The sequence below is a fragment of the Streptomyces sp. NPDC032721 genome (assembly GCF_055579625.1).
Genome location: NZ_JBVIMX010000004.1, coordinates 1 through 111,762 on the forward strand (window position 1 = coordinate 1; position 111,762 = coordinate 111,762).

A 111,762-nucleotide genomic window follows, 5' to 3' on the forward strand; every position below is an offset into this window, starting at 1 on the left:
GGGGCGCGGGGAACTGCGCGAGCAACCACACTCGACCCGCACGTACAAACCCCTGGCCCCGCGGAGCGGTTTAGGGAAGGGGCGGGGAGGGGCACAGCCCGCCGCAGGCGCGACACCGCTGAACGCTTCGGGCGCCACGCGGCGGCAGCCGCAAATCGAGCACAGCGGGAAGGGGTGGGGAGGGGCATCGCCCGCCGCAGGCGCGGGGCCGGTCGGTGCTTCGGGTGCAGCGGGAAGGGGCGGGGAGGGGAGAAGCCGCGTGCAGCGGGTCCTCGCTCCTGCCCGCCCCTCGTGGGGACGTCTACCGCTTGCCGGTGTCGTCGCCCATCCCCCGCCTGTCCGCATGCTTCGACCGCATGCCCTCGTCGAACTCCACCTGCTCCTTGCGGACCTGGCCCGAGACCTCCTTCTGTTCCGTCACCTTGTAGACCTCCATCCGCACCCGCTCCACCGGCACGGTCTCCTTGCTCGTCACCGCCCGTTCCTCGTGGAGCACCACCTCCACCTGCCCCTCGGCGATGTTCGCCGTCGTGCGGCCGGTGCGGCGTTCGTCGTCGGTGATGGGTATGCGGGTGACCCGTACCTCCTCGTGGCTCACCTCCACCTGCTTGGTGACGTCCTCCGTCACCACCCGCTTGCGGAGCTGCGCGCGGCCGCTCTCGTATTGCTCGGTCGCGACGTTCAGCCGCTCCTCGGAGAGGAGCATTTCCTCCGACTGGCCCTTGGTGCCCATCGTGCCCGGGCCCGTGCGGCCGGTGGTGATGTCGATGTCCGGTGCGGCGGCGCTACGGGTCGGAGCACCCGCGCCGGCACCCGCCAGGGTGCGTCCACCGGTACCGGTGTCAGCCAGCGGGCGGACCGTCGACCGGGCTCGGTCCGAGGGGGCCGAGGGAGCCTTCGCGGCGGCCGCCGGAGCCGCCGCCGCGGCAGCCGTCCTGCCCGCCGCGTGCCTCCCCGTGTCCCCCGGGCCCGTCATCCCGTAGTGCCGGTAGAGCGCGCCCTCCTCCGAGCGGTCCAGGTGGCCGTCCACGTCGATCCTCGGCGCGTCCTTGATCACATCCTTGTCGTGCGGCACGCGCACGCCGTTGTCCGTACGGGTCGCGCCCGCCAGCGGCACGAACGTCTCCTTGGTGCCGAACAGACCGGTCCGTACCGTGACCCACTCCGGTTCCCCGGTGGTGTCGTCGCGGTAGACCTTCTGTACGGCTCCGACCTTGTTGCCCTCGGCGTCGACCACGTTGGCGCCGGACAGTTCCTCGGGGCGGTAACCGCCGGTGGGGACTTGGGGAGAGGTCATGAGCTCAGGCTCCTTTTCCTTCGTTCCTTTTGCCGGTCGTGCACCGGTCGCTGCCGGTCGCGCGGCACCGATCCCTCCGGTGTCCCGCGCATACGTCCAGTGCGCACGCCCTGCGCCAGCCGCGCGACCGCAGTGATCCACCCCGGGCCCGCCCGAACCCCGCCGCACCTGGCCATATCAGCCTTCTGCGGCCCTGGGGCCACTTCCCGGGCCATGTACTCCATTCGAGTGAAGCGCGCGGGGCGTCCGGTCATGCCCCGAACCGTCACCAGCTGTCACCGGACCGACCGCACCCTGACGCGCGCCGGTGTAACCCGCCACACTGGTAGGCACATTGAGGACCGCGTGTGGGGGCGACATGGCACTCGGCTACACCCGGCGCACCGGCATGCTGCCCGTCGAAGTGACCGGCTTCGTCGGGCGGATATCGGAGCTGGAACGCGTACGTGCGCTGCTGCGGAGTTCGCGGCTGGCCACGCTGATCGGCCCGGGCGGGGTCGGCAAGAGCCGCCTCGCGCTGCGTACCGCGCTGTCCCTGAAGGGGGAGTACGACGACGGGGTGGTGCTCGTCGAACTGTCCGCGCTGCACGATCCCGAGCTGCTGCCCGGCGCGGTGGCGAGCACCCTGGGACTGCCCGAGCAGTCGGGGCGGACGATGCTGGACGTGGTCGTCGAGCATCTGGAGGACCGGCGGCTGCTGCTCGTCCTCGACACCTGCGAGCACCTGCTCGACGCGTGCGCCCTGCTCGCCGACCTGCTGCTGCGCGAGGCGCCGGGCGTGAGCGTACTGGCGACCAGCCGCCAGCCGCTCGACGTGCCGGGCGAACACACCCTGCCCGTACCGCCGCTGGGCGACGACGACGCCGTGGCGCTGTTCGCGCAGCGGGCCGCCGCCGTGGTCCCCGACTTCGTCGTCGACGCGCGCAACCGGGGCGACGTACTCGCCCTCTGCAAACGCCTGGACGGCATCCCGCTGGCCATCGAGCTCGCCACCGTACGGCTGCGGGCACTCCCCCTCCAGCAGCTCGCCGCCCGCCTGGAGCAGCGCTTCCAGGTGCTGACCGGCGGCCGGCGCAGCGCCTCGCTGCCGCGCCACCAGACCCTGCGTACCGCCATCGACTGGAGCTACGACCTGTGCTCGCCGCCGGAGCGACTGCTGTGGTCCCGGCTCTCGGTGTTCGCCGGGTCCTTCGACCTGACGGCCGTCGAGGAGGTCTGCGCGGACGACGACGAGGAGGCGAAGCAGGACAACGGGCTCTCCCACGACGAGGTCCTGGAGCACCTGATAGGGCTCGTCGACAAGTCCGTCGTGCTGCGCGACGGTGACGACAGCGCCCGCTACCGGCTGCTCGACACGATCCGCGAGTACGGTGTCGACCGGTGCGAGGACACCGAGCGCGAGCGCTGCCGCAGGCGCCACCGGGACCACTACCTGGGCCGGGCCTCGTACTTCTTCGAAATGCTGCTGACCGCCGAACAGGTGCCGCTCTACTGGCAGTTGCACCGCGACCTGGCCGATCTGCGCAGCGCCCTGGACTACTCGCTGTCGCGCCCCGACGGGGTGCGGCCCGCACTCGTCATAGCGGCCAGGCTGTGGCCCTTCTGGTCGACCACCGGGCTGTTCAAGGAGGGCAGGTACTGGCTGGAGAAGGGCCTCGCCCTGGACAGCGGGGAGTCCAGGGAGCGTGCGCAGGCACTGCTCTGGGGCAGTCTGCTCGCCATCATGCAGGGGGAGGTCACGACGGCCCACGCGGGCTTCCAGGAGACCGTCCGGGTCGCCGGGGCGTGCGGCTCCGAGCTCGACCTGGCTCAGGCGCAGGGCTTCCTCGGCAGCATCTCCTGGCTGATGAACGACCCGGAGACGGCCCGCCGCACCCTTGCCGAAGCCCTCGCCGAGCAGCACCGGATAGGTGATCCGCTCGGCCTGGTGGTGCACCACTACCAGGCCAGTTACGTCCAGGTGCTGCTGCGGCGCTCCGACGAGGCGACCGCGCACGCCGAGGAGTCACTGCTGCAGATCTCCCGGGCGCCGGGCGGCGGCTCGGGCGAGTGCATGATCACCAGCCAGCTGCTCGGCATGAAGGGCCTGGCCGCCTGGACGCGCGGCGACGCCGAGGAGAGCGTCCGGCTGACGCGTGAGTCGCTGCGGGCAAGCCGGGAGCTGCGGGACGTGTTCGCCGCCACCAACTCGCTGGAGCTGCTGGCCTGGGGCTCGGCGGAGACCGGCGGCAGCAGGCTGGCGGCCTGGCTGTTCGGCACGTGCAGCGAGCTGTGGCGCAAGATCGGCACCCCGATGTTCGGGGAGGCGATCTACCAGGACGACCACACCCGGGTGGAGAGCGCCCTGCGGGCGGAGCTGGGCGAGTCGGAGTACCGGCTGCTCTTCGAGCAGGGCGCGCAGATCCCCATCGACCAGGCCGTGGAACTGGCGCTCGCCGGGGCCACCCGCCCCGTCTCGGCGACCGGGCCCGGCGACCGGGTGCCGTCCTTCGACCACCTCACCCGCCGCGAGCGGGAGGTCGCCACGCTGGTCGCGGCGGGGCTGACCAACCGGGAGATCTCGGAGCGCCTGGTCATCTCCAAGCGGACCGCCGACGCCCATGTCGAGCACATCCTCGCCAAGCTGGGCTTCTCCTCCCGTACCCAGATCGCCGCGCTGGCGGGCGGGACGAGTGGGGCGGCCGGGACGAGTGGCGCAGGTGGCCGGGGCGCGGCCGGGGGCCGGCCTCAGTCCCTGGACGGCGGCCGGACGTAGCGCGCGGCGGCGCTGAGCACGGCCACCGCGAAGACGAGGCCCAGCACCAGCCATGCAACGGGCGGAAGGTCGGGGCGGTCGGCGGCGGCCGTCGCTACGGGGACGGAGGCGGCGAGGACCGGGTGTGCGGCGTTCATGCCCCCCGTGTGCCCCGGTTGCGGGCCGCCGAACGCAAGGTCCCTCCTGGGGGCGACCCGGGCCCGGCCGCTTGACCACCGTCGGCCGTTCGCCGGTATCGCCGTCGCAACGCCTCTGACCTGCCGCGTTCGCGGCCCCTGCGGTATCACCGTGTTCCGGCCGAATTCCCCTGACATCCCTATGACTGAAAATGCGCTGAGGGGGAAAGCGCGTCAGCAGAGCACCGGACATCACGGGGGGCGTCAGGTGTACGAAACAGGACGGGTGGTGCGTGCGGTGCGGGAAGCGACGATGGCTGTGGCAGTGAACATCCCCTTCAGTGCCAGCGCGACGTACGACGGCGAGCCCGGCACCATTGGAGAGGCCAGGGACTTCGCCGCCGACTTCCTCATACGGGCCGAGGCCCTGCACGGGGTCACGGTCTCCGGACGGACCGCCGGGACGGTGAAGCTCCTGGTCAGCGAGCTGGTCACCAACGCGGCGAAGTACGCGCCGGGACCCTGCCTGCTGGACCTGGCCATCGACCGGCCCGGTACCCCGGGCACCCCCGGCACTCCCGGTAGCCCCGACATCCTGCAGATCACCGTGTGGGACACCGACTCCAGGCTCCCCCGGCCCGGCGCCCCCGACCCCGAGCGGATCGGACAGCACGGCCTCGAACTGGTCCTGGCGCTGTGCAGCAAGTACGACATCCAGCGCCTCGCCGGCGGGAAGCGCGTACAGGTACACCTGCCGCTCGACTGACGGCACGGCCGGTCGGCCCGACCCGAGGACACATCAGCGATGAACGCATCCGGTCACCAGGGCCCTCAGTCCATGGCCCAGCAGGTACTGGCCGCGGCGGACGGGGAGCGGGATCCGGCCCGCGTCCCGGGGCTGCTGTGCCGGACGATCCGCGAGGGCATGGGGGTGGACGGCTCCTCGATGTCCTTCTTCACCGAATCGCCGAACCGGCAGCTGGTGTGCACCTCGGACGAGACGGCACTGCGCCTGGAGCACGTGCAGTTCGAGACGGCCGAGGGCCCCTGCGTCACGGCCGCGGCCACCAACGAGGTGGTCATCGTCCGCGATCTGCACCACCAGATGCCGTCCCCCTGGCCGGTGTTCAGCAGCCGCGCGGCCGAGGAACTGGGCGACATCGGAGCGGTCTACGGCTTCCCGCTCTCCTTCGGTACGCACGTGCTGGGCGCGGTCGACCTCTTCCGGCGGATTCCCGGCACGCTGACCGGGGAGGAGGTGCGGCGCGGCAGGGACGCGGCGGGCGCGGCGGCGCTGGTGCTGCTCTCGACGTACCACCGGATGGTGTCCGGCGAGGCGGTCGAGGTGTGGGAGCCGCGGGACGTGATCCGGGCGCACTGGGGCGATGCCCACACCGCCGTCGGGGTGCTGGCCGAGCGCCGCGGCACCTCGTACACCGAAGCCCTCGCCCACGTACGGGCGAGGGCTTTCGGCAGCGGGCGGGCGGTGTCGGAGGTGGTGGAGGAGATCCTGGAGCAGCCGCCGGAGTAGCAAGGCTGTGGGGCGGCGCGTGCCGCGGTCGCGGGCGGCGTCCCCGTACACCTGGACAAAGTGGGGCATACGAGGTGCACAGTAAGGTAATGGGACCTTAAAGATGATCACCTCTCGCTTCCATGGAGGACCCCATGGGGACACGACGTTCCACTCTGCCCGGCATCGGCATCCAGTACGACTTCACCACCGAGGGCGGCCGGCACCTCTCCGTCGTCGTCCATGACGACGGCCGCAGGTTCCTCGGCTTCTACAGTCAGGACGACCCGGACGCGTGCCAGCAGGCCGTCCCGCTCTCCGTGGAGGAGGCGACCGCCCTCGCGCACCTGCTCGACTCGGCGCCCACCGACGCCGTACGGACCGATGGCATCGACCTCGTCACCGAGCACATCCCGGTGACGTCCAAGTCGCCCTACGGCGGCAAGCTCCTGGGCGACACCAAGGCGCGCTCGCGCACCGGTGCCTCGATCGTGGCCGTACTGCGCCGGGCCAGCGCGCACCCCTCCCCGGAGCCGGACTTCCGGCTCGCCATCGGCGACACCCTGGTCGCCGTCGGCACCCGCGAAGGCGTCGACGCGCTCGCCGACATCATCGCGGGCGCCCCCTCCGGCGCGACGCTCACCGACGCCGACGACGACTGAGACCGGGGATCCGAACACCGTGCACACCACCGCTCTCCTCATCGAACTCGGCGCCGTCATCCTGGCCCTGGGCATCATCGGCCGGCTGGCGGGCCGCATAGGCCTGTCCCCCATCCCCCTGTACCTGCTTGCCGGACTCGCGTTCGGCCACGGCGGGCTGATACCCCTCGACGCGAGCGAGGAGTTCACCGCCGTCGGCGCCGAGATCGGCGTCATCCTGCTCCTGCTGCTCCTCGGCCTCGAATACAGCGCGAGCGAACTGGTCACCAGCCTCAAGACCCAGTACCCGTCGGGCATCGTGGACTTCGTCCTCAACGCGACCCCCGGCGCCGTCGCCGCCCTGATCCTCGGCTGGGGCCCGGTCGGCGCGGTCGCCCTCGCGGGCGTCACCTGGATCTCCTCCTCCGGAGTCATCGCCAAGGTCATGACCGACCTGGGACGGCTCGGCAACCGCGAGACCCCCGTCGTCCTCGGCGTCCTGGTCATGGAGGACCTGGCGATGGCGGTCTACCTCCCCCTCCTCACCGCCATGCTGGCGGGCGTCGGCCTGGCCGGGGGCAGCGTCACGCTCCTCATCGCGCTCGGCACGGTCGGTCTCGTCCTGTACGCGGCGCTGCGGCACGGCCGCGTGATCAGCAGGGCGGTCTCCTCGGACAACCCGGAGATGCTGCTCCTGGTCGTGCTCGGCCTCACCGTCCTGGTCGCGGGCATCGCCCAGCAGCTCCAGGTGTCGGCGGCGGTCGGCGCGTTCCTGGTCGGCATCGCCCTCTCCGGCGAGGTCGCCGAGGGCGCGCACAAGCTGCTCGCCCCGCTCCGTGACCTCTTCGCCGCCGTGTTCTTCGTCTTCTTCGGCCTCTCGACGGACCCGGCGGACATCCCGCCCGTACTCGTCCCGGCGCTGCTCCTGGCGGTCGTCACCACCCTCACCAAGATCGGTACGGGCTGGTACGCGGCCCGGCGTGCGGGCATCGGCAAGAAGGGGCGGCTGCGGGCGGGCGGCACGCTGGTGGCGCGCGGCGAGTTCTCGATCGTGATCGCGGGCCTCGCGGTGGCGACGGAACCCCGGATCGGGCCGCTCGCCACGGCGTACGTCCTGATCCTGGTGATCCTCGGCCCGCTGGCCGCGCGCTGGACCGAACCGCTCTTCCTGCGTCTGACCGAGGGCAGGAAGAAGCCCCCGGCGGGGCCGCCGACCCTGGAGGAACTGATCGCGGCGGAGTCCCGGACGGCGAGCCACTAGGACGGGCCATTAGATCGTCTTTATGCCCGGGCCTGTTAGATTCTACAAAGCTGTAGAAGAAGCTGTGGCAGCAAAGCCGGACGACGACGGAGACACCTCATGGCCCTGTGGGACCGCCTCAAGGAAACCGCCTCTACGATGCAGACCCAGCTGGAGTCGAAGAAGAACGAGCTGAAGAGCGGCTCGTTCCGGGACGCCAGCATGGCCATGTGCGCACTGGTCGCGGCGGCCGACGGCACGATCGACGCCTCGGAGCGGCAGCGCGTCGCCTCGCTGATCATGACCAACGACGTGCTGCAGAACTTCCCCGCCGACGACCTCCAGCGCCGCTTCAACGAGTACTGCGAGAAGCTCACCGCGGACTTCGCGTTCGGCAAGGTGAGCATCCTCCAGGAGATCGCCAAGGCGAAGAAGAAGCCGGCGGAGGCGCGTGCGGTCATCCAGATCGGCATCGTGATCGGCGGCGCGGACGGCGACTTCGACAAGACGGAGCAGGCCGTGGTCCGCGAGGCGTGCTTCGCGGTGGGCCTGCCGCCGCACGAGTTCGACCTGTAGCACCTGGCACTGACGGCGGAGCCCCGCCCGGACCCGACCCGGTCCGGACGGGGCTCCGCACGTCCCGCACACCGGCTGCGGACTACTGGTCGCGGACCGGGATCCTCCACCACAGCAGCCACGCGCCCGTGCTCAGGAGCAGTGCGTTGAACAGCCCGCCGATCGCCGTCCCCCCGAATCCGGCCCTCATCAGGCCGAACCCGACGACCAGCGCCAAGTCGAGCAGCAGGGCGCACCCCCAGACCACCGCCGGATGCAGCCGGGGCCGGGGAAAGGCGTTGAGGCACGCGGTCGCGAGCACGCCGAGGAGGCTGAGGGGGGTGACCTGGCGCGCGTTCCAGGGCAGCAGGTAGCTGATGGCCGCCGCCAGGGCGAAGCACCCCGCCAGCCGCAGCCACCGCGCCTGGTCCGGGCGCAGCCCCGTCCGCGACGGCTGGGGGCCGCCCTGCGGCGGCCGGGCGGGCAGGGCCGCCGCGCTCATGGTGAGGGCGTCGGGCATCACGGCCCCGGCCCGCGCCCGGCGGGGCGCGGGCGCGGCACTTGGCGTGTGCGCGTGCCCCGGCGTGGGCGCGGCACCCGGCGTGGCGTGCCCCGGTGCGGCACCCGGCGTCGCGTACCCCGGTGCGGCAGCCGGCGTGGGCGCGCCACCCGGCGTGTGCGCGTGCCCCTGCGTGGGCGCGGCACCCGACGCGGCGTGCCCCGGTGCGGCCCCCGGCGTGGCGTACCCCGGCGTGGGCGTGTGCCCCGGTGCGGCGTGCCCCGGTGCGGCAGTCGGCGTGGGTCCGTAGCCCGCGCTCTGGCTCGGGCCGTACCCCGGCGCCGGCGCCGCCCCCGGGTCGACCTGCGTCGGGATCGCGGGCGGCACGCGGTGCGCCGGATGACCTGCGCCTCCCCGCAGCGCCCCTTCCGCTTCCGCCAGCCCCGCCCGCACCCGCCCCGCGTCCGCGCGCAGTTGCGGGTCCTTCGTCAGGAGCATGGCCAGTACGGGGGCCAGCACGCCCGCCCGCTGCGGCGGACGCGGATCCTCCGTGGCCACGGCGATGCACAGCGCCGTGAACGTATCGGCGGAGAACGGGGGCCGGCCCTCCACCGCGCAGTACAGCGTGGCGCCCAGCGCCCACAGGTCCGTCGGGGGCGCGGGCGGCTTGCCGACCAGCTGTTCCGGGGCCATGTACGCGGGTGTGCCGATGATCGTGCCCGTGTGGGTGAGCGCCATGGTGGCGTCCGCCATGTGCGCGATGCCGAAGTCGGTGAGGATGACGCGGTCGTCCATCAGCAGGACGTTGTCCGGCTTGAGGTCGCGGTGGACGATGCCCGCCGCGTGGGCCCGTTCGAGGGCCTTGAGCACGGCGGTGCCGATCTCCACGGCCCGTGCCACCGGCAGACCCCGGCCGCCGGTGCGCTCGATCGCCGTCGCGAGCGAGACCCCGGTGACGTACTCCATGACGATGACCGGCGCCCCCGCGTGCTCCACCACGTCGTGCACCGTGATGATCCCGGGGTGGTTGAGCCGGGCGGCGGACCGCGCCTCGCGCATCACACGCTGGAGGAGCACCTCGCGCTGCTCGGCGGTGATGCCCTGTGGCAGCAGCACCTCCTTGACGGCGACCTCCCGCCCGAGCGTCTCGTCAAGACCGCGCCACACCCGGCCCATCCCGCCCTGGCCGATCAGCTCCAGGAGCCGGTAACGGCCCCCCGTCAGTACGTCGTTCACTTCTGCCACGCGGCTCAGCGTAGAACAGCAGGCCGAACGGGGTACCGGGTTCCGTTCAGGACGCGGCGGCCGCCGCGAAGCAGCGGACCGGGACCAACTCGCCGCCGCCCCAGTCCTGTTCGCCGCCGCCGACCGCCTCCCAGCCGGTACGGGAGTAGAAGGCGACAGCTCCGCCGTCGGCCGCCACCACATCCAGCACGGCCCGAAGGCCCAACTCCCGTGCCGCACCCGCCACTTGGGCGAGCAGCGCCCTACCCGCGCCGGTCCCCCGCGCCCGTGGCGACACGAAGAGCCGGGCCACCACGGCCACCGGCCCCGGCACCAGCCCCGGCGCCACGTCGCCTGGCCCCGCGACGACCAACGCCACATGACCGACAGGACCGCCGGCGCCCCCGTCCTCCGCACCCCCGGCCTCCGCGACCCACGCCCCGAGGGAACCGAGGGCACCACCACCCCCGACCCACTCCTCCGGATCGGCCGGCCAGTGCCGGGGATAGCCGTCCTTCTCGTGCACCTCGCGCAGGACGCGTACGAGAGCGGGCAGATCGGCGGGACGCCGGGGGCGTACGCGGAGAGCGGGTCGGTTCACCACCGCAGAAAAGCACGGAGGCGCGCGCCCTCACACATCGACCCCCTGCTCCCGCAGCCAGGGCAACGGCGGGATCCCCGAACCGAGTTGCGGGGTGACGCGCACCTCGAAGTGCAGGTGCGGCCCCGAGACGTTGCCCGTGCTGCCGGAGAGACCGATCGTTTCTCCTGCCGCGACGTGCTGGCCCGTACGGACGCCAAAGGCGGAGAGGTGGGCGTACTGGGTGAAGTAGCCGTTGGGATGGCGGATGATCACCTGGTTCCCGAAGCCGTCGCCGCAGCCGAGGAAGTGGACGGTGCCTGCGCCCACCGCACGTACCCGTGAACCGTCGAAGACGGCGAAGTCCTGCCCGGTGTGACGGTTCTTCCAGCGGCCGCCGGACTCCGCGAAACCGGCGGAGAGCGGGGCCGGATCCACCGGCTTGACCCACTGCGGGGCGGCGGCGCGCCGGGCCGGGGGCGGCGGCCCGAGCGGCTCGACGGACGCCGTGCCCTCGCAGGACCGTCCCGGCGCACCACCGGCGAGTACGCCTCCGCCGGACGCCCGTGCCGCCGCGGCGGAACGCGCCGCCCGCCTGGCCTCCTCCGCCCTGCGCAACCGCTCCTGGGCCAGCCCCAGCTTCCGCTCGATCAGGCTGCGGGCGGCGGACTGCCGTACGAGATCGGCCTTGAGCGCGTCGAGGACCTTCGCGGACGCCGCCCGGTCGCGGGCCAGCCGGGCCCTGGACTCCCGTACCCGGACCATCAGCGAGGCCGTCGCGTGCCCGCCCCGCTGGGCGAGGGCGATCCGCCGCATCAGCTGCTCGGGGGAGTCGGCGGCCAGGAAGCGGGCCGTGTACGCGAAGGGCCCGGTCCCGCCCCGGTACTGGCGGCACGCCAACTCCCCCATCGCCTCCCGCAACCGGCCGAGCCGCGCCCGCTCGGCCGCCTCGGCCGCACGGAGCCCGCCCACCTCAGCCCGCGCCCGCCGCACCGCCCTGCGGGCGTTCTCGTGCACCTGCACGGCGGCCCCCGCCTCCCGGTACAGCCGCTCCACCTCGGCCGCTTCCGGTACGGGGTCGGCCCGCGCCCCCGTACTCGCCCCCGCAGCCAGCAGACCGACGGCCACGGACACCGCGCACCCTCGCATGAACTCGACTCGTCGCATGAGCCGACTGTGGCAACACCCCGCCACCACCCGTCCCCACCGCCCCGGTGGACGCGCCGCCCGGTTCACCCGGGTGCAGCAACTGATCCCGCGCGTCAGGTGACGGCCCGGCGTTGCGGACGGCTCGGTGCAGTGGGCACTTCCGGAACGGCTTGAGCACGGGGGAAGACCTTGGCATTCTGGGGGACGACAAGTGAAATACCGCGCCGTTCGGACCAGTGCGGCATCACGAAGTGGACTGCCGCACCTCCGGGCGGCGTTCGAGGTGATGATGTATGCCCGAGCACAAGGTCGAGGGACTGACGGTCCTGGTCGATCTGCTGGCGCCAGGCGCACCAGGACCCTCCACCAGGTGGGTCGCGCGCTGCGCGGAACTGCTGGACGTGGACGGAATCGCGGTGTCCACGCACACCCCCGCCACGGAACTGCTCTGGTTCAGCGGCGAGTTGAGCGCGCCGCTGGACGACCTGCAGTTCACGCTCGGCCAGGGGCCGAGCGTGGAAGCCGCCGAGAAGGGCTCACTGCACCTCATCGCCGACCTTCGGCACATGGACGAGGGCCGCTGGCCCGCGTTCATTCCCGGCGCCACCGAACTCGGCGTCCGGTCACTGGTCGCACTGCCGCTGCGGCTCGGTGCGATACGGGTCGGCTCACTGACCGGTCACCGGTGCGAACCCCGCCCCCTCAGCGAGGCCGGTCTGTACGCGGCCCTGACCCTGTGCGAGGCGCTCACCCACTACCTTCTCTCTCCACCGCCCCCGGGCAGGAAGGGAGTACGGGCCGGTGGCGACACCTATGGCACGCTGCACCGGGCGGTCGTGCACCAGGCGACCGGGATGGTCAGTGTCGATCTTGGCGTGGACCTCGCGACCGCTCTTGACCGGTTGCGCGCTTATGCGTTCGCACATGACCGGCCTATCGTCGCCGTCTCCCGGGATGTCGTCGCCAGACGGATCCAATTGACCGACGACAGGCAGTAGGAGAACGTCGCACAGGGAATTCCAGGAACATGAGGAATGACGAAACGATCTTTTGCGCCCCGTGGAAACAGTGAGGGTCGGAGAAACGTGCGGAACAAGGGAATCCGATCATGAACCGAGAACGTGAACTGGCGCTGGCCGACACCTTCGTGGAGCTGGCCGACACACTTGTGGACGAATTCGACACGATCGACTTCTTTCAGCAACTCCGTTCGCGCTGCCTCCAGTTACTCGACGTCTCGGTCGCGACGGTACTGCTGGCCCCGAGCGGCGAGCCGCTGCGGACGGTCGCACCCTGCGACCCCACGGAGGAGATCCAGGAGTTGCTGGACGTCATCGCGGTGGAAGGCCCCGCGGTCGACTGTCACGCCGGGGCCGACGACGCCGACTTGACGCGCGTCGACCTCGCGACGGCGGCCGGTCGGTGGCCCTCGTTCGCCCCGCTCGCCCGCAGCGCCGGGTACACCTGGGCGTGCGCGCTGCCGCTGAGGCTGCGCGGGGAGCGGCTGGGCAGTCTGCTGCTCCTGCGTACGGGGGCGGGCCCGCTGCCGGAGTTCGACGTGCGGCTGGGACGGGCGCTCGCCGATGCCGCCGCGATCGGCCTCGTACACGAACAGACCCTGACCAGACACCGGGTGACGGCGATTCAGCTCCGTACGGCACTGGACAGCCGGATCCTCATCGAGCAGGCCAAGGGAGTGCTGGCGGCGAGATTGCGGGTCGGGGTGAACGAGGCCTTCGCGGTGCTGCGCGGGCATGCGCGGAGCAGGGGGCAGCGGCTCACCGCGGTGGCGCACGAGGTGGTCGAGAACGGACTGGTGCCGGGCATCCGCCGGGACGGAGACCGGGCCTCGCTGGCCGAGGAACAGTGAGGGCCGGCTCGCGGAGCGGCGCCGTGGACCAGTGCCCGTGAACCAGTGCCGCGGACCGGCGCGCGGGGCCGGTCAGGAGAAGCGGCGGAGGTGCTCCTCCGTGGGCCGGAACCGCTTCTGGCAATTGCCGCACCACCAGCGCCAGTGGTGCTCGTCGGTCTCACGGATCTCGGAGCGGGTGTCCTTCCACAGGACGCCCTGGCGGCAGTTCGGGCAGGTCGGCGGGATGGGCGGCGGCGACGGTACGCGGTCGGAGGCCGGCAGGGTGACGTCGATGCGTGCGGACATCCCGGCAGAGTGCACCGACTCGGGTGTGCGCGGGGCATGTTCCGGGGCGGGGTCACTCCTTCGGGCACTCCTTTAATCGTTCGACTTCCGGCAGCCGCGCACCCGATCATCCAGCGGTGACCCGACGAACCGATATGCCTGCCGCCTGGGACGAACGTTCCTCCCTGACCACCTTCCTCGACTACGTGCGCGGCACCGCCGTCGACAAGTGCGCGGACGTCGCCGCGGCGCACGTGGGATCCGCCCCGCTGCCCGGATCGCCGCTGATGACCCTGGGCGGGCTCATCAGCCACCTGCGCTGGGTGGAGCAGTGGTGGTTCGAGGCGATCTTCCTCGGCAAGGAGGACACGGTCGAGTGGCCCTGGACGGACGAGGACCCGGACCGGGAGATGCGGATCGGCGCGACGCGGCCGATCGCCGAGCTGATCTCGGAGTACGAGGCGAAGTCCGAGGAGTACCGGGCGCTGGTGGCGGCGACGGACCTGGACGCGGTGAGCGCCGTGGAGATCAGGGGCGGGGAGCGGCCGACGCTGCGCTGGGTGCTGATGCACCTGATCGAGGAGACCGCCCGGCACAACGGCCACCTGGACGTCCTGCGGGAACTGGCGGACGGCCGCACCGGCTCCTGAGCCACGACCCGCCCCGGCGATGACGGCCCCGGCGGCTATGCCGACTGGCGGCGGACCAGTTCGTTGATCCAGGCCGGGGCGTACGGGGACGTACAGCCCGGCGGGGTCGGATAGTCCTTGAGCACCTGGAGGCGCTCGCCGATGGCGAGCGCACGCTCACGGTGGTCCGGGTGCGAGATCCCGATCTGCGCCAGGCAGTGGTTCATCGCCCACTGCAAGCGGTCCGGGGCCTGCTTCAGCTCCGCCTCGATGACGTCGAGCATCCCCCCGAGGTCGAGCCCGGCCGGCTTCTTCGCGACGCGCTCCACGGTCAGTGCCCAGCCCGCACTGGCCACCACCGGGTCCGGATCGGCCGTCCAGGCGACGCGCAGTTCCTCGGCGTACGGGCTCTTCTTGACCACGTAGTTCACGAGCCACTCGTGCACCTTGGGCGTACGCGCCTCGCGCAGCATGGCGTCCAGTTCGCCGCGCCCGAACTCCTTGGGGCGGCAGATCAGCAGCCCCAGCAGCCTCGCCGCCGTGTCGCCCGTCGCCCAGAGGCCCCGTGCGAGCTCCTGCTGCTTCTTCAGGCGCCCCGCGACCGCGCGCAGCTTGCCGAGGTTCACACCGTGGTCGTCGCCGTGCTTCTCGTTCACCGCTCGGGCCTTCGGGTCCTCAAGGGCGGCCAGCTCGGCCATCACCTCGGCCACCGTCGTCTCGGCCACCTGGTCCTCCACCCTGTCCGATTCCCTGTCCACCCAGCGTATGCCGAACGACCCCGGGGCGTCCGACCTGCGGGAATAGGTTGCCGCAGCTCCCTGTTGATGCGATTGTTCAATATTCAACCGTCACATCACAGCCCCAGAGGTGACCACCATGACCGCGACAGCGACGCACCGCGCCGTGCAGTTCGGGATCTTCAGCGTCGGCGACGTCACGCCCGACCCGACGACCGGCCGTACCCCGACCGAGCACGAGCGCATCAAGGCCATCGTCGCCATCGCGCAGAAGGCCGAGGAGGTCGGGCTCGACGTCTTCGCGACCGGCGAGCACCACAACCGGCCCTTCGTGCCGTCCTCGCCGACCACCCTGCTCGGCCACATCGCGGCCCGTACGGACCGGCTCCTGCTCTCCACCTCGACCACGCTGATCACCACCAACGACCCGGTGAAGATCGCCGAGGACTACGCGATGCTCCAGCACCTGGCCGACGGCCGCGTCGACCTGATGATGGGGCGCGGCAACACCGGCCCGGTCTACCCCTGGTTCGGCAAGGACATCCGCGACGGCATCTCCCTCGCCGTGGAGAACTACGCCCTGCTCCACCGCCTGTGGCGCGAGGACGTCGTCGACTGGGAGGGCAGGTTCCGTACGCCGCTCCAGTCCTTCACCTCCACCCCGCGCCCGCTGGACGGCGTCCCGCCGTTCGTCTGGCACGGCTCGATCCGCTCGCCGGAGATCGCCGAGCAGGCCGCGTACTACGGTGACGGCTTCTTCGCGAACAACATCTTCTGGCCGAAGGAGCACTTCCGGAAGCTGATCAACCTCTACCGCGAGCGTTACGCGCACTACGGCCACGGCACCCCCGACCAGGCAATCGTCGGCCTCGGCGGGCAGGCGTTCCTCGCGAAGAACTCGCAGGACGCGGTGCGCGAGTTCCGCCCGTACTTCGACAACGCGCCGGTGTACGGGAACGGCCCGTCCATGGAGGAATTCATGCGCGAGACGCCGCTGACGGTCGGCTCGCCGCAGGAGGTCATCGAGAAGACGCTGACCTTCCGCGAGACCTTCGGCGACTACCAGCGCCAGCTGTTCCTGATGGACCACGCGGGTCTGCCGCTGAAGAAGGTCCTGGAACAGCTCGACCTGCTCGGCGAGGAGGTCGTACCGGTGCTCCGCAGGGAAATGGCCGCGAACCGCCCGCCGCAGGTCCCGGACGGGCCGACGCACGAGGCGCGGGTCGCGGCGGCCCAGCAGGAAGCCACCCGGCAGGAAGCCGCCCGGCAGGAAGCGATGAACACGGAGGTCAACGCGTCATGAAGCTCGTGGTCGTCTCGGCGGGACTGAGCACCCCCTCCTCCACCCGCCTCCTCGCGGACCGCCTCACCGAGGCGGTCCGGGCCCGCCTCACCGGCCGCGTTCCCGGCCTCGACGTCGTGCACGTCGACCTGCGCGACCTCGCGGTCCCGATCGCGCACCACCTGGTCACCGGATTCCCGAACGGAGAGCTGCGTACCGCCCTCGAAGCGGTGGAGGACGCGGACGGCCTCATCGCCGTCACCCCGATCTTCACCGCCTCGTACAGCGGGCTCTTCAAGTCCTTCTTCGACCTGATCGACGTGGACAAGGCCCTCACCGCCAAGCCCACCCTGATCGCCGCCACCGGCGGCACCGCCCGCCACTCCCTCGCCCTGGACCACGCGGTCCGCCCGCTCTTCGCGTACCTGCGCGCCCAGGTCGTCCCGACGGCGGTCTTCGCCGCCTCGGAGGACTGGGGCTCGGTCGGCGACGGCTATACGGAGCTGCTGCCGCGCCGCATCGACAGGGCGGCCGGGGAGCTGGCCGACCTGATGGCGGGCCGGTCCGGGAGCGTACGGCCGGGGTCACCGGAGGTGGTTCCGTTCGCGGAACAGCTGGCGGCGCTGCGGAAGGGCTGAGCCGCATGGCCGCCGGTGGGGGCCGCCTGAGTGGCGGCCCCCACCGGACGCTGATCGAATTGACCGGACCACCATCCCATCCAACAGAGGGGCCGGCAGATGGCAGGCAGGATCGTCGTGGGCGTGGACGGCTCGGAGTCGTCGGTACGGGCGCTGCGCTGGGCGGCACAGCAGGCGGACCTGACCGGCGGCCGGCTGGTGGCCGTCACGAGCTGGGAGTTCCCGACCTGGGCCGGGATCCTGCCGGAGGACGCCGACTTCGACCCGGAGCGGCACGCGACGGAGACCCTCTACGAGACGGTCGAGCGCGTCCTGGGGGCGGAACGGGCGGCCACCGTCACCCGCCACACGGTCCGCGGGAACGCCGCCGAGGCACTCCTCGACCGCGCGGAGGGCGCCGACCTCCTGGTGGTCGGCGCGCGCGGCTACAGCGGCCTGAAGGCCAGCTTCCTCGGCTCGGTGTCCCTGCACGTGGTGCAGCGCTCGCCGGTGCCGGTGACGGTGGTGCGGGGCGACGAGAAGTAGGCGGCTCGGGCGCCCCGGCTGCTTCCGGTTGCAGAGCCCTCACTACTTCCGGTTGTAGAGCCGCATCGTCAGGGTGCCGAAGACCGTCAGGAAGAGGCCGGCCCAGGCCAGCGTCCAGGCGATGTCCGCGCCCGGCCAGTGGCCGGCCATCAACTCCCGTACCGCCGTGGCCGCATGGCTCACCGGGCTGTTGTTGACGAAGGCCTGGAGCCAGCCGGGCATGGTGCGCGGGTCGACGAAGACGTTGCTGAGGAAGGTCAGTGGGAAGATCACCATCATGCTGACGCCCATCACCGACTTCTCGGAGCGCAGCATCAGCCCGAACATGGTCCAGATCCACGAGAAGGCGAACGAGAAGACCATCAGCAGCGCCACCCCGCCGAGCACGCCCAGCACCCCGCCCTGCGGCCGGTAGCCGATGACCAGGCCGACCGCGAGGATCACCACCGAGGCGATGAGGTAGCGGACGATGTCGCCGAGCAGATAGCCGACCATGGGCGCCGGACGCCACATCGGCAGGGTGCGGAAGCGGTCGAAGACGCCCTTGGAGATGTCCGTGTTGATGGCCACGCCCGTGTACATGGTGATCATGACGATGGACATCACCAGTACGCCGGGCAGCAGGAACTGGATGTACTCCGAGACCGATCCGGCGAGCGCGCCGCCGAAGAGGTAGGCGTACATCAGCACCATCATGATCGGGAACGCCGTCACGTCGAACAGCTGCTCCGGTACGTGCTTGATCTTGAGCATCGCCCGCCACCCGAAGGTGAGCGAGGCGGAGAGCGCGCTGGGGCGGGGCGGCCGGTCCTTGGCGACCAGGAGGGCCGCGAGCTCGTCGACCCTGGGGGCTTCGAGGAGTACGTCGCTCTGGTCCTGCTGCTTGGTGGTCGCGGTACTCATGCCGGCTCTCCCTCATCGGCTGCTGCGCCGGGCTCGTCGGACGGCTTCTGCTCCGTCAGGGCCATGAAGACCTCGTCCAGGCTGGGCTGGCCGAGCGCGAAGCTGTCGACCGTGATGCCGGCCCTGGCGAGGGCGGCGAGCGCGCGGGCGGCCTGTTCGGCGGCGCCCTGTTCGGTGTTGCCGCCGTCGACGGTGGCGGTCAGCGCGACGGGGTCCGGTTCGAGCTGGACGTGGGCGTTCATCTCGGCGGTGAGGATCTGCTCGGCCCGCGGCCGGTCGTCCGGAACCCGCAGCCTCAGGTGTACGGAGCCGGAGCCGACGGACGCCTTCAGCTCGCCCTTGGTGCCCTCCGCGATGACCTTGCCGTGGTCGATGACGGCGATGCGCGACGCCAACTGGTCGGCCTCGTCGAGGTATTGGGTGGTGAGAAGAACGGTCGTGCCCTGTGCGACGACCGCGCGGACGATGTCCCAGACCTGATTGCGGCTGCGCGGGTCCAGGCCGGTGGTCGGCTCGTCGAGGAAGAGCAGGTCGGGGGTGTTGAGGATGGACGCGGCGATGTCGATGCGGCGCCGCATGCCGCCGGAGTAGTTCTTGACCTGCTTGCCCGCCGCCTCGCTCAGCCCGAAGGCCTCCAGCAACTGGGCGGAGCGGGAACGGGAGTCGGGCTTGGAGTGGCCGAGCAGGCGGGCGAGGAGGACGAGGTTCTCGGTACCGGTGAGGTCCTCGTCGACGGACGCGTACTGCCCGGTGAGGCTGACCCGGGAACGTACCGCGTCGGCGTCCTTCACCACGTCCTTGCCGAACACCCGGGCGCTGCCGCCGTCGGGGCGCAGGAGGGTGGCGAGCATTCTGACGGCGGTGGTCTTGCCCGCGCCGTTGGGGCCGAGGACGCCGTAGACGGTGCCGGTGGGGACGGAGAGGTCGATGCCGTCGACGGCCCGGTTGTCACCGAAGACCTTGACCAGGGATTCGGTCTCGATGGCGAGGTCGGTCCTGGACTGTATCTGCGTGCTCATCTGGGTGGGTCAACTCCCCGTGTCCGGCGTCGTACGGATCGATGCGTGCAGACTGGTGTTCTACTCCGGAGTGGTGCGCGCCTGCTCCGATTGCCGGTACTTGGCGACGCAGGCTCCCAACTCGACCGTAACGGACCCCACTTGGGAGCTGCGCGACATTTTTTTACCCGAACTCCCCTCAGTCACTGTGGGAGTAGAAGGCGTAGAACGCGGAGACGAACATGGCCGCGCCGAGGACCAGGCCCATGACCACCGAGGTGAGGACGCTGCTGCCGCCGAGGCTGTGGAGGAAGCCCATGGCGATGCCGAAGGGCACGGCGAAGGCGGTGGCGCGGATGCCGGGGGTACGGCCCTTGGTCATCTTGCCGACGACGTGGGCGACTGCGGTCACGATCACTCCGCAGAGGACGCCGAGCCATACGTTCGACCAGGTCAGGGGGTCGTAGCCACGGGACATGAAGCCGCTGTAGATGCCGTAGGTGAGGCCGAGCAGAAGAGGAATGGCCCAACTGGCACGGCCGGCCCTGGTGGCCGCCCCTCTCGTTGTCCTGCTTGTTGTCCTGGTTGCGGGTCCCGCTGCGTGTGCGCCCATCTGGACACTCCTCGTGGTCGCCCCCGGGTCGGTTCCCCCACTCCCCCAGGGCACACCCATCACGGGGGTGCGGCAAGTCGAGGAGGGGCGGGCGCGACCGGGTCGCGGCCGGGCCGGCCTCACCGTTCCGGCCGCGCCCCGGTCGCGCCCGCCCCTCCGCACGACTTGGCTGGGACCATGCGCCGCTTCCTGCCCGTACTCCTCCTCGCCCTGGCGGCCCTCCTCGTGCCGCTGACAGCCGTCGCCGTATGGGCGGACAACGAGATCGACGACACCGACCGGTACGTGGCGACGATGGCTCCGCTCGCCGACAACACCGACGTACAACAGGCCGTCGCCACCCGCCTGACCACCGAGATCATGACCAAGGTCGACCTGGGACCGCTCCAGGGCGGGGCCGGGCGGCTGCTCGGGGATGCGGTCCGGTCCTTCACCGGTACGGACGCGTACCAGAAGGCGTGGAACGCGGTCAGCCGCGCCACCCACGACGCCCTCCGCACCGCGCTCACCGCCCCCAAGGGCAGCGGTGACGCCCTCACCCTCGACCTGGCACCGGTCACCGAGGAACTCAAGGCGAAGCTCACGGCGGACCAGGTGCCGCTGGCCTCGCAGATCCCGGTCGTCCACACGGACATCACGCTCGTCACGACCGACAGCCTGGACTCCTGGCGCACCGCCTACGACTGGCTCGTACCGGCGGCACGCTGGCTGCCCTGGGTGGTGGCGGCACTCGCGGCCGCGGCGATCGCACTGGCGGTACGGGGCCGCCGCCTGCGCACCGTCGCCCTGACGGGCCTGGCCGCCCTCGCCGGGGCACTGCTCCTGGCCCTGCTGCTGGCGATCGCGCACAACCTCGCGCTGTCGCACCTCCCCGAGGACGTCGACCGCCAGGCGGCCGAGGCGGTGTACTCCGAGCTGACCGGGGCGCTGCGGACGACGGCCTGGGTGATGGGGGTGGCGGGGGCGGTGGTGGCGCTGCTCGCGTGGGGCGGGGCGTGGCTGGGCACTCGTTCGGACCACCTGCGTCGCGGGCGGGGCCGGGCGGACGCAGGGTGGTCGGCATGAAGATCACCCGCGCCGCCGGCGCCGCCGTTCTCGCCTCGCTCCTCGCCTTCTCCGTCTCCGCGTGCGGCGACGGGGACAAGTCGCCCTCCGACGTCGTCTCGAACGCCACCCAGAAGGCGGGTGACGTCGCCGCCAGTGCCACCGCGAAGGCCGGGGAGGCGGCCGAGAAGGCGAAGGAGGCGTATGCCTCCGCCTCCGCGTCAGCGGCGGCGAAGATCGACGAGGTCAAGAACGGCATGGACGCCAAGGGCGAGGTCAAGGTCGGCGAGGTCAAGACGGACGAGGACCGGAGTGCGGCGGAGGTGACGGCCTCCAACAAGCAGGACAAGACGCAGAGTTACGTGGTGCAGGTGAACTTCCGGGACGGTGGGGGGAATCTGCTCGACACGGTCGCCGTGACCGTCAAGGACGTGGCGGCGGGCAAGGAGGGTACGGCGGTGGCGACGAGCAATCGGAAGCTGGCGGGGGATGTGAAGGCGGAGGTGGGGAGGGCGGTGCGGCACTGAGGCGGGGGCCGGGGCTTCGCTGCGCGGGGCCATTCCCCTCCCCGCCCCTTCCCGAACTGGGGCTCCGCCCCAGACCTCGGCCCGTACGGCCGGGCGGGGGTGGGTGGGCTGCCGGCCCCCGGGGCTGGGCAGGTGGCGAGCCCGGCCACCGCCGGTGGTCATGTGCAGGTGTGTGCGTGGCTGGTCGCGCAGTTCCCCGCGCCCCTGGATGCCTGGGGGCGCGGGGAACTGCGCGAGCAACCACACTCGACCCGCAGGTAAAAAACCCTCGGCCCCGCGGCCAGCGGTTTAGGGAAGGGGCGGGGAGGGGCATCGCCCGCCGCAGGCGCGACACGCTCGGGCTCGCAGCGCCGCGCGGCGGCAGGCGCAAATCCAGCAGAGTGGAGAGTGGCATCGCCCGCCGCAGGCGCGACGCCGCTTCCCTTCGAGGGGGATCGGGGGAAGATGGCCGGGAGTGGGCAGCGTGCCCGGCTCGTTCGGGGAGTTGGTGGGGGGAGAAGTTGGAGACGCGAGTCGGCTTCGTCGGGGTGGGGCTAGGGGCCTCTCGGCGGGTTGCCGGGTGGGGGGCCGGGGTGCTCCTCGGCGGTATCGGCATCGTCCTCGCCTGCCGTGCCCTCGGCATCGATGCCATTACCCCCATCCCCCAACTCCTCGCGTTCCTCCCCTGGTTGCTCGTCCCATCGGCCTGCGCCCTCCTCCTCGCCGTCCTCGCCAGGAAGCCGCTCCTCATCGCCCTCGCCCTCGTGCTCACCGCCGTGAACGCGTGGTTCCTCCAGGCGTACGAGGGTGACGGGGCGGCGACACCCACCGGCCCCGTCCTCGCCCCGCTCCGCGTGCTGGCCGCGAATGTCGAGTTCGGGCGGGGGACGCCCGATCTCATCGCCGCCGTACGGCGCGAGAAGCCGGATCTGGTGTTCGTTCCGGAGTGCGACCCCGGCTGCGCGCGCTCCCTCGCCGCCGAGTACCCCTTCCGCAAGGTCGTCGAGGCGCACGGCGCGGAGGGTTCCGCGATCCTCAGCAGGTATCCGCTGCGGCCGGCCGACGGCATCGCCTCCACGCTCGCCATGCCCGGCGCGGTGGCCGTCGTACGCGGCCAGGAGGTACGGGTGCAGCTCGCGCACCCGCTGCCGCCGGTGCCGAGCCGGGTGAGGAAGTGGCGTTCCGAACTGGCGGCGATCCGGGCGTACGCCGCCGGGGCCGACGGCCCCACCCTCGTCGCGGGCGACTTCAACGCCTCGCAGGACCACGCCGCGTTCCGGCAGATCCTCGACGCGGGCGCCGGCCTGCGGGACAGCGCCGCGCTGGCCGGGGCCGCCCGTACGCCGACCTGGCCCGCGAAGACCGCACCCGTCCTGGGGACGCAGATCGACCACGTGCTGGTCAGCAGGGAGTTCGGGGTGCGGGCAGTGCGGTTCCTGGACCTCGCGGGAACGGACCACCGGGCGGTCCTCGCCGATCTGGAGCTGCACGCCCGGTGACCCCGGCGCCCGCCCGCCCGACCGACCGACCGACCCGTCCGGATGCGCCCCCACCGGCCGTCGCCCACCCTGGAGAGGACACCCCGGGCGCGACCGAGAGGACATCCACCCCATGGACACCCCCGAGATCATCGGCCACATCGACGGACTGGTCGCGGAGGAGCACGAGTTGCGCGGTCGCGCCACCGGCGTGCCCGGGCTCAGCGGCGAGGACAAGGCGCGGCTGAAGGACCTTGAGGTTCAGCTGGACCAGTGCTGGGACCTGTTGCGCCAGCGGCGGGCCAGGACCGAGTACGGAGAGAACCCGGACGAGGCGGCGGTCCGGCCCGCGGGCGAGGTCGAGGGTTACCTCGGCTGAGGAACGCCCCTTCCCAGCCCCTTCCCAACCCCTTCCCAACCCCTTCCCAGCCCCTTTCCCCGCACAGGCCCCCGTCCGGCCCCTCCCCGGGTGCGCTCCCCGCCCACCCCGCCCAAGCTGGCCGGGATACGTACAGTGTCAGGATATGTACGGCAGCGGGGAAGGGGTCCGGCACAGTGGCAGCACAGAGGCACGCGCGCACGGCAGGACGGCGTGCTGCCGCCCTGGCCGCCACTCTCGCCCTCGCCGTCTCCCTCACCGCGTGCGGCGGCGACAACGGTGACGGCGGCGGCAGCGACAGCGGCAGCGGCAGGAAGAGCGACGGACCCGTCTCCGCCCCGCCGCCGCCCCCCGTCGAGGCCCCCCAGGCCGACTGGGAGGACTGCCCGCTCACCGGCCAGCCCACCCGCGAGTGCGCCACCCTCAAGGTGCCCGCCGACGCCGCGAAGCCCGATGCCGGGACCACCGCCCTCGCCGTGTCCCGCATCCCCGCCACCGACCGCAAGCGGCGGATCGGCGTGCTCGTCGTCGATCCGGGCGGGCCCGGCCTCCAGGGCAGGTACACCGTGGCGAACCTGCTCCCGCCGCAGTTCCGCGCCCTGTTCGACATCGTCGGGTACGACCGGCGCGGTTCGCACGCCTCCACCCCGGACGTCGACTGCGGCGAGCCGGGCGAGGCCGTCGAGAAGCTCCGCGAGGGCGACTCCCTCGTACCCAGGTCCGTGGACCTCGCGGCCGTCACCGCCGAGGTGAAGAAGTACGCGGGCGCCTGCGAGAAGAAGTACGGGCCGCTCACCGGCCACCTCGGCACCAAGTCGGTCGCGGCCGACGTCGAGGCGATCCGCAAGGCGCTGGACGAGGACAGGATCAGCCTGCTGGGCATCTCGTACGGCACCCTGCTCGGCCAGCAGTACCTGGCCGCCCACCCCGACCGGGTCCGGGCCGCCGTGTTCGACGGGGTCGCCGATCCGGACCGTACGGGTCCGGTCGAGGCCGTGAGCAGCGTGATCGACCTGGAGGACGCGAGCAGCGCCCGCGACAAGAGCGCCAAGGTGCGGCAGGCCGAGCAGGTCCGGGCCGCGCTGAGCGGGTTTCTGCCCTGGTGCAGGGGGGCGGGGCCGGCCGAGTGCGCGCTCGCCGAGAACCCGCAGGTGGCGGTCGACGCGGTGTTCGCCAAGTCGCCCGGCCTGGTCAAGTCGGTCAACGCGGTGGCCTACGACCCGGCGGTGTGGCCGGAGTTCGCCCGCGCCGTCGACAAGGCCCTGGACGGCGGGGCCGGTTCCGACGCCGACCTGAGGAAGATCGCCGAGCGCAAGCCGCCCGCGGACCTCGCCGCCGTACTCAAGCCGTCGCCCCCCAGCCTCGCCTTCGACCTGGCCAACAAGTGCACGGACTTCCGCTGGCCGCAGGGGACCGAGCTGCTTCTCGACGAGGTCGCCGCCGCCGCGAAGGCCGCCGGCAACGAGGCGGCGGGCCCCTCCGTCGCCGCCGACTTCGCCCCGTGCGCGGCCTGGCCCGGCACCGGTTCACCGCTCGGCGCCATCAAGGCCCCGACCGGGCCCCGCCCTCTGATCGTCAACACCGAGAAGGACCCGCGCACCCCGCTCGCGGGCGCCGAGAAGGTCGCCGCCCGGCTGAACGCCCCCGTCCTGAAGGTCGGCGGCGACCTCCACGGCGTCACCACGCAGGGCAACTCCTGCGTCCAGACGGTGCTGGTACGGGTCCTGGTCGACGGCGTGGTCCCCAAGCCGGGCAGCTGCCCGGCCTGACGCCTCACGTGCGGGGCTCACGTGCGGGGCTCACGTGCGGGCCTCGCATGCGGCAGGTCCCGTCTCAGAAGCCGAACCTCCGCGCCCAGAGGGCCGTCCCCCCGCTGCCCCGGTGGAACAGCGCCAGCTTGCCCGGTCCCGGGGAGGCCACCGCCGTACCGTTGTAGGCGACGCCTCCCATCGGCTCCCAGCCGGACCAGCCGCCCGCGAACCACTTGTGGTGGACCCCGCGGTCCAGGCCGGTGTGGAAGAGGTCGAGGCGGCCCCAGCCCCAACTGGCCACCGAGGGAGCGTCGTTGGTGATGCCCTGCATGTTCTCCCAGCCGGGGTACCAGCCCCTGCCCGCGTCGAACCACTTGTGCCAGATCGCGCGGTTGCCGAAACCGACGCCGAAGACGTCGATGCGGCCAGGACCCCAGCTCGCTGCGGCCAGACCGCCCTGGAACTCACCGCCCAGGTTCTCCCAGCCGTTCGACCACACCCCGTTCTCGTACCACTTGTGGCCCATCGAGAGCCCGCTGCCGGTGCCCACCTTGAAGAGGTCGATCCGGTTCGGGCCCCAGGAGCAGACGGCGATCGGCCACTGCGACTGGCAGTCGAAGCGCTGGAAGCCGGTCCACGGGGTGGCCTTGAGCGAGTTGTAGGTGTTGCGGTGGCCGGAGTTGAGGAAGACCTCGATGTTCTCCTGGCGCAGCGAGACCACCGCCGGGGGGATCCCGAGCGTGGCGGGCGGGCCCAGCGCCTCCCAGCCGGCGGCGGACCACGGGTCGGCCTTGCGGACGACGGCGAAGTTGTCGCCCACCGAGAAGAGTTCGACCCGCCCGTACTGCCGGCCGCACGCGGCGGGGTAGCCGCTCACCCGTCCCGGGACTTCCCACCAGTCGGTCCAGCCCATCCGAAACCACCGCCCTGAGCACGCCTGCCTGAGTACCCGGGGTCCATGGACCCACAGCAGAAGCGATCGTTTCTAGCCCTGCGGGGGCGTATTTCCGCGCCCCGCTCGGCGTCCCGCTCAAGGGCCTTCGATGAGGATGAGGCCGTTGCCGTCCGGGTCCCGTACGCCGAACATCGGCGGCACCCCCGGCCCCATCCGCAGCACCTCCGCATCCGTGTCGACGCCCCGGGCGCGCAGATCGGCGTGGTCGGCGTCGGCGTCCCGGGTCGTCAGGCGGATGCCGGCCGGTACCCCCTCGGGAACGAGGGCGATCGTCGTCGTCGCCCCGGGCGGCGCCACCTCGATCCAGCGCCCGTTGCCGAACGGCGCGTCCCTGCGGACCTCGAAACCGAGCTCCTCGACGTAGAACTCCAGCGCCTTCTGCTGATCGGTGACGGTGATCCCGACCGTGGCCACCTGTGTGATGCGAGCTGACTTGCTCATCCCGTGCCTCCGCTTCTTGTTCCTGGGTTCACCGGGTCAGACTGCGCCGGAGGGCGAAACTCATCGCCGGCCCGCCCAGTGCGAACGGCAGCCCGCCCAGCGCCAGTACGCCGAACAGCGTCTGATCGGACACCTCGAAGGACGCGCCGTCGCCGACGAACAGCTGGGCGACGGTCTGGTAGGCGACGTGGAATCCGATACCGGCCGCGATGTCGCCGGTGACCGAGCGGAAGAAGCCGAGTACCAGCGCGAAGACGAAGAAAATGAGGAGCCGGTCCGGGGTGGTGGCCGCGCCGAGGACGAAGCCGAAGAGCACGAACAGCGCTGCCTGCGCCGTGTTGACCTGCCAGAACCGGATCCCCTGGACGCCGGCCAGGTTGGACTGGAGGTAGCCGCGGAAGACCAGTTCCTCGGGCAGCGCCTCGTACAGGAAGACCAGCACGACCAGCAGCGCGGCGTGCAGCAGGATGCCCGGCACGGAAGCGGTCGGGGTGATCCGGACCCAGCCGAAGGCGAGGCAGAGCGTGAAGCCGAGGGCGGCGGGTGCGGCCCAACAGGCCATTCCCAGAAGGGTGTTGAGTGCGGCTTGGCGCGCGGTGCGTGGCAGGCCGAGTTCGGGCCAGGGGCGGCGATCCAGCAACCGCCATGCCGCCAGGACCGCGGGCACCACCAGCACGGTGGTCAGTACGGCGCGCAGGGCGTGGGTGGGACGGCTGTACGTGCGCCCGATCGGCGCTCCGTAGAAGACAAACCACCACAGGGCCAGCGCCATCGCGAAGACGGTGAGGACGCGCAGGGGGAGGGGGAGACGGGGGCGGGGGTCCTCGGGGTCAGTGGCCATACGGCCCCTCCGGGTCTCCGGGTCTCTCCGGTTGTCTCCAGGTCTCTCCGGGCGGGTGCGGGCGGGCGCCGAAAAGGGCTGTGCCCGTACCTCGTTCATGCTGATCGAGGTACGGGCAGCCCGCAAGGGCAACTACACGCCGATGTCGCGGCCGTCCTTGCGCCAGACCGAGACGACCGCCGGGCGGACGTACCTGCCGGGGCCGTCCGGCCAGGCGGAGGAGGGCTTCTCGACGGAGGCGCCGTCGGTCTCGCCCGGGTGCTGGACGGCGACCAGTACGCGCTCGGACTGGATCAGCGGGCCGCAGGTCTCCGCGCCGACGGGAACGGTGAGGAACTGCTTGAGTTCGCCCCGTCGGGAGCCGGAGACCGCGACGCCGAACAGGCCGTCGTGGGAGCCCAGCTTGTTGCCGTCGGTGGAGATCCACAGGTTGCCGTGCGGGTCGAAGGCGACGTTGTCGGGGCAGGAGATCGGGGAGACCCGGTCCTTGGGGAAGCCCGCGAAGTAGGTGGCGGGGTCGTTCGGGTCGCCCGCGACGAGGAAGAGGCCCCAGGCGAAGCGGGTGGCCGACGGGTCGTTGCGGTGCTCGGCGAGTTCGAGGATCTGGCCGTGCTTGTTGGCGTTACGGGGGTTGGCCTCGTCGGCGCCGGGCTTGCCCGCCTTGCCACGGTCGGTGTTGTTGGTGAGGGCGACGTACACGCGGCCGGTGCGCGGCGAGGGCTCGACGTCCTCCGGGCGGTCCATCTTCGTCGCACCGACCTTGTCACCGGCGAGGCGGGTGAACACGTACACCTCCTCGGCAGTCATGCCGGGGACGTGCGACGTGTTGCCGGTGGCCAGCGGGATCCAGGTGCCGCTGCCGTCGAACTCGCCGTCGTTCGGGAGCTTGCCGGTGCCGTCGATCTCCGTCGTCGGGGAGTCGCCGGTGAGCTTGGCGACGTACAGCGTGCCCTCGTCGAGGAGGGTGAGGTTGTGCTCGCGGGCCGCGCGCGAGTTGCCGCGCTTCATCCGCTTCGACGAGACGAACTTGTAGAAGTAGTCGAAGCGCTCGTCGTCACCCATGTAGACGACCGGGCGGCCGTCGTCGGTCAGGCGCGGCTGGGCGGCCTCGTGCTTGAAGCGGCCGAGCGCGGTGCGCTTGCGGGGGGTCGAGTCCGGGTCGTACGGGTCCAGCTCGACGACCCAGCCGTGGCGGTGGGACTCGTTGGGCTCCTGCTTGACGTCGAAGCGCTTGTCGAAGCGTTCCCACAGGCGCTCGGTGGCGCCGGAGCCGATGCCGTAGCGCTTGTCGGTGGGGCTGGAACCGTTGGCGAAGTACTGGTTGAAGTTCTCCTCGCCGTGCAGCGTGGTGCCCCACGGGGTGGTGCCGCCCGCGCAGTTGTTGAAGGTGCCGAGGACCTTGGTGCCGGTCGGGTCGACGGAGGTGCGCAGAAGCTTGCTTCCGGCGGCGGGGCCGGTGAGGCGGAAGCGGGTGGTGCCGTGCAGGCGGCGGTTGAGGTGGTGGCGGGGGACGGCGGTGAGGCCGTTGCCGCGGCGCGTCTCCTCGACGACCACGACGCTCAGCCCGTGCGCGGCGAGGGCGATGTCGAACTGCTCGCGGGTCGGGTTCTTGGCGTCGTACCCGCGGAACATCAGGTTCTCGTCGGTGTACTCGTGGTTGGCGACCATCACCTGACGGCCGCGCTCACCGCGGAGCGGGAGCAGCGAGAGGAAGTCGTTGTTGTAGCCGAACTGTCCGGCCTGCGCCTTCGCCGTCTGGTTCTCCGGGTCGAATGCGGGGGCGCCGCGCAGGATCGGGTCGCCCCAGCGGATCACGATGTTCTGGGTGTAGCCGTCCGGGACGGTGACCTTGTCGTCGGTGTTGGGGGCGACCGGGGTGAAGCGCAGGCCACGGGCAGCCTTGTCCTTGCTGCCGTTTCCGCCGTGGCCGCCGTGCCCGTTGCCCTTGCCCTGCGGGGTGTCCTGCGGGCCGGGGGCGGCGACCGCCTGGGGTGCCTGGGCCGTCACCAGCGCCGTACCGGCGGCGGTCGCGACCGTCACGACGGCCGCCGCCCGCATCATCGAACGGCGGGACAGCGCCCCCGCGATGACATCTCCGACGTATTCGTTGTCGCTGGTGTTCGGGACTTCCTGGAAGCAGGCGTCTCCACAGCGGTAGCGGCACGTCAGCGCGGAGCGCGCGCCCCCGTGCGACGACGGGTTGAGCAGCGGCAGCAGGTTGCGCACGGTCGGTCCCCTCCGATGAGTTTGGCTTTCGGCGGTGACAGTAGGTGCCCGACGAGGTGCGGCCGGGGCACTGCGGATGAACGACGGGTGAAGTCCAGCCGACTGGAAGACCTGGGCGCGCGGCGGGCGTGCGACGGGTGTGCGACGGGGGTGGAAAACCCCTCGGCCCGGGACCGTGGTGCGGTCCCGGGCCGAGGGGTTTCGTGACGAGAGCAGCTGGTCGTACGGGGCTCAGCGGCCCGCGCCCGCCAACTCCTGGCCCGTCTCCTTCCCTGCGGCCTGCGCGTCCTGCGTCTCCTGTTGCTCTGCCGCGCCCTTCTTGCCGTCCCGCATCATCACGAAGGCCAGTACCGCCGCCGCGACCACACCGGCCGTGCTGATCAGGAACGTCGTGCCCATGCCCGAGGTGAAGGCCTCCCTGGCCGTCCGGGCCAGTGCGCCGTCCCCGGTCCGCGCCGCCAGCGCCAGCGCCTCGCTGATCGAGTGGCGGGCCGCCTCGGGGGCGGAGTCGGGCATCGAAGCCGCGTAACCGGTGGTCAGGATCGAGCCGAGGGCCGCGACACCGAGCGCCGCACCGGCCTGCTGGATGGTGTCGTTGAGTGCGGAGCCGACACCGGCGTGCTCCTGGGGGATGGCGCCCATCAGCGCGGTGATCGCGGCCGGCATGGCCAGACCCGCACCGGCACCGACGGCGACCATGCCGGTGGCCAGCACGGCGAAGGAGTCACCCGGGTTGAGCGAACCGAGGAGCAGGAAGCCGCCGGCCAGGACGAGCAGCCCGATCGCGGCCATCGCCCGGTTGCCGATCTTCTGGCCGAGGGTGGCGCCGATGCCGTTGAAGGCGAGTGCGGCGACCGCCATCGGGATGAAGGAGGAGCCGGCCTCGGTCGGGGAGTAGCCGAGCACGAACTGCACGTACTGGGTGACGACCAGCAGCAGACCGCCGTTGCCGACCTGCACCAGGGTGAGCGAGAGGCTGCCGCCCGCGAAGTTGCGGTCCTTGAAGAGCCGCAGCGGAACCATCGGCGATTCGGTCCTCAGCTCCCAGACGACGAACGCGGTCAGCCCGACGACGGCGATGACCAGCGAGACGAGGGTGGAGGTGTGCGAAAGGCCGCCCTTGGGAAGCTCGTTGATCGTCCAGACCAGCGCCACCATGCCGACCACGGAGAGCACCGCACCGACCGGATCGGCCTTCTTCCAGGGGCCCTTGGACTCCGGCATCAGGACGACCGCGGCGACGATGGCGAGCACCGCGACGGGGATGTTGATCAGGAAGACCGAGGACCAGCCGAAGTGGGTGACCAGCGCACCGCCGAGCACCGGGCCGCCGATCAGACCGAGCATCGAGACCGAGCCCCAGACCGCCATCGCCTTGCGCAGCTCGTCCGCCTGGAAGACGGTCATCAGGATGGAGAGGGTGCTCGGCATGATCAGCGCGCCGCCGATCCCCATCACCGTACGGGCGGCGATGAGTTGGACCGGGTCGGCCGCGAACGCCCCTGCCAGTGAGGCGAGTCCGAAGAGCGCGAGACCTATCATCATCAGCCGCCGCCGGCCGAACCGGTCGGAGAGGCTGCCGGAGGTGAGCAGCAGCCCGGCGAAGACCAGGATGTACGACTCCAGCACCCACTGGATGTCCTGCGGGCTCGCCCCGAGGTCCTCGGAGAGGGCCGGTACGGCGACGGTGAGCGCCATGTTGTCGATGACCAGCACCAGCGTGGCCAGGCAGAGCACCATCAGGATGATCCAGCGCCGCGGATCGCGGGCCACCTGCCCCGCGTCCTGTGCGGCCGACTTCAGCTTCTCCATGACCAACCTCCGGTGTGTGCCGCCCTGTTCGAGTGAGGCGTACGACGTGCTCTCGATGCGAACACTGTACGCACGGCGCACGGTGTACGCAAGACGCAAACGTCGTGCGCTAACGTGGGGGCGCAGGCACAGGCAGCGCAGGCATACGAGAGGGCGGCCCGGTCATGGCAGCAGAGAAGACAACGCCGAAGTCAACGGAGATCGCGTCCGTGTGGACGCGCCCGCGCCCCAAGCAGCGGGAACAGCTGAGCCGGGACCAGATCGTCGCGGAGGCGGTGCTCCTGCTGGACGCCGACGGCATCGAGTCCTTGAGCATGCGGAAGCTCGGCACCCGTCTGGGCGCCGGCGCGACATCCCTCTACCGGCATGTCGCCAACAAGGACGAGCTCATCGAGCTGGTCGTGGACGAGATCTATGGAGAGCTCGAAGTCCCGGCGGTGACCGGGGAGTTGGGCTGGCGGGAAGCCACTGTCCGCAGTGCCTACAGCGTGCGGGCGATGGCGCTTCGCCACCCGTGGATGGCGTCTGTGCTGGGTCAGGTGGGTCTGGTCCACCTGGGGCCGAACGTGATGCGTATGACGGAGCGGCTGGCCGATGTCATCGGCTCCGCCGGATTCTCCGGCGACGAGGCCGACATGGCCCTGAGCACGGTCTTCTCGTACGTCATCGGGTACGCGACCAGCGAGGCCGCGCAGCTTTCGTTGGTGGTACGCAGTGGCATGAGCGAGCAGGAGTGGATCGAGAACCTGCTCGGCGCCTCGGCACAGGCCACGGAGGATCTTCCGCGACTGCGGGAGGGGCAGGACAACTACCGGGGGAAGACTCCCGAGGAGGTCCGGGGGGAGAAGTTCGACTACGGACTTCAGCGGGTCCTGGACGGACTGGAGGTCCAGCTCGGGACGTTCTCTGCGGGTACGTCTGCGGATACATCCGCGGGTAAGTCTGCGGGTACGTCCGCGTCCGGGGCCTAGGCCGCTGCGGCGAGGTCGGCACGGGTGAGGGTGTCGGCACCGAGCGCGCTGTCCGTGCCGTGGGCACCGTTCGTACGGTCGAGGGCCGGGACCTGACGGACCGACGGGGAGCCGCCGTGCGCCTCGGCACGGATGCGCTGCTTCATGGTGGGCGGCACCGAGCGCGTCAGGCCGTCCGCCGACCAGCGTGCGGAGGCCGGGGCGTCGGCGGTCGCGCCTCCGCCCGGTGTGAGCAGCCGTTCCAGGAGGGACGGCGCGGCCGGGGTCTTGGCCGGCGACTGCTGCGGCGCGTCGGCCGGGCCGCCGGTGGTGGTGTCGGCGGGGGCGGTGCCGGCGGACGCCGGGGCGACGAAGCCCAGGGTCGCGAGGAGCGCGACAATCGCGCCGATCAGAGCGGTCCACATCGTCTTCATGACATGACTCCTTGAACGGGTCGGAGCAAGCAGGCGGAACAGGTCTGCACGGTTTCCGGGATGTCCGGTTTTCGTACTTTCCTTATGATGCGGACGACGCACACGAAGGCACGGACCGCCACTCCGATTCGCAGTTCTTCGGACAAACCCCACCCGTACGGCCCTATGGAGGGCTAGAAACGTGGGTGCCCGGGGCCACGGAAGCCACTGCTCCGGCCGGTTGAACGCGGCCGCTAACCTTACGTGTCACCCCTGGTCAGGGATCAATCCCGCCAGTCATGGACATACAACGCACCCCACTCACTCTCACTCGAAAGGCCTCGCACATGGGCATTCGGAGCTTGCTGCGCAAGGTGTTTGGCGGCCGGTCGGAGCAGCACTCGGACCAGAACCACGAGTCGTCCACCCCTTCGGTCCCGTCCCAGACCGAGCGCACGCAGAGGGCCGCGGAGCCGGCCGATGCCCCGAGCTCGGCGAACTCGCCTTCTACTGAGCCGAGTTCGGAGCGCGCCGGACAGGAAAGTGGCCTGGCGGCCGACCTGGTGGCAGAGGCCTTCGACAAGCCGAAGCAGAGCGTGCCACCCCAGCCGACCGCCAAGGACAAGGAACCGACTCCCGAGCCGGAACCGGTAACTGCCCTGATTCCGGACCAGGTTGAACCAGAAACGGCAGCCGACGCGGAGACGAGGCCGGAGGCCACACCCGCCCCCCAGCCGGTGGCTGCCACCGCGGAGGAAGAGCCGGTCGCCGAGCCGGTGGTGGCGGAAGCGGAAGCCGAGGTCACGCCCGAGCCCGTGGCTGCCGCCGCCGAACCGGAGCCGGTCGTCACACCCGAGCCCGTGGCTGCGGAAGCAGAGGCCGAGGTCACGCCCGAGCCCGAGCCCGTCGCGGTGGAGCCCGAGCCGGAGCCTGTCGTCGTGGCCGTCGAGGAAGAGCCCACCGCCGAGACCGTGCCGGTCGCCGAGACCGTGCCGGTCGCCGAGACCGTGCCGACCCCGGAGCCGGAGCCCGTGGCCGAGCCGGTCGTCGAGGCCGAGCCCGTCGCCGGCGCCGCCTTCAGTGCCGCGCAGGTCAAGGCTCGTGGCGCCAAGGTCTCCGGGGCCTACCGGGCCGCCGGGGCCGCGCTCAAGAAGGCGGGGGCCGAAGGAGTCCGGGCGCGGGTGTACCTCGTGCTCGACCGGTCCGGGTCCATGCGGCCGTACTACAAGGACGGCAGCGCCCAGAAGCTCGGCGAGCAGGCGCTCGCGCTCTCCGCGCACCTCGACGAGAGCGGCGTCGTCCCGGTCGTCTTCTTCTCGACCGACATCGACGGCACCGGCACGATCACCCTCGACGACGCCGAGGGGAAGATCGACGAGCTGCACGCCTCGCTCGGGCACATGGGGCGCACCAGCTACCACCGTGCGATCGAAGAGGTCGTCGAGCACTACGAGAAGAGCAAGGGGGAGGGCGAGTACGAGGGCCCCGCCCTCGTCGTCTTCCAGACGGACGGCGCCCCGGAGGCCAAGGGCGCCGCGACCGCCGCGCTCGCCGAGGCCGCCGGGCTGCCGATCTTCTGGCAGTTCGTGGCCTTCGGCGACACCGACGCCAAGGGCTTCGACTACCTGCGCAAGCTGGACGTCCCGAACGCCGCCTTCTTCCACGCGGGCCCCGCCCCCGCCGACCTCACCGACGCCGCCCTCTACAAGGGCCTGCTGGCCGGTTCGGCGGAGTGGCTCAAGGGCTGACGCACCCGTTCCGAGTCCCCCCGGGCGCCCTCACCAATACACAGGTGAGGGCGCCTCCCCGTACCACTTAAGATTTCTGCATGGCGGCCACAGAAATCGAGAAGCAGGGATCGGCGGCGTACTACGTCACGACCCCCATTTACTACGTCAACGACGCTCCTCACCTGGGCCACGCCTACACGACCGTCGCAGGCGACGTGCTCACGCGCTGGCACCGTCAGCGCGGCGAGAAGGTGTGGTACCTCACCGGCACGGACGAGCACGGTCAGAAGATCATGCGCACTGCCGAGGCGAACGGGGTCACGCCCCAGGAGTGGTGCGACAAGCTCGTGGAAGAGGCCTGGAAGCCTCTCTGGGAGCACCTCAACATCGCGAACGACGACTTCATCCGCACGACCGAGAAGCGTCACACGGACCGCGTCCAGGAGTTCGTACAGGACCTGTACGACAAGGACGAGATCTACAAGGGCGGCTACGAGGGCCCGTACTGCGTGGGCTGCGAGGAGTACAAGCTCCCGGGCGATCTGATCGAGGCGGAGGACGGGACCAAGCTGTGTCCCATCCACAAGAAGCCGGTCGAGATCCTCAAGGAGGAGAACTACTTCTTCAAGCTGAGCGAGTACGGCCCGAAGCTCCTTGAGTTCTACGAGGCCAACCCGGGCTTCATCCAGCCGGAGTCCGCGCGCAACGAGGTCGTGAACTTCGTCAAGCAGGGCCTCCAGGACCTGTCGATCTCCCGGTCCACCTTCGACTGGGGCGTCCCGGTGCCGTGGGACGACAAGCACGTCATCTACGTGTGGGTCGACGCCCTGCTGAACTACGCGACGGCGGCCGGCTACGGCTCCGACGAGGAGAAGTTCAAGTCGGTCTTCCCGGCCGACGTGCACCTGGTCGGCAAGGACATCCTGCGCTTCCACGCGGTGATCTGGCCCGCGATGCTGATGGCGCAGGGCCTCCCGCTCCCCGGCAAGGTCGTCGCGAACGGCTGGCTGATGGTCGGCGGCGAGAAGATGTCGAAGTCGAACCTGACCGGCATCAAGCCGCAGGACCTCACCTCGCACTTCGGCGTGGACGCCTACCGCTGGTACTTCCTGCGCGCGATCACCTTCGGCAGCGACGGCTCGTTCTCGTGGGAGGACTTCTCCGCCCGCTACACCTCCGAGCTGGCCAACGACTACGGCAACCTCGCCTCGCGCGTGGCCGCCATGGTCGGCAAGTACTTCGGCGGCACGCTGCCCGCCGGTGACGCTTCGGGCGACGCCGAGAAGGCCGTGCAGGAGGGCCTCGCGAAGGCCGTCGCCGAGGCCGACCGGCTGATCGGCGACGAGCAGGACTTCCAGGGCGGCATCCTGGCGATCTTCGACTTCGTGAAGCAGGTCAACGGCTACATCACGGAGCAGGAGCCGTGGAAGGTGGCCAAGGACGACAGCGAGGAGGGCCGCGCCCGCCTCGCGACCATCCTCTACACCTCGGCCGAGTCGCTGCGCGCCATGGCCGTACTGCTGAACGCGGTGATGCCGGAGACGTCCCAGAAGCTGTGGGACTCGCTCGGCGCGGAGGCCGCCGGGCTGGGCGCGCTCGCCGCGCAGAAGGTGCAGGACGCCGGCAACTGGGGTCAGCTCCCGGCCGGCGCGACGGTGACGAAGGGTGCGGTGCTGTTCCCGCGCCTGGAGGAGCCGAAGAAGGACTGACGCGGGCAGGCTTCGGCCGGCTACGGGGAGAGGGCCGTCGGCCCTGCGCATCGTGCGCGGGGCCGACGGCCCTCTCTGCTCTTCCTCGCTTTCTCCGCAAGTACGGACATCTCGACTGCCGCCAAGTCCCTTTCCCCCGGCGTGACTTGGGCCACGTACCGTCTGGCAGACTGCCACTGGCTGACCACCGGCAACGCGGCACGCATCGAGGGGGACACAGGGCATGTGGGGGCGGGGGACCGTGCTCGGCGGGCGGTACACGCTGGCCGAGCGCATCGGCGGCGGCGCCATGGGCGAGGTCTGGCGGGCACTGGACGGGGTGCTGGAACGGGCCGTCGCGGTCAAGATCCTGCTGCCGAAGCTGCTGGAGGACCCGCAGTTCGCGGCCCGTTTCCGGCGCGAGGCGAAGGTGCTGGCGTCGCTCAGCCACCCGGGCATCGTGGACGTCCACGACTACGGCGAGGAGCCCGCCTCCGACGAGGACGGCGAGCGGATCGCGTACATCGTGATGGCGCTGGTCGAGGGGCACCCGCTCGACGAGGTGCGCGAGGACGAGGGGCCGATGCCGGTCGGGCGGGCGCTGGGCATCGTCGCCGAGGCCCTGGACGCGCTGCACGCCGCGCACCGGCGGGGCATCGTGCACCGCGACCTCAAGCCGTCGAACCTGATGCTGCGCGAGGACGGCCGGGTGACGGTGACGGACTTCGGCATCGCGCACAGCAAGGCCGCATCCCGGCTGACGGCGTCGCACGCGGTGCTGGGCACGGCCCTGTACATCGCACCGGAACAGGCCGAGGGAATCGCCACCGTCCCGGCGTCCGACCTCTACTCCATGGGCGTGGTCGCCTACGAACTCCTCACCGGGGAAGTCCCGTTCAACGGCGAAACCGTCCTGGAGATCGTCCTCAAACACATCCGCGAACCCGCCCCGGAACTCCCCGACACCTTCCCACCCCCGGTCCGCACCTTCGTGTCCCGAGCCATGTCAAAAACCCCGGAGGAACGCTGGGAGACCGCGGCAGCGATGGCGGCGGCGGCCCGAGAAGCAACCAAGCCAACCCCCACGAACGAGCCCCCCACCCCCCACCCGGCAACCGCCACCCCGAACGACGAGAACACGGCCGGCGCGCACGCAGCCGGAGCAGGTAGCGCGGGAGCAGGCGACGCCGGCAACGCAGGCGCGGTTGGCGCGGGCGCAGCCGGAGCAGACGCGGGCAGTGCGGGCGCGGCCGGAGCGGCCATCGCGGCCGGAGCAAGTGCGGCCGAAGCGGGCGCGGACGGACCGGGCGAGGCCGGAGCAGGCGCGGACGGACCGGGCGAGGCCGGAGCAGGCGCGGACGGACCGGGCGCGGTCGGGGCGGAGAGGCCAGCTGGAGCAGGCGGAGGGCTGGCCGCCTATGCCGGTCCGCTCCCCGCCACCCCCGAGTCGCTCCCCACCCCCGCCGCGCCGCCCCATGGGCAGCTGGGCCGCCCAGAGGGCGGGACGGGTGGGCATGGGGCGGCCCCCGGCGGAGCCGCATCCACCCCGGTGCCCCCGCCTCCGCTCCCGCACCCCACCCCCGCTCCCCTCCTCGTCTCCGGCCCGACCCCGTCCACCGCCACCTCCGTAACCACCCCCACCCCCTGGTGGAAGCGCCACCGCACCCCCCTCCTCATAGCCACCCCCCTCGTCCTGGGCGCAGTCACCGTCACCGTGCTGAACCTCCTCCCCGCCGACGGCCGCGGCGCCTCCGCCAATGGCACGCCCTCCGCCTCCAAGACCCCCGGCGCACCTCTCGCCCCAGGAGGGCCCACCCCCGGCACCCTCCCCACCCACCCCGCGTCCTCCCCGCCTCCCGCCCCCGGCGGACCCGCCAAGGACACCGCAGGCGGTTCGAACGCGGGCGCCACCGCCGGTGGCAGCGGAAAGCAGGCGGGCAGCGCAGGCCAGGCCAACGGCGGCAGCACGACGCCCCCCGGCGGCGCCGGTTCCGGAAACGGCGGCACAGGCAACAACGGCAACTCCGGCGACACCGGCAACACCGGCGACAAGCCCAAGCCCCCACCCCCCGGCCCCGGCCCCGGCCCCGCCAAACCCGCCAACTGCGGCGGCGACGCCTGGGGCGCCATCACCAACGTCGGCAGCGGCCGAAAGATGGGCCTCGCCGGCACCTCCACCACAGGCACCGGCGGCACCGTCGTCTCCGGCGGCAACACCCAGTTCGGATGGGTGCGCAGCGGCAACCAGTTCGACGAGTTCCACGCCTGCAACCTGGCCGGCAGCGCCCTCGGGCTCAAACAGGCCCCCGCGTACGACGAGAAGACGGGCACCGTACTCGCCGCCTCGACCGGCTACTCCGGCTACATCACCGCCTGGAAGACCACCCCCGCGTCCGGCGGCGCGTACCAGATCAACTACTACGTGGGCGACGGCTGCGTCACCGACGTCGGCGCGGGCCGCCAACTGACCGTCGAGCCCTGCACCCCGGGCAACAAGGCACAGATGTGGCGACTGCCGTAGGGCGGCAGGAAAACGGCCGGAAGAAACCAGGAAGGGCCCGGGATCCTAAGATCCCGGGCCCTTCCCGCCGCACCCGTACCCGTACCCGTAACGAGTACCCGCGCCGACGCTACTTCTCGACCGGCTTCCGCAGCTGAATGTTCAGCTCGCGCAGTCGGGTCTCCTCCAGCGTCGTGGGCGCGCCCATCATCAGGTCCTGGGCGTTGCCGTTCAGCGGGAAGGCGATCGTCTCGCGGATGTTCGGCTCGTCGGCCAGCAGCATCACGATGCGGTCGACGCCCGGGGCGATGCCACCGTGCGGCGGGGCGCCGAGACGGAACGCGCGCAGCATGCCCGCGAACTCCCGCTCGACCGTCTCGGCCTCGTAACCCGCGATCTCGAAGGCCTTGAGCATCAGGTCGGGCTCGTGGTTCCGGATGGCGCCGGAGGAGAGCTCGATGCCGTTGCAGACGATGTCGTACTGGTACGCCAGGATGTCGAGCGGGTCCTTCTCCTCCAGGTCGGCCAGACCGCCCTGGGGCATGGAGAACGGGTTGTGCGAGAAGTCGATCTTGCCGGTCTCCTCGTCCTTCTCGTACATCGGGAAGTCGACGATCCAGCAGAACCGGAAGACGTTCTCCTCGAAGTGCCCGGCGCGCTTGGCGGCCTCGACGCGCACCGCCGACATGATCTTGGAGACCTCGTCGAACTCGCCCGCGCCGAAGAAGATCGCGTGGCCGGGGACCAGGGAGAGGCGGTCGGTGAGCGCCTTGACGTCCTCCTCGGTGAGGAACTTGGCGATCGGACCGGCCAGCTGGCCGTCCTCGCCGACGCGCACCCAGGCCAGGCCCTTGGCGCCGTGCTCGACCGCGTAGTCGCCCAGGCCGTCGAAGAACTTGCGGGACTGACCGGCGGTGTCCGGCACCGGGAGGGCGCGGACGTGCTTGCCGGCGAAGGCCTTGAAGCCGGAGTCGGCGAAGACGTCCGTGACGTCGACGAGCTCCAGCTTGGCGCGCAGGTCCGGCTTGTCGTTGCCGTACTTCAGCATCGACTCGCGGAACGGGATGCGCGGGAAGGGGGAGGTGACCTCGCGGCCGTTGCCGAACTCGGTGAAGAGCTCGGTCATCAGCTTCTCGATCGGCTGGAAGACGTCCTCCTGCTCGACGAAGCTCATCTCGACGTCGAGCTGGTAGAACTCGCCCGGCGAACGGTCGGCGCGGGCGTCCTCGTCGCGGAAGCAGGGCGCGATCTGGAAGTAGCGGTCGAAGCCCGAGATCATCAGCAGCTGCTTGAACTGCTGCGGGGCCTGCGGCAGCGCGTAGAACTTGCCCGGGTTCAGGCGGGACGGAACCACGAAGTCACGGGCGCCCTCGGGGGAGGTCGCGGTGAGGATCGGGGTGGCCATCTCGTTGAAGCCCAGCGCGACCATCTTCGAGCGGATGGCGGCGATGACGGACGAGCGCAGCATGATGTTGCGGTGCATGCGCTCGCGGCGCAGGTCGAGGAAGCGGTACTCCAGGCGCCGCTCCTCGTTGACACCGTCCTCGGCGTTGATGGTGAAGGGCAGCGGGGCGGCCGCGCCCAGCACCTCGACCTCGGTCACCTCGATCTCGATCTCACCGGTGGGGAGCTCGGGGTTCACGTTGTCCGCGCCACGGGCGGAGACCTTGCCGTCGATACGGACGACGGTCTCCTTGGTCAGCTTCGCCAGGGCCTCGTTCGCCGGGGTGCCGGGACGGGCGACGAGCTGGACCAGACCGTAGTGGTCGCGCAGATCGATGAAGAGGATGCCGCCCAGGTCGCGACGGTTGTGCAGCCAGCCGCTCAGCCGGACGTCGGAGCCGACGTCGGAGGCGCGGAGCTCGCCGCACGTGTGGGACCTGTACCGATGCTGCATCGTTCGTCCAATTCTTCGCGAGATTCTTCGCGAGACAGGCGGGAATCAACTGACCTCAAGGTTACCGGCCGGGCGCGACCCATTTTCCGGGCCCCGGGCAACCCCCGCCCGTCGGCCCGGGTCATCTGTTTCACGTGAAACATCGCCTCCCGGCCGTGGAAACGGTCCCGGGCGGCCCATCTCCGTGCGACCTGGAAGGATGTGCCCATGCGCACCGAGGACGTGCTGGCCGCGATCGATACGGGCCTGTGGCGATGGGACAACGCCACGGGCACCGTCTCCTTCGACGCCGAAGCGGCCCACCTGGTCGGTCTGCCCGCCGAGGAAGTCACTCTCACGGAGGCCGCAGCCCGGGCCCGTTTCCACCCCGTGGACTGGAACGAGATACACGGCATCGTGCAGCTCGCGGTCGCCGAGGGGACGGTCGCCGAGGCCCGGCTGCGGGTCATGTCCGAGGACGGCCGACAGGTCCTCCGTACGGTACGGAGCCGCTCCAAGCCGCTCGGCGCCGACGGGAACTACCAGCTCATCGGCACGATCCAGGAGGTCGCCGAGTCCCCGCCCGGCACGGCGGCCCGCACCCCCGTGACGGGTGACTGGCGGCGCTCCCGGGAGGCGTTCCTGCTGGACGCGGGGCGGGCGCTGGCGGAGGCGCGGTCCACGGCGGAGGTGCTGCGGGTGGCGGCGTCCCTCTCGATGCCGGGGTTCTCGCCGGACGGCCTCGCGGTGTTCGGGGTGGCGGGCGACCGGCTGACGACGATCGGGCACCACGGGCACAAGCCCGGCGACGAGGACCCGTTCTCGAACATGCCGCTGGACACGGACTATCCGGCGGCCGAGGTCGTACGGACCGGGCGGGCGATCTATCTGCCCACACCGGAGGACTACCGGACCCGCTTCCCCGCGACCTGGCCGCTGGCCGAGGGGTTCGGACGGCGGTCCTGGGCGTTCGTGCCGCTGGTCGTGGCGGGGCGGACGATGGGCGCCTGGATGGCGGGCTTCGCGCACCCGGTGGCCTTCACCCCCGACGAGCGCTCCGTGCTGACGACGGTGGCGCGGATGCTGGCGCAGGCGCTGGCGCGGGCGGGCGTGGAGGAGTCGGAGCGGGCCCTTTCCGAGGGCCTCCAGCGGTCGATGATGCCCACGCTCGGGCCGGAGATACCGGGCATGGCGGTGGCCGCGCGGTACGTGCCGACCGGCGGCGGGCTCCAGGTCGGCGGCGACTGGTACGACATGATCCCGCTGCCTTCGGGCCGGTTCGCGCTGGTCATCGGCGACGTGCAGGGACACGACGTGCGGGCGGCGGGGCTGATGGGCCAGCTGCGGATCGCCCTGCGCGCGTACGCCTCCGAGGGACACCGCCCCGACGCCGTGCTCTCCCGCGCCTCCCGCTTCCTGCACGGCATCACCGATACGTACGCCCCCGAGGACCACTCCAGCCCGCGCTTCGCGACCTGTCTGTACCTGGAGGTCGACCCGGCGGACGGCACCGTCGAGCTGGCCCGGGCCGGTCATCCGGAGCCCGCGGTACGGATGGCGGACGGCACGGTTCTCGTACGGACGACGGCGGGCGGGCTGCCGCTCGGCATCGACCCGGACACCGACTACCCGACGTCGCGCCTGGCGCTGGAGCCCGGCGAGACGCTGATGGTGTGCACGGACGGGCTGATCGAGACCGGCGGCCACGACCTGGACTCCGGCTGGGCCAGGATCCGGGCGATCCTGGAGACCCACAGCGAGCTCGACCTGGAGAAGCTGGCCGACGAGCTGGTGCAGGCCGTCCACGGGCCGCCCTCGCACCACACCACGGGCCCGCTCTCCGACCGCCGCGAGGACGACATCGCCCTGCTGCTGCTGAGCCGCGACGCGGTCACCTCGGTCGCCTCGGTGAGCGCCCCGGTACGGTCCACGGCGCTGACCGTCGCCCAGGCCGAGCCCGAGCGCATCGCGGGCTCCCGCCGTCAGCTGCGCGAGCTGCTGCACGACTGGGCGGACGAGGACCAGGTCGACTCGGCGGTCCTGATGGTCTCCGAGATGGTCACCAACGTCCTCGTCCACACCGACGGCGACGCCCTGCTGACCGCCCGCGCCTCCGGCCCGCTCGGCGCACGCCGGCTGCGCGTCGAGGTGACGGACCTGAGCGACGAGCTGCCGCACAAGCGACGGCCCGGCGAGATGGCGTCCTCGGGGCGCGGGCTGCTGCTGATGGAGATGCTGGCGCACTCCTGGGGCGTGGACCCCAGGGGCGAGGGCAAGTCGATCTGGTTCGAGCTGTACGAGGACGCGCCGCCGGTGTCGTACGAAGAGGCCTAGGGCGCGTCCTTCGCGTCCTTCGGGTCAGGCCCGGGCTTCCGCGGGCTCCTCGGGCCGGGCCGCGTACCGGCCGCGGATCTCGGAGAGGACGCCGAACGCGGCGGCCGTCAGCGGTACCGCGAGCAGCATGCCGATGATCCCCGCGACGGACGCCCCCGCGACGATCACCAGCATCACCACCGCCGGGTGCATCTGCACCGTCCGGCTCTGGATCATCGGCTGGAGGATGTGTCCCTCCAGCACCTGCACGGCGAGCACGACGCCCAGCGCCCACAGCGCGATGACCACTCCCCGGTCGGCGAGCGCGACCAGGATCGCGACCGCGCCGGAGATGAAGGCGCCCAGGTAGGGGATGTACGCCCCGACGAAGACCAGCGCCCCCAGGCCCACCGCGCCGGGCACCTGGAGGATCAGCAGACCGACGGTGATGCAGAGGGCGTCGATGAGCGCGATGAACGTCGTCCCGCGCATGAATCCCTCGACCGCCTCGAACGCCCGGCGGCCCATCGCCTCGGCCATGTCGCCCGCGTGGTGCGGCGCGATGCCGCGCAGGGACGCCACGGCGCGGTTGGAGTCCCGGAGGAAGAAGAAGATCAGCAGCAGCGCGAGGACGGCGGTCGCGACGATCTCGCCGACCACTCCGAGCCCGGCCAGCACCCCGGAGGCGGCGGTGCCGCCGAACTTGGCCAGGAGGTCCTTGGAACGGTCGGCGAGGTCGTTGAGCGTGGTGCCCTCGCCGCCGAACTTCTCGATCAGATCGGTGGCGGCGCGCTGCACCGAGGAGACGATCTGCTCGCCGCTGTCGACGAGGGCGTTCACCACGATCCACCCGGCACCGCCGACGACGGCGACGACCGCCGCGCAGGTGATCGCGGCGGCCAGTGACCGGTGGACCTTCATCTTGATGAGCCGCCGGTGCAGCGGCCCGAGGAGGGCGGTCCCCAGGATCGCCAGGAGTACCGGCGTCACGGCGGTCTTGAAGGTGATGCAGAGCCAGACCCCGACGGCCACCACTCCGGTCACGAGCAACGCGACGATGCACCAGGCGGCGACGCGGCGGGCGGGTTCGGGGAGGAGGGGCTTGGTGGGGGTGACAGACATGGGCCCATGAGAACACGGGGGCCCATGCCGCCACCTGCGGGCACGGTCCGGGCGGGTGACGCCCTGTCAGGACCTGTCAGGGACTCACATGCCGTGGACCGCCGGGATCGTGCCCAGCCGTCCGGCCTGGAAGTCGTCGAAGGCCTGCTGGAGTTCGGCCTGGCTGTTCATGACGAACGGGCCGTAGTGCGCCATCGGCTCGCGGATCGGACGGCCGCCCAGGAGCACAACCTCCAGGTCCGGCGTGTTCGAGTCCTGCTTCTCGTCGGCGCGGACCGTGAGGGAGCCGCCGTCGCCGAAGACCGCCGTCTGGCCGGTGTGGATCGGCCGGCGCTCCGCGCCCACTGTGCCGCGGCCCGCCAGGACGTACGCCAGTCCGTTGAAGTCGGACCGCCAGGGGAGGGTCACCTCGGCCCCGGGCCGTACCGTCGCGTGGATCATCGTGATGGGGGTGTGGGTGATGCCGGGGCCGTCGTGGCCGTCCAGCTCGCCCGCGATGACGCGGAGCAGGGAGCCGCCGTCGGGGGTGGTGAGCAGCTGGACCTGGTTGTTGCGGATGTCCTGGTAGCGCGGGGCCATCATCTTGTCGGCGGCCGGCAGGTTCACCCACAGCTGGAGGCCGTGGAAGAGGCCGCCGCTGACGACCAGCGCCTCCGGCGGGGCCTCGATGTGCAGCAGGCCCGCGCCCGCGGTCATCCACTGGGTGTCGCCGTTGGTGATGGAGCCGCCGCCTCCGTTGGAGTCCTGGTGGTCCATCTGGCCGTCGATGATGTACGTGACGGTCTCGAAGCCGCGGTGCGGGTGCCAGGGGGTGCCCTTGGGCTCTCCGGGCGCGTACTCCACCTCGCCCATCTGGTCCATCATGATGAACGGGTCGAGGTACTGGTAGTTGATGCCCGCGAACGCGCGGCGCACCGGGAAGCCGTCCCCCTCGAAGCCGCTCGGAGCCGTGGTGACGGCGAGCACGGGGCGCGCGAGGGCGTCCGCGGACACGGCGACCTTCGGGAGGGTGAGCGGGTTTTCGACGGTTACTGCGGGCATGGGGTCCACCTCCAGGCGGGATGTTCAACATTCAACTTAGTTGAACCCTGAACGTCCCGCAAGGCGAGCCGTATTCCGGGGGAACTCAGCCGTACATGCGCCGCATCGCGAAGTCGACCATCTGCTCGACCGCCTTGGCGTCGAACACCATCCGGTGCTCGCCCTCCATGTCGAGCACGAAGCCGTACCCGGTCGGCAGGAGGTCGATCACCTCGGCGCCCGTGATCACGAAGTACTTGGACTCCTTGCCCGCGTACTTCCGCAGCTCCTTGAGCGTGGTGAACATCGGGATCACCGGGTGCTGGGTGTTGTGCAGCGCCAGGAACCCCGGACCCTCGCCGCGCGGGCAGTAGACCTTGGAGGAGGCGAAGATCTGCTGGAAGTCCTCGGCGGACAGCGTCCCGGTGGTGAAGGCGCGCACCGCGTCCCCGAGGGACGGCGGCGACGGCTCGGGATAGAGCGGCTGCTCCGCGTAGGCACCGGGGTGGGCACCCTGGTGCTGACCCTGGTGACCCCCCTGATGAGGCGGCGGCTGCGGCGGGGCATAGCCCTGCTGGGCCCCACCGGGCGGGGCGTAACCCTGCTGGGCGCCCGGATTCTGCTCGTAGCCATACATGCGGGAAAGAGTAGTGGGCCACATCTGGGCGTATGGGGTTGCGGCTTATTACCGACGGGTAGCATGCTGGTAGCTACTTGCTGGTAGTTGTTACGAGGATCCTGCCTCCCCGAGTTAATACGGAGCCGTCGCCATGGGGCACTACAAGTCGAATCTCCGGGACATCGAGTTCAACCTCTTCGAGGTGCTCGGTCGCGACAAGCTGTACGGCACCGGCCCGTTCGCGGAGATGGACGTCGAGACCGCCAAGAGCATCCTCGACGAGCTGCGCCGTCTCGCCGAGAACGAGCTGGCCGAGTCCTTCGAGGACGCCGACCGCAACCCGCCGGTCTTCGACCCGGCGACGAACACCGCTCCCGTGCCGGCCTCCTTCAAGAAGAGCTACCAGGCCTTCATGGATAGCGAGTACTGGCGCCTGGGCCTGCCGGAGGAGATCGGCGGCACGACCTCGCCGCGCTCGCTGATCTGGGCGTACGCGGAGCTGCTGCTCGGCGCCAACCCGGCCGTCTGGATGTACTCCTCGGGCCCGGCCTTCGCCGGCATCCTGCACGAGGAGGGCAACGAGGCGCAGAAGAAGGTCGCGCAGATCGCCGTCGAGAAGCAGTGGGGCTCGACGATGGTGCTCACCGAGCCGGACGCCGGTTCGGACGTCGGCGCCGGCCGCACCAAGGCGATCCAGCAGGAGGACGGCTCCTGGCACATCGAGGGCGTGAAGCGCTTCATCACGTCCGGTGAGCACGACATGTCGGAGAACATCCTGCATTACGTGCTGGCGCGTCCGGAGGGTGCGGGACCGGGCACCAAGGGGCTCTCGCTCTTCCTCGTACCGAAGTACAACTTCGACTGGGAGACCGGCGAGCTCGGCGAGCGCAACGGTGTCTACGCGACGAACGTCGAGCACAAGATGGGGCTCAAGGCCTCCAACACCTGCGAGATGACGTTCGGCGACCAGCACCCCGCCAAGGGCTGGCTGATCGGTGACAAGCACGACGGCATCCGCCAGATGTTCATGATCATCGAGTTCGCCAGGATGATGGTCGGCACGAAGGCCATCGCCACGCTCTCGACCGGTTACCTCAACGCGCTTGAGTACGCCAAGGAGCGCGTCCAGGGCACCGACCTGGCCAACTTCATGGACAAGGCCGCGCCCAAGGTCACCATCACGCACCACCCGGACGTCCGCCGCGCGCTCATGGAGCAGAAGGCGTACTCCGAGGGCATGCGCGCGCTGGTGCTGCACACCGCGTCCGTCCAGGACGAGATCGCGCTGAAGGAGGCGAACGGCGAGGACGCCAAGGCCGAGATCGCGCTGAACGACCTGCTGCTCCCGATCGTGAAGGGCTACGGCTCGGAGAAGTCCTACGAGCAGCTCGCGCAGTCGCTGCAGACCTTCGGCGGCTCCGGGTACCTCCAGGAGTACCCGATCGAGCAGTACATCCGCGACGCCAAGATCGACACCCTCTACGAGGGCACCACGGCCATCCAGGGCCAGGACTTCTTCTTCCGGAAGATCGTCCGCAACCAGGGTGCCGCGCTCAACCAGCTCGCCGAGGAGATCAAGAAGTTCCTCGCGGTGGGCACGGGCGGCGAGGAGCTGGCCGGAGCGCGCGAGCAGCTGGCGAAGGCCGCCGTGGACCTGGAGGCCATCGTCGGCGCCATGCTGACGGACCTCGCGGGCACCGAGAAGGACGTCAAGTCCATCTACAAGGTGGGTCTGAACACGACCCGGCTGCTGATGGCCTCGGGCGACGTGGTCGTCGGCTACCTGCTGCTGCGCGGTGCGGCCGTGGCCGCCGAGAAGCTGGCGGCGGGCGCCTCCGCCAAGGACGTCCCCTTCTACACCGGCAAGATCGCGGCGGCGAAGTACTTCGCCGCGAACGTGCTGCCGGGCGTGGGCGTGGAGCGGGCCAAGGCCGAGGCCGTGGACAACTCGCTGATGGAGCTGGACGAGGCCGCGTTCTAGTCCGGCCCGGTTCTGGCCGCTGAGTGGTTCTCGCGGGCCGGACCTGTCCCCTCTCACGGGGACGGTCCGGCCCGTTGTCAGTGGTGCGTGCGACGCTTGGTCGTATGGCTGGACAGGAATCGCAGGGCAAGGGGTACTCGGTACCGGCCGGGCTGCCGTACGCGCTCCAGGAGCTGCGCAGCAGGCTCGGTTCGGCGAGCGACCTGGTCAAGGAGATGTACGACGGCGCCCACCCCGCCGAGTACGAACCGGTGGCCGACTCGCTCTACGGGGCCTACCGCACGGCCTCCGACCTGGCCCCCGCCCGCAACGTCACCGGCTGCAAGGAACACCCCGACGGCGCGGTGGACCCGGCCGCGCCCGACGGCTGGGGGCGCTGTCTGCTCTGCAACCACCGCAGGCGGCTCACCGAGCGCGGCGCCGCCAGCCCCCCGGAGGAGCGGCCCAGGCTGCCGGACGGGTCGGCGCCCAGGGCCACGCTGGCGGCGCTGAAGTCGCAGTTCGCGCTGGTCAACGAGCGGTCGTTCGACCTGGCGACGTCCTCGGCCCCGGAGGAGTTCGCCGCTCTCGCGGGGGAGCTGCACCGGGCGTTCGTCCTGGCCAGGGAGCTGTCCCGGCCCAGGAACGCGTCGGGCTGCGCACAGCACCCCGGCGCACCGGTGGACCCGGACGCCCCGCCGGGCGAGGAGTGCATCTTCTGCGCGGGCCGCAGAAGGCAGGCGCAGCGGGCCGCCGGGACGCCGCAGATGCTGCCGAGGGTGGCCAGGGGGGACCGCCGGATGCCCCTGCGCCGCCGGTTCGAACGGCCCCCGGGGAGGTAGCCCGGAGCACGGCAGGAAGGGCACCACGGCGGCCTCGCTACGCTGGGCGTATGAGCAGCACCGCAGCCCGATTCGATCGCGGCCACACCGACGACCTGATGTCCTTCCTCGCGGCCGGCCCCTCGCCGTACCACGCCGTGGCCGCCGCCGCCGAGCGGCTGGAGAAGGTCGGCTTCCGTCAGGTCGCCGAGACCGACGCCTGGGACGCGTCGACGGGCGGCAAGTACGTCCTGCGCGGTGGCGCCATCGTCGCCTGGTACGTGCCGGAGGGGACCCGGGCGCACACCCCCTTCCGCGTCGTCGGCGGCCACACCGACTCCCCCAACCTGCGGGTCAAGCCGCTGCCCGACTCCGGCAACGAGGGCTGGCGGCAGGTCGCCGTCGAGATCTACGGCGGCGCCCTGCTCAACACCTGGCTCGACCGCGACCTCGGCCTGGCCGGGCGTCTCACCCTGCGCGACGGCTCCCACCGGCTGGTCAACATCGACCGCCCCCTGCTGCGCGTCCCGCAGCTCGCCATCCACCTCGACCGCCAGGTCAACGAGGGCATGAAGCTGGACAAGCAGCGCCACATGCAGCCCATCTGGGGCCTGGGCGAGGTCCACGAGGGCGACCTCATCGCGTACGTCGCCCAGGAGGCCGGGCTCGACGCCGAGGACATCACGGGCTGGGACCTGATGCCGCACGCCATCGAGCCGCCCGCCTACCTGGGACGCGACCGCGAGCTGGTCGCGGGCCCCCGCATGGACAACCTGCTCTCCGTGCACGCCTGCGTCGCCGCCCTGGCCGCCGTCGCCGCCGCCGACGCCAGTGGTGACCTCTCCTCCCTCCCGTACATCCCGGTGCTCGCCGCCTTCGACCACGAGGAGAACGGCTCCCAGTCCGACACCGGCGCCGACGGCCCCCTCCTCGGCAATGTGCTGGAGCGTTCCGTCCACGCACGCGGCGGTACGCCCGAGGACCGGGCGCGCGCCTTCGCGGGCACGATCTGCCTGTCCTCCGACACCGGGCACGCCGTGCACCCCAACTACTCCGAGCGCCACGACCCCACGCACCACCCGCGTGCCAACGGCGGCCCCATCCTCAAGACCAATGTGAACCAGCGGTACGCCACCGACGGCTCCGGCCGGGCCGTCTTCGTCGCCGCCTGCGAGAAGGCCGGGGTGCCGATGCAGCACTTCGTGTCCAACAACGCCATGCCCTGCGGCACCACCATCGGCCCGATCACCGCCGCCCGGCACGGTATCCAGACCGTCGACATCGGCGTCGCCATCCTCTCCATGCACAGCGCCCGCGAGCTGTGCGGCGCCGACGACCCCTACCTCCTGGCCAACGCGCTGACCGCCTTCCTGGAGGGCTGAACTCCGCCTCCGCGCATGGCTGTTCCGGCCCCGGGTACGCGCCCCGTACACCCAAAGGGCCGGAACGGCCGTACGCGATCTTCTTTCGGAGGCGAACTGACATGGGCTTGGGCGGCTGCATCGTCCTCGTCGCGGTGGGGGCCATCCTGACCTTCGCCACTGACTGGGAAATGGACAGCGTGAACCTGGATCTGGTCGGGATCATCATGATGCTCGTCGGGATCATCGGCATCGTGGTCTTCACCAGCATCCTCAAGAAGCGCAGGGGCGTGGGCGTGCCCCCGGGCCCGGGCGCGGGCGGAGTGACCGAGGAGCGCTACCGGCACTACGAGTGAGTCACCGCACACACTCGCAGCCCCTCGGGGCCGCGCCACCTGCCCCGATAAGCTGAGCCTTTGCGCACGAGGGGCACAGGGGGGGGAGTCGTCAGTGGAATTCCGGTTGCTCGGAACGGTGTCCGTCGCCACCGAAGCCGGTGAGCTTCCCCTCGGCCCGGCCAAGCGCCGCAGCGTCCTGGCCGCGCTCCTGCTGCGCCCCAACACCGCCGTACCCGTCGACCAGCTCATCGACACCATCTGGGACGAGGCCCCGCCCGCCCACGCCCGCACCGTCATCCAGGGTCACGTCTCACGGCTGCGCGCGCTGCTGGGCGACGGGGAGGCCGCGGCGTACGGCGTCGAGCTCGCCACCCGGGGTCGGGCCTACGTCCTGCAGATGTCGGAGTCGCTCCTCGACGCGCACCGCTTCGAGGAACTCGTACAACTGGCGAAGCGCCAACGGCAGCCCGCGGACGCCGTGCTGATGTTGCGCGAGGCGCTCGCCCTGTGGCGCGGGCCCGCGCTGACCGGGACCGTGTCCTCCGAACCGCTGGCCGCCGCCGCGCACGCGCTGGAGGAGACCCGGCTGGTCACGGTGGAGAACCTGGCCGACGCGTACGGGCAGCTGGGCGAGCACGGCCGGGCGGCGGCCGTGCTGCGCACCGAGGCCGTCGCCCATCCGATGCGGGAGACCCTGGCGGCGGCGCTGATGCTCGCGCTGTACCGGGCGGGCCGGCAGTCAGACGCGCTGGACTGGTACCACCGGACGCGGCGGCTACTCGCCGACGAGCTGGGGGTGGACCCCGGCCGGGCGCTCCAGGACGCGTACGGGGCGATCCTCCAGGGGGAGCAGCAGCCCGAGGGGGGCGCCGACGAGTCCGGGGCGTACGGCCCGGCCGAAGCGGCCGCACCGGACGCTGCCGCCACCACCCTTTCCTCCGGCCGGCGGCCCGACCACGGCGAAAGCACTCCCGGCCCCCGCAAGCGGCAGACGCCGACGGCGGAGCACGTTCCCAGCGGTCCGTACGCGCCGGTCCGGGTCGCCGCACCGTTCTCCCAAGTCCCTTACACAGTCCCCGAGTTGCTGCCGCGCAATCCGCGCGGTTTCCTCGGCAGGTACGCCGAGCTGGCCGCCGTCGGGGACGCCGCCGCCGAGGGGGACGCGCCGATCGTGCTCGTCACCGGGCCGCCCGGTGTCGGCAAGACCGCGCTGACCCTGCGCTGGGCGCACCAGCGGCGCGCCGACTTCCCCGACGGGCGGCTCTTCGCCGATCTGCACGGGTTCGACGCGCTCGCGGACCCCGAACCGGCCGATGTCGTACGGGAGTTCCTGGTCGCGCTCGGGGTGAGCGGACGGGCCATGCCGGAGACCCCGGCCGCCGCGGCCGCGCTGTACCGGCGGCTCACCGCCGAGCGCAGGCTCCTCGTCGTGCTCGACAACGCACGCAACTCCGAGCAGGTGCGACCGCTGCTGCCCTCGGGGGAGGGCTGCGTCACCGTCGTGACCAGCAGGAACCGGCTCGACGGGCTGATCGCGGGCGAGCTCGCCCGGCCCGTGCCGCTGGCCGTGCTGGGCCCTGCCGACTCCACCGCCCTGCTCGCCGGAGTGCTCGGCAGCCGACGGATCGACGCCGAACCCGACGCCGCCCGCAGGCTCGCCGAACTGTGCGACGGACTGCCGCTCGCCCTGCGCATCACCGCCGCCCGGCTCGCCACCCACCCGGACTGGACCCTGGAGCGGCACAGCTCCGAACTCGCCGACGAACAGCGCCGGCTGGCTCTGCTCGCGGTCGAGGACCGTGGCGTGGCGGCCGAACTGCGGCTCAGCGTGCAGCAGTTGACCGGCAGCGCGCAGCTCGTCTTCCGCAGCCTGGGCGCGCACACGGGACGGACCTTCGACCGGTACGCCGCCGGGGCCCTCGCCGGGATCACCCCCGGTGAAGCGGGCACCGCCCTGGACCAATTGGCCGCCGCGCACCTGGTCCAGGAGTCGGGGCCCGGCCGGTTCGCCCTGCACGACCTGGTCCGGCTGTACGCCCGCGAGCTCGCGGCGGCCGAGGCCGCAGCCCCGGACGAGGGGCCGCTCGCCCGTCTCGTCGGCCACTACCTCTGCACCGAGCTCGCCGCCAACGCGGTCGCCGAACCCGGCAGCCGCCCCTGCTGCGCGCTTCCCGACGACGTACAAAAGCCTTCTGCGGTACGGAAGTTCGGCACGCGGGCCGAGGCCATCGAGTGGTACGAGGCCGAACGCGAGGCGCTCGCAGGGGCGATGGCCGCCGCGCAGGAGGCCGGGTGGCCGGAGCGGGTGTGGCGGCTGGGGATCCTGCAGTGGCCGTACATCCTGTGGCGGGTGCGGGAGCGGTGGGTGCCCGTCCTGGAGCAGTCCCTGGCCGCGGCCGAGGCCGTGGACGACCCGGACGCCCAGTCGCGGGTGCGGGCGCTGCTCGGGTGGGTGCTGCTGGAGGAGGGCAGGCCCGAAGAGGCTTACCCGCACCTGGAGTTGGCGCCCGTGCTGGCCGCGCGGGCGGGCGACCCGGTCGACGAGGCGATCGGCCGGATCAACCTGTCGCTGGCGCAGCAGGTGCGCGGCGACCACGAGGAGGCGAGGGAGGGCTGCGTACGCGCCGCCGCTCTCGCCCGGCGGGCGGGCGACCGGCCGACCGAGATGCTGGCCCTCCAGACGCTCGCCGACCACTGCCTGAGCACGGGCGACCCCGAGGCCGCGCTCCAGCACTCGCTGGACGCGCTGGCCCTCGGCGGCGCCGCCGAGTCCGGGCTGATCCGCAGGTCGATGCTGCAGACCGCACAGGGCGAGTCGCTGACCCAACTGGGCCGTGTCGAGGAGGGGTTGGCGATGCTCTCGCTGGCCGCGGACGGCGCCGAACGGGCCGGGTACCACCAGGGGGCCTGCCGGGCACTGGACTCGCTGCGCAGGATCACGGGCGACACGTCGTACGAGGAACGCTACGAGCGGGCCTCGGCGGCGCTGGCGGCGAACAGGTGACGGGCGGCGTGCCGGTGGCCGCCCTTGCGGCAGCCCTGGTGACAGCGCCGGTGACTGCGCCGGTGACAGCGAAACGTTAGCGGCACGTCAGCAGGACGCCAGCGGGACGGCAGCGCCGACCGCGAACCTCTTCCGAGGGAGAACGCGGCAGCGGGCGGGAGGTTTCATGCGGCGCGGGCTCGGGAGCACTCGTACGTACGTGGCGGCGGCTGCGGCCGTACTGGTCCTCGCGGGCTGCACGGACGGGGCCGCGGTCGGCGGCGCGACGGACACGCGGGCGGCGCGTGGCGCCGCGCAGCCGGCCGGTCCCGGCCGCCCGCACACCGGGCCCGGCTACTGCGTGACGGAGGGGGTGTCCTTCCGGATCGAGGTCCCGGCGTCCCGGCACGGGTCCCGGCACGGCAGGAAGGCAGGGTTCCGGATCGCCCGGATCATCGTCACCGGTACCGGGCCCGAGGCCTGTGTGCTGAAGGGTCCGCCCCAGGTGACGGTCCGCTACGACGACACCATGTCGATCACCGCGGACCGGCCGGACGTCCGCTCGCCCCGGCTCGTGCTGAGGCCGGGTGCCGAGGCCGTGGCCACCCTGTACTACACGGACAACGAGCCCGCGCACGGCGTCCGTCACCAGTGCGCACCGGCCTACGCGACCGCCGAGGTCTCGCTGAACGGCGAGTGGGCGGAGCGCACCACCCCGATCCGCGCGACGGACGGGCGCACCCCGGCGAAGCTGCCCCTGTGCCTGAACCAGGCGGAGGTCGGCGGCTTCACCCCGGCCCCTCACCAGGGCCGGACCCCCAGGACCGGGCGGGGTGCTCCGCCCCCGTAGGAGCACTCCGCCCTTCAACCTCCGTGCCCCACCGGCCTGGTGGGCTCAGCCCCTGTCGTCCATCCCCGCCAGGACCAGTGCGAGCCGGGACTCGCCGTCTGCCGTGACGCGCACCGGAACTCCCCAGTCCTGCTGGTGGACGTGGCAGGCCGGGTACTCGTTCGCCGGGTCGTCGTCGCAGGAGGCCGCCATCGCGGAGACGTGCAGCACGCCCTCCGTGACGTCCGTGCCGAGCAGCAGTTCGCGGGAGAGGTCGGTGCCCTGGCCCGCGCCGTCGGCGAGCAGATCGGGCGGGGTGGCCGAGACCAGGAGCCGGGTCGAAGGGCCGTACCGGGTGTCCAGCTTCTGGCCGGTCGGCGCCTGGAAGATCACGTCCAGCAGCAGCTTGCCCGGGGCGACTTCGGTGGCCGCGCGCTGGGTGCGGTGCGCGACCGACTCCACCCGTACCGCCTCGTCCGGAAGGCGCAGCCGGGTCAGCCGGTGGCGGGCCGACTCGACCACCACGATGTCGTCCCCGACCAGCACGGCGCCGCTCGGCTCGCGCAGGTCCGTCGCCAGGGTGGTGACCTGACCTGTCGTCGGCTCGTAGCGGCGCAGGGAGTGGTTGTACGTGTCGCTGATCGCGACCGATCCGTCGGGCAGCGCGGTGACGCCCAACGGGTGCTGGAGCAGGGCCTGTTGGGCGTCGCCATCACGGTGGCCGAAGTCGAAGAGGCCGGTGCCGACGGCGGTGTGCACCATGTCGTCGGTGTCCACCCAGCGCACGGACGAGGTCTCCGAGTCGGCCACCCAGAGGCGCTCCTCGGTGGCCGCGAGCCCGGACGGCTGGGCGAACCAGGCCTCACCGGCGGGGCCGTCGACCAGGCCCTCGTTGGTGGTGCCCGCGGCGACCCGTACGGTGCCCGCCTGAGGGTCGTACGCCCAGAGCTGGTGCACCCCGGCCATCGCGATCCACACCTCGCCGCGCCACCACGCCACGTCCCAGGGCGAGGAGAGGGCCACGTCGAGGGCGGGGCCGGACGTCGGCTCGCCCTGCCACCACTGCTTTCCCGTACCGGCGAGGACGGTGACCTCGCCGGTGGCCGGGTCGTACGACTTGAGGCGGTGGTTGACGGTGTCGGCGACGACGACCTGGCCGTCGGGGAGCAGGGCGAGGCCCTGCGGCTCGTTGAAGTCGCCGTCGATGCGGCGCAGCACGCTCTCGCCGTCCGGGGCGAGCTCCACGAGCTGGTCGCGGGTGGTGTCCGAGACGAGGAGGTTGCCGGAGCCGGGCAGCGCGACGGCCTTGCCGGGGAAGCGGAGGTCGGTGGCGACCGCCTCGGGCTCGACGTAGGGGCCGTCGCCGCGCCGCAGCGTGCCCTTGGCCTCGTGTTCGGCCTCCAGCTCGGTGACCAGCCGCTCGATGGCGTGGGCGTGGCCCTCGCCGGCGTGCTGGGCGACGACGTACCCCTCGGGGTCGATGACGACCAGGGTGGGCCAGGCGCGGACGGCGTACTGCTTCCAGGTGGCCAGCTCGGGGTCGTCGAGCACCGGGTGGTGCACCTGGTACCGCTCGACGGCGTCGACCACCGCCTGGTGCTCGGCCTCGTGCACGAACTTGGGCGAGTGCACGCCGACGATCACGGTGGTGTCGCTGTGCCGCTGCTCCAGCTCGCGGAGTTCGTCGAGGACGTGGAGGCAGTTGATGCAGCAAAAGGTCCAAAAATCGAGGATCAGGACGCGGCCCCGGAAGTCGGCGAGGGACAGCTCCTTGCCGCCGGTGTTGAGCCAGCCGCCCTTGCCGACCAGTTCGGGGGCGCGGACGCGGGCGCGCCGGGGGGTGGCGGCGGGCGCCGGACCGGGGTCCGGCTCGGGGCTCGGCGCGGGATTCGGCTCGGCGTTCGGGGCAGCGGCGGCAGTCATGGCACCAGGGTGCCACCGGTCCCGGGATGGTGCGTAACCAGTTCATGAAACCTTGACGGGAGGGGAAGTGTGCAGGTCAGGGGCTTGGGGGGAGGTGGAGTGGAGGACGGTGATGCTGTGTGGTGCCAAGTTGAGCCATGCGTCCACTTGCTTTGGTGCCATCGTGGTGCCATGATGGCGTCATGGACCTCACGCCTTACGTTGACACCCTTCGCCGCGAACTCGCGGTGGCCGCCGATGCCGGCGGGGACGACGCCCGGGAGCTGGCCGAGCGGCTCACCGCTCCGCTGGAGTCGGCGGCCCGGCTCACCCTGCTGAACGCGCTGTCCGCCGCGATGGACGAGATCACCCGTGAGCTCGCCCCCGGTTCGGTCGACGTACGGCTGCGGGGGCTCGACCCGGACTTCGTGGTGACGCTGCCCTCCGGGGGCGGCGGCTTCGAGCAGCAGCCGAGTGCGGGTGGGGGTGCGGGTGCCGCACCGGCTCCCGCGCCGGTACCGGTGCCCGTCGAGGACGGTGACGGTGGCACCGCGCGGATCAACCTGCGCCTTCCCGCGCATCTCAAGACGCGGGCCGAGGACGCGGCGGGCCGTGAGGGGCTTTCGGTCAACGCGTGGCTGGTGCGGGCCGTTTCGGCGGCCGTTGACGCGGGGACCGCGGGGGCACCGGCGCCCGCCAGGGCCGGCGACCGGGCCATGACCAGCGGGCAGAGCTTTACCGGCTGGGCGCGCTGAGTGCGCCGAGTGCGCTGAGCCCACGCGCGACACGTCAACACACAGCACCTTCACCACCTTTCACCAGCGGGGAGAAACCCCGACGAGCCAAGAGGACGGGACAGCCATGCCTTCTTTCGACACCCCTGAACCGATTTCCGCCACTTTCCGGGTGGAGGCCGGTTCGGTCCGGCTCATCGCGGCGGGCCGCGCGGACACCGTCGTCGAGGTGATGCCGCGCAATCCGAAGAAGGACGCCGACGTACGGGCGGCCGACCAGACCCGGGTGACCTACGCGGGCGGCCTGCTGACGGTCACCTCGCCCAAGGGCAATCTGCTCGGGCTCGGGCGCACCGGAATCGTCGACGTCATCGTCGAACTTCCGGCGGGCTCGCGGGCCGAGGTCAACGGGTCCTGGACCGAGGTGCGCGGCGAGGGACGGCTCGGCGAGGTCCGGGTGAAGACCTCGACCGGCGACGTACACCTGGACTCGACGGGGCCGCTGAACCTGTCCGTCTCGCACGGCAGCATCTCCGTCGACCAGGTCAAGGGCGCCGCCACGGTCACCACCAGCTCGGGGAACATGCGCGTCGGGGCGGTCGACGGGGCGGCCGTACTGAAGAACTCGCACGGTGCCACGACGGTCGGCAGCGTCACCGGTGAGCTGCGCGTCAACGGCGCCAACGGGGACATCCACGTCGAGCGCGCCGAGGGCAGTGTCACGGCGGCGACGGCGCACGGGGCGCTGCGGGTCGGCGAGGTGGCGCGGGGGACCGTGCAGCTGGAGACGTCGTACGGGGGGATCGAGGTCGGGATCCGGGCCGGGACGGCGGCTTGGCTGGACGTCAGCTCGGAGCGGGGGCTGGTGCACAACGCGTTGGTGGCGGGGGAGGGGCCGGGGGCGGATGACGGGGAGGACACGGTGGAGGTTCGGGCGCGGACTCGGTGGGGGAACATCGAGGTTCGACGGGCCGGGGCCTGAGGTCCTTCTGAGCCACTGGTCGCTCTGATTCACACCACTCCTCTCCTCGCTCGGGGAGGGCCATTCATTGATCTGTCATGCCCATGTCGGGTTGTCCTCGCCGGGGTGAGGCCGGGCGGGGCCGGAGGGTTCGGCTCCGCCGGGGGCCGCCCCCTTGCCCGCCCGTCCCGCCCCCGGGGGGCGGCCCCGCCGCCCAAGGGGGCTCGGGGGCTCGGGGGCTGTTGATTCGAATTCGGAAGGTTGTTTCTCGTGAGTAATTCTTCGCTCGCCATCAGCGCCGTCGGACTGCGCAAGTCGTACGGGGACAAGGTCGTGCTCGACGGTGTCGATCTGCGGATCCCGCGCGGCACGATCTTCGCGCTGCTCGGGCCGAACGGGGCCGGCAAGACCACCACCGTCCAGATCCTCTCCACCCTGATCGCCCCCGGCACCGACTCGGGCCCGGTCCAGGTCACCGGGAACGCCCTCGGCCGCGACGACGAGGCGATCCGTGCCTCGATCGGTGTCACCGGGCAGTTCTCCGCCGTCGACAACCTCCTCACCGGCGAGGAGAACCTGATCCTGATGGCGAAGCTGCACCACCTCACCCGGCGGGAGGGCCGGCGCCGGGCCACCGACCTGCTGACGAAGTTCGACCTGGCGGAGGCCGGGCAGAAGCCCGTCGCCACCTACTCCGGCGGCATGCGCCGTCGGCTCGACCTGGCGATGACCCTGGTCGGCGACCCCCAGGTGATCTTCCTCGACGAGCCCACCACCGGGCTCGACCCGCGCAGCCGCCGCACCGTCTGGGAGCTGATCAGGGAACTGGTCGCCGACGGCATGACCATCTTCCTCACCACGCAGTACCTGGAGGAGGCCGACCAGCTCGCCGACCGGATCGCCGTGCTCGACGGCGGCCGGATCGTCGCGGAAGGCACCGCCGAGGAGCTCAAGCGGCGCATCCCCGGCGGGCACATCCGGCTCCGTTTCCACGAGAGCCACCAGCTCGCCTTCGCCGCCCAGCAGTTGGACCCCATCGCCACCGACGCCGAGGCCCTCACCCTCGACATCGCGAGCGACGGCAGCATCCCCGCCCTGCGTACGGTCCTGGACCGGCTCGACGGTGCCGCGATCGAGGCGGCGGCCCTCACCGTCCACACGCCCGACCTCGACGACGTCTTCCTCACCCTGACCGGCAACAGCAACGCCCACACCACCCCCGCCCCGCGCAAGGAGACCGTGCGATGAGTGCCGCCCTGACCACCGCCCCGCCCGCCAAGTCGTACGCCCTGCGCGACTCGCTCACCATGCTGAGCCGCAACCTCAAACGCGCCAAGCGCTACCCGTCGATGACCATCGCGGTGGTCTCGATGCCGATCCTGATGCTGCTGCTGTTCGTGTTCGTCTTCGGCGGCGCCCTGGGCAACGGCATCGGCGGCAGCGGCGACTACATCGACTACGTGGCCCCCGGCATCCTGCTGATGGCCGTCGCCTCCGGCTCGCTGTCCACGGCCGTCTCCGTCGCGATGGACATGACCGAGGGCATCATCAACCGGTTCCGTACGATGGCGATCTCGCGGGCGTCCGTCCTCACCGGCCATGTCATCGGCGGTGTCATCCAGACCATGCTGAGCCTGGTGCTGGTCCTCGCCGTCGCCCTGCTCTGCGGCTTCCGGCCGAACGCCAACGTCGTCGAGTGGATCGCCGCGTTCGGCATCCTCACCCTGCTCGCCTTCGCCCTCACCTGGATCGCGGCGGCCATGGGCCTGTCCAGCAAGACCGTGGAGTCGGCCAGCAACGCACCAATGCCGATCACCTTCCTGCCCTTCCTCGGCAGCGCGATCGTCACCCCGGACTCGATGCCGACCGCAGTGCGCTGGTTCGCCGAGTACCAGCCCTTCACCCCGCTGACCGAGACCCTGCGCGGCCTCCTGATGGGTACCCCCATCGGCAACAACGCCTGGATCGCGCTGGCCTGGGGCGTCGGACTGTCGCTGGTGGGCTACCTGTGGGCCCGCTCGGCGTTCAACCGGCCGGTGAAGTAGAGGAGTTGAAAGACCCGCCCGGGAGAAGAGACAGCCGGTCCCCACCGCGTACGGGGGCCGGCCGCCTCCGTACCCGGAAACTCCCTTGTCGGCGCGCGCCCGCTCTGCGAAAGTTCTCACGCCCCTCACGCGCCCCACGTCCTTCACCCCCCTCATGTCCCCTCACCAGGAGTTCTGCGTGTCCCACGCCCCCCAGGACCTGACCACCGACCGCCTCCTGCTGCGCAGCTGGACCCCGGGCGAGATCGCATCGGTGCTCACGGACCAGCGGCTCCCGCACTGGGCGGACGGCTTCCCCGGCGAGGGCGACCGGATGCTGGCCGGGCTCTTCGAGAAGAACCCCGACTGGTTCGGCCCGTACGGCCACCGGCAGATGATCGAGCGCGAGAGCGGTGAGGTGGTCGGCGCCATCGGCCTGTTCTGGCCGGCGAAGGACGGCGTCGTCGAGTTCGGGTACGGGGTCGCCGCCTCGCGCCGGAAGCGCGGTTACGCCACCGAGGCCGCGCGCGCCCTGGTCGCCCACGCGCTGACCGGGCCCGGCGTGCACACCGTCTGCGCGAAGGCGTCGCTCGACAACCCCGCCTCCATCCGCGTACTGGAGAAGGCCGGTCTCGACCCCTGGCCCGGCGACGACCTGGAACCCGGGCTCACCCGCTTCCGCACCCGGACCGCCTGACACCGCCCCAAGACCATGACCGGACTCCCGGCTCCCGCCCTCCAGCCGCTGCGGGCCGAGCACGCCCCCGCGCTCCTCGCCTTCGAGCGCGAGAACCGGGCGTACTTCGCCTCTGCCGTGCCCGACCGGGGCGACGCCTACTTCGCGGAGTTCGCCGACCGGCACGCCGCACTGCTCGCCGAACAGGCCACCGGGACCATCGCCTTCCACGTCCTGGTCGCCGACGACGGCGAGGTGCTGGGGCGGTTCAACCTCGTCGACCTCGCGGACGGAGCCGCCGAACTCGGCTACCGGCTCGCCGAGAAGGCCACCGGCCGGGGCCTCGCCACCCGCGCCGTCCGCGAACTGATCGCGCTGGCCGCCGACCGCCACGGCGTCCGCACCCTGCGCGCCGCGACCACCCTCGACAACGCGGCCTCCCGCGCGGTGCTCGCGCGCACCGGCTTCGTACCGGACGGCGAGGCCGACTTCGAGGGCCGCCCGGGGCTCACCTACGTACAGCACCTGAACGTACGGGACCAGCCCGAAGCGTGACATCGCCACCGGTTCGGGTATCCGTCATGGCATGAAATTCCTCGTACGCGACAAGCTGTTCGCGATCGGCGACGACTACTGGATCGAGGACGAGCAGGGGCGGCACGCCTTCCTCGTCGACGGCAAGGCGCTGCGGCTCCGGGACACCCTGGAGATCAAGGACCCCAGCGGCCGGGTGCTGATCACGCTCCGCGAGAAGATGCTCAGCTGGCGCGACGCGATGACCCTGGAGCGCGACGGTGAGCCCCTGGCGACCGTACGCAAGAAACGGCTCTCGCTGATCCGCAACCACTACCGCGTCACCCTCAACGAGGGCACCGAACTCGACGTCAGCGGACGGGTGCTGGACCGCGAGTTCGCCGTGGAGTACGACGGCGAACTGCTGGCGCACATCTCGCGCAAGTGGTTCCGGGTACGCGAGACGTACGCCGTCAACGTCGTACGGGACGACACGGACGCGGCCCTGCTCATCGCGGTCGCGGTGTGCGTGATCCGGATGGCGGAGAAGGAGCGGGACGACGGCTGACCGGCCGCACCCCGACGGGGCCGCGAGGGCTAGCGGTGGCGCGGTTCCGGCAGGCCCAGCAGCCGGTCCTTGAGTGCCGGGAACTGCTCGCGGGTGGTTCCCGGCAGGGCCGGGTCGAGGTCCACGACCAGGACCTCCTCCCCCGCGCCCGCCTCGCCGAGCACCTCGCCCCACGGGTCCACCACCACGCTGTACCCGGCCTGTTCGACGCCGCCGTGCGTACCCGCCGTACCGCAGGCCAGGACGTACGCCTGGTTCTCCACCGCCCGCGCACGCGCCAGCAGCGACCAGTGCGCGCGGCGCCGGGCGGGCCAGCCCGCGGGAATCACGAAGGCCGTCGCCCCCCTGTCGACGAGCCCCCGGAAGAGCTCGGGGAAGCGCAGGTCGTAGCAGGTGGCCAGGCCGAGCCGCAGCCCCTCGGCGGCGGGCACCGTGACCAGTTCCTGCCCGGCGCCCATCAGCACGGCCTCGCCCTCGTCGAAGCCGAAGCGGTGGATCTTCCGGTACGCGGCCGCCAGTTCGCCGTCCGGCGAGAAGACGAGCGACGTGTTGAACAGCGGCCCGTCACCCGCGGCGGAGCCGCTGTCAGACGCAGTGCGCTCCACGAACGACCCCGCGTGCAGCCAGACCCCCGCGTCCCGGGCGGCCTTGGCCATCACCTCGTACGTCGGGCCCTCCAGCGGCTCCGCCTCGTCGGCGAAGCCCTCGTACGCCCAGGCACCGGTCGGCCACAGCTCCGGCAGCACCACGAGCTCGCTATCCTGCTGTGCCCTCACCAGCGAAGCGACGCGCTCCCGCCGGGAATTGACCGGTTCATCGGCATTTACGTCGATCTGGAGCAGAGAGGCGCGCACACTACCACCGTCCTGGCATTCGAGCCGTCAACACGGGCCTACGATCGTCACACCAAAGCACTGCCGGGGTGCCTCCGGGCAGCGTAACTTAGCGTGCGAGCCCGCTACCCGGCATGCACCGCCCGAACCACCCGCCCGCACCGCACTGCCCGCGCCGCCGCCACTGAACCGCCCGAGGGGTCCCGTGACCGTCCATCCCGCCCTGCAGACCTACGCCGACGCCTGGACCCACTCGATCGAGGCGATATCCGAGCTGGTGCAGCCGCTCGTCGAAGGCGAGTGGAACCGCCGTACGCCGTGCCCCCGCTGGTCGGTGCGCGACCTCGTCTCGCACGTCATCGGCATGGAGTGCGAGATGCTGGGCGACCCCCGTCCGATCCACACGCTGCCCAGCGACCTCACCCACATCACCTCGGACCTCGGCCGCTACCTGGAGGTCCAGGTCGACGTACGGCGCCACCACACGGCGCCGGAGATGACCTCGGAGCTGGAGTACACGATCATCCGCCGCTCCCGGCAGCTGCGGAACGAGACCCGCTCCCCCGACACCCTGATCCGCTCGCCCCTCGGCGGCCAGCAGCAGACCCTCGAATTCGCCCTGCGGCTGCGGGCCTTCGACCTCTGGGTGCACGAGCAGGACCTCCGCACCACCTTCAACCGCCCGGGAAACCTGGACTCGCCGGGTGCGTACGTGGCCCGTGACCTGCTGCTCCTGTCCCTGCCCAAGGTCGTCGCCAAGGAGGCGGGCGCCCCGGTGAACTCCGCGGTCGTCTTCGACGTGCACGGCCCCGTGGAGTTCCTGCGCACGGTCCGCGTCGACGACCAGGGCCGGGGCACCATCGACGGCACCCCGTCGCTGGGCCCGATCGTCACGATCGCCCTCGACTGGGAGACGTACTACCGGCTGGCCTGCGGCCGGGTCCGCTACGGCGCCGTGGCCGACCAGGTCAAGATCGAGGGCGACCAGGAGCTGGCCGAGGCGATCCTGCAGAACTTCGCGGTCACGCCGTAACTCCCGCGGGGGCGGGGGCGCTCAGGCCGGGACGTGCACCGCTTCCACCCGGCTCGCCACCAGGTGCTCGCGTTCCCTGCGCGCCGTGCGGGTGCGCAGCCGCAGGATCTGCGCCAGCCCCACCGCCTCCAGCACGAACACCGAGGCGAAGGCGAACCGGTAGTTGTCCCCGGTGGCGTCCAGCAGCACGCCCACCGCGAACAGCGTGGTCATGGAGGCCACGAAGCCGCCCATGTTCACGATCCCGGACGCCGTCCCCTGGCGCTCCGGCGGATTCGCCGGCCGCGCGAAGTCGAACCCGATCATCGACGCAGGTCCGCAGGCACCCAGCACCACGCACAACACCACCAGCAGCCACCCCGGCACATGCTCCCCGGGATAGCCGATCACCGACCCCCACAGCACCGCCGTCGCCGCGACCGTGCCCAGCGCCAACGGCACCCGCGCCGCGTGGTGCCGCGCGATGACCTGCCCGTACACCAGCCCGATCACCATGTTGGACAGCACGACCAGCGTCAGCAGCTCACCGGCCGCCGCCCGCGACATTCCCTGCGCCTCGACGAGGAACGGCATCCCCCACAGCAGCAGGAAGACCATCGCCGGGAACTGCGTGGTGAAGTGCACCCACATCCCCAGCCGCGTCCCCGGCTCCCGCCACGCCGCCGCGATCTGCTGCCGTACGAAGGCGGGCCCGGCACGCGGCGCGGGCGGCGGCTCGTACCCCTCGGGGTGGTCCTTCAGCAGCACCAGGGTCAGCACCAGCACCACGAGGCCCGCCGCCGCACTGCCCACGAAGGTCGCCGTCCAGCCCACCCCGTGCAGCGCCCGCGCGATGACCAGCGTGGACACCAGGTTCCCCGCCATCCCGAACAGCGCGGCGACCTGCCCGATCATCGGCCCCCTGCGCGCCGGGAACCACCGGGTGCCCAGCCGCAGCACGCTGATGAACGTCATCGCGTCGCCGCACCCCAGCAGCGCCCGCGAAAGGAGCGCCGTACCGTACGTCGGCGACAGTGCGAAGCCCACCTGTCCCAGCGTGAACAGCACCGCGCCGATGGCCAGCACCTTCTTGGTGCCGAGCCGGTCGACCAGCAGGCCGACGGGTATCTGCATGCCCGCGTACACCAGCAGCTGGAGGATCGAGAACGTCGACAGGGCGGACGCGTTGACCTGGAAACGGTCGGCGGCGTCCAGCCCCGCGACCCCCAGGCTGGTGCGGAAGGTGACCGCGACGAAGTAGACGGCTACACCGATGCCCCACACGGCGACGGCCCGTCGCCCGCCGGGCGGATCCCCCGGCAGCAGCGCTCCGGCCGGCTTGCCCCCGCTCACCGGTCATCACCCCTGACCAGCACCTTGACCCGGCTGACATGGCGGCGCACACAGGAGGCGGCCGCGTCCGCGTCGCCCGCCCTGATGGCGTCGAGCAGTTCGGCGTGCTCGGTGATGTTGAGCGCGATCCGGTCCGGGTGCGCCTCCATCACGGCGACGCCCATCCGCAGCTGCCGGTCGCGCAGCTGGTCGTAGAGCCGCGACAGGATCTGGTTGCCTGCGTGGCGCACGATCTCCGCGTGGAAGCAGCGGTCGGTGACGGCCACCTGGGCGAGGTCGCCCGCGACCGCCCGCCGCTGCTGCTCGGCGAGCAGTTCCTCCAGCCGGGCGATCAGCCGGGGCGAGGCCGGTACGGCCTTGCGCACCGCGAACTCCTCGACCAGCAGCCGGGTCTCCACCACGTCCGCGATCTCCTGCGCGGAGACCGCCAGGACCAGGGCGCCCTTCTTCGGGTAGAGCTTGATCAGGCCCTCGACCTCCAGGCGCAGCAGCGCCTCGCGGACCGGGGTGCGCGACACCCCCACGGCTTCGGCGAGATGGCCCTCGGTGAGGAGCGTCCCGCCCTCGTAGCTGCGGTCGAGGACACCGCGCTTGATGTGGTCGTAGACACGTTCGGCGGCTGGAGGCGCGGCAGGCATGCGCACAGCATAGATACAACAGGGGTGCAAGGAAAAACCCCGTCCGGGATGCGGACGGGGCTCCTTCCGGCGTCGTGCCGGGTGCTGCTCGCGGGTGCTGCTCCTGCTACTTCACGCCGCCGATCGGCAGCCAGCGCGTGTAGCCCGACGCGTACCTGTCCTTGCCGTTCTGCCCGTTGCGGATCGACACCTTGAAGCGGACGTACTTCGTCTCGCTCATGTTGTAGTTGCAGTACCCGGCCGCCCCGCCGCCGCCCTTCTGGTGGCACGCTCCGGCCCGGCCGTAGTTGGTCTTCCAGGTCACGACCGCGCGCAGCCCGTCGGCCCGCTGGTCCTTGACCCAGATCCTGTCGCCCTTGGAGCTGAAACAGCCCGTGGCCACGAGCTTCTTGTTGCCGTAGAGGTGCACGCAGTAGTTGTAGTCCCGCTTCTTGGCGGCGGCGTCCGCCGCCTGGCCGGCCTGTACGGCGGCCGGTGCGGCCTGCACGGTCCGCGCCGACGGCGCGGCAGCCGGTGCGGCCTGGGCGGGCAGTGCGGTCACCCCGAGACCCGCGACACCGAGAACAGCGGCACTCGCTATACGCAGCTTCAACACGTTCTTCTCCCCTGTGTGTGTTCTTGCTACGGATGTGTGCGTTGGAACTGGCTTGCACCACTGAAGCTAGTGGGACGGGGAAGGGAGCTGAAGGCCCTCGCGCAACCATGACGACTTCCCGCCACACGGGAACCGAACGGCCGAAAGCATTCGGCCCGCCCCGGGCCGGAAAACGGCCTTGCACCCAACAGCCAAGGCACGGGAGGGTGTTCGGGACCTTGATTCCACTGGTCCACGGGGGGTGGATACGAGTCATGTCACACCACACCGAAGAACACCGCATCGTCGCACTGCTCGCACGCGGCTGGGGAGACGAACAGATCTCCCGCGAACTGGCCCTGAGCGTACGCACCGTTCAGCGCCGGATCGGACAGCTGATGGACGAGCACCGGTGCGCGAGCCGCTTCGCACTCGGTTTCAAACTGGGGAGGCACGTCACCGCCGGGGGATGACCCACGGCCTCCACACGAGGAGGGCCCCACACCGCGCCTGCGGTGTGGGGCCCTCCTCGTGCTCTGCTGCCCTGCTTGCCTTACTACGCCCAGGTGATCAGGCGCTTGGGGTGCTCCAGTATCGCCGCCGTGTCGGCCAGCACCCTGGAGCCCAGCTCGCCGTCGACCAGGCGGTGGTCGAAGGAGAGGGCGAGGGTGGTGACCTGGCGGGCCTTGACCTTGCCCTTGTGCACCCAGGGCTGGAGCTTGATCGCACCGACCGCGAGGATCGCGGACTCGCCCGGGTTGAGGATCGGCGTACCGGTGTCGACGCCGAAGACGCCGACGTTGGTGATGGTCACCGTGCCGTGCTGCATGGCGGCCGGCGATGTCTTGCCCTCGCGGGCGGTGGCCACCAACTCGCCGAGCGCGGCGGCCAGTTCCGGCAGGGTCTTGGCCTGGGCGTCCTTGATGTTGGGGACGATCAGACCGCGCGGGGTCGCCGCGGCGATGCCCAGGTTCACGTACTCCTTCTGCACGATCTCCTGGTTCGCCTCGTCCCAGGTCGCGTTGACGGCCGGGTTGCGCTTGATGGCGACGAGGAGGGCCTTGGCGATGAGCAGCAGCGGGTTGACCCGCAGCCCCGCCATGTCCTTGTCCTCCTTGAGCTCCGCGACCAGCTTCATGGTGCGGGTGATGTCGAACGTGATGAACTCGGTGACGTGCGGGGCGGTGAACGCGCTGTTCACCATCGCGGCAGCGGTCGCCTTGCGCACTCCCTTGATGGGAATCCGTGTTTCACGTGCTGTGCCTTCCCGGGGGACGGCCCCCGGGCCCCCGGCGGTGGCGCCCGCGACCGGGTCGCCCGCGGCCGTTTCACGTGAAACATCGACGGCAGGCGGGGCCGCCGGGGCAGCGGGAGTTGCCGCCGCGTGCACGTCCTCGCGCGTGATGACGCCGTTCTCACCGGTCGGCGTCACCGACGCCAGATCGATGCCGAGGTCCTTGGCCAGCTTGCGGACCGGCGGCTTGGCGAGCGGGCGGGCCCGCTCCTCGACGGCTGCCGGAGCTGCTGCCGGGGCTGCGGGTGCGGTCTGGGCGGCCACCGACGTGCCGTTCAACTCGGCCTGTACGGAGGCGGCGTACGCGGCCTTCTCCGGCGCGGGCTGGTGCGTCTTGCGGGCGCGGCGCTTGGTGGACGCCTCGGCGACGCCGTACCCGACCAGCACCGGCTGACGGCCCTTGGGCTCCTCGACCGGCGCCTGCGCGGGCGCGGGTTCGGCGGCGGGCGCCTCCTCGGCGGCCGTGCCCGGTGCCACGTCGACCGTGATGATGGGAGTGCCGACGTCGACGGTCACGCCCTCCTCGAAGCGGAGCTCGTGCACCACCCCGTCGTACGGAATGGGCAGTTCGACGGCCGCCTTGGCGGTCTCGATCTCGCAGACGACCTGGCCGTCGGTGACGGTGTCACCGGGCTGGACGTACCACTTGAGGATCTCGGCCTCGGTCAGGCCCTCGCCCACGTCGGGCAGCTTGAACTCGCGGTAGCGGGAAGCGTTCTTCGCAGCAGTGGTCATGTGAGTCGGCCCCTTCAGTACGCGAGCGAGCGGTCGACGGCGTCGAGCACCCGGTCAAGCCCCGGCAGGTACTCCTCCTCCAGGCGCGCCGGCGGATACGGCGCGTGGTACCCGCCGACCCTCAGCACCGGAGCCTCCAGGTGGTAGAAGCAGCGCTCGGTGATGCGGGCGGCGATCTCCGCGCCCGTGCCGTAGAACACCGGTGCCTCGTGCACGACGACCAGACGGCCGGTCTTCTCGACCGAGGTCTGGATCGTGTCGAAGTCGATCGGGGACATCGAGCGCAGGTCCACGACCTCGACCGACTTGCCCTCCTCGGCGGCGGCCGAGGCCGCCTCCAGGCAGACCTTGACCATCGGGCCGTACGCCAGCAGCGTCAGGTCGCTGCCCTCGCGGACGGTGCGGGCCTGGTGCAGCGGTGCGGGGATCGCGTCGAGGTCGACCTCGTCCTTGTCCCAGTAACGGCGCTTCGGCTCGAAGTAGATCACCGGGTCGTCGCCCTGGATGGCCTGCTGCATCATCCAGTAGGCGTCCGTCGCGTTGGACGGCGAGACGATCTTGAGGCCCGCCACATGGGCGAAGAGCGACTCGGGCGACTCGCTGTGGTGCTCGACGGCGCCGATGCCGCCGCCGTACGGAATGCGGATGACGACCGGCAGCTTGATCTTGCCGAGCGAGCGGGCGTGCATCTTCGCGAGCTGCGTGACGATCTGGTCGTACGCGGGGAAGACGAAGCCGTCGAACTGGATCTCCACGACGGGCCGGTAGCCGCGCAGCGCGAGGCCGATGGCCGTGCCGACGATGCCCGACTCGGCGAGCGGGGTGTCGATGACCCGGCTCTCGCCGAAGTCCTTGAACAGGCCGTCGGTGACGCGGAAGACGCCGCCGAGCTGGCCCACGTCCTCGCCCATGACGAGGACCTTGGGGTCGTTCTCCATCGCGGTGCGCAGCGACGCGTTGATCGCCCTGGCGATCGGGAGCTTCTGAACAGCCATGGTGGTTACTCGCCCTCCTCGGCGAACGACGCCTGGTAGGCGACGAACTGCGCGCGCTCCTCGTCGACGAGCGCGTGCCCGTCCGCGTAGACGTTCTCGAAGATCGCCATGGTGTCCGGGTCGGGCATCGAACGCACCGCCTCGCGGACCCGCTTGCCGAGCGTCTCGCTCTCGGCGTCCATCTCCTCGAAGAAGGCGGCGTCGGCCAGTCCCTGCTTCTCCATGTACGTACGGACGCGCAGGATCGGGTCCTTCGCCTCCCACGCCTCGCGCTCCTCGTCGGCCCGGTACCGCGTCGGGTCGTCGGTGGTGGTGTGCGCGCCCATCCGGTAGGTGAACGCCTCGATCAGCATCGGGCCCTCACCACTCCTGGCGTGCTCCAGGGCCTTCTTGGTGACGGCCAGACAGGCCAGCACGTCATTGCCGTCGACGCGTACGCCGGGGAAGCCGAAGCCCTGGGCGCGCTGGTAGAGCGGCACCCGCATCTGCTTCTCGGTGGGCTCGGAGATCGCCCACTGGTTGTTCTGGCAGAAGAACACGACCGGGGCGTTGTAGACCGCGGCGAACGTGAACGATTCGGCGACGTCGCCCTGCGAGGACGCCCCGTCACCGAAGTACGCGATCACGGCCGAGTCCGCACCGTCCTTGGCGACGCCCATGGCGTAGCCGGTGGCGTGCAGGGTCTGCGAGCCGATGACGATCGTGTACAGGTGGAAGTTGTTGGTGTTGGGGTCCCAGCCGCCGTGGTTCACACCACGGAACATGCCCAGCAGGTTCGTCGGGTCGACCCCTCGGCACCAGGCCACACCGTGCTCGCGGTACGTCGGGAAGACGTAGTCGTCGTCACGCAGTGCCCGGCCCGAGCCGATCTGTGCGGCCTCCTGGCCCAGGAGCGAGGCCCACAGGCCCAGTTCGCCCTGGCGCTGCAGTGCGGTCGCCTCCGCGTCGAAGCGGCGGGTGAGGACCATGTCCCGGTACAGCCCGCGCAGTTCGTCGGCGGTCAGGTCGATCTCGTAGTCCGGGTGCTCGACGCGCTCGCCCTCGGGCGTCAGCAGCTGGACCAGCTGCGGCTCGTCGGGCGCGGGCTGCGTCTGCGGCGAGGGCTTCTTGGCGCTGGCGCGCTTGGTGCCTGCTCCGCTGCTGCGTCGCGGTTTACGCGCGGCAGTGCTCTCCACGGTCACGTGCGTGCTCCTCCGTCGGTCCGGCCCCCGGGGTCTGCCGGAGACCAGTGCGGCTCGCCCTGTGCCCGTACCCGCGCACGGGGTGGGTGCGGCTCGGCCGGGACAAGGCGTGACAGGTGCCCCGGCGAACGCCCTGTCTAAAGCACGTTACCCAGTGCTTCGCATAACTGCGAAACCCCATTTGACCTGCGATTTTGCTTGGATTTCCAAGTAAATCGAGGAATGCGGGAACAATCACTGGTCAGAGCCTTGCAGGCCGCCGGGACAGGGGCACGTTATCCCGGTCACCTCGGGCACGGGAAGAGTTCATGTGTGAGGATGGCGCCGTGCGCGAAACAGGCAAAATCACCGTTTTCCTCGTCGATGACCACGAAGTCGTCCGGCGTGGCGTCCATGAATTGCTGTCCGTCGAGGAAGACATCGAGGTCGTCGGAGAGGCCGGCACAGCGGCAGATGCCCTGGTCAGGATCCCTGCGACCCGTCCCGATGTCGCTGTTCTGGACGTCCGGCTGCCCGATGGAAGCGGTGTGGAGGTCTGCCGCGAAGTCCGTTCGCAGAACGAGGACATCAAATGTCTGATGCTCACTTCTTTCGCGGACGACGAAGCCCTTTTCGACGCGATCATGGCCGGTGCGTCCGGCTATGTCCTCAAGGCGATCCGCGGCAGTGAACTCCTCTCGGCGGTACGCGACGTCGCGGCGGGCAAGTCCCTCCTCGACCCGGTGGCCACCGCCCGCGTCCTGGAGCGGCTGCGGGCCGGCAACAGCGCCAAGGGCGACCAGCGCCTGGCCAACCTCACCGAGCAGGAGCGGAAGATCCTCGACCTGATCGGCGAGGGCCTGACCAACCGCGTGATCGGCGAACGGCTGCACCTCGCCGAGAAGACGATCAAGAACTACGTCTCCAGCCTGCTCTCCAAGCTGGGCATGGAACGCCGCTCGCAGGCCGCCGCCTACGTGGCCCGCATGCAGGCCGAGGAACGCCGCTGACATACCGACCCGGGGTGGCCCGGATGAGTGTGCACACCCCCGCCCCGGACTCGCGTACGCCCCTGATCAGGCACTTCGCAACACTTCTCGGGACCTAGGTCTCTTTTGCCGTGCCCGCTCCATGGCGCAGGGTGAACTCATGCCCCATTCCGACAGCGCCCGTGCCATCAAGCTGCTGACCTCCGTGCCCTACGGCAGGATCGCCACCAGCATGCGCGCGCTGCCGTTCCTGGCCGTAGCCCGCCACGTCGTCACCGACGACGGTGCGATCCTGCTCCGGATGCACGCCGGATACGGCTATCACCAGGCCTGCAACGGCAGTGTGGTCGCGTACGAGACCGACAACTTCAACTCCGCCGACGACGGACTGTGGTCCGTCCAGGCCACCGGCGAGGCCCGGGTCATCGAGCCGACGCCCGCCGAGTCGGCACTCTTCGGCCCCGGACCCGCAGAGGTCGAGGGCGAGCCGTTCGAGCCGGTCCACATGCGGATCGAGCCGCAGTTCTTCCTGGTCCACACCCTGCGCGGATCCAGAGAGCGACTGCTCCAGCACGCTGTGTAAAAGAGCGCGGTCCCGGTGATCTAACATCTGCCGGGTGCCGCGCTCATCCGCACCCGCCCCCGCACCGGCCCTGCCCGCACCGTCCCCCGCCGGGCCGCCCGTCGGCCAGCTGCTGCGCCGGTACGCGGCCCTGGGCGAGCCGGTGTCCTGCGAGCGGGTCGCCCAGGGCCTGCTGAACAGGGGTTTCCGGCTGGCCACCACCCGGGGCGACTTCTTCCTCAAGCACCACCTCGACGGCGACCCGGCCGCCATCGCCCGCCAGCACCGCGCCACCCAGCGCCTGAAGGCCCTCGGCGTGCCGGTCGCCCCGCCCGTCGAGGACTCCGACGGCGACACCGTCGCCGTGATCGGCGGCCGCTGCTACGCCCTGCACCCCTGGATCGACGGCAGGCACCGCGACGGAGCCCAGCTCACGGTGGCCGGGTCACTGCGGCTCGGCGCGCTCCTGGGCGTCGTACACACCCTGCTCGACGAGGTCATGGAGTCCTCGGCAGATCCGGATGCCGAGCGCTGCGCCTATTGGGGGGCCGACCCCCGCGACAGCTTCGAGACGATCGAGGAACTGCTGCGGCTGGCCCGCCGGCGCAGCCCCCGGGACTCCTTCGACGTGCTGGCCGAACACCGGCTCCTGGAGCGCCGCACCCTCCTGGAGCGGCACGCGCACCGGCGGCCCGCACCGGGCGACGAACCGGCCGCCGGCTGGGTGCACGGCGACTTCCACCCGCTGAACCTGCTCTACCGGGGCGCCGAGCCCGCCGCCATCGTCGACTGGGACCGGCTCGCCGTGCAGCCCCGCGCCGAGGAGGCGGTACGTGCGGCCGCCATCTTCTTCGTCCGGCCCGACGGCGCACTGGAGCTGGCCAAGGCACGCGCGTACGCGCACGCGTACCGGCGCTCCACGGGCGCGGGGGAGGCCGAGCTGGCCGCCGCCGTGCACCGGGTGTGGTGGGAGCGGCTGAACGACTTCTGGATACTGCGCTGGCGCTACCAGCTGCACGACCGAAGGGCCGACCCGCAGTTTCCTGCGGCGTCGGCCCTGGTGGTCTGGTGGACCAAGGAGTACGAGGCGGTGCTGGACGCCTTCGCGGGGTGAGCGCGTGGCCCTTACGGGGTGGCGGCTCCCGCTACGGGGTGGCGGCTCCCAGCGGGTCCGGGTCGCCGCCGGGAGCGCCGCCCGCAGGAGAAGCGCCCGCGTCGTTGCCACCGGCGTCGTTGCCGCCCGCGTCGTTGCCACCGGCGTCGTTGCCGCCCGCGTCGTTGCCACCGGCGTCGTTGCCACCGGCGTCATTGCCGCCCGGGACGCCGGGAGTACCGCCCGGGGTGCCCCCGTCGTTCCCGCCGTCGGCGGGGTCGGTCACCGGGGGCTTGGTGGGGGTGGTCGGCTTCGTCGTCGGCGGGGGGGTCGGCTTGTTGGTGGCCGTCTTCGACGGCTTGCCGGTGTCCGGGACACCGCCGGTGCCGCCGCCGGTCACGGTGCCGTTGCCGGTGTTGCCGTCGTCCCCGCCGGAGCTCTCCTCCTCGGTGGGAGTGGGCGAGTCCTTGGGCTTGGAGGGGACGCTGGAGACGCTCGGCTTCTGCTCCGGGTCCTTCGTCTTGTTGTCGTCCATCGCGTTCACCGCGTACGCCACACCGCCCGCGATCGCCAGGATCGCCAGGATCGCGAAGATCCACATCTTGCCGCGGCTGGTGCCGCCCCGCTCGTCGTAGCCGTCGTCGTACGAACCGTCGTGGGGGTTGCGCGGCGGCAGCATCGCGCCGCCCTGCCGGAACTGCGAGGTGTCGCCGTGCTGCGGGTGCCCCATCGCGGTCGTCGCCGCGGTGCCGTGAGCAGGCGTGTAACCGCTCTCGTGCATCTCGACGGGGCCGGTGTTCCAGGTGCCGGTGTGGCTGCCCTGCTGCTGGAGCATCTGCAGCCCGTACTGGACGAGGCCGCGCATCTCCTCCGCGCTCTGGAACCGGTCGTCCGGGTCCTTCGCGAGGGCGCGCATGGCGAGCCCGTCCAGCTCCGGGGGCGCCACGTCCGACATCTCGGACGGCGGCACCGGAATGTCCTGGACGTGCTGGTAGACCACCGACAGCGGCGTCTCGCCCATGAAGGGGGGACGCAGTGCGAGCAGTTCGTACAGCAGACAGCCGGTCGCGTAGAGGTCGGAGCGGTGGTCGACGGCCTTGCCGAGCGCCTGCTCGGGGGAGAGGTACTGCGGGGTGCCCATGACCATGCCGGTCTGCGTCATCGTCGACTGCACGCCGTGCAGGGCGCGGGCGATGCCGAAGTCCATCACCTTGACCGCGCCGCCGTGCGTGATGATCACGTTGGCGGGCTTGATGTCACGGTGCACGATGCCGTGCTGGTGGCTGTACGCGAGCGCTTCGAGCACGCCGGAGACGATGATCAGCGCCTGCTCCGGACCCGGGGCCTCGGCATTGAGCAGCAGGTCACGGATGGTGTTGCCCTCGACGAGCTCCATCACGATGTACGGGACGAGGTTGCCGCCGATGCGGTCCTCGCCCGAGTCGTAAACGGCTACCACGGCATGGTGGTTGAGGCCGGCCACCGACTGCGCCTCGCGTGTGAAGCGGGCCTTGGAGACCGGGTCCTCGGCAAGGTCGGAGCGCAGCAGCTTCACCGCGACGGTACGTCCGAGCCGTACGTCCTCGGCGGCGAAGACCTCCGCCATGCCGCCCCGGCCGAGACGGTGCGTCAGCCGGTAGCGACCGTCACCGACAAGTCCGCCCATACCGAACGATTCCGGCAGGTCAGACACTCCACCGCCGGTGTCCTCGGGATTGGGTGCCATCAGTCCTCGCCGTCATCATCTGTCCGCGCCCCCGGGAGACCGGTAGGTCGTGTGCCCGGGTCGCGGTGGTCCACATGGTTCTCCGCCACGTCACGCTACAGCCTTGCGCGAGGCGCCCCTTCAACGAGATGGACCTGCCATCAATACCGTTGCGCCTGTATCCGTGCAAATTGCCCGCTCACAGCCCGCTCCCGGAGGGCCTGCGGGTAACGACTCCGAGACTCTTCCTTGCGCGTACGGTCACGGAACGGGCACCTCGCTTGACGTGTCAGTGCCCTCGGGCAGACTTGGCCGGTAATGAGGGATGATCGCGGATTGTCGCGGTACGCACGACCGCACCAGAACAACGGACTGACGCGGAACCACCGCGCCGAGGGGGATGCACAGTCATGAGCCAGGACGGCACGCAGGGCCGGTACGCGGGCGGCTCGGTGGCAGGTGGTCGGTACCAGCTCCGCGACCTGCTCGGCGAGGGCGGAATGGCCTCCGTCTATCTGGCGTACGACTCGGCGCTCGACCGCCAGGTCGCGATCAAGACATTGCACACGGAACTGGGGCGCGAGGCGGCCTTCCGCGAGCGCTTCCGGCGCGAGGCGCAGGCCGTGGCCAAGCTCTCGCACACCAATATCGTCTCGGTCTTCGACACCGGCGAGGACGACCTCGGCGGCTCGCAGATGCCGTACATCGTCATGGAGTACGTCGAGGGCAAGCCGCTCGGCTCGGTGCTCCAGGCCGATATCGAGAGCCATGGCGCGATGCCCGCCGACAAGGCGCTGAAGATCACCTCGGACGTGCTGGCGGCGCTGGAAACCAGCCACGAGATGGGCCTGGTCCACCGCGACATCAAGCCCGGCAACGTGATGATGACCAAGCGCAACGTCGTCAAGGTCATGGACTTCGGCATCGCCCGCGCCATGCAGTCCGGTGTCACCTCGATGACCCAGACCGGCATGGTCGTCGGCACCCCTCAGTACCTCTCGCCCGAGCAGGCGCTGGGGCGCGGTGTGGACGCCCGCTCCGACCTGTACTCGGTCGGCATCATGCTGTTCCAACTGCTCACCGGGCGGCTGCCGTTCGAGGCCGACTCGCCGCTGGCCATAGCGTATGCGCACGTCCAGGAGGAGCCGGTCGCCCCGTCCTCCATCAACCGGACGATCCCGCCGGCCATCGACGCCCTCGTCGCCCGCGCGCTGAAGAAGAACCCGAACGAGCGCTTCCCGAGCGCCGCCGCGATGGCCGACGAGTGCGCGCGCGTGCTCTCCACCGTCCAGCCCGGCGCCGCACCGGTGATCGTTCCCGGCAGCGGTCCCGCCCAGGGCTCCGGCTCGGGCGTCGGCTCCGCGGTCTTCCCGCCGGTCGACCAGACCGGCGGTTACCCGCAGGGCAGCGTGCAGACGCCGTACCAGCCCGCCCCCGGCCCGAGCCCGTACGGCCCCGCGACCCCGGCGCCGATGCCCACCCCCGCGCCCGCCCCCTCGGCCGCGTACGGGTACCCGCACCAGGGCTACGCGACGCCCACGCCCGCCCCGGCCACGTACACCCCGCAGCACTCGGCGCCGACCCCCGCCCCGCAGCCGCCGGCGAAGAAGAACAGCATGCCGCTGATCCTCGGCGCGATCGTGGTGGCGCTGCTCGCGATCGGCGGCGTGGTCTACGCGCTCGTCCCCACGGAGGACCCGAAGACCGAGGGCGGCGGCCAGACGACCGGGCAGCAGCAGGAGGGCCACAAGGGGCCCGACCGGGCGAAGACCATCAAGACCACGGAATGCACCAACGCGGACGAGAACAGCCTCGACCCGGCCAAGGTCGACGCACCCGACTTCGTCTTCAAGAACGTCCGCTCCGTGAAGGAGTGTCTGCAGGCCGCCGGCTGGCAGTTCAAGGAGAAGCCCACCGACGAGAACCAGTGGGGCGAGGAGACGGTCATCGACCAGTACCCGCGAGGGGGCCAGCCGATGGACCCGGAGAAGACGACCATCGAGCTCACGGTCTCGACGGGCAACCCGGCCCAGTAGTCCGCCCGTAATCCTCACGGCAGCCCTGACGGCAGCCCTCACGGCCCGCGAGAGCGGCCCGGCGCACCTTCGCGGTGTGGCCGGGCCGCTCTCGTTTTGGTGCGTGCTGCCGTCTGCGTCTTCGGGCGTGCTGCCAGCCGCGTTTTCGTGCGTGCTGCCGTCTGCGTCGGTCCGGATGCCCCTTCTGTAGCGGTATGTGACGCTGAGCCTCCGATGGCTCGTCGGTACCGGACGGGAGGCGGTCGCCCGATGTTCCCCAGGCTCCGTACGCGTGTCTCCGCCACGCTGCTGGCGGTCCTGCTGTGGTGCGGACTCCTCGCGCAGGCGACCTGCGCGTCCCTGGCGTACGCGGCCGACCCGCTGCCCCCCGGCGACCCGGAGACCACTCCGGTCGCACGGAGCACCGCGGCCCCGCAGAGCGGCCGTCTCGCCGGCCGGAAGGCCGGAGCCGGGCGGGTGCGCCCCGGCCGGGCACCCGGACCGGAAGTGGTACGTCCGGCTCCGGTACGCGTCCCGCAGGTCCTGCCCAGCCCTCCGGCCACCCGTCCCGCCGCCCCTCCTCTCGTACGGAAGAGCCCCGCGCCGACGCGGCTGCGGCAGGCCGCCGGGGACCCGGTGGCGCTCGACTTCAGGCCGTTGCCGCTGGGGGCCGGGATCGTCCTGGTGGGGCTCGGACTGGGCTTCCTCGGGATGCGCCTGCGACGCCAGTGAGGGCACCGGCCCACCGGGACGGAGCTTGCCAGCGGGGCCATACTCGGTATACATACTGAGTATGTCCATCCGCCACGGGCTCCTCGCCCTCCTCGAACAGGGTCCTCGGTACGGCTCCCAGCTGCGTACCGAATTCGAGTCCCGTACCGGCGCCACCTGGCCCCTGAACGTCGGGCAGGTCTACACGACGCTCAGCCGCCTGGAGCGCGACGGCATGGTCGCCCCCGACGGCGACGACGACGCGGGACACCCGCTGTACGCGATCACCACCACCGGACGCGAGGAACTGCACCACTGGTTCGAGCGCCCGGTCGACCGCTCCAGCCCGCCCCGCGACGAGCTCGCCATCAAGCTGGCCATGGCCGTCGGCGCACCCGGCGTCGACATCCGGGCCGTCATCCAGGCCCAGCGGCACGCCACTCTCAAGGCCATGCAGGACTACACCCGGCTCAAGGCGCAGGCCCTGATCGCCGTCGAGTCCAGCAGCGGCCAGGAGGGCGACCGCGGCCGCGACGACATGGCATGGCTGCTCGTCCTGGAACAGCTGATCTTCCAGACCGAGGCCGAGGCGCGCTGGCTCGACCACTCCGAGTCCCGGCTCGTCCGGCTCTCCGCCACGGCCGTGCGGGGAGCCACCCCGCCCCAGGCCGACAGCCCGGCGGCTGCCGCCTCCGCCGACACCGCCACCGCTCGCGCGCGCGTCGGCCGCCGCTGAGCCCGTACGACCTGAACTCCGTACGGCCGTACTCCATACGGCCGGACCCCGTACGACCGAACCCCGTACGGCCCGACTTCCGTACGACCCGAACTCCGTACGACCCGCCTCGCCACCACACCCGTGCCGCGCGGCCTTCCAGGGGGGACCCCACACCCATGTCCGACCAGTCCCATCAGCCCCAGGCGTCACGGCAGCCCGTGCTGCAGCTGGAGCAGCTGACCCGTGTGCACGGCAGCGGCGCCACCGAGGTGCACGCCCTGCGCGGGGTGAACCTCTCCGTCTACCCCGGCGAACTCGTCGCCGTCATGGGCCCTTCCGGCTCCGGCAAGTCCACCCTGCTCACCATCGCGGGCGGCCTCGACCACCCGACCTCGGGCCGCGTCGTCGTCGAGGGCACCGACGTCACCCAGGTCAGCCGCAAGGAGCTGGCCGCCCTGCGCCGCCGCAGCATCGGCTACGTCTTCCAGGACTACAACCTCATACCCGCCCTGACCGCCGCGGAGAACGTCTCCCTGCCCCGCGAGCTGGACGGCATGTCGGCCCGCAAGGCCCGCGTCTTCGCGCTCGCCGCGCTGGAGGAGATGGACCTCGGCCACCTCGCCGACCGCTTCCCCGACGAGATGTCCGGCGGCCAGCAGCAGCGCGTCGCCATCGCCCGCGCCCTGGTCGGTGACCGCCGGCTGGTCCTCGCGGACGAGCCGACCGGCGCCCTGGACTCCGAGACCGGCGAGTCCGTGCTCGCCCTGCTCCGCTCGCGCTGCGACGCGGGCGCGGCCGGCATCCTCGTCACCCACGAGCCGCGCTTCGCCGCCTGGGCGGACCGGGTGGTCTTCCTGCGCGACGGCTCCGTCGTCGACGAGACCATGCGCAGCGACGCGGACTCCCTGCTCGCCACCGGCACCGGAACCGCCGGTCAGGCAGGCGCCAAGTGACCAGCTGGTACCACTCCTGGCTCGCGGCGATCCGCATCGCCCGCCGTGACGCCTGGCGCTCCAAGGGCCGCAGCATCCTGGTCCTCGCCATGATCGCGGTGCCGATCCTCGGCGTCAGCGCCATCGACGTCACCCTGCGCAGCGCCGAGCTGAACGACGATCAGACGCTCACCCGTCAGCTCGGTGCCGCCGACGCCCGGCTGAGTGACCCCGGTTGGGGCGGTCTCGCGGTCCTCCAGCCGCCGGACGCCCGGCGGAGGGGCGCCGAACCCGCCGTCGGCTACGACGCGTTCAAGAACAAGCCCCTCCCCGAGGGCAAGGCGGACATCTCCAAGGCCGTCCCGGCCGGTGCCAGGATCCTCACCGAGACCACAGCGATGACCCGGCTGCGCACCACGCACGGCCTGCTCGACACCGAGGCGCGGGAGATCAAGGCCGACGACCCGATGACGGCGGGCTCCCACACCCTGCTCGACGGGCGCTTCCCCGAGAAGGCCGGCGAGCTCGCCGCCACCGCCCACTTCCTGGAAGCCAGCGGGCTGAAGATCGGTGACAAGGTCACCGCCCGCTCGCTCGACACCGAGTTCACCCTGGTCGGCTCCTACGAACTGCCCAGCGTGCTGGACACCGACCAGGTCACGGCCCTGCCGGGGACGTTCATCGCACCCCTGAACAAGGCGCTGAAGAAGTCCGGGCTGCCGGAAACCACCGGCGACACCTCGTACCTCGTCTCCGTCGGCGGCGACGGTTTCACGTGGAACATGGTGAAGGCCGCCAACACCAAGGGCATCCAGGCCGACTCCCGGTCCGTGATCCTCTCCCCGCCGCCGGACTCCGAGGTCCCGTACTTCAAGAAGAACGGCTCCGACCAGGTCAAGTTCAGCAATGAGACCCAGCAGATGCTCGTGGTCGCCGCGACCATCGTCATCCTCGCCCTGCTGGAGATCTGTCTGCTGGCCGGACCCGCCTTCGCGGTGGGTGCCCGCCGCTCGCGCCGTCAGCTCGGCCTGGTCGGCGCCAACGGCGGCGACCGCCGCCACATCCGGGCCATCGTGCTCTCCGGCGGACTGGTCATCGGTGTCGCCGCGGCGATCGTGGGCACCGCCCTCGGCATCGCGCTGACCCTCGCCCTGCAGCCCGTCCTCGAAGACCTCATGGGCAAGCGGTTCGGCACGTTCACCCTGCGCCCGCTGGAGCTGCTCGGGATCGCCCTGGTCGCCGTGCTCACCGGTCTGCTGGCCGCGATCGTGCCCGCGATCACCGCCTCCCGGCAGTCCGTACTGACCTCGCTCACCGGCCGCCGCGGAGTGCGCCGGGCCAACCGGGTGCTCCCCGTCATCGGCGTCATCGCCGTCGTCCTCGGCGCGGCGGTCGCCCTGTACGGGTCGACCGCCAGCGACAGCATCCTGCTGGTCGCGGGCGGCAGCGCCGTCGCCGAACTGGGCGTGGTCGCCCTCACCCCGCTGCTGGTCGGAGCCTTCGGACGGATCGGCGGCTGGCTGCCGCTGTCGCCCCGGCTCGCCCTGCGCGACGCGGTGCGCAACCGGGGACGTACGGCACCCGCCGTCGCCGCCGTACTGGCCGCCGTCGCCGGAACCGTCGCGGTGGCCACGTACGCCGCCAGTGACGACTCGCAGAACCGCGCCAACTACCAGGCCCAGCTCCCGTACGGCAGCGGCCAGGCGGTCACCGACGAGGGCGGCGGGCGCGACGTGCCCGCGATCCGCTCCGCCGTGCAGTCGAACGTCTCCCTCGACGCCCTCGCCGATCTGCGGCGCATCGTCGTCGGCAGCAAGAACTGCACCGCGTACAGCGAGGACAAGGAGTGCGGCCAGTTCCAGATCGTGGTGCCCAAGGCCAACCGGTGCCCGCTGTACGAAGGTGAGGAGGGCCCCGAGCGCTTCCCCGTCGCCGAGCGGCGGAAGCTGGCCACGGACTGGCGCTGCGCCCGGCCCTACGAGGGTGGCACCGCTGCCAACACCAACGGTGTGATCGTCGCCGACGAGAACGCACTGAAGGCGCTCGGCATCACCGACGCGGGTGTGGTCGGCGCGATCAAGCAGGGCAAGGCCGTCTCCTTCGACCGGGCCAACGTGGTCAACGGCAAGACCGCCATCCGCCTCATCACCGACCACGAGAAGGCCGAAGCGGCGACCGCCGCCGGCAAGGACGCACCGGGCGAGGACCGGCAGCTGCCGGTGCACCTGGCACCGGCGAACATCAACCCCTACGGCATCCAGCTGCTGGTGCCCCCGTCGCTGGCCGAGTCCGCCAAGTTCACCACCGTCCCCTACGGTGTGCTCTTCTCCACGGCCGCGCTGCCCAGCACCGAACAGACGCAGTCCCTCACGGCTGCCTTCGACAAGGTGGGGCTGCAGGGCGGCATGATGGGCGGCTGGCTCATCGAGTCCGGGTACGACAGCAAGAACAGCATCGTGATGCTGGCCCTGACGGTGTTCGCCGGACTCGTCACCATCGGTGCGGCCGGCATCGCCACCGGGCTCGCCCAGGCCGACGCGGAACCGGACCTGAAGACCCTCTCCGCGGTCGGTGCCCCGCCCCGGGTGCGCCGCACCCTCAGCGGGTTCCAGTGCGGGACGGTCGCCCTGATGGGGGTGGTCCTCGGCTCGGCGGCGGGTGTCCTGCCCGCGATCGGGCTGATCCTCTCCCAGCGCCGGAAGTCCGCGGCCAACCTCCAGGAATCCCTCGACAGCGGCTGGGGCGGCATCAACTCGGCGACCGAGATGCCCATCGTGATCCCGTGGGAGACGCTGGCCGCACTGCTGGTCGTCGTACCGCTCGGCGCGGCGCTCCTCGCGGCCCTGGTCACCCGTTCCCGGGGCGCCCTGGCCCGCCGGGCGGAGGCCTAGCCCCTCGGTGGCCCGCGCGGCCGGGTAACGGAATCTGTGCCCCCGTACAAAGGTGGATCATCTTTGTACGGGGGCACACCCACTTGTGAAGCACGTGTACGAGAGAATGTCGGTATGGAGATGCCGAGGAGTGAACGGTCGCAGGAGAGCCCCCAGGTCCTGGTCGTCGGGCAGGACGGAATGGCGCTCGGCGGCGGTGACGACGAGTCGCGCGAGGTGCCTGTGACGGACATGGTCGAACAGCCCGCGAAGGTCATGCGGATCGGCAGCATGATCAAGCAGCTCCTGGAGGAAGTCCGTGCGGCTCCCCTGGACGAGGCGAGCCGGGTACGGCTCAAGGACATTCACGCCAGTTCCGTGAAGGAGCTGGAGGACGGGCTCGCCCCCGAGCTCGTCGAGGAGCTGGAGCGGCTCTCGCTGCCGTTCACCGAGGAGGCCATCCCCTCCGAGGCGGAACTGCGGATCGCGCAGGCCCAGTTGGTGGGCTGGCTCGAAGGACTCTTCCACGGCATCCAGACCGCGCTGTTCGCCCAGCAGATGGCGGCCCGCGCACAGCTGGAGCAGATGCGCAGGGCGCTGCCGCCGGGCGCCTCGCACGAGGACGACGAGGACGAGGGCCACGGCCAGGCGGCCCGCACGGGCGGCCCGTACCTCTAGGTCCTGCCTCTAGGTCCTGCGCCGCCAAGCGAATCGGCCCGGTTCCTTCCCGTACGTGGGGAGGGAGCCGGGCCGATTCGCTTGGCGGTCCTGTCAGTTCGCGGTGAGCAGGATCCGGTCAGTTGGCGGTGAGCAGGATCTTGCCGATGTGGCTGCCCTCGTCCAGCGCCCGGTGCCCCTCGGACGCCCGGTCCATCGGGAACACCTGGTCGACCACCGGGCGCACCCGCCCTGCGGCGATCATCGGCCACACGTGCTCGCGGACGGCCGCCACGATGGCCGCCTTCTCGCCCAGCGGGCGGGCCCGCAGCGAGGTCGCCGTGATCGCGGCCCGCTTGCGCAGCAGGGCGTTGAGGTTCAGCTCGCCCTTCACCCCGCCCTGGAGCCCGATGATGGCGAGCCGGCCGCTGGTGGCCAGCGCCTTCACGTTCTGGTCGAGGTACTTGGCGCCGATGATGTCGAGGATGACGTCCGCGCCCGTCCCGTCGGTGGCCTTGCGCAGCTCCTGCACGAAGTCCTGCTCGCGGTAGTCGATCAGGATGTCCGCGCCCAGCTCCGCGCACTGCGCCAGCTTCTCCGGGCCGCCCGCCGTGACCGCGACGCGGGCGCCGATGGCCTTGGCCAGCTGGATCGCCATGGTGCCGATGCCACTGGCGCCGCCGTGCACGAGCAGCGTCTCGCCGGGGCGAAGGTGGGCGATCATGAAGACGTTGGACCAGACCGTGGCGGCCACCTCGGGCAGCGCCGCCGCAGTCACCAGGTCCACCCCGTCGGGCACCGGCAGCAGCTGTCCGGCCGGTACGGCGACCTTCTGCGCGTAGCCGCCGCCCGAGAGCAGTGCGCACACCTCGTCGCCGACCGCCCAGCCGTGCACCCCGGCGCCGAGCGCCACGATGCGGCCGGAGCACTCCAGGCCGGGGTAGCGGGAGGCGCCGGGCGGCGGGTCGTAGAAGCCCTGGCGCTGGAGGAGGTCGGCGCGGTTGACCGCGCTCGCGACGACCTCGACGAGGACCTCGCCCTCGTTCGGGACGGGGTCGGGCACCTCCGCCCAGACGAGCGCCTCGGGGCCACCGGGTTCAGGGATCGTGATCGCATGCATGGCCACGAAACTACCCCCGGTGCCTGTGATCAGTCCGAAGAGCCCGGTGACCGGCCCCGGACCGGTGAAGTGGCGCCCTTCGCGCCGGGGAAAGTGGTACTCGGTCCCGCCGGTGGCTACTCGGCCGAGGTGAGCCGTACGGTGCCGGCCTCGTCGGCGCCCGGTGTCGCCCGGACGATCGCGATCACCCGGTCCGTGATCTGGAGCGGGCTGGCCTTCGGATCGTCGTAACCGAGCAGCTGGTGTCCGCGCAGCACGCTCACCACCAGGTCCTCGGTCTCCCGGACGTTCTTGCCGACCTCGCTCTTTATGACCGGCCGCTCGATCAGGTCGAGGCCGCTGCCCTGCTGGATCAGGTCCTCCATCACCGTGCCCGCGCTCGGGCTGAGCACGGAGAGGCCCAGCAGCCGGCCTGCCGCGCTCGCGCTGGTGATGACCGCGTCGGCGCCGGACTGGCGCAGCAGCGGGGCGTTCTCCTCCTCCCGGACCGCGGCGACGATCTTGGCGCCCCGGTTGAGCTGACGGGCGGTGAGGGTGACGAGGACCGCGGTGTCGTCGCGCTGGGTGGCGATGACGATCTGCCGGGCCCGCTGGAGCTCGGCCCGCAGCAGTACGTCGCTGCGGGTCGCGTCGCCCACCACCCCGGTCAGGCCCTCGGCGTTGGCCGTCTCGATGACCTTGACGCTGGGGTCGACGATGACGATCTGTTCCTTCTTCAGGCCGGTCGCGAAGAGGGTCTGCATCGCTGACCTGCCCTTCGTGCCGAAGCCGATGACAACAGTATGGTCGCGCAACTGGGACCTCCAGCGATTCAGCCGGAACTCTTCGCGCGTCCGCTCGGTGAGGACTTCGAGAGTGGTACCGACCAGGATGATCAGAAAGAGCACGCGCAGCGGCGTCACGAGCAGCACATTGGTGAGCCGTGCGGAGTCGCTGTACGGAACGATGTCGCCGTACCCGGTGGTGGAGAGGGTGACGGTCGCGTAGTAGACGGCGTCCAGGAGATCCACGGTGTCGTCGGAGTTGTCGTGGTAGCCGGCGCGGTCGATCCAGACGATCAGCACGGTCACCCCGAGCACCGCGAGCGCCATCATCAGACGCTTGCCCACTTGCCGCAACGGCCGCTCCACCACACGCTTGGGCAGCTTCACCGGTGCGGTGATCAGATGCTCGTCGGCATCCCTGGCCATGGCGTCCTTGCCAGGCAGTTTCACGTGAAACATCCTTCGCTCGGTCCGAGGGCCTCATCGGCGCGGTGTCGTCCGCACAGTTTCACGTGAAACATCCCTCGGCCCACGGTAGATCGAGGATCTCCAGTTCGTCCCCTGCTCGTGCACCACCGGGCGGTACGACGGCCAGACCGTCGGCCGCCGCGATCCCGCGCAGCATCGCCGGGCCGTTGTAGTGCAGCGGTACGGCATGCTCGGCGCCGGTCCGGTGATCGGCGCGGTGCGTGACGGGGACGAGCCGGGTGGAGCGGGGGTGGCCCGGGATCTCGTCGCGCACCGGGGCGCGGTACGGCTCTGCGGCCGGGCGGTGCCCGAGGGCGCGCAGCAGCGGCTCGGCGAGGGTGAGCAGTCCGGACACGGCGGCCAGGGGGTTGCCGGGCAGCCCCACCAGGTGGGTGTCGGGGGCGAGGCGGGCGAGCAGCATCGGGTGGCCGGGGCGCACTTCGACGCCGTCGACGAGGAGTTCGACACCGCTCTGGGCCGCCGGGCTCTGGGCCTCCGCGTCCTGGGTCGCCGAGTTCTGGGCCCCCGGGTTGTGGGCTGCCGCCGTGAGGAACGGACGGACGTGGTCGACCGGGCCCGCCGCCGTACCTCCGGTGGTGACGATCACATCGGCCTCCGAGCCGAGGATCGCCTTGCGCAGTGCCTGCGGGTCGTCGCCCAGGCAGCGGGTGTCGAGGACTTCGGCACCCAGCGCGCGCAGCCAGGGCGCGAGCAGCGGGCCGAGCGCGTCCCGGACCATGCCGTCGCGGGGCAGCCCGGAGGTCAGCAACTCGTCGCCCAGGACGAGCACTTCGACCGTGGGACGGGGAATCGTCAGCAGCTCGTCGTACCCGGCGGCGGCGGACAGCCCGAGCACGGCCGGGGTCACCACCGAGCCTGCGGGCAGCAACTGGTCGCCGGTGCGGCACTCCTGGCCACGGGGGCGGATGTCCTGACCGGGGATCACTTCCCGGCACGCGTACAGCCGCAGCTTGGTCTCGTCGGCGCGGGCGTGTTCGCTGCGGATCACGGCGGTCGCCTCGGCGGGGATCCGGGCGCCGGTGGCGATGCGGACGGCCTCGCCGTCGGAGAGGGGTTCGGCGGCGGCGCGGCCCGCGAGGATGCCGGCGCCCTCCTGGAAGGACCACGGCCCGGGGCCCGCCACGGCCCAGCCGTCCATGGCGGAGGTGTCGAAGGAGGGCAGGTCGGTGAGTGCTTCGAGCGGTTCGGCGAGAACCTGACCGAGTGCCTGATCCAGGGGTACGCGGCGGGGGCGGGCCGGGGCGTCGCGCCCGGCGCGGGCCGCCGTGGCGCGGGCTTCGGCCCAGGGGGTGGCGTCGGGGCGGGCGGGGACGGGCGGGGTGGGAGTGGTTTGGGAGGCCTTCTCGGGGGCTTCGGCGGGCTCGGGGGAGTCGGCGGTGGGGCGGGACTGTTCCGCCGAGTGGGTACCCGGGGCCGGAGTCGCGGCGTTTCCCGGGTTCTGGCCCGTGCCTGCTCCCGTGCTCGGGCTGGGGACGGCGGGCTGTTCGCGGTTCACCAGGGCGAGGGCCTGCTCGACCCCGTCGATCTCGCCCTGCTCCTGGCCGCTCATGCCGGGCCCGCCTCGGTGGCGCCGGGTGGGGTGGTGCCGGGCGAGGCCGTGCCGGGCGGGGTGTCGTCCTGCGGTGATTCCGCGACCCAACGGGCGGTCAGGGCCGTGGCCTTGCGGACGGCTTCGGCGACGGCCTCGGGGCCTTCGCCCCCGGCTCGTCCGGCCGCGTAACCGACCAGGAACGTCGTCAGAGGGGCGGCGGGTCGGGGGACGCCGTGCGCGGCGTCGCGTGCGAGGTCGAGGAGGAGGGGGATGTCGACGTCGATGTCGACACCGAGTTCGTCCTTGACTGCGTTGATCCATTCATCGAGCACATGCCCATGCTCCCTGATGCGGGCACGGGCCGCCGCGATGTCCTCCCAGGTGTCGCAGTCGAAGGAGGCCGACGGGGCGGCGGTGGTGACGCGGACGAGGGAGAGTCCGGCGGTGAGGAGTCGGAGCGGAAGTCCGGCGAGGGTCCCGTACTCCGCTGCCAGCAGCGCGAGTTCGCGGCGCATCGGCTCCGTCCGGTACACGGCGACGAGTGGCTGGTCGCGCCCGCCGCCGTCGACGAGCAGCGCCCCCTCGGCCTCGCCCCCGGTCTCGGCGCCGTTCTCGGCCTCGCGCGCGCCCGCCGTTTCCAGGGCCCGTACGAGCATGGCGACCGTCGCACGATCGACGAAGGGCAGGTCCACCGAGAGCACGACCACGAGCTCTGCCGTGGTCTCCCGCACCCCGGCGGCGAGGGCGGCCAGCGGGCCGCCGCCCGGCGGCTCCTCGCGCGCCCAGGTCACGGGGCGGGCCGTGGCACGGCTGCCGCCGACCACGACCGTCGCCCCGGCCTCGCCACAGGCGGTCAGGACCCGGTCGAGCAACGTCCGGCCGCCCACCGGCACCGCGGCCTTGTCCACCCCGCCGAGCCGCCGCCCGGCCCCACCGGCCAGCACGACGGCGTCGTACGGGGCAGTCCTCGGGGCATGCATCGCACTCATGCTCCGAAGTATGTACGGCCCGCCGTGCGGACGGCGGGCCGTCCCCCGAACGGTCAGAGCGTGCGCAGCAGCAGCTCCGGGTGTTCCACGCAATCGGCGACGAACCGCAGGAACCCGCCGGCCGTCCCGCCGTCGCAGACCCGGTGGTCGAAGGTCAGCGACAGCTGGACCACCTGCCGGACGGCCAGTTCGCCCTCGTGCACCCACGGCTTGGGCACGATGCGGCCGACGCCGAGCATCGCCGCCTCCGGGTGGTTGATGATCGGGGTGGAGCCGTCGACGCCGAACACCCCGTAATTGTTGAGCGTGAAGGTGCCGCCGGTGAGCTGGACCGGGGTGAGCCGGCCGGCCCTCGCCGCCTCCGTCAGCCGTACGATCTCCTCGCCCAGCGACTCCACGTTCCGGGTGTGGGCGTCGCGCACCACCGGGACGACCAGGCCCCGGTCCGTCTGCGCGGCGAACCCGAGGTGCACTCCCGGCAGCCGCACCACTTCGCGCGCCTCGGTGTCCACGGTGGAGTTGAGCTCGGGGAAGCGGGCGAGGGCCGCCGTACAGATACGGGCGAGCAGCGCCAGGACGGAGACCTTGGGGCCGCCGCCCACGCTGTTCATCGCCGCCCTGGCCGCCATCAGCGCCGTCGCATCGGCGTCGACCCAGCAGGTGGCGTCGGGTATCTCGCGGCGGCTGCGGGACAGCTTGTCGGCGACCGCGCCGCGCACCCCCTTGAGCGGAATGCGCTCACCGGCTCCGGCGGACGCGGGTGCGGGCGCCGCCACTGCTGCCGCGACGGGCTCCGGCTGCCGTATCGCCTGTTCCACATCGGTGCGCAGGATGAGCCCCTGCGGCCCCGACCCGTTCAACTGCCGCAGGTCCAGGCCGTTCTCGCGCGCCAGACGCCGTACGAGGGGCGAGATCACCGGTACGGGCCCGGCGTGCGCCACGGGGGCCGCCACCACGGCACGGACCGGAACAGCAGTCGGAGCAGCACTCGTAGTGGCGGTCGGAGCGGCACCCAGCGCGGCACGCGAAGCAGCAGCACCTCCGGCCGCCCCGTCGACCCGCACCCTCCGGCGGCGCGCCGCCGGAGCCGTAGTGCCGTAGCCCACCAGCACATTGCCCGAGCCGGAGTCCAGGGCGGCAGCCGCCCCGGGGTCCGAGCCGCCGGAACGCTCTTCCCCGGCCGGTGCGTCCGCGCCGACCGCCACCGTCAACAGCGGCGAGCCGACCGGGAGTTCCGTGCCCTCCTCGCCGAACCTGGCCGTGACCACGCCCCCGTACGGGCACGGCACCTCGACCATCGCCTTGGCCGTCTCGACCTCGACCACCGGCTGGTCGACGGCGACGACGTCGCCCACTTCCACCAGCCAGCGCACTATCTCCGCCTCGGTCAGTCCCTCGCCGAGGTCCGGCAGTTTGAACTCCAGCACCTGGGCCATCTCAGTCCTCCCACTGGAGCCGCGCGACCGCGTCCAGCACCCGGTCGACGCCGGGCAGGTGGTGGCGCTCCAGCATCGGCGGCGGATAGGGGATGTCGAGCCCCGCGACCCGCAGCACCGGGGCCTCCAGGTGGTGGAAGCACTGCTCCGTGATGCGGGCGGCGATCTCGCCGCCGGGTCCGCCGAAGCCGGTGGACTCGTGGACGACGACCGCGCGGCCGGTGCGCCGTACCGAAGCGGCCACCGTCTCGTCGTCGAACGGGACCAGCGAGCGCAGGTCGACGACCTCCAGGTCCCAGCCCTCGGCCGTGGCCGCCTCGGCGGCCTCCAGGCACACCGGCAGCGAGGGGCCGTAGGTGATCAGGGTGGCGCTGCGGCCGGAGCGGCGTACGACCGCCTTGCCTATCGGGGCGACGGCGGACGGCGCTTCCGGCGACCAGTCGGCCTTCGACCAGTACAGCCGCTTGGGCTCCAGGAAGACCACCGGGTCGTCGGAGGCGATGGCCTCGCGCAGCATCCCGTACGCGTCCTCGACCGTGGCCGGGGTGACGACGTGCAGGCCGGGGGTGGCCATGTAGTACGCCTCGGAGGAGTCGCTGTGGTGCTCGACGCCGCCGATGCCACCGCCGTACGGAATGCGGATGGTCAGCGGCATCGGCAGGGCGCCGCGCGTGCGGTTGCGCATCTTGGCGACATGGCTGACGAGCTGCTCGAACGCCGGGTAGGCGAAGGCGTCGAACTGCATCTCGACGACCGGCCGCAGCCCGTACATCGCCATGCCGACGGCCGCCCCGAGGATCCCCGCCTCGGCCAGCGGTGTGTCCGTACAGCGGTCCTCGCCGAACTCCTTGGCCAGCCCGTCGGTGATCCGGAAGACCCCGCCGAGCGCGCCGACGTCCTCGCCCATGACGTGCACCGTCGGGTCCTCGGCCATCGCGTCGCGCAGCGCCCGCTGGAGGGCCTGGGCCATGCTCGCGGGTTTCGCCGCCGTCTTCTTCTCGGCCACGGTGGTCATCGGCCCGTACCTTCCGCTTCGTCTCCGAGCCCGTTCTCGGCCTCGGCGTCCAGCTCGGCCCGCAGCCGGGCCTCCTGCTCCCTGAGCTGGCCGGTCCGCTCCGCGTACACATGGGTGAAGAGGTCCATCGGGTCGAGCACCGCGTCCGCGTTCATCCGCGCCCGCAGGTCGGCGGCCATCGTCTCGGCGGCCTCCTTGACCTCCCGTACGCCCTCGTCGTCCAGCAGCTCGCGCCGCACCATTTCCCGCTCCAGCAGGGCGATCGGGTCGTGGTCGCGCCAGGCCTCCACCTCGGCGTCGCCCCGGTAGCGGGTGGCGTCGTCGGCGTTGGTGTGGGCCTCCATCCGGTACGTGACGGCCTCGATCAGGGTGGGGCCGCCGCCCCGGCGGGCCCGCTCGACGGCCGCGGAGAGCACCTCGTGCATGGCCGCCGCGTCGTTCCCGTCGACCAGCCGGCCCGGCATCCCGTACCCGACGGCCTTGTGGGCCAGGGAGGGGGCGGCGGTCTGCTTGGCCAGCGGTACGGAGATCGCGAAGCCGTTGTTCTGCACGAGGAAGACCACCGGGGCCTGCCAGACGGCCGCGAAGTTCAGCGCCTCGTGGAAGTCGCCCTCGCTGGTGCCGCCGTCGCCGACCATCGCCAGCGCGACCACGTCGTCGCCCTTCAGGCGGGCGGCGTGGGCGAGGCCCACCGCGTGCGGCAGCTGGGTGGCCAGGGGGGTGGACAGCGGCGCTATGCGCACCTCTCGCGGGTCGTACCCGGTGTGCCAGTCACCGCGCAGCAGCGTCAGCGCCTGTACGGGGTCCAGGCCGCGTGCCACGGCGGCGAGGGTGTCGCGGTACGACGGGAACAGCCAGTCCTGCTCCTTGAGGACCAGCGCGGCAGCCACCTCACAGGCCTCCTGGCCGGTGCTGGAGGGGTAGACGGCGAGCCTGCCCTGCCGGGTGAGGGCGGTGGCCTGCGCGTTGTACCTGCGGCCGCGCACCAGCTCGGCGTAGAGCCTGCGCATCAGGGCGGGGTCGAGCCCGTCGGCGGACGGGGTGCCGAGCACCCGGTACGGCTCGGGGTCGGGGAGCAGCGGGGCGGGGTCGGTCCGGGGTTTCCAGGCCGGCGGGGGGCTGGGCCGGTAGGCCGTGCTGCCCGGCATCTCTTGAATCGTCACGACGAACACCTCCTCTTGGGAGCGGTACACAAGCGGCGCGAAGCGGTCCGAGGGAGCGCCGGGTCCCGAAGCCGAGATGTGGCGCGTCTCACCTACCGATTGTTCGGTCGTGGGTGCAGTTTGGCTACAGGCGGCGTCACCCTGTGGACAAACGGTTCTTCACAGCCTGGGATGGGAACAGGACGTCCATGACGGGGAGGCGGGGACGCATGCCAGCTGAACAAATGGCCGGATCGGGTGACGGTTTTCCCAGAAACCCGGGAGATATCCACAGGCCCGAGCCTCCTGCGAGGCCCCTGGACTCCATCGACCAGGACATCCTGCGCATGCTCCAGACGGACGGCCGCGCCTCGATACGGTCGGTGGCCGAGCACGTCCATGTGTCGCGGGCCAACGCCTACGCGCGGATCAACCGCCTCCTGGACGATGGCGTGATCCGTGGCTTCAGCGCCCGCGTGGACCACGAAAGGGCAGGTCAGGGCGCCTCCGCCTATATCACCCTGAAGATCGTCCAGAACTCGTGGCGGACGGTCCGCGAGGAGCTGCAAGCACTCCCCGGGGCCGCCCACATCGCACTGGTCAGCGGAGATTTCGACGTCCTGCTGCTGGTCCACACCCCCGACAACAGGACGCTCCGCGAGCTGGTCCTGACGAAGATCCAGGCCATACCGGAGGTGCTGAGCACCCGCACCCTGCTGGTCTTCGAGGAAACCGACCTGGACCCGCAGCAGGACTGAACGGAGTCAGCGGGATCAGCAGGACCGAGCGGGGTCGGCAAGACCGAGCGGGGTCGGCAGGACCCGAGCGGGCTCAGGCGGTGCGCAGCCCGTCGAAGGCCATCCCCACCAGGGTGTCCACCAGCTGGTCCTGCTCCGCGGCCCCGTCGGGGTGCGGCCGGTACCACTCCACCAGCGAGTTGATCATCCCGAAGAGCAGCCGGGTCGCCAGCCGGATGTCCACGTCCGCCCGCAGGTCCCCGTCTGCGGCGGCGGCCTTCAGCAGATCGGACACCCGCTGGTCGAACTCGCGGCGCCGCTCCAGCGCCCACCGCTCGGTCTGGGTGTTGCCGCGCACCCGCAGCAGCAGCGTCACGTACGGCAGTTCCGCCATCAGCACCTCGACGGTGCGCCGGGTGACGTACTCGACCCGCTCGATGGCCCGCCCGCGCTGCGCACCCGGCTCCTCCAGGGCGGCGAAGAGGCCGTCCAGCGCCCGGCTGACCGCGCGCCGCAGCAGTTCCTCCTTGCCGGATACGTGGTGGTAGATCGACGACTTGGAGATCCCGGCGGCCTTGGAGAGGTGCTCCATCGAGGTGCCGTCGTAACCGCGCTCGTTGAAGACGCGCACGGCCACGGCGAGCAGCGTCTCGGGGGTGTAGGTGTCCCGCTTTCCGGCGCCGACCGTACGGTCGGCGCCGGTGCGTGCCGTGGTGCTCATGAGGTGGACTCCTGCTCTGCGTACCCCTGCCGGTAGTGCGCCAGGGAGGGTGCGTAACGGCCGGTGGGGCAGCGGGAGTGCAGGGCGGTGAGCAGGTCGAAGGACCAGTCGCCGGTGAGGGCGCGGCCCCATTCCAGCGGTCCGCGCGGGTAGTTGACGCCCAGCCGCATCGCGGTGTCGATGTCCTCGGCGGTGGCGACGCCCTTGGCGACGGCGTCCAGCGCGAGGTCGACGAGCATGGCGACCGTACGGCCGACGATCATGCCGGGAACGTCCCCGATGACGCTGACGTCCTTGCCGAGCGCCTGGAAGAGCCCGACCGCCTCCTTGAGGGTCTCCTCGGACACGTCGTCGGAGGCGGACAGCGCGATCCGGGTGGCGGCCCGGTAGTCGAGGGCCAGGTCGAAGTAGACGACGTCGCTGTACTCGACGGAGGTGTTGCCGTCGACGAGCGAGAGCTGACCGCCGCCGGGCAGCCCGATGTACGCGCCGTCCGCCGTCACCTTGGTCACCTCGATGCCGTCCGCCTCCTCCAGCATCGTGATCACCTCGGCGGCCGGGCCGAAGTCCCCGGCGACGGTGATCCGCGCGGGCGCCGCCTCTGCGGAGGCGGTGTGCGGTGCGGGCCGCACGGCTCCCTCCCCGTACGGGAACCAGCCGTGCCCCGCCTTCCTGCCGAGCCGCCCCGACTCGACCAGGCGGCGCTGCGGCAGCGAGGGCACGAACTTGGGGCTCTGGTAGAAGGCCTCCCAGACCGACCGCGAGACGGCCTCGTTCACGTCCTGGCCGATCAGGTCGGTCAGCTCGAAGGGGCCCATCCGGAAGCCGCCGGACTCGCGCAGTACGGCGTCGATGGTGGCCGGGTCGGCGGCCTGTTCCTCGTACACCGCGAAGGCCTCGGCGTAGAAGGGGCGGGCGATCCGGTTGACCAGGAAACCGGGGGTGTCCGCGCAGCGCACCGGCGTCTTTCCCCAGGCCAGCACCGTGTCGTACGCGCGCGTGGCCGCGTCCGCGTCCGTCGCGAAGCCGCTGACGACCTCGACGAGGGGGAGCAGCGGCGCCGGGTTGAAGAAGTGCATGCCGACGAAGCGGCCGGGGTGCCTCAGTCCGCCGGCGATCGCGGTGACGGACAGCGAGGAGGTGTTCGTGGCGAGCAGGCAGTCGGCGGCGACCAGCTCCTCCAGGGAGCGGAACAGCTGCTGCTTGACCGGGAGTTGTTCCACGATCGCCTCGACGACGAGCGCGGAGGCGGAGAGGTCCCGCAGGTCGTACGCGGGGTGCAGCCGCCCCAGTGCTTCCTTCGCCGCCGCCTCGTCGAGGCGCCCCTTCTCCACCAGTCGCTCCACGCGCGCGCGGACGGCGGCGTCCCCCGCCGTGGTGCGCTCGGCGTCCACGTCGAAGAGGAACACCGGGTGTCCGGCCATGAGGGCGACCTGGGCGATGCCCTGGCCCATGGTGCCGGCGCCGACGACGGCGACGGTGCGGGCGCGCTCGATTGCTGTCATGCGGCCAATCCTCCCGGACGAGATGTGCAGGGCTTTACGTCGGCCCCCTTGTCCCGACCGATCGTTCGGTTACTCTAACTTCTGTCCGCCTCTTTCCGCCCGCCTCCGCCCGTCGAGGAGTTGGTCCGCCGCAATGCAGCCGTCCCAGAAACTGACAGAGCTGACCGAGGCCCACCGGCCCACACTGGAGAAGGCCCTCGACGCGATCCGCACCCGTGAGTACTGGTCGCCGCACCCCGAGCACCCCAAGGCGTACGGGGAGAGCGCGGCGGCGGACGGCCTCGCCGCGTTCGAGGCGCTGAAGAACACCCGCTTCGACCTGGGCGACCAGCCCGGCACCGACGCCTGGGTGGGCGGCTCCGCGGCCGACGGCGGCGAGGTGTCGCCGTACGGGCCCGAGCTGGGCATCTCGTACCCGCACTCCGACGTCGACGTACTGCTGCCCGCGATGCGCGCGGGCATGGGCGCCTGGCGGGACGCGGGCCCGGAGGTCCGGGCCGTGGTCTGTCTGGAGATCCTGGCCAGGATCAGCGCCCGCACCCACGAATTCGCGCACGCGGTGATGCACACCAGCGGGCAGGCCTTCATGATGGCGCTCCAGGCGGGCGGCCCGCACGCCCAGGACCGCGGCCTGGAAGCGGTCACGTACGCCTACGCCGAGCAGACCCGGGTCCCCGGCACCGCGGCCTGGTCGAAGCCGCAGGGCAAGCGCGACCCGCTCAACCTGTCGAAGGCCTTCACGGCCGTGCCGCGCGGCATCGCCCTGCTGATCGGCTGCAACACCTTCCCGACCTGGAACGGCTACCCGGGCCTGTTCGCGTCGCTGGCCACCGGCAACCCGGTCCTGGTCAAGCCGCACCCGCGCGCCGTACTGCCGCTCGCCATGACGGTGAAGGCCGCCCGCGAGGTCCTGGCCGAGGCGGGCTTCGACCCCAACCTGGTCGCGCTGACGGCCGAGCGGCCCGGCGAAGGCATCGCCAAGACCCTCGCCACCCGCCCCGAGATCAAGATCATCGACTACACGGGGTCGACCGCCTTCGGCGACTGGCTGGAGGCCAACGCCCGCCAGGCGCAGGTCTACACGGAGAAGGCCGGCGTCAACACCGTCGTCGTCGACTCCACCGACAACTACAAGGGCATGCTCTCCAACCTGGCCTTCTCGCTCTCCCTCTACAGCGGCCAGATGTGCACCACCCCGCAGAACCTCCTGATCCCCCGCGACGGGATCGGTACGGACGCGGGCCCCAAGTCGTACAACGAGGTCGTCGAGGACCTCGCCAAGTCGGTGGGCGGCCTGCTCGGCGACGACGCCCGCGCGAACGCACTGCTCGGCGCACTGGTCAACCCGGACGTGAAGGCCCGTCTGGAGACGGCGGCCTCCCTGGGCGAAGTCGCCCTGGCCAGCCGGGAGATCAGCAACCCCGACTTCCCGGAGGCGACCGTCCGCACCCCCGTCATGGTCAAGCTGGACGGTGCGAAGCCGGACGCCGAGGCGGCCTACATGTCGGAGTGCTTCGGCCCGGTCTCCTTCGCCGTCGCCGTTGACTCCACCACCGACGCCCTCGCCCTGCTGCGCCGCACCGTCCGCGAGAAGGGTGCGATGACCGTCGGCGCGTACACGACCTCCCCCGAGGTGGAGCGGGCCGTCGAGGAGGTCTGCCTGGAGGAGTCCGCGCAGCTCTCCCTCAACCTCACGGGCGGCGTCTACGTGAACCAGACCGCCGCGTTCTCCGACTTCCACGGCTCCGGCGGCAACCCGGCAGCCAACGCCGCCCTCTGCGACGCGGCCTTCGTCGCCAACCGCTTCCGGACGGTGGAGGTACGCCGCCAGGCCTGAGGTTCCCCCTCGGCCCGACGCACGTACCCCGAGAACGAATGCCGTGACCCGAGCCCCCCAAGCCGGGTCACGGCATTCCTCGTTGTTTCACGTGAAACATGGCTCGGTGCTGGACGGTGCTACGAGATCTCCGCGTACCGCTGCACCCACGCATGCATCGCGATCGCCGCCGCGGCACCCGCGTTGATCGACCGCGTCGAGCCGAACTGGGCGATCGAGCAGACCATCGACGCGTGCTTCCGCGCCTCTTCGGTCAGCCCCGGCCCCTCCTGCCCGAACAACAGCACACACCGCTTCGGCAGCACGGTCCGCTCCAGGGGGACCGCCCCCGGCAGGTTGTCGATACCGATGATCGGTACGCCCTCGTCCGCCGCCCACGCGGTCAGCGACTCGGTGTCGGGGTGGTGGCGGACGTGCTGGTAGCGGTCGGTGACCATCGCCCCGCGCCGGTTCCAGCGGCGGCGGCCCACGATGTGGATCTCCTTGGCGAGGAAGGCGTTGGCGGTCCGCACCACGGACCCGATGTTGAAGTCGTGGCCCCAGTTCTCGACGGCCACGTGGAAGTCGTGCCGACGGGTGTCCAGGTCGGCGACGATCGCCTCACGCGTCCAGTAGCGGTACGGGTCGACCACATTGCGGCGGTCGCCGTGCGCGAGCAGTTCCGGGTCGTACCGCTCACCCTCGGGCCACGGCGCGGGGTGCGGCCCGACGCCGATCTCGGTGCCGAAGCCCTCGTCGTACTGCGTCGGCTCGGCACCGGCCGGCTCGGGGTCTGTGGTGTTCTCGCTGCTCACCCCACGAGCGTACGGGGCTGTTTCTCGGCCTCCGTACGTCGCTGCCCCGCGGCCTTGTCCACAGGCCGCCCGATCACCTTGTCGCGCACCCGGGCGGCTCGGCCGCCCAGCCACACCAGGAAGACGGTCGGCAGGAACACCGCGTCCGCGGCGATCATCGCGAGCGAGAAGAACGGCAGTCCGAGCAGCACCGCGATGCTCGCGTGCTCCACGATCATGAGCGCCAGCAGGACGTTCTTGACCCGCCGGTTGAACAGGGTGAAGGGGAACGCGACCTGCACGATCACCGTTCCGTACGTCACCAGCATCACCATCACGCCGCTCGACGCGAGCAACCCGGAGAGGCCCGGCCAGGGGGTGAAGTAGTCCAGGTGCAGCGGGTAGTAGATCGCGGTGCCGTCCTGCCAGCGCGAACCCTGCACCTTGTACCAGCCGGCCGTCGCGTAGACGAAGCAGACCTCGGCCATGATCACGAGCAGTGCCGTGTTGTGCAGGAGGTTCGCCAGCACGTCCAGCAGGAGCCGGGGCTCGCCGTCCGCGTACCGGCACACCGCCCACCACAGGGCCTGGGCCAGCAGCAGCGACCAGAAGACCAGCAGCCAGCCCCAGCTCATCAGGTTCAGGAAGGTGACCACCGCGAGGGCCACGCCGAGCACCGTCCACAGGGCGGGCCCGACCCGGTCGCGCACCGCCGCGGCGACCACGCCGCCCGCGGCCCGAACCCGGCGCGCGTCCAGCGACCACACCTGGCCGCAGCGGGTCAGCACCAGGTAGATCGCCATCAGGTGGATGACGTTGTCGCCGCCGTCGCCCAGGAAGACGCTGCGGTTCTGGAGGGACAGCACGCCGACCATGAACAGGACGGACATGGTCCGGGTGCGCCAGCCGAGCATCAGCAGGACGCAGGACGCCATCGACACGACGTACACGCACTCGAACCACAGGGGGCTGTCCGTCCACATCAGGACGGAGAACGCCTTGTTGTCGGCGACGATCTGCTGCGCCATGTCCCAGCCCCACGGACCCCGGGGCCCGTACAGCTCGTGTCGGTGCGGCAGCTCGCGCACCAGGAACAGCAGCCAGGTCGCGGAGAACCCGATGCGGATGATGGCGCTCTGGTACGGGCCCAGGGCGGCCGACGTGACGCGCTGGACACCCCGCTGGAGGGCGCCGACCAGCTTGCGGTAGAGCCCGCGGAAACGGTTCTCGGGCCTGGCGGCGGGGGCGGGGACGGCGGGCACGGGGCCGGGCACGGGGCCGGGCACGGGCACGGGGCCGGACGAGGGGCCGTCGCCGAAGCCGTCGCGGGGCCCGGGAGTCTGCGTGCTCACTTGGTCACCCCTGCCTCTTCGGCGTTCTCCGAGAGGTCGGCCGGCGTCACGGTCCACCACGGCAGCAGCCGGTACGTGGGCGTGGTGGCGACCTTCTCCGTGCTCCACGGCGGGGGCTTCACCGTGGTGGTGCGCGAGCGCACCTGGATGCGGACGACGGCGCCGCCCATGTCGAGCTCGGACATCCGGTCCAGCACGATGCGTCGTATGTAGCGCTCGGAGAGGTCTCCGCGCATGCCGAGGGACTGGTTCTTCTCGTCGTGCCAGCCGGTGTAGAAGTCCCAGCCACGGCGCAGCTGGTTCTGGACGGTGTGGCTGGGCAGCAGGCTGCCGCGGATCTTCCCGGCGTCCCTCGCGGTCAGGTCGATCCACTCCGTGGTGCGCCACTGCCCGCTCTTGGTGCGGATCTGGGCGCGGGACTGGACGGCGACGTTCTGCTGGAGGGGGTTGGGGGCGAACAGCTTCCAGTTCTGCTCGAACTCCGGATTGACCCAGGCGTCGACGGCCTTCGCGTTCTCCTTGCTCAGCGTGTTGGACGGGCTGACGTGCAGGAAGACCATGCCGAGGTGGACGAGGGCGGTGACGCCGATCAGCGCGAGCGCGAGGGCGGCGACGACCTGGGAACGGAAGGAGAGCCCGGCGATCCCGGACTTCTCCGGAGCCCCGGCAGGGGCCGCCGGGGCGCCGGCACCTGCTCCGTCGCTGGTGACAGGGCCGGTTCCGGCCTTGTCGTCGTACGAATCCATCCCGCCCCGATCAGCACGCGTCGGCCAGTTATCCACAGAGGTTGACACCCTACGGGCCGTCGCCCCACCATTGAAGTCGTCGAACCGAACGATCGGTCGGTAGGTGGCACAGGGGGCCAGGATGACGACAGTGACGCCAGAGCAGACTCCGCCGGGGCCGGAAGCCGCGGGCGAGGCGACGCACCAGGCGGCGTTCGACGCCGCCGTCGCCGCCGACGAGCGCATCGAGCCACGGGACTGGATGCCGGACGCGTACCGCGCCTCCCTGGTGCGGCAGATCGCCCAGCACGCCCACTCCGAGATCATCGGCATGCAGCCGGAAGCCAACTGGATCACCCGCGCCCCCTCACTGCGCCGCAAGGCGATCCTGATGGCCAAGGTCCAGGACGAAGCGGGCCACGGCCTCTACCTCTACAGCGCCGCCGAGACGCTCGGCACCGGCCGCGACGAACTCCTCGACAAGCTCCACTCCGGCCGCCAGAAGTACTCGTCGATCTTCAACTACCCCACCCTGACCTGGGCCGACGTCGGCGCGATCGGCTGGCTGGTGGACGGCGCGGCCATCACCAACCAGGTCCCGATCTGCCGCTGCTCCTACGGGCCCTACGCACGCGCCATGGTCCGCATCTGCAAGGAGGAGTCCTTCCACCAGCGCCAGGGGTACGAATCCCTGCTCGCCCTGTCGAACGGCACCCCGGAGCAGCACGCGATGGCACAGGACGCGGTGGACCGCTGGTGGTGGCCGTCACTGATGATGTTCGGCCCGCCCGACGACGAGTCCTCGCACTCCGCCCAGTCCATGGAGTGGAAGATCAAGCGCCACTCCAACGACGAGCTGCGCCAGCGCTTCGTCGACATCGCCGTCCCGCAGGCCGAATCCCTGGGCCTCACCCTCCCCGACCCCGACCTGCGGTGGAACGAGGAACGCGGGCACCACGACTTCGGCGCCATCGACTGGACCGAGTTCTGGGACGTGCTCAAGGGCAACGGGCCCTGCAACGACCAGCGGATCACCCAGCGCCGCCGGGCCCACGAGGAGGGCGCCTGGGTACGCGACGCCGCCGCGGCGTACGCGGACAAGCACAGCGCACGCCACAGCGGCGCACAGCACACGAGGGGGACGGCAGCATGACCGGCACGGCTTCGCACCACGACTGGCCACTGTGGGAGGTGTTCGTGCGCTCGCGCCGCGGACTGTCCCACACCCACGCCGGCAGCCTGCACGCCCCGGACGCCGAAATGGCCCTGCGCAACGCCCGCGACCTGTACACCCGCAGGTCGGAAGGCGTCTCGATCTGGGTGGTGCCGTCCACCGAGATCACCGCGTCGTCCCCCGACGAGAAGGACTCCTTCTTCGAACCGGCCGGCGACAAGCCCTACCGGCACCCCACCTTCTACGAGATCCCGGACGGGGTGAAGCACCTGTGACCACCACACCCGCGCCCCGCACCGCCGCCCTCGCGCTCGGCGACGACGCCCTGGTCCTCTCCCACCGGCTGGGGGAGTGGGCGGGCCACGCCCCCGTACTGGAGGAAGAGGTCGCCCTCGCCAACATCGCGCTGGACCTCCTCGGCCAGGCCCGCATCCTGCTCTCCCTCGTCGGCGACGAGGACGAACTGGCCTACCTCCGCGAGGAACGGGACTTCCGCAACCTCCAGCTCGTCGAGCAGACCAACGGCGACTTCGCCCACACCATCGCCCGCCAGCTCTTCTTCTCCACCTACCAGCACCAGCTGTACGCACAACTGGCCGCCGGAGAAGGGGACTTCGCCCCGCTCGCCGCCAAGGCGGTCAAGGAGACCGCGTACCACCGCGACCACGCCGAGCAGTGGACCCGGCGGCTGGGCGATGGCACCGAGGAGAGCCACACCCGGATACAGCGCGCGGTCGACGCGCTGTGGCGCTTCACCGGCGAGCCCTTCCAGCCGGTCGAGGGCCTGGACGGCGTCAACTGGCAGCAGCTGGAGGCGGACTGGCTGGCCTCCGTGACGGGCGTACTGGAGCAGGCGACCCTGACCGTGCCCGAAGGACCGCGCACCGGAGCATGGACGGCCGGCGCCGGACGGCAGGGCCTGCACACCGAACCCTTCGGCCGGATGATCGCCGAAATGCAGCACCTGCACCGCAGCCACCCGGGGGCGACATGGTGACCGCCACCCCCCTGGAAGAAGAACTGCACCGCCTGGCCGGCTCGGTACCCGACCCCGAACTCCCGGTGATCACCCTGGCGGAACTGGGCGTGCTGCGCTCGGTCCACGTCTCCGCACCCGGCAAGGTCGAGGTCGAACTGACCCCGACGTACACGGGCTGCCCGGCGATCGAGGCGATGTCCGCCGACATCGAACGGATACTCCACGAGAGCGGCGGCATGGCCGAGGTGTCGGTGCGCACCGTGCTCTCCCCCGCCTGGTCGACGGACGACATCAGTGCCGAAGGGCGGCGCAAGCTGGCCGAGTTCGGGATAGCACCGCCGCGCACCACCCGCGACGTGGCGAGCGAGCCGATACCCCTCTCGCTGGCCATCCGCTGCCCGCACTGCGGATCCATCGACACCGAACTGCTCAGCCGGTTCTCCTCCACCGCGTGCAAGGCACTGCGCCGCTGCGCGTCCTGCCGCGAACCCTTCGACCACTTCAAGGAGTTGTAGATGCCGTTCCACCCGCTCCGGGTCCAGGGCATCGAGCGGCTCACGGACGATGCGGTGGCCGTCACCCTCGCCGTGCCGCCCGAACTGCGCGAGACCTTCCGGCACGTGCCCGGCCAGCACCTGGCGCTGCGGCGGATCGTGGACGGGCAGGAGATCCGGCGCACGTACTCGATCTGCGCACCCGCCGTCGAAGCCCCCGGGGAGCCGGTGCTGCGGGTCGGCATCCGCCTCGTCGACGGCGGCGCCTACTCCACGTACGCCCTCAAGGAACTCCTGGTCGGGGACACCGTCGAGGCGATGCCGCCGATGGGCCGGTTCACCCTGGAACCCCGCGACGGGTACTTCGCCGCCATCGTCGGCGGCAGCGGCATCACCCCGGTGCTGTCGATCGCGACGACGCTGCTGGCGCGGCGGCCGGACGCCCGGTTCTGCCTGATCCGCAGCGACCGGACGGCCGCGTCCACCATGTTCCTGGAGGAGATCGCCGACCTCAAGGACCGCTTCCCCGGCCGGTTCCAGCTGGTCACAGCACTGTCGCGGGAGGAGCAGCAGTCCGGGCTGCCGTCCGGTCGGCTCGACGAGGAGCGGCTGACACAGTTGCTGCCCGCACTGCTGCCGGTGCCGGAGATCGACGGCTGGTACCTGTGCGGTCCCCTCGGCCTGGTGCAGGGCGCCGAGCGTGCGCTGCGCGGCCTCGACGTCGGCCGGGACCGCATCCACGAGGAGATCTTCCACGTCGACGACGGACCGTCGTCCTTCGCCCCCGCCGCGACGGTGCCCGCCGCCGTGGGCGGCACGCTGACCGCGACGCTCGACGGCCGCTCCGGGACCTGGCCCGTACAGGACGGCGAATCGCTCCTGGAGACGGTGCTGCGGGCCCGCGCGGACGCGCCCTACGCCTGCAAGGGCGGAGTGTGCGGAACGTGCCGGGCGTTCCTGGTACGCGGCGAGGTGCGCATGGAGCGGAACTACGCGCTGGAGGCGGAGGAGACCGACGCGGGCTACGTACTGGCCTGCCAGTCCCATCCGGCCACCGGGGAAGTGGAGCTGGACTTCGACCGCTGAGAGCACACGGCTGCCGCTCCCGCCATTCCCTTCCCGTAGAACGTGTTCTATCTTGACGCACCGTCAGATACCAACGCGGGCACACGCACACCACCGTGTGTACGGCAACGGGAGGGCAGGGCAGTGGACTTCACCTTCACCGAGGAGCAGCAGGCGGCCACGGAAGCGGCACGAGCCGTCTTCTCCGGGGTGGCTCCCGACGCGGTACCCAGCCCGGCACTCACCACGGGGGCAGTGGCCGACGACTTCGACCGCCCGCTGTGGACGAAGCTGGCCGCCGCCGACCTGCTGAGCCTGCTCCTGGCCCCGGAACACGGCGGCGCCGGCCTGGACCCGGTCGCCCTGTGCCTGGTCCTGCGGGAATCCGCGAAGGTACTCGCCCGGGTACCCCTGCTGGAAACGAGCGCGGTCGCCCTGGCCGTACAGCGGTACGGGGAGAAGGAGCTGACCGCCTCGGTCCTGCCCCGCGCCGGACGCGGCGAGCTGGTCCTGACCGCCGGGGCCAACGGCCGCACCGGCCACGACCCGGCCGAACTCGCCGTCACCGCACGGCACACGGACAGTGGCACGGCCGACGAAGGCTGGGTGCTGGACGGCGTACAGACCGCGGTGCCCTGGGCACAGCACGCGGACCTGATCGCGGTCCCCGCCCGGACCGGCGAGGGCCGCACCGTACTCGCCCTCGTCCCCCGCGACCGTACGGGAGTGACACTCGCCGACCAGTACTCCACCAGCGGAGAACTCCTCGCCGAGGTCCGCCTCGACTCCGTCGGCGCCGCACCCCACGAGGTCATCACCGACGGAGCGGCCTGGGAGTGGCTGCGCGCCCTGCTCACCGTCGGCACCTGCGCACAGGCCCTGGGGCTGGGGGAACGGGTGCTGGCCATGTCGGCCGAGTACACCTCACGACGCGAACAGTTCGGCTTCCCCGTCGCCACGTTCCAGGCGGTCGCCGTCCAGGCCGCCGACCGCTACATCGACCTGCGCGCCATGGAGGCCACCCTGTGGCAGGCCGCCTGGCGCCTCGGCACCGGGGCGGGCGGAGCACTGCCCCTCGCGGGGGACGTGGCGGTGGCGAAGATCTGGGCCTCCGACGGCGTACGCCGCACCGTGCAGACAGCACAGCACCTGCACGGCGGCTTCGGCGCGGACACCGACTACCCGCTGCACCGCTACCACGCCTGGGCCAAACAACTGGAGCTCAGCCTCGGCCCGGCCGCCGCCCACGAGGAGACCCTGGGCGACCTGCTGGCCGCCCACCCCCTCGACTGACCGGCCGCCGCACACTACCTGACCTGGCCGCCCGGCCTGCCCGGCTTGCCCGCCCGGACTCGCCGCCCGGACCCGCCGCTCCGACTCAGAGCACGAACGCGGGGGCGTCGCCGTCGGCCACCATCGGCCGGCCGGCGCCGTCCCAGGCGAGCATCCCGCCGTCGATGTTCACCGCGTCGATGCCCTGCTGCACCAGGTACTGGGTGACCTGCGCGGAACGCCCGCCGACCCGGCACATCACATGGGCGCGACGGCCGTCCGCCACCGCCTCGGTGACCTCACCGAACCGGGCGACGAAGTCGCTCATCGGCACGTGCAGCGCACCCTCGACATGTCCGGCCGCCCACTCGTCGGCCTCCCGGACGTCCAGCACCAGGCCTTCGGCCGGTACCGACGCGACGTCCACCGAGGGCATGGAGGCGAAATTCATGGGTCAAGCCTTCTCTCGTACCAACTCAGACAGGTTCACTCGCACCGGTCGACCCGGTGTCCGGCCACGATCGGGACCACAACCGCCAGGGAACGCTACTGCACCCACTGCGCCAGCTCGGCCTCACGCTCGGAGACCTGCGCGAGCAACTGCTCGGCGATCTCCTCCAGCAGCCGGTCGGGGTCGTCCGGCGCCATCCGCAGCATCGAACCGATGGCACCCTCCTCCAGCTCACGGGCCACCACCGTCAGGAGCTCCTTGCGCCGCGAGAGCCACTCCAGCCGCGCGTACAGCTCCTCGCTCTCGCTGAGCCGCACCTCGGGCACCGGACCGGCCGCCCACTCCTCGCCGAGCTCCCGCAGCAGCCCCTCGTCGCCCCGCGAGTAGGCGGCATTGACCCGGGTGAGGAACTCCTCGCGCCGCTGCTGCTCGCCCTCCTCCCGCGCCAGGTCGGGGTGGGCCTTGCGGACCAGGTCGCGGTACAGCTTCCTGGCCTCCTCGCTGGGCCGCACCCGCTCCGGCGGCCGGACCGGCTGCTCGGTCAGCATCGCGGCGGCCTCCGGCGAGAGCCCGTCGGAGTCCATCCAGCCGTGGAAGAGCTCCTCCACCGCCGGCATCGGCAGGACCAGCGCCCGCGCCTCCTTCGCCTTGGCCAGATCCTCCAGATCCCCGGTCTTCCGGGCCCGCGCCTCGGCGATCTGGGCGTCCAGCTCATCCAGCCGCGTGTACATCGGGCCCAGCTTCTGGTGGTGCAGCCGGGAGAAGTTCTCGACCTCGATCCGGAAGGTGTCCACCGCGATCTCGAACTCGATCAACGCCTGCTCGGCGGCCCCCACCGCCCTCTCCAGGCGCGCCTCGGGGCGTGCACCGCCCGCATCCTCAGCGGTCTGCACATCTTCGTTGGGGGGAACCGGTCCCCCGGCGGCATCCTGAGTCACCCGTCCAGCCTACGGTCCCACCCACGACCGGGGGGCCGTCCCCCTCCCCCCCCCCGCCCCCTCCCACCCCCGCTCCCCCTCACACCCCCAGCTCCGCCGCGATCCTCCCGTTCCGGATCGCCTCGACCAGGACAGCGTGGTCCGCCTCCGTGCGGTCCGCGTAGGAGACCGCGAAACCGGCGACGGCTTCGTCGAACTCCTCGTTCTTGCCGAGGTAGCCGGCGACGGTCCGCGGGTCGGCACTGTGCGCATGGGCGCGGGCCAGCAGCGCGCCCGTCATCCGCCCGTAGTCGTCGACCTGGTCGGCGGCGAGGGCCGCCGGGTCCACACTCCCCTTCCTGTTCCTGAACTGCCTTACCTGGAAGGGCAGTCCGTCGACCGTGCACCACCCGAGCAGGATGTCGCTGACCACCTGCATCCGCTTCTGCCCGAGCACCACCCGCCGGCCCTCGTGCACCTCCTCGGGTATCCCGAAGCCCACCTTCGGCAGATACGGGGCAAGCGCCGAGGCCCGTGCCTCCTTCACCTGGAGCACCAGGGGCTCGCCCCGGTGGTCGAGCAACAGCACCACGTACGACCTGGTGCCGACGCTGCCGGTGCCCACCACCCGGAACGCCACGTCCTGTATCGCGTACCGGGCCAGCAGCGGCAGCCGGTCCTGCGCGACCGTCCCCAGGTACTCGCCCAGCGCCGAGGCCACCGCCGCCGCCTCCGCGTCCGGCACCCGGCGCAGCACCGGCGGTGCGTCCACGAACCGGCGGCTGCCGTCCTGGTCCTGCTCCGTCGACCGTGCGGCGAACCGGGCGCTGGTGTTCTTGCGGGCCTTCTCCGAGACCCGCTCCAGCGTGCCGAGCAGGTCGCGGGCGTCGGTGTAGGAGACCAGTTCCTCGTCGGCTATCGCGTTCCACGCGTCGGCGACGGGCATTTTCGCTATCAGCCGCATCGTCCGCCGGTACGCGCCGACCGCATCGAACGCCCCCTGCCGGCAGGTGTCCTCGTCGGCGCCCGCCTCACGTCCTGCCAGCACCAGCGACGCCGCGAGCCGCTTCACGTCCCACTCCCACGGTCCGACCACGGTCTCGTCGAAGTCGTTGAGGTCGATGACCAGGCGCCCCCTGGCATCCCCGTAGAGCCCGAAGTTCGCCGCGTGCGCGTCCCCGCACAGCTGGGCGGCTATCCCGGTGACGGGCCCGCCCGCGAGGTCGTGCGCCATCAGCCCGGCCGCACCGCGCAGGAAGGAGAAGGGAGTGGCCGCCATCCGGCCCACCCGTATCGGAGTGAGCGAGGCGACCCGGCCGCGGCTCGACTCCTCCACCGCCCGCACCGCGTCCGGGCGCGCGTCGTCGAGCACCAGCTCCCGATGGTCCGCGCGCGGCACCCGGTCCCGCAGTGCCTTCCCCTCCGCCTTGCGCGACCCCGGCTGTCCGGCCCCCGCCGCACGCGGCGCGAATCCCTTGACCACCGGGATCCGCCCGGCCCCCGCTCCGTAACCGGCCTCGCTCATCACGTGCCGCCACCCCCGTTCCTGCCTTGTACGTACCTTGCCGACAGCCGTTCGCGGCGGCCGTGAAAGCAACTCCCCATGACCGTAACGCCGTTGTCCATGAGCCGCTCCAACCGCCTGTGGATAACCGGGGAAAAGTATGAAGAACGGCTCCGGACCAGGTCCGGAGCCGCTCCCACACCTCACTTCACACCCGGCTCACACGCCGACCGCTTCCTCCAGTTCCTCCTCCAGCTCCTCCTTCACCGGCGCCGCATCTGCCACCGGCGCCGCATGCGCTCCCGGGACCGCCTTCCGCCGCCGAGCCGCCTCACCCAGCCCCGCGCACCCCATAACGACCACACCCACCAGGAACCACAGCGCCAGCACCAGCACGCTCCGCCCCACACCGACCCCGTCGAAGTACACGTGTCCGCGCGCCCCCTCGATGAAGCCCGCCCCGTTCCAGAAGGAGTGCAGCGCGGCGAAGAAGCCGGACTGGAGCTCGGGCCTGAAGATGCCGCCGGAGCTGGTGAAGTTGAGCATCACGAACAGCACCATCACGCCCAGCGTCGTCCACCGCTTGAGGAAGGTGTGCAGCCCGACGCCGATCAGCAGGATGCCCGCCGAGTAGAGCCACGACATCGCCCACACCCCGGCGAGCCCCTGGTCCACCAGGTGGAAGAGCGGACCCGCGAAGACGGCCCCGATCGCGCTCACGACCAGCGACATCCCCACCGAGAGCAACGCCCTGATCCGCAGCGGCAGCACCGCACCCGCCCCGCCGATCACCGCGACCGAGGCGTACGAACCGATGCTGAGCGCGACAAGCAGGAAGAACAGCCCCTGGCCCGTCGGGTCACCCTTCGACACGGGCGCCACATCCGTCACATGGAGCGGCGCTCCCTGCTCGGCGGCCAGCCCGGTGAAGACCTTCTCGACGACAGTGGCCGTGGTGTCGGACCCGGCGGTGGCGACCATCAGTTCCGGCTTCGCGCCCGGTAGGTACGCCCCGTAGATCTCCCGGTCCATGAGCTGCGCCCGCGCCGCGCCGCGGTCGGCGACGGTACGTACGTCCAGCGCGCCCGCACCCTTGTCGTGCAGCGTCTGCGCCAGCACCTGCGCGCTGGGGCCGGAGCCGACGACGTCCACCCGCAGGTTGTGCGGCTCGGGCGCGTGGAAGGCGCCGAGGTAGGCGAGCCCCATCCCGACGCACATCAACAGCGGGGTGACGAGGTGGCCGAGGACGTGCCGCAGCGACGCTCCTGTACCGCTCCGGCCGTGGGGGGACGCAGACATCAACAAACTCCAGAACAACGCACGGGACACCACACAGGGCATAGTGGTTGGCAATTACAACCACCTTGGTGGATGTACTCTACAACCAATCGACCGGAGGGCAAACCAGCCAATGACGACCCCATGACCACCCAGAACTCACCGGCACCGGCGCACCGGCGCACCACCGCCGTGGACACCATCGAACGCGAGCTGACCGCCTTCGCCCGCCGGGCCCGCGCCACCGCCGCGCGCCTCCACCCGGACCTGCCCCTGGTCTCCTACACGCTGCTCGCGCACATCCACGACCAGCAGGGCTGTCGCGCCACCGACCTCGCCGCCCACTACATGCTCGACAAGTCCACCGTCAGCCGGCAGTTGACCACCCTGGAGAAGCTCGGCCTGGTCGAACGCCGCCCCGACCCCGACGACCACCGCGTCCAGGTCCTGCACCCCACCGAGGCGGGCGCGACCACCCTCACCGCCACCCACGCCAGCCGTCACGCCGCCTACCAGGAACGCCTGGCCGACTGGAGCGAGGACGACCTCACCCGCTTCGCCTCGTACCTCCTGCACTACAACAACGGAAACCCCTAAAACCCATCGGCTAGAACCGCACGCTCCACACCGTCGCCGCCCCCGCCGAACCGCCCTCCGCCGCGGGCATCCGCAACAGCGTCGCGTCCCGTCCGCCGAGCAGCCGCCGTACGCCCGCCGCGTCCGGCTGCAGCCGCCCCTTCTCGAACCGTACGAAGCTCACGCGCGTGCCCGCCGCCAACGGCTTCCCGTCCGCCCGCAGCTGCTCGTACTGCCGGTACGTCACGGCGTCGCACCCGGAGTACCAGCCGAACTCCGGCTCGTACCCGGTGACGATCAGGCACCGCTCCCCGTCCTGCGCCGCCAGCGCCCGCGCCACCGGCACCGTCGAGACGCCCAGCGACGTCGGCCCCGGCATCGCGCCGTGCGCCACGACCTGCGCCGTACCGAGCACCGTCAGACCCGCCAGCGCCGCCACCACACTGAGCACCCGGGGCGCCCACGCGCGCGTGAGCTCCGCCACAGCCTGTACACCGAGGACGGTGAGCAGGGTCACCGGCAGGTAGACGAAGCGCGGCTCCCCGTCCGTCGCCACCCCCAGCACCACGAACACCATCAGCGCCGCGGCCCCCAGGAACACCCGCCGCCGATCATCCACCAGCCCCACAACAGCACCGGCAGCACCGGCAGCACCGGCAGCACCGGCAGCACCGGCAGCACCAACGCCACCACCAGTCCCCTTCCGCACCCTCCGCCAAGCCACGAAAGCCGCCCACACCCCGGCCGCCATCACCACCGCACCCAGGTCCCCGGCCAGGCGGTACGGGAAGACGCTCAGGTAATAGACCAGCCCGTCGCCCACGTACTCCCGGTTGGCCTGCGAAGTCGCCGACAGGATCATCCCGAGGGGTTTACCGGTCCGCTCCACGGCATAAAGGAGATGCGGTACGAGTCCCAGTGCGAGCACGCCGACCGCCGCCCACAACCGCCAGCCGAGCGCCAGCCATGCGCGCGGCCCGTACGCGAAGATCCCCGCCAGCGCGACCGCCACGAGGTTGCCCACCACTCCGTAGCGCAGATAGAAGGCGGCCAGCGCGACGAAGGGAACGAGCAGCAGTGCCCGCCCGCCCGCCTTGGTACCGGCCTTCTCCATCGCCCTGGCCAGCAGGAAGACCACAATCAGCAGCAGCGCGGTGGAGCCGATGTCGTTGAGGAACTCCGGCACCCGGCGCAGAAACCCCAGCCCGCTCAGCAGCACCAGTACGACCACCACGGCCCGCCGGGGCGTCGTCCACGCGCGTGCCACGAGGTAGGTCGTACAGAGCATCAGCAGCGCGAGGACCAGAGTCACCGCCCGCAGCGCCCCGGTGCCGCCGCCGGAGGCGTACCCCTCATATCCCGACAGCCACAGCGCGACCGCGCCCAGTGCGGGCAGTCCGACCGGCCGGTAGACGCCCCAGCCCGCGTCCGGCGTCCCGTCGAACCAGAACCTCGCCTTGTTCGCGTAGACCGCTTCCTCATGACCGAGGTACGGCTCGAAGTCCTGCAGCCACGCCCACGCACCGGCAGCCATCGCCAGCACCACGACGACGTACACCCATACCGGAATCCGCCGTAGCCACTTCTCCGCACGCGTCCAAGCTCCGGCAGCACCCCCAGCACTCCCGGCACCCCCAGCACCCCCTGCGCCCTCGGCACCCGCACCTCCGGCGGCGGGAACTCCGCCGCCCTTCGGCCCGTTCTCCACCCACCAGGGCTTCGCCACCAGCCACAGCACCGCGGCGAGCAGGAGATAGGGCCACGGCTGCCACCCGGGCAGCCAGCCCCCGAGTCCGACGGCCAGCATCAACTGCTGTGCCGCCGCCAGCACCGTCAGTACGACCGCACCGACACCGAACAGACCCGACCGCCCCACAACCGCCTCCGACCGCACCACACAGCGCCGCACGACGTGCAGCACACCACACACACAACAAACGGACATACAGAAACGGGCCCCACCGTTTTCACGGTGAGACCCGAATCTCTGAAGTGCGCGAGGGGGGATTTGAACCCCCACGTCCCTAAGGACACTGGCACCTGAAGCCAGCGCGTCTGCCGTTCCGCCACTCGCGCATGAGTGATGTCGTTCGATTTTCCGCACTGGTTTGTGCGACCGGTTGGCGACAAGAAGAAGATTAGCACGGTGGTCGGGGTGGATTCACACGCATAGTTTGCGGGGACCCGCCAGTGGAACGAGCGCCTCCAGCACCCACTCCTCAAGGGAGGAGGACGCGTACGGGACACTGTCAGGAAGCCACCTCTACGATCCCTTGTGAGGGGTGACACTCATGGACTGGGCGGACAAGGGGAACCAGCCGTTTTCCCGGCGCGTGGATACGATCAGTAAGCAGTACCAGGACGACAACGACGGAGGAGGTGCCCCATGGGAGTCCTGAAGCGTTTCGAACAAAAGCTCGAAGGCATGGTGAACGGCACCTTCGCCAAGGTCTTCAAGTCAGAGGTCCAGCCCGTCGAGATCGCCGGCGCCCTCCAGCGCGAGTGCGACAACAACGCGACGATCTGGAACCGCGAGCGGACCGTCGTCCCCAATGACTTCATCGTCGAGCTCAGCACCCCGGACTACGAGCGCCTGAGCCCGTACTCCGGCCAGCTGGGCGACGAACTCTCCGGCCTGGTCCGCGACTACGCGAAGCAGCAGCGCTACACCTTCATGGGACCGATCAAGGTCCACCTGGAGAAGGCGGAGGACCTCGACACGGGCCTCTACCGGGTACGCAGCCGCACGCTCGCGTCGAGCACGTCGCAGGTCGCCGCCCCGGACGCCGGCCCCGGCGCCCCCGCCGCCCCCCGTGGCGGCGGCGGATACGGCTACCCGCCCCCGTCCTCCGGCGGCGCACCGCCGCCCATGCCGCAGGCCCCGCCCGGAAGCCCCGGCGACCCCCCGCGCCCCGCGCCGGCGGCCGACCGCCGCGCGCCCGGAGCGGGCCCCGGCCCCCTGCCCGGCACCCAGACCAGACGCTGGATCGAGATCAACGGCAACCGCCACCAGATCTCCCGCCCCACCCTCGTGATGGGCCGCAGCACCGAAGCCGACGTACGGATCGACGACCCCGGCGTATCGCGCCGGCACTGCGAAATCCGTACCGGAACGCCCTCGACGATCCAGGACCTGGGGTCCACCAACGGCATCGTGGTGGACGGGCAGCACACCACCCGCGCTACGCTCCGCGACGGCTCGCGGATCGTCGTGGGCAGTACCACCATCGTTTACCGGCAAGCCGAAGGGTGAAGCGGGGGCAATGTCAGAGCTGACCCTGACGGTCATGCGGCTAGGTTTCCTAGCTGTCCTGTGGCTATTCGTAATTGTGGCCGTCCAGGTCATCCGCAGCGACCTGTTCGGCACACGTGTCACGCAGCGCGGCTCCCGCCGCGGCAATGCGTCCGACACGCGTGCCCAGCAGCAGACCACCGGCGCGGGCCGCCAGCAGGCCGCCCCGCCCCAGCAACAGCGGCAGCGCCGCGGCGCCCCGACCAAGCTGGTCGTCTCCGAAGGCAGCCTCACCGGAACCACGGTGGCGCTCCAGGGACAGACCATCACGCTCGGCCGGGCGCACGATTCGACGATCGTGCTGGACGACGACTACGCGTCCAGCAGGCATGCCAGGATCTACCCGGACCGCGACGGCAACTGGATCGTCGAGGACCTGGGTTCCACCAACGGCACCTATCTCGACCGGAACCGGC

103 protein-coding genes and 1 tRNA gene (1 of these 104 only partly in view) are annotated in these 111,762 nt (G+C 71.3%); 57 read left to right on the forward strand and 47 right to left on the reverse strand.

The annotated features are described in order from the left end of the window. Positions 1 to 301 precede the first annotated feature (301 nt). A complete protein-coding gene (locus ACZ5PB_RS10230) occupies positions 302 to 1,297 on the reverse strand; it encodes a PRC and DUF2382 domain-containing protein (RefSeq protein WP_468689579.1) in 996 nt (331 codons plus the stop codon). A gap of 358 nt (positions 1,298 to 1,655) precedes the next feature. On the opposite strand from ACZ5PB_RS10230, the gene ACZ5PB_RS10235 reads away from it, so the two are divergent. After that, positions 1,656 to 4,052 carry an ATP-binding protein gene (locus tag ACZ5PB_RS10235; protein WP_468689580.1) on the forward strand — a complete coding sequence of 799 codons (2,397 nt, stop codon included), beginning with the start codon at positions 1,656 to 1,658 and terminating at the stop codon, positions 4,050 to 4,052. Here the strand turns inward: ACZ5PB_RS10235 and ACZ5PB_RS10240 are convergent. After that, the gene (locus ACZ5PB_RS10240; RefSeq protein ID WP_468689582.1) at positions 4,025 to 4,189 is read right to left on the reverse strand and encodes a hypothetical protein; all 165 of its coding nucleotides are present in this window, start codon (positions 4,187 to 4,189) and stop codon (positions 4,025 to 4,027) included. The two genes, ACZ5PB_RS10235 and ACZ5PB_RS10240, sit on opposite strands and share 28 nt — an antisense overlap. A 292-nt stretch (positions 4,190 to 4,481) precedes the next feature. On the opposite strand from ACZ5PB_RS10240, the gene ACZ5PB_RS10245 reads away from it, so the two are divergent. The 5 genes from ACZ5PB_RS10245 (at position 4,482) to ACZ5PB_RS10265 (ending at position 8,135) form a co-directional block, all read left to right on the forward strand. Further along, entirely contained in the window at positions 4,482 to 4,934 is a 453-nt protein-coding gene (locus ACZ5PB_RS10245) for an ATP-binding protein (RefSeq protein ID WP_468689584.1), read from the forward strand. A gap of 39 nt (positions 4,935 to 4,973) precedes the next feature. Further along, a complete protein-coding gene (locus ACZ5PB_RS10250) occupies positions 4,974 to 5,699 on the forward strand; it encodes a GAF domain-containing protein (protein ID WP_468689586.1) in 726 nt (241 codons plus the stop codon). A gap of 134 nt (positions 5,700 to 5,833) precedes the next feature. After that, positions 5,834 to 6,340 carry a cation:proton antiporter regulatory subunit gene (locus ACZ5PB_RS10255; protein WP_468689588.1) on the forward strand — a complete coding sequence of 169 codons (507 nt, stop codon included), beginning with the start codon at positions 5,834 to 5,836 and terminating at the stop codon, positions 6,338 to 6,340. A 19-nt stretch (positions 6,341 to 6,359) separates the two neighbouring features. After that, on the forward strand, positions 6,360 to 7,580 hold the full coding sequence (locus ACZ5PB_RS10260) for a cation:proton antiporter (protein WP_468689590.1): 1,221 nt from the start codon (positions 6,360 to 6,362) through the stop codon (positions 7,578 to 7,580). 99 nt (positions 7,581 to 7,679) lie between these two features. Then, the gene (locus ACZ5PB_RS10265) at positions 7,680 to 8,135 is read left to right on the forward strand and encodes a tellurite resistance TerB family protein (RefSeq protein ID WP_468689592.1); all 456 of its coding nucleotides are present in this window, start codon (positions 7,680 to 7,682) and stop codon (positions 8,133 to 8,135) included. 82 nt (positions 8,136 to 8,217) lie between these two features. Here the strand turns inward: ACZ5PB_RS10265 and ACZ5PB_RS10270 are convergent, their stop codons facing one another. From ACZ5PB_RS10270 to ACZ5PB_RS10280, 3 genes are read right to left on the reverse strand one after another with little or no spacing between them, the layout of a single operon-like run. Next, entirely contained in the window at positions 8,218 to 9,858 is a 1,641-nt protein-coding gene (locus ACZ5PB_RS10270; protein WP_468689594.1) for a serine/threonine-protein kinase, read from the reverse strand. A 46-nt stretch (positions 9,859 to 9,904) separates the two neighbouring features. Next, the gene (locus tag ACZ5PB_RS10275) at positions 9,905 to 10,438 is read right to left on the reverse strand and encodes a GNAT family N-acetyltransferase (protein ID WP_468689596.1); all 534 of its coding nucleotides are present in this window, start codon (positions 10,436 to 10,438) and stop codon (positions 9,905 to 9,907) included. 30 nt (positions 10,439 to 10,468) lie between these two features. Then, positions 10,469 to 11,584 (reverse strand): M23 family metallopeptidase, encoded by a 1,116-nt coding sequence (locus ACZ5PB_RS10280; RefSeq protein ID WP_468689597.1) that lies wholly within the window; start codon positions 11,582 to 11,584, stop codon positions 10,469 to 10,471. Positions 11,585 to 11,859: 275 nt separating this feature from the next. Between ACZ5PB_RS10280 and ACZ5PB_RS10285 the strand changes: the two genes are divergently transcribed. Further along, entirely contained in the window at positions 11,860 to 12,564 is a 705-nt protein-coding gene (locus ACZ5PB_RS10285; RefSeq protein WP_468689599.1) for an ANTAR domain-containing protein, read from the forward strand. A 110-nt stretch (positions 12,565 to 12,674) separates the two neighbouring features. Beyond that, on the forward strand, positions 12,675 to 13,436 hold the full coding sequence (locus tag ACZ5PB_RS10290) for an ANTAR domain-containing protein (protein WP_468689600.1): 762 nt from the start codon (positions 12,675 to 12,677) through the stop codon (positions 13,434 to 13,436). A gap of 72 nt (positions 13,437 to 13,508) precedes the next feature. On the opposite strand, the gene ACZ5PB_RS10295 is transcribed toward ACZ5PB_RS10290, so the two are convergent. After that, a complete protein-coding gene (locus ACZ5PB_RS10295; protein ID WP_468689601.1) occupies positions 13,509 to 13,724 on the reverse strand; it encodes a hypothetical protein in 216 nt (71 codons plus the stop codon). A 116-nt stretch (positions 13,725 to 13,840) separates the two neighbouring features. Between ACZ5PB_RS10295 and ACZ5PB_RS10300 the strand changes: the two genes are divergently transcribed. Further along, positions 13,841 to 14,353, forward strand: coding sequence for a DinB family protein (locus ACZ5PB_RS10300; RefSeq protein ID WP_468689603.1), 513 nt, complete (start codon positions 13,841 to 13,843; stop codon positions 14,351 to 14,353). Positions 14,354 to 14,388: 35 nt separating this feature from the next. Here ACZ5PB_RS10300 and ACZ5PB_RS10305 read toward each other — a convergent pair whose 3' ends face one another. Beyond that, positions 14,389 to 15,057: a DNA alkylation repair protein gene (locus ACZ5PB_RS10305; RefSeq protein WP_468690269.1), complete on the reverse strand. Its 669-nt coding sequence runs from the start codon at positions 15,055 to 15,057 to the stop codon at positions 14,389 to 14,391. A gap of 178 nt (positions 15,058 to 15,235) precedes the next feature. Here ACZ5PB_RS10305 and ACZ5PB_RS10310 point away from each other — a divergent pair, with 178 nt between their 5' ends. The 3 genes from ACZ5PB_RS10310 to ACZ5PB_RS10320 all read left to right on the forward strand — a co-directional run bounded on the left by ACZ5PB_RS10310 (position 15,236) and on the right by ACZ5PB_RS10320 (position 17,514). Further along, entirely contained in the window at positions 15,236 to 16,372 is a 1,137-nt protein-coding gene (locus ACZ5PB_RS10310) for an LLM class flavin-dependent oxidoreductase (RefSeq protein ID WP_468690272.1), read from the forward strand. Then, entirely contained in the window at positions 16,369 to 16,989 is a 621-nt protein-coding gene (locus ACZ5PB_RS10315; protein ID WP_468689604.1) for an FMN reductase, read from the forward strand. The genes ACZ5PB_RS10310 and ACZ5PB_RS10315 overlap by 4 nt, the downstream gene beginning before the upstream one ends. 99 nt (positions 16,990 to 17,088) lie before the next feature. Beyond that, positions 17,089 to 17,514, forward strand: coding sequence for a universal stress protein (locus ACZ5PB_RS10320; protein ID WP_468689606.1), 426 nt, complete (start codon positions 17,089 to 17,091; stop codon positions 17,512 to 17,514). 42 nt (positions 17,515 to 17,556) lie between these two features. Here the strand turns inward: ACZ5PB_RS10320 and ACZ5PB_RS10325 are convergent, their stop codons facing one another. The 3 genes from ACZ5PB_RS10325 to ACZ5PB_RS10335 form a co-directional block, all read right to left on the reverse strand. Further along, complete coding sequence (locus ACZ5PB_RS10325; RefSeq protein ID WP_468689607.1) at positions 17,557 to 18,417, reverse strand: ABC transporter permease; 861 nt, start codon at positions 18,415 to 18,417, stop codon at positions 17,557 to 17,559. After that, positions 18,414 to 19,436 carry an ATP-binding cassette domain-containing protein gene (locus tag ACZ5PB_RS10330; RefSeq protein ID WP_468689609.1) on the reverse strand — a complete coding sequence of 341 codons (1,023 nt, stop codon included), beginning with the start codon at positions 19,434 to 19,436 and terminating at the stop codon, positions 18,414 to 18,416. Before ACZ5PB_RS10330 ends, ACZ5PB_RS10325 begins: the two co-directional genes overlap by 4 nt. A gap of 178 nt (positions 19,437 to 19,614) precedes the next feature. After that, complete coding sequence (locus ACZ5PB_RS10335; RefSeq protein ID WP_468689611.1) at positions 19,615 to 20,028, reverse strand: hypothetical protein; 414 nt, start codon at positions 20,026 to 20,028, stop codon at positions 19,615 to 19,617. 177 nt (positions 20,029 to 20,205) lie between these two features. Here ACZ5PB_RS10335 and ACZ5PB_RS10340 point away from each other — a divergent pair, with 177 nt between their 5' ends. The 5 genes from ACZ5PB_RS10340 (at position 20,206) to ACZ5PB_RS10360 (ending at position 25,204) form a co-directional block, all read left to right on the forward strand. Continuing rightward, positions 20,206 to 21,093 carry a hypothetical protein gene (locus tag ACZ5PB_RS10340; protein ID WP_468689613.1) on the forward strand — a complete coding sequence of 296 codons (888 nt, stop codon included), beginning with the start codon at positions 20,206 to 20,208 and terminating at the stop codon, positions 21,091 to 21,093. Next, positions 21,090 to 21,599 (forward strand): hypothetical protein, encoded by a 510-nt coding sequence (locus tag ACZ5PB_RS10345; protein ID WP_468689614.1) that lies wholly within the window; start codon positions 21,090 to 21,092, stop codon positions 21,597 to 21,599. The genes ACZ5PB_RS10340 and ACZ5PB_RS10345 overlap by 4 nt, the downstream gene beginning before the upstream one ends. Positions 21,600 to 22,171: 572 nt before the next feature. Further along, positions 22,172 to 23,077, forward strand: a complete 906-nt coding sequence (locus ACZ5PB_RS10350; RefSeq protein ID WP_468689616.1) for an endonuclease/exonuclease/phosphatase family protein — start codon at positions 22,172 to 22,174, stop codon at positions 23,075 to 23,077. Positions 23,078 to 23,189: 112 nt separating this feature from the next. Then, positions 23,190 to 23,435 carry a DUF2630 family protein gene (locus tag ACZ5PB_RS10355; protein ID WP_468689618.1) on the forward strand — a complete coding sequence of 82 codons (246 nt, stop codon included), beginning with the start codon at positions 23,190 to 23,192 and terminating at the stop codon, positions 23,433 to 23,435. A gap of 176 nt (positions 23,436 to 23,611) precedes the next feature. Continuing rightward, entirely contained in the window at positions 23,612 to 25,204 is a 1,593-nt protein-coding gene (locus ACZ5PB_RS10360) for an alpha/beta fold hydrolase (RefSeq protein ID WP_468689621.1), read from the forward strand. Positions 25,205 to 25,268: 64 nt separating this feature from the next. On the opposite strand, the gene ACZ5PB_RS10365 is transcribed toward ACZ5PB_RS10360, so the two are convergent. The 5 genes from ACZ5PB_RS10365 to ACZ5PB_RS10385 all read right to left on the reverse strand — a co-directional run bounded on the left by ACZ5PB_RS10365 (position 25,269) and on the right by ACZ5PB_RS10385 (position 31,461). Then, positions 25,269 to 26,099: a DUF8189 domain-containing protein gene (locus tag ACZ5PB_RS10365; RefSeq protein WP_468689622.1), complete on the reverse strand. Its 831-nt coding sequence runs from the start codon at positions 26,097 to 26,099 to the stop codon at positions 25,269 to 25,271. A gap of 117 nt (positions 26,100 to 26,216) precedes the next feature. After that, the gene (locus ACZ5PB_RS10370) at positions 26,217 to 26,582 is read right to left on the reverse strand and encodes a VOC family protein (RefSeq protein WP_468689624.1); all 366 of its coding nucleotides are present in this window, start codon (positions 26,580 to 26,582) and stop codon (positions 26,217 to 26,219) included. A 28-nt stretch (positions 26,583 to 26,610) separates the two neighbouring features. Next, positions 26,611 to 27,423 (reverse strand): CPBP family glutamic-type intramembrane protease, encoded by an 813-nt coding sequence (locus tag ACZ5PB_RS10375; protein ID WP_468689626.1) that lies wholly within the window; start codon positions 27,421 to 27,423, stop codon positions 26,611 to 26,613. Positions 27,424 to 27,555: 132 nt separating this feature from the next. Next, positions 27,556 to 29,649 (reverse strand): PhoX family protein, encoded by a 2,094-nt coding sequence (locus tag ACZ5PB_RS10380; protein WP_468689628.1) that lies wholly within the window; start codon positions 29,647 to 29,649, stop codon positions 27,556 to 27,558. Between the two features lie 231 nt (positions 29,650 to 29,880). Beyond that, a complete protein-coding gene (locus ACZ5PB_RS10385) occupies positions 29,881 to 31,461 on the reverse strand; it encodes an MFS transporter (protein WP_468689630.1) in 1,581 nt (526 codons plus the stop codon). A gap of 164 nt (positions 31,462 to 31,625) precedes the next feature. On the opposite strand from ACZ5PB_RS10385, the gene ACZ5PB_RS10390 reads away from it, so the two are divergent. After that, positions 31,626 to 32,432 (forward strand): TetR/AcrR family transcriptional regulator, encoded by an 807-nt coding sequence (locus tag ACZ5PB_RS10390; RefSeq protein ID WP_468689632.1) that lies wholly within the window; start codon positions 31,626 to 31,628, stop codon positions 32,430 to 32,432. Here ACZ5PB_RS10390 and ACZ5PB_RS10395 read toward each other — a convergent pair. Beyond that, complete coding sequence (locus ACZ5PB_RS10395) at positions 32,429 to 32,845, reverse strand: DUF6344 domain-containing protein (protein ID WP_468689633.1); 417 nt, start codon at positions 32,843 to 32,845, stop codon at positions 32,429 to 32,431. The genes ACZ5PB_RS10390 and ACZ5PB_RS10395 overlap by 4 nt on opposite strands. Before the next feature lie 542 nt (positions 32,846 to 33,387). Here ACZ5PB_RS10395 and ACZ5PB_RS10400 point away from each other — a divergent pair. The 3 genes from ACZ5PB_RS10400 to ACZ5PB_RS10410 all read left to right on the forward strand — a co-directional run bounded on the left by ACZ5PB_RS10400 (position 33,388) and on the right by ACZ5PB_RS10410 (position 38,763). Then, positions 33,388 to 34,572 (forward strand): VWA domain-containing protein, encoded by a 1,185-nt coding sequence (locus ACZ5PB_RS10400; protein WP_468689635.1) that lies wholly within the window; start codon positions 33,388 to 33,390, stop codon positions 34,570 to 34,572. Between the two features lie 80 nt (positions 34,573 to 34,652). Continuing rightward, entirely contained in the window at positions 34,653 to 36,263 is a 1,611-nt protein-coding gene (metG, locus tag ACZ5PB_RS10405) for a methionine--tRNA ligase (RefSeq protein ID WP_468689637.1), read from the forward strand. A 223-nt stretch (positions 36,264 to 36,486) separates the two neighbouring features. After that, entirely contained in the window at positions 36,487 to 38,763 is a 2,277-nt protein-coding gene (locus ACZ5PB_RS10410) for a serine/threonine-protein kinase (RefSeq protein ID WP_468689639.1), read from the forward strand. A gap of 109 nt (positions 38,764 to 38,872) precedes the next feature. On the opposite strand, the gene aspS is transcribed toward ACZ5PB_RS10410, so the two are convergent. Further along, positions 38,873 to 40,639, reverse strand: a complete 1,767-nt coding sequence (gene aspS, locus ACZ5PB_RS10415) for an aspartate--tRNA ligase (protein WP_468689641.1) — start codon at positions 40,637 to 40,639, stop codon at positions 38,873 to 38,875. Positions 40,640 to 40,846: 207 nt separating this feature from the next. Between aspS and ACZ5PB_RS10420 the strand changes: the two genes are divergently transcribed. Then, positions 40,847 to 42,952, forward strand: coding sequence for a SpoIIE family protein phosphatase (locus ACZ5PB_RS10420; protein WP_468689642.1), 2,106 nt, complete (start codon positions 40,847 to 40,849; stop codon positions 42,950 to 42,952). Between the two features lie 24 nt (positions 42,953 to 42,976). On the opposite strand, the gene ACZ5PB_RS10425 is transcribed toward ACZ5PB_RS10420, so the two are convergent. From ACZ5PB_RS10425 to ACZ5PB_RS10435, 3 genes are all read right to left on the reverse strand, one after another. Beyond that, positions 42,977 to 44,053: an AI-2E family transporter gene (locus ACZ5PB_RS10425; RefSeq protein ID WP_468689643.1), complete on the reverse strand. Its 1,077-nt coding sequence runs from the start codon at positions 44,051 to 44,053 to the stop codon at positions 42,977 to 42,979. 84 nt (positions 44,054 to 44,137) lie between these two features. Continuing rightward, a complete protein-coding gene (locus tag ACZ5PB_RS10430) occupies positions 44,138 to 45,094 on the reverse strand; it encodes a pirin family protein (protein WP_468689644.1) in 957 nt (318 codons plus the stop codon). Positions 45,095 to 45,179: 85 nt separating this feature from the next. Continuing rightward, complete coding sequence (locus ACZ5PB_RS10435; RefSeq protein ID WP_468689646.1) at positions 45,180 to 45,710, reverse strand: SseB family protein; 531 nt, start codon at positions 45,708 to 45,710, stop codon at positions 45,180 to 45,182. Between the two features lie 133 nt (positions 45,711 to 45,843). Between ACZ5PB_RS10435 and ACZ5PB_RS10440 the strand changes: the two genes are divergently transcribed. The 6 genes from ACZ5PB_RS10440 to ACZ5PB_RS10465 all read left to right on the forward strand — a co-directional run bounded on the left by ACZ5PB_RS10440 (position 45,844) and on the right by ACZ5PB_RS10465 (position 54,005). Beyond that, on the forward strand, positions 45,844 to 47,673 hold the full coding sequence (locus tag ACZ5PB_RS10440; protein WP_468689648.1) for an acyl-CoA dehydrogenase: 1,830 nt from the start codon (positions 45,844 to 45,846) through the stop codon (positions 47,671 to 47,673). A gap of 104 nt (positions 47,674 to 47,777) precedes the next feature. Next, positions 47,778 to 48,494, forward strand: coding sequence for a hypothetical protein (locus tag ACZ5PB_RS10445; protein WP_468689650.1), 717 nt, complete (start codon positions 47,778 to 47,780; stop codon positions 48,492 to 48,494). Positions 48,495 to 48,544: 50 nt separating this feature from the next. Then, positions 48,545 to 49,855 carry a M18 family aminopeptidase gene (locus tag ACZ5PB_RS10450; protein ID WP_468689652.1) on the forward strand — a complete coding sequence of 437 codons (1,311 nt, stop codon included), beginning with the start codon at positions 48,545 to 48,547 and terminating at the stop codon, positions 49,853 to 49,855. 101 nt (positions 49,856 to 49,956) lie between these two features. After that, positions 49,957 to 50,190, forward strand: coding sequence for a DUF6458 family protein (locus ACZ5PB_RS10455; RefSeq protein WP_468689653.1), 234 nt, complete (start codon positions 49,957 to 49,959; stop codon positions 50,188 to 50,190). A 94-nt stretch (positions 50,191 to 50,284) separates the two neighbouring features. Beyond that, on the forward strand, positions 50,285 to 53,176 hold the full coding sequence (locus ACZ5PB_RS10460) for an AfsR/SARP family transcriptional regulator (RefSeq protein ID WP_468689655.1): 2,892 nt from the start codon (positions 50,285 to 50,287) through the stop codon (positions 53,174 to 53,176). Between the two features lie 166 nt (positions 53,177 to 53,342). Then, positions 53,343 to 54,005 carry a DUF4232 domain-containing protein gene (locus tag ACZ5PB_RS10465; RefSeq protein ID WP_468689656.1) on the forward strand — a complete coding sequence of 221 codons (663 nt, stop codon included), beginning with the start codon at positions 53,343 to 53,345 and terminating at the stop codon, positions 54,003 to 54,005. A 45-nt stretch (positions 54,006 to 54,050) separates the two neighbouring features. Here the strand turns inward: ACZ5PB_RS10465 and ACZ5PB_RS10470 are convergent, their stop codons facing one another. After that, complete coding sequence (locus ACZ5PB_RS10470) at positions 54,051 to 55,907, reverse strand: NHL domain-containing thioredoxin family protein (protein ID WP_468689658.1); 1,857 nt, start codon at positions 55,905 to 55,907, stop codon at positions 54,051 to 54,053. Positions 55,908 to 56,089: 182 nt separating this feature from the next. On the opposite strand from ACZ5PB_RS10470, the gene ACZ5PB_RS10475 reads away from it, so the two are divergent. The 7 genes from ACZ5PB_RS10475 (at position 56,090) to ACZ5PB_RS10505 (ending at position 61,362) form a co-directional block, all read left to right on the forward strand. Beyond that, positions 56,090 to 56,641 (forward strand): hypothetical protein, encoded by a 552-nt coding sequence (locus ACZ5PB_RS10475; protein WP_468689659.1) that lies wholly within the window; start codon positions 56,090 to 56,092, stop codon positions 56,639 to 56,641. Between the two features lie 106 nt (positions 56,642 to 56,747). Continuing rightward, entirely contained in the window at positions 56,748 to 57,602 is an 855-nt protein-coding gene (locus ACZ5PB_RS10480; protein WP_468689661.1) for a DUF4097 family beta strand repeat-containing protein, read from the forward strand. 249 nt (positions 57,603 to 57,851) lie between these two features. Next, a complete protein-coding gene (locus ACZ5PB_RS10485; RefSeq protein ID WP_468689664.1) occupies positions 57,852 to 58,829 on the forward strand; it encodes an ATP-binding cassette domain-containing protein in 978 nt (325 codons plus the stop codon). Continuing rightward, the gene (locus ACZ5PB_RS10490) at positions 58,826 to 59,626 is read left to right on the forward strand and encodes an ABC transporter permease (protein WP_468689667.1); all 801 of its coding nucleotides are present in this window, start codon (positions 58,826 to 58,828) and stop codon (positions 59,624 to 59,626) included. Before ACZ5PB_RS10485 ends, ACZ5PB_RS10490 begins: the two co-directional genes overlap by 4 nt. Positions 59,627 to 59,804: 178 nt before the next feature. Continuing rightward, a complete protein-coding gene (locus ACZ5PB_RS10495) occupies positions 59,805 to 60,302 on the forward strand; it encodes a GNAT family N-acetyltransferase (RefSeq protein ID WP_468689669.1) in 498 nt (165 codons plus the stop codon). Between the two features lie 15 nt (positions 60,303 to 60,317). Continuing rightward, positions 60,318 to 60,836 carry a GNAT family N-acetyltransferase gene (locus ACZ5PB_RS10500; RefSeq protein WP_468689671.1) on the forward strand — a complete coding sequence of 173 codons (519 nt, stop codon included), beginning with the start codon at positions 60,318 to 60,320 and terminating at the stop codon, positions 60,834 to 60,836. A 31-nt stretch (positions 60,837 to 60,867) separates the two neighbouring features. Further along, the gene (locus ACZ5PB_RS10505; protein WP_468689673.1) at positions 60,868 to 61,362 is read left to right on the forward strand and encodes an LURP-one-related/scramblase family protein; all 495 of its coding nucleotides are present in this window, start codon (positions 60,868 to 60,870) and stop codon (positions 61,360 to 61,362) included. 29 nt (positions 61,363 to 61,391) lie between these two features. Here the strand turns inward: ACZ5PB_RS10505 and ACZ5PB_RS10510 are convergent, their stop codons facing one another. Next, positions 61,392 to 62,216 carry a carbon-nitrogen family hydrolase gene (locus ACZ5PB_RS10510; protein ID WP_468689675.1) on the reverse strand — a complete coding sequence of 275 codons (825 nt, stop codon included), beginning with the start codon at positions 62,214 to 62,216 and terminating at the stop codon, positions 61,392 to 61,394. Positions 62,217 to 62,400: 184 nt separating this feature from the next. Between ACZ5PB_RS10510 and ACZ5PB_RS10515 the strand changes: the two genes are divergently transcribed. Next, positions 62,401 to 63,228: a maleylpyruvate isomerase family mycothiol-dependent enzyme gene (locus tag ACZ5PB_RS10515; protein WP_468689677.1), complete on the forward strand. Its 828-nt coding sequence runs from the start codon at positions 62,401 to 62,403 to the stop codon at positions 63,226 to 63,228. Between the two features lie 21 nt (positions 63,229 to 63,249). Here ACZ5PB_RS10515 and ACZ5PB_RS10520 read toward each other — a convergent pair whose 3' ends face one another. From ACZ5PB_RS10520 to ACZ5PB_RS10530, 3 genes are all read right to left on the reverse strand, one after another. Next, complete coding sequence (locus tag ACZ5PB_RS10520) at positions 63,250 to 64,560, reverse strand: MFS transporter (RefSeq protein WP_468689679.1); 1,311 nt, start codon at positions 64,558 to 64,560, stop codon at positions 63,250 to 63,252. Beyond that, positions 64,557 to 65,198 carry a GntR family transcriptional regulator gene (locus tag ACZ5PB_RS10525; protein ID WP_468689681.1) on the reverse strand — a complete coding sequence of 214 codons (642 nt, stop codon included), beginning with the start codon at positions 65,196 to 65,198 and terminating at the stop codon, positions 64,557 to 64,559. The genes ACZ5PB_RS10520 and ACZ5PB_RS10525 overlap by 4 nt, the downstream gene beginning before the upstream one ends. A 106-nt stretch (positions 65,199 to 65,304) precedes the next feature. Then, positions 65,305 to 65,793 (reverse strand): hypothetical protein, encoded by a 489-nt coding sequence (locus tag ACZ5PB_RS10530; protein ID WP_468689683.1) that lies wholly within the window; start codon positions 65,791 to 65,793, stop codon positions 65,305 to 65,307. Positions 65,794 to 66,047: 254 nt separating this feature from the next. Here ACZ5PB_RS10530 and ACZ5PB_RS10535 point away from each other — a divergent pair, with 254 nt between their 5' ends. After that, the gene (locus tag ACZ5PB_RS10535) at positions 66,048 to 66,245 is read left to right on the forward strand and encodes a hypothetical protein (RefSeq protein WP_468689685.1); all 198 of its coding nucleotides are present in this window, start codon (positions 66,048 to 66,050) and stop codon (positions 66,243 to 66,245) included. An 83-nt stretch (positions 66,246 to 66,328) separates the two neighbouring features. Here the strand turns inward: ACZ5PB_RS10535 and ACZ5PB_RS10540 are convergent, their stop codons facing one another. From ACZ5PB_RS10540 to pdhA (ACZ5PB_RS10550), 3 genes are read right to left on the reverse strand one after another with little or no spacing between them, the layout of a single operon-like run. After that, positions 66,329 to 67,801 carry a dihydrolipoamide acetyltransferase family protein gene (locus ACZ5PB_RS10540; protein ID WP_468689687.1) on the reverse strand — a complete coding sequence of 491 codons (1,473 nt, stop codon included), beginning with the start codon at positions 67,799 to 67,801 and terminating at the stop codon, positions 66,329 to 66,331. 14 nt (positions 67,802 to 67,815) lie between these two features. After that, positions 67,816 to 68,796 (reverse strand): alpha-ketoacid dehydrogenase subunit beta, encoded by a 981-nt coding sequence (locus tag ACZ5PB_RS10545; RefSeq protein WP_468689688.1) that lies wholly within the window; start codon positions 68,794 to 68,796, stop codon positions 67,816 to 67,818. Between the two features lie 5 nt (positions 68,797 to 68,801). Beyond that, entirely contained in the window at positions 68,802 to 69,977 is a 1,176-nt protein-coding gene (gene pdhA / locus ACZ5PB_RS10550; RefSeq protein ID WP_468689690.1) for a pyruvate dehydrogenase (acetyl-transferring) E1 component subunit alpha, read from the reverse strand. 326 nt (positions 69,978 to 70,303) lie between these two features. On the opposite strand from pdhA (ACZ5PB_RS10550), the gene ACZ5PB_RS10555 reads away from it, so the two are divergent. The 3 genes from ACZ5PB_RS10555 to ACZ5PB_RS10565 all read left to right on the forward strand — a co-directional run bounded on the left by ACZ5PB_RS10555 (position 70,304) and on the right by ACZ5PB_RS10565 (position 72,621). Next, complete coding sequence (locus ACZ5PB_RS10555; protein ID WP_389251168.1) at positions 70,304 to 70,966, forward strand: response regulator; 663 nt, start codon at positions 70,304 to 70,306, stop codon at positions 70,964 to 70,966. A 139-nt stretch (positions 70,967 to 71,105) separates the two neighbouring features. After that, a complete protein-coding gene (locus tag ACZ5PB_RS10560; protein WP_468689692.1) occupies positions 71,106 to 71,528 on the forward strand; it encodes a pyridoxamine 5'-phosphate oxidase family protein in 423 nt (140 codons plus the stop codon). 34 nt (positions 71,529 to 71,562) lie between these two features. Continuing rightward, a complete protein-coding gene (locus tag ACZ5PB_RS10565) occupies positions 71,563 to 72,621 on the forward strand; it encodes a phosphotransferase (protein ID WP_468689694.1) in 1,059 nt (352 codons plus the stop codon). Between the two features lie 31 nt (positions 72,622 to 72,652). Here ACZ5PB_RS10565 and ACZ5PB_RS10570 read toward each other — a convergent pair whose 3' ends face one another. Further along, on the reverse strand, positions 72,653 to 74,326 hold the full coding sequence (locus ACZ5PB_RS10570; RefSeq protein WP_468689696.1) for a protein kinase domain-containing protein: 1,674 nt from the start codon (positions 74,324 to 74,326) through the stop codon (positions 72,653 to 72,655). Between the two features lie 389 nt (positions 74,327 to 74,715). Between ACZ5PB_RS10570 and ACZ5PB_RS10575 the strand changes: the two genes are divergently transcribed. The 6 genes from ACZ5PB_RS10575 (at position 74,716) to ACZ5PB_RS10600 (ending at position 82,229) form a co-directional block, all read left to right on the forward strand. Further along, complete coding sequence (locus ACZ5PB_RS10575) at positions 74,716 to 76,341, forward strand: protein kinase domain-containing protein (protein WP_468689698.1); 1,626 nt, start codon at positions 74,716 to 74,718, stop codon at positions 76,339 to 76,341. Between the two features lie 249 nt (positions 76,342 to 76,590). Further along, complete coding sequence (locus ACZ5PB_RS10580; protein WP_468689700.1) at positions 76,591 to 77,052, forward strand: hypothetical protein; 462 nt, start codon at positions 76,591 to 76,593, stop codon at positions 77,050 to 77,052. Positions 77,053 to 77,113: 61 nt separating this feature from the next. Next, positions 77,114 to 77,767, forward strand: a complete 654-nt coding sequence (locus ACZ5PB_RS10585) for a PadR family transcriptional regulator (protein ID WP_468689702.1) — start codon at positions 77,114 to 77,116, stop codon at positions 77,765 to 77,767. 158 nt (positions 77,768 to 77,925) lie between these two features. Further along, positions 77,926 to 78,702 (forward strand): ABC transporter ATP-binding protein, encoded by a 777-nt coding sequence (locus ACZ5PB_RS10590; RefSeq protein ID WP_468689705.1) that lies wholly within the window; start codon positions 77,926 to 77,928, stop codon positions 78,700 to 78,702. Further along, positions 78,699 to 81,572 carry an FtsX-like permease family protein gene (locus ACZ5PB_RS10595; protein WP_468689706.1) on the forward strand — a complete coding sequence of 958 codons (2,874 nt, stop codon included), beginning with the start codon at positions 78,699 to 78,701 and terminating at the stop codon, positions 81,570 to 81,572. The genes ACZ5PB_RS10590 and ACZ5PB_RS10595 overlap by 4 nt, the downstream gene beginning before the upstream one ends. Before the next feature lie 114 nt (positions 81,573 to 81,686). Next, positions 81,687 to 82,229 (forward strand): bacterial proteasome activator family protein, encoded by a 543-nt coding sequence (locus ACZ5PB_RS10600; RefSeq protein ID WP_468689708.1) that lies wholly within the window; start codon positions 81,687 to 81,689, stop codon positions 82,227 to 82,229. Positions 82,230 to 82,347: 118 nt separating this feature from the next. Here ACZ5PB_RS10600 and ACZ5PB_RS10605 read toward each other — a convergent pair whose 3' ends face one another. The 7 genes from ACZ5PB_RS10605 to pdhA (ACZ5PB_RS10635) form a co-directional block, all read right to left on the reverse strand. Further along, complete coding sequence (locus tag ACZ5PB_RS10605; protein ID WP_468689710.1) at positions 82,348 to 83,328, reverse strand: NAD(P)H-quinone oxidoreductase; 981 nt, start codon at positions 83,326 to 83,328, stop codon at positions 82,348 to 82,350. A gap of 116 nt (positions 83,329 to 83,444) precedes the next feature. Then, complete coding sequence (locus ACZ5PB_RS10610) at positions 83,445 to 84,551, reverse strand: potassium channel family protein (protein ID WP_468689711.1); 1,107 nt, start codon at positions 84,549 to 84,551, stop codon at positions 83,445 to 83,447. Between the two features lie 49 nt (positions 84,552 to 84,600). Next, entirely contained in the window at positions 84,601 to 86,130 is a 1,530-nt protein-coding gene (locus ACZ5PB_RS10615) for a molybdopterin molybdotransferase MoeA (protein WP_468689713.1), read from the reverse strand. Beyond that, positions 86,127 to 87,101, reverse strand: coding sequence for a DUF6457 domain-containing protein (locus ACZ5PB_RS10620; RefSeq protein ID WP_468689715.1), 975 nt, complete (start codon positions 87,099 to 87,101; stop codon positions 86,127 to 86,129). Before ACZ5PB_RS10620 ends, ACZ5PB_RS10615 begins: the two co-directional genes overlap by 4 nt. A gap of 53 nt (positions 87,102 to 87,154) precedes the next feature. Continuing rightward, complete coding sequence (locus tag ACZ5PB_RS10625) at positions 87,155 to 88,537, reverse strand: dihydrolipoamide acetyltransferase family protein (RefSeq protein ID WP_468689717.1); 1,383 nt, start codon at positions 88,535 to 88,537, stop codon at positions 87,155 to 87,157. Between the two features lies 1 nt (position 88,538). Beyond that, positions 88,539 to 89,552, reverse strand: coding sequence for an alpha-ketoacid dehydrogenase subunit beta (locus tag ACZ5PB_RS10630; RefSeq protein ID WP_468689719.1), 1,014 nt, complete (start codon positions 89,550 to 89,552; stop codon positions 88,539 to 88,541). After that, positions 89,549 to 90,715 (reverse strand): pyruvate dehydrogenase (acetyl-transferring) E1 component subunit alpha, encoded by a 1,167-nt coding sequence (pdhA, locus tag ACZ5PB_RS10635; RefSeq protein WP_468689721.1) that lies wholly within the window; start codon positions 90,713 to 90,715, stop codon positions 89,549 to 89,551. The genes ACZ5PB_RS10630 and pdhA (ACZ5PB_RS10635) overlap by 4 nt, the downstream gene beginning before the upstream one ends. Before the next feature lie 224 nt (positions 90,716 to 90,939). Here pdhA (ACZ5PB_RS10635) and ACZ5PB_RS10640 point away from each other — a divergent pair, with 224 nt between their 5' ends. Then, positions 90,940 to 91,452, forward strand: coding sequence for an Lrp/AsnC family transcriptional regulator (locus ACZ5PB_RS10640; RefSeq protein ID WP_468690273.1), 513 nt, complete (start codon positions 90,940 to 90,942; stop codon positions 91,450 to 91,452). Positions 91,453 to 91,525: 73 nt separating this feature from the next. On the opposite strand, the gene ACZ5PB_RS10645 is transcribed toward ACZ5PB_RS10640, so the two are convergent. Further along, on the reverse strand, positions 91,526 to 92,152 hold the full coding sequence (locus ACZ5PB_RS10645) for a TetR/AcrR family transcriptional regulator (protein WP_468689723.1): 627 nt from the start codon (positions 92,150 to 92,152) through the stop codon (positions 91,526 to 91,528). Further along, a complete protein-coding gene (locus ACZ5PB_RS10650; protein WP_468689725.1) occupies positions 92,149 to 93,657 on the reverse strand; it encodes a 3-hydroxyacyl-CoA dehydrogenase in 1,509 nt (502 codons plus the stop codon). Before ACZ5PB_RS10650 ends, ACZ5PB_RS10645 begins: the two co-directional genes overlap by 4 nt. Before the next feature lie 133 nt (positions 93,658 to 93,790). Between ACZ5PB_RS10650 and paaN the strand changes: the two genes are divergently transcribed. Beyond that, entirely contained in the window at positions 93,791 to 95,494 is a 1,704-nt protein-coding gene (gene paaN / locus ACZ5PB_RS10655) for a phenylacetic acid degradation protein PaaN (RefSeq protein WP_468689727.1), read from the forward strand. Between the two features lie 119 nt (positions 95,495 to 95,613). Here the strand turns inward: paaN and ACZ5PB_RS10660 are convergent, their stop codons facing one another. The 3 genes from ACZ5PB_RS10660 to ACZ5PB_RS10670 all read right to left on the reverse strand — a co-directional run bounded on the left by ACZ5PB_RS10660 (position 95,614) and on the right by ACZ5PB_RS10670 (position 98,365). Then, positions 95,614 to 96,288: a TrmH family RNA methyltransferase gene (locus ACZ5PB_RS10660; RefSeq protein ID WP_468689729.1), complete on the reverse strand. Its 675-nt coding sequence runs from the start codon at positions 96,286 to 96,288 to the stop codon at positions 95,614 to 95,616. After that, positions 96,285 to 97,466 (reverse strand): HTTM domain-containing protein, encoded by a 1,182-nt coding sequence (locus ACZ5PB_RS10665; RefSeq protein ID WP_468690275.1) that lies wholly within the window; start codon positions 97,464 to 97,466, stop codon positions 96,285 to 96,287. Before ACZ5PB_RS10665 ends, ACZ5PB_RS10660 begins: the two co-directional genes overlap by 4 nt. A gap of 149 nt (positions 97,467 to 97,615) precedes the next feature. Further along, on the reverse strand, positions 97,616 to 98,365 hold the full coding sequence (locus ACZ5PB_RS10670) for a DUF5819 family protein (protein ID WP_468689731.1): 750 nt from the start codon (positions 98,363 to 98,365) through the stop codon (positions 97,616 to 97,618). A 121-nt stretch (positions 98,366 to 98,486) separates the two neighbouring features. Here ACZ5PB_RS10670 and paaA point away from each other — a divergent pair, with 121 nt between their 5' ends. From paaA to ACZ5PB_RS10700, 6 genes are all read left to right on the forward strand, one after another. After that, positions 98,487 to 99,497: a 1,2-phenylacetyl-CoA epoxidase subunit PaaA gene (gene paaA / locus ACZ5PB_RS10675; protein ID WP_468689733.1), complete on the forward strand. Its 1,011-nt coding sequence runs from the start codon at positions 98,487 to 98,489 to the stop codon at positions 99,495 to 99,497. Further along, positions 99,494 to 99,793, forward strand: coding sequence for a 1,2-phenylacetyl-CoA epoxidase subunit PaaB (gene paaB, locus ACZ5PB_RS10680; protein WP_399438144.1), 300 nt, complete (start codon positions 99,494 to 99,496; stop codon positions 99,791 to 99,793). The genes paaA and paaB overlap by 4 nt, the downstream gene beginning before the upstream one ends. Beyond that, on the forward strand, positions 99,790 to 100,515 hold the full coding sequence (gene paaC, locus ACZ5PB_RS10685; protein ID WP_468689735.1) for a 1,2-phenylacetyl-CoA epoxidase subunit PaaC: 726 nt from the start codon (positions 99,790 to 99,792) through the stop codon (positions 100,513 to 100,515). Before paaB ends, paaC begins: the two co-directional genes overlap by 4 nt. Further along, positions 100,509 to 101,012, forward strand: coding sequence for a 1,2-phenylacetyl-CoA epoxidase subunit PaaD (gene paaD / locus ACZ5PB_RS10690; protein ID WP_468689737.1), 504 nt, complete (start codon positions 100,509 to 100,511; stop codon positions 101,010 to 101,012). Before paaC ends, paaD begins: the two co-directional genes overlap by 7 nt. Next, positions 101,013 to 102,077, forward strand: a complete 1,065-nt coding sequence (locus tag ACZ5PB_RS10695; protein WP_468689738.1) for a 2Fe-2S iron-sulfur cluster-binding protein — start codon at positions 101,013 to 101,015, stop codon at positions 102,075 to 102,077. A 123-nt stretch (positions 102,078 to 102,200) separates the two neighbouring features. Then, complete coding sequence (locus tag ACZ5PB_RS10700) at positions 102,201 to 103,349, forward strand: acyl-CoA dehydrogenase family protein (protein ID WP_468689740.1); 1,149 nt, start codon at positions 102,201 to 102,203, stop codon at positions 103,347 to 103,349. 85 nt (positions 103,350 to 103,434) lie between these two features. Here ACZ5PB_RS10700 and ACZ5PB_RS10705 read toward each other — a convergent pair whose 3' ends face one another. The 4 genes from ACZ5PB_RS10705 to ACZ5PB_RS10720 form a co-directional block, all read right to left on the reverse strand. Further along, positions 103,435 to 103,779, reverse strand: a complete 345-nt coding sequence (locus ACZ5PB_RS10705) for a rhodanese-like domain-containing protein (RefSeq protein ID WP_468689741.1) — start codon at positions 103,777 to 103,779, stop codon at positions 103,435 to 103,437. Positions 103,780 to 103,874: 95 nt separating this feature from the next. After that, a complete protein-coding gene (locus ACZ5PB_RS10710; protein WP_468689743.1) occupies positions 103,875 to 104,672 on the reverse strand; it encodes a hypothetical protein in 798 nt (265 codons plus the stop codon). A gap of 124 nt (positions 104,673 to 104,796) precedes the next feature. Further along, positions 104,797 to 106,221, reverse strand: a complete 1,425-nt coding sequence (locus ACZ5PB_RS10715; protein WP_468689745.1) for a DUF2252 domain-containing protein — start codon at positions 106,219 to 106,221, stop codon at positions 104,797 to 104,799. 198 nt (positions 106,222 to 106,419) lie between these two features. Next, on the reverse strand, positions 106,420 to 107,499 hold the full coding sequence (locus ACZ5PB_RS10720; protein ID WP_468689746.1) for a hypothetical protein: 1,080 nt from the start codon (positions 107,497 to 107,499) through the stop codon (positions 106,420 to 106,422). 123 nt (positions 107,500 to 107,622) lie between these two features. Between ACZ5PB_RS10720 and ACZ5PB_RS10725 the strand changes: the two genes are divergently transcribed. Next, complete coding sequence (locus tag ACZ5PB_RS10725) at positions 107,623 to 108,075, forward strand: MarR family winged helix-turn-helix transcriptional regulator (RefSeq protein ID WP_468689748.1); 453 nt, start codon at positions 107,623 to 107,625, stop codon at positions 108,073 to 108,075. 10 nt (positions 108,076 to 108,085) lie between these two features. Here ACZ5PB_RS10725 and ACZ5PB_RS10730 read toward each other — a convergent pair whose 3' ends face one another. Both ACZ5PB_RS10730 and ACZ5PB_RS10735 read right to left on the reverse strand, forming a co-directional pair. Continuing rightward, the gene (locus ACZ5PB_RS10730; RefSeq protein ID WP_468689750.1) at positions 108,086 to 109,975 is read right to left on the reverse strand and encodes a glycosyltransferase; all 1,890 of its coding nucleotides are present in this window, start codon (positions 109,973 to 109,975) and stop codon (positions 108,086 to 108,088) included. A gap of 72 nt (positions 109,976 to 110,047) precedes the next feature. Next, positions 110,048 to 110,130: transfer RNA gene (locus ACZ5PB_RS10735), tRNA-Leu, on the reverse strand. 310 nt (positions 110,131 to 110,440) lie between these two features. Here ACZ5PB_RS10735 and ACZ5PB_RS10740 point away from each other — a divergent pair. Together ACZ5PB_RS10740 and ACZ5PB_RS10745 are read left to right on the forward strand one after the other, a co-directional pair. Next, positions 110,441 to 111,307 (forward strand): FhaA domain-containing protein, encoded by an 867-nt coding sequence (locus tag ACZ5PB_RS10740; protein WP_468689751.1) that lies wholly within the window; start codon positions 110,441 to 110,443, stop codon positions 111,305 to 111,307. A gap of 10 nt (positions 111,308 to 111,317) precedes the next feature. Further along, positions 111,318 to 111,762 carry the 5' portion of an FHA domain-containing protein FhaB/FipA gene (locus ACZ5PB_RS10745; protein ID WP_468689753.1) on the forward strand. Its footprint extends 74 nt past the window's final position, so the window shows 445 of its 519 coding nt (coding positions 1-445); the start codon lies at positions 111,318 to 111,320; its stop codon lies beyond the right edge, outside the window.

Excerpts from the sequence above, each read along its gene's own strand:
- ACZ5PB_RS10370 (WP_468689624.1), bottom strand. The coding sequence starts at position 26,582 with ATGAGCAAGTCAGCTCGCATCACACAGGTGGCCACGGTCGGGATCACC.
- ACZ5PB_RS10535 (WP_468689685.1), top strand. The coding sequence starts at position 66,048 with ATGTCACACCACACCGAAGAACACCGCATCGTCGCACTGCTCGCACGC.
- ACZ5PB_RS10235 (WP_468689580.1), top strand. The coding sequence starts at position 1,656 with ATGGCACTCGGCTACACCCGGCGCACCGGCATGCTGCCCGTCGAAGTG.
- ACZ5PB_RS10420 (WP_468689642.1), top strand. The coding sequence starts at position 40,847 with ATGCGCACCGAGGACGTGCTGGCCGCGATCGATACGGGCCTGTGGCGA.
- ACZ5PB_RS10375 (WP_468689626.1), bottom strand. The coding sequence starts at position 27,423 with ATGGCCACTGACCCCGAGGACCCCCGCCCCCGTCTCCCCCTCCCCCTG.
- ACZ5PB_RS10705 (WP_468689741.1), bottom strand. The coding sequence starts at position 103,779 with ATGAATTTCGCCTCCATGCCCTCGGTGGACGTCGCGTCGGTACCGGCC.
- ACZ5PB_RS10395 (WP_468689633.1), bottom strand. The coding sequence starts at position 32,845 with ATGAAGACGATGTGGACCGCTCTGATCGGCGCGATTGTCGCGCTCCTC.
- ACZ5PB_RS10540 (WP_468689687.1), bottom strand. The coding sequence starts at position 67,801 with ATGACCACTGCTGCGAAGAACGCTTCCCGCTACCGCGAGTTCAAGCTG.
- ACZ5PB_RS10285 (WP_468689599.1), top strand. The coding sequence starts at position 11,860 with ATGCCCGAGCACAAGGTCGAGGGACTGACGGTCCTGGTCGATCTGCTG.
- ACZ5PB_RS10500 (WP_468689671.1), top strand. The coding sequence starts at position 60,318 with ATGACCGGACTCCCGGCTCCCGCCCTCCAGCCGCTGCGGGCCGAGCAC.
- ACZ5PB_RS10715 (WP_468689745.1), bottom strand. The coding sequence starts at position 106,221 with ATGAGCGAGGCCGGTTACGGAGCGGGGGCCGGGCGGATCCCGGTGGTC.
- ACZ5PB_RS10450 (WP_468689652.1), top strand. The coding sequence starts at position 48,545 with ATGAGCAGCACCGCAGCCCGATTCGATCGCGGCCACACCGACGACCTG.
- ACZ5PB_RS10475 (WP_468689659.1), top strand. The coding sequence starts at position 56,090 with ATGGACCTCACGCCTTACGTTGACACCCTTCGCCGCGAACTCGCGGTG.
- ACZ5PB_RS10615 (WP_468689713.1), bottom strand. The coding sequence starts at position 86,130 with ATGAGCGGCCAGGAGCAGGGCGAGATCGACGGGGTCGAGCAGGCCCTC.
- ACZ5PB_RS10425 (WP_468689643.1), bottom strand. The coding sequence starts at position 44,053 with ATGTCTGTCACCCCCACCAAGCCCCTCCTCCCCGAACCCGCCCGCCGC.
- ACZ5PB_RS10295 (WP_468689601.1), bottom strand. The coding sequence starts at position 13,724 with ATGTCCGCACGCATCGACGTCACCCTGCCGGCCTCCGACCGCGTACCG.
- ACZ5PB_RS10325 (WP_468689607.1), bottom strand. The coding sequence starts at position 18,417 with ATGAGTACCGCGACCACCAAGCAGCAGGACCAGAGCGACGTACTCCTC.
- paaA (WP_468689733.1), top strand. The coding sequence starts at position 98,487 with ATGACGACAGTGACGCCAGAGCAGACTCCGCCGGGGCCGGAAGCCGCG.
- ACZ5PB_RS10240 (WP_468689582.1), bottom strand. The coding sequence starts at position 4,189 with ATGAACGCCGCACACCCGGTCCTCGCCGCCTCCGTCCCCGTAGCGACG.
- ACZ5PB_RS10390 (WP_468689632.1), top strand. The coding sequence starts at position 31,626 with ATGGCAGCAGAGAAGACAACGCCGAAGTCAACGGAGATCGCGTCCGTG.
- paaB (WP_399438144.1), top strand. The coding sequence starts at position 99,494 with ATGACCGGCACGGCTTCGCACCACGACTGGCCACTGTGGGAGGTGTTC.
- ACZ5PB_RS10590 (WP_468689705.1), top strand. The coding sequence starts at position 77,926 with ATGTCCGACCAGTCCCATCAGCCCCAGGCGTCACGGCAGCCCGTGCTG.
- ACZ5PB_RS10330 (WP_468689609.1), bottom strand. The coding sequence starts at position 19,436 with ATGAGCACGCAGATACAGTCCAGGACCGACCTCGCCATCGAGACCGAA.
- ACZ5PB_RS10410 (WP_468689639.1), top strand. The coding sequence starts at position 36,487 with ATGTGGGGGCGGGGGACCGTGCTCGGCGGGCGGTACACGCTGGCCGAG.
- ACZ5PB_RS10265 (WP_468689592.1), top strand. The coding sequence starts at position 7,680 with ATGGCCCTGTGGGACCGCCTCAAGGAAACCGCCTCTACGATGCAGACC.
- ACZ5PB_RS10245 (WP_468689584.1), top strand. The coding sequence starts at position 4,482 with ATGGCTGTGGCAGTGAACATCCCCTTCAGTGCCAGCGCGACGTACGAC.
- ACZ5PB_RS10230 (WP_468689579.1), bottom strand. The coding sequence starts at position 1,297 with ATGACCTCTCCCCAAGTCCCCACCGGCGGTTACCGCCCCGAGGAACTG.
- ACZ5PB_RS10445 (WP_468689650.1), top strand. The coding sequence starts at position 47,778 with ATGGCTGGACAGGAATCGCAGGGCAAGGGGTACTCGGTACCGGCCGGG.
- ACZ5PB_RS10640 (WP_468690273.1), top strand. The coding sequence starts at position 90,940 with ATGGCCGGATCGGGTGACGGTTTTCCCAGAAACCCGGGAGATATCCAC.
- ACZ5PB_RS10335 (WP_468689611.1), bottom strand. The coding sequence starts at position 20,028 with ATGGGCGCACACGCAGCGGGACCCGCAACCAGGACAACAAGCAGGACA.
- aspS (WP_468689641.1), bottom strand. The coding sequence starts at position 40,639 with ATGCAGCATCGGTACAGGTCCCACACGTGCGGCGAGCTCCGCGCCTCC.
- ACZ5PB_RS10625 (WP_468689717.1), bottom strand. The coding sequence starts at position 88,537 with ATGGCCCAGGTGCTGGAGTTCAAACTGCCGGACCTCGGCGAGGGACTG.
- ACZ5PB_RS10505 (WP_468689673.1), top strand. The coding sequence starts at position 60,868 with ATGAAATTCCTCGTACGCGACAAGCTGTTCGCGATCGGCGACGACTAC.
- ACZ5PB_RS10480 (WP_468689661.1), top strand. The coding sequence starts at position 56,748 with ATGCCTTCTTTCGACACCCCTGAACCGATTTCCGCCACTTTCCGGGTG.
- metG (WP_468689637.1), top strand. The coding sequence starts at position 34,653 with ATGGCGGCCACAGAAATCGAGAAGCAGGGATCGGCGGCGTACTACGTC.
- ACZ5PB_RS10280 (WP_468689597.1), bottom strand. The coding sequence starts at position 11,584 with ATGCGACGAGTCGAGTTCATGCGAGGGTGCGCGGTGTCCGTGGCCGTC.
- ACZ5PB_RS10620 (WP_468689715.1), bottom strand. The coding sequence starts at position 87,101 with ATGAGTGCGATGCATGCCCCGAGGACTGCCCCGTACGACGCCGTCGTG.
- ACZ5PB_RS10440 (WP_468689648.1), top strand. The coding sequence starts at position 45,844 with ATGGGGCACTACAAGTCGAATCTCCGGGACATCGAGTTCAACCTCTTC.
- paaD (WP_468689737.1), top strand. The coding sequence starts at position 100,509 with ATGGTGACCGCCACCCCCCTGGAAGAAGAACTGCACCGCCTGGCCGGC.
- ACZ5PB_RS10340 (WP_468689613.1), top strand. The coding sequence starts at position 20,206 with ATGCGCCGCTTCCTGCCCGTACTCCTCCTCGCCCTGGCGGCCCTCCTC.
- ACZ5PB_RS10435 (WP_468689646.1), bottom strand. The coding sequence starts at position 45,710 with ATGTATGGCTACGAGCAGAATCCGGGCGCCCAGCAGGGTTACGCCCCG.
- ACZ5PB_RS10645 (WP_468689723.1), bottom strand. The coding sequence starts at position 92,152 with ATGAGCACCACGGCACGCACCGGCGCCGACCGTACGGTCGGCGCCGGA.
- ACZ5PB_RS10670 (WP_468689731.1), bottom strand. The coding sequence starts at position 98,365 with ATGGATTCGTACGACGACAAGGCCGGAACCGGCCCTGTCACCAGCGAC.
- ACZ5PB_RS10315 (WP_468689604.1), top strand. The coding sequence starts at position 16,369 with ATGAAGCTCGTGGTCGTCTCGGCGGGACTGAGCACCCCCTCCTCCACC.
- ACZ5PB_RS10255 (WP_468689588.1), top strand. The coding sequence starts at position 5,834 with ATGGGGACACGACGTTCCACTCTGCCCGGCATCGGCATCCAGTACGAC.
- ACZ5PB_RS10455 (WP_468689653.1), top strand. The coding sequence starts at position 49,957 with ATGGGCTTGGGCGGCTGCATCGTCCTCGTCGCGGTGGGGGCCATCCTG.
- ACZ5PB_RS10465 (WP_468689656.1), top strand. The coding sequence starts at position 53,343 with ATGCGGCGCGGGCTCGGGAGCACTCGTACGTACGTGGCGGCGGCTGCG.
- ACZ5PB_RS10610 (WP_468689711.1), bottom strand. The coding sequence starts at position 84,551 with ATGTTTCACGTGAAACTGCCTGGCAAGGACGCCATGGCCAGGGATGCC.
- ACZ5PB_RS10630 (WP_468689719.1), bottom strand. The coding sequence starts at position 89,552 with ATGACCACCGTGGCCGAGAAGAAGACGGCGGCGAAACCCGCGAGCATG.
- ACZ5PB_RS10250 (WP_468689586.1), top strand. The coding sequence starts at position 4,974 with ATGAACGCATCCGGTCACCAGGGCCCTCAGTCCATGGCCCAGCAGGTA.
- ACZ5PB_RS10525 (WP_468689681.1), bottom strand. The coding sequence starts at position 65,198 with ATGCCTGCCGCGCCTCCAGCCGCCGAACGTGTCTACGACCACATCAAG.
- ACZ5PB_RS10720 (WP_468689746.1), bottom strand. The coding sequence starts at position 107,499 with ATGTCTGCGTCCCCCCACGGCCGGAGCGGTACAGGAGCGTCGCTGCGG.
- ACZ5PB_RS10585 (WP_468689702.1), top strand. The coding sequence starts at position 77,114 with ATGTCCATCCGCCACGGGCTCCTCGCCCTCCTCGAACAGGGTCCTCGG.
- ACZ5PB_RS10290 (WP_468689600.1), top strand. The coding sequence starts at position 12,675 with ATGAACCGAGAACGTGAACTGGCGCTGGCCGACACCTTCGTGGAGCTG.
- ACZ5PB_RS10470 (WP_468689658.1), bottom strand. The coding sequence starts at position 55,907 with ATGACTGCCGCCGCTGCCCCGAACGCCGAGCCGAATCCCGCGCCGAGC.
- ACZ5PB_RS10695 (WP_468689738.1), top strand. The coding sequence starts at position 101,013 with ATGCCGTTCCACCCGCTCCGGGTCCAGGGCATCGAGCGGCTCACGGAC.
- ACZ5PB_RS10365 (WP_468689622.1), bottom strand. The coding sequence starts at position 26,099 with ATGGGCTGGACCGACTGGTGGGAAGTCCCGGGACGGGTGAGCGGCTAC.
- ACZ5PB_RS10355 (WP_468689618.1), top strand. The coding sequence starts at position 23,190 with ATGGACACCCCCGAGATCATCGGCCACATCGACGGACTGGTCGCGGAG.
- ACZ5PB_RS10560 (WP_468689692.1), top strand. The coding sequence starts at position 71,106 with ATGCCCCATTCCGACAGCGCCCGTGCCATCAAGCTGCTGACCTCCGTG.
- ACZ5PB_RS10725 (WP_468689748.1), top strand. The coding sequence starts at position 107,623 with ATGACCACCCAGAACTCACCGGCACCGGCGCACCGGCGCACCACCGCC.
- ACZ5PB_RS10570 (WP_468689696.1), bottom strand. The coding sequence starts at position 74,326 with ATGGCACCCAATCCCGAGGACACCGGCGGTGGAGTGTCTGACCTGCCG.
- ACZ5PB_RS10575 (WP_468689698.1), top strand. The coding sequence starts at position 74,716 with ATGAGCCAGGACGGCACGCAGGGCCGGTACGCGGGCGGCTCGGTGGCA.
- ACZ5PB_RS10605 (WP_468689710.1), bottom strand. The coding sequence starts at position 83,328 with ATGCATGCGATCACGATCCCTGAACCCGGTGGCCCCGAGGCGCTCGTC.
- ACZ5PB_RS10740 (WP_468689751.1), top strand. The coding sequence starts at position 110,441 with ATGGGAGTCCTGAAGCGTTTCGAACAAAAGCTCGAAGGCATGGTGAAC.
- ACZ5PB_RS10345 (WP_468689614.1), top strand. The coding sequence starts at position 21,090 with ATGAAGATCACCCGCGCCGCCGGCGCCGCCGTTCTCGCCTCGCTCCTC.
- ACZ5PB_RS10385 (WP_468689630.1), bottom strand. The coding sequence starts at position 31,461 with ATGGAGAAGCTGAAGTCGGCCGCACAGGACGCGGGGCAGGTGGCCCGC.
- paaN (WP_468689727.1), top strand. The coding sequence starts at position 93,791 with ATGCAGCCGTCCCAGAAACTGACAGAGCTGACCGAGGCCCACCGGCCC.
- ACZ5PB_RS10580 (WP_468689700.1), top strand. The coding sequence starts at position 76,591 with ATGTTCCCCAGGCTCCGTACGCGTGTCTCCGCCACGCTGCTGGCGGTC.
- ACZ5PB_RS10600 (WP_468689708.1), top strand. The coding sequence starts at position 81,687 with ATGGAGATGCCGAGGAGTGAACGGTCGCAGGAGAGCCCCCAGGTCCTG.
- ACZ5PB_RS10490 (WP_468689667.1), top strand. The coding sequence starts at position 58,826 with ATGAGTGCCGCCCTGACCACCGCCCCGCCCGCCAAGTCGTACGCCCTG.
- ACZ5PB_RS10430 (WP_468689644.1), bottom strand. The coding sequence starts at position 45,094 with ATGCCCGCAGTAACCGTCGAAAACCCGCTCACCCTCCCGAAGGTCGCC.
- ACZ5PB_RS10320 (WP_468689606.1), top strand. The coding sequence starts at position 17,089 with ATGGCAGGCAGGATCGTCGTGGGCGTGGACGGCTCGGAGTCGTCGGTA.
- ACZ5PB_RS10545 (WP_468689688.1), bottom strand. The coding sequence starts at position 68,796 with ATGGCTGTTCAGAAGCTCCCGATCGCCAGGGCGATCAACGCGTCGCTG.
- ACZ5PB_RS10650 (WP_468689725.1), bottom strand. The coding sequence starts at position 93,657 with ATGACAGCAATCGAGCGCGCCCGCACCGTCGCCGTCGTCGGCGCCGGC.